Origin of the sequence: Psychromicrobium lacuslunae (assembly GCF_000950575.1) — a bacterium.
Classification (GTDB): Bacteria; Actinomycetota; Actinomycetes; order Actinomycetales; family Micrococcaceae; genus Renibacterium; species Renibacterium lacuslunae.
Genome location: NZ_CP011005.1, coordinates 1,493,621 through 1,607,137, shown reverse-complemented (window position 1 = coordinate 1,607,137; position 113,517 = coordinate 1,493,621). Strand labels below are relative to the sequence as shown.

General features: G+C 58.9%; 112 protein-coding genes, 1 tRNA gene, 1 other RNA gene and 1 riboswitch (2 of these 115 only partly in view). Of the genes, 72 read left to right on the top strand and 42 right to left on the bottom strand.

What is annotated here, in order from left to right; all coding sequences use genetic code 11:
• From UM93_RS07485 to ssrA, 5 genes are all read left to right on the top strand, one after another.
• Positions 1–1,269, top strand: the 3' portion of a protein-coding gene (locus tag UM93_RS07485; protein ID WP_082057258.1) for a peptidoglycan DD-metalloendopeptidase family protein. Its footprint begins 93 nt before the window's first position; the window shows 1,269 of its 1,362 coding nt (coding positions 94–1,362); its start codon lies off the left edge, out of view; its stop codon occupies positions 1,267–1,269.
• A gap of 63 nt (positions 1,270–1,332) precedes the next feature.
• A complete protein-coding gene (gene smpB, locus UM93_RS07480; RefSeq protein WP_045074740.1) occupies positions 1,333–1,803 on the top strand; it encodes an SsrA-binding protein SmpB in 471 nt (156 codons plus the stop codon).
• Positions 1,804–2,697 carry a cytochrome c oxidase assembly protein gene (locus UM93_RS07475; RefSeq protein ID WP_052663674.1) on the top strand — a complete coding sequence of 298 codons (894 nt, stop codon included), beginning with the start codon at positions 1,804–1,806 and terminating at the stop codon, positions 2,695–2,697. It begins immediately after the preceding gene.
• A complete protein-coding gene (locus tag UM93_RS07470; protein WP_082057051.1) occupies positions 2,694–4,022 on the top strand; it encodes a glycoside hydrolase family 3 N-terminal domain-containing protein in 1,329 nt (442 codons plus the stop codon). The genes UM93_RS07475 and UM93_RS07470 overlap by 4 nt, the downstream gene beginning before the upstream one ends.
• Positions 4,023–4,071: 49 nt before the next feature.
• Positions 4,072–4,439, top strand: a transfer-messenger RNA (tmRNA) gene (gene ssrA, locus UM93_RS17445).
• A gap of 68 nt (positions 4,440–4,507) precedes the next feature.
• Here ssrA and UM93_RS07465 read toward each other — a convergent pair.
• A complete protein-coding gene (locus UM93_RS07465) occupies positions 4,508–4,867 on the bottom strand; it encodes an iron chaperone (protein WP_045074738.1) in 360 nt (119 codons plus the stop codon).
• Between the two features lie 281 nt (positions 4,868–5,148).
• Between UM93_RS07465 and UM93_RS07460 the strand changes: the two genes are divergently transcribed.
• Positions 5,149–5,787: a hypothetical protein gene (locus UM93_RS07460; RefSeq protein WP_045074737.1), complete on the top strand. Its 639-nt coding sequence runs from the start codon at positions 5,149–5,151 to the stop codon at positions 5,785–5,787.
• A gap of 111 nt (positions 5,788–5,898) precedes the next feature.
• On the opposite strand, the gene UM93_RS07455 is transcribed toward UM93_RS07460, so the two are convergent.
• The gene (locus UM93_RS07455; RefSeq protein WP_045074735.1) at positions 5,899–7,239 is read right to left on the bottom strand and encodes a lipase family protein; all 1,341 of its coding nucleotides are present in this window, start codon (positions 7,237–7,239) and stop codon (positions 5,899–5,901) included.
• A gap of 156 nt (positions 7,240–7,395) precedes the next feature.
• Positions 7,396–8,163, bottom strand: coding sequence for a hypothetical protein (locus UM93_RS07450; protein ID WP_045074734.1), 768 nt, complete (start codon positions 8,161–8,163; stop codon positions 7,396–7,398).
• Between the two features lie 149 nt (positions 8,164–8,312).
• Between UM93_RS07450 and UM93_RS07445 the strand changes: the two genes are divergently transcribed.
• Both UM93_RS07445 and UM93_RS17440 read left to right on the top strand, forming a co-directional pair.
• Positions 8,313–9,740, top strand: a complete 1,428-nt coding sequence (locus UM93_RS07445) for an MFS transporter (protein WP_045074732.1) — start codon at positions 8,313–8,315, stop codon at positions 9,738–9,740.
• A gap of 35 nt (positions 9,741–9,775) precedes the next feature.
• Positions 9,776–10,255 carry a YrdB family protein gene (locus UM93_RS17440; RefSeq protein ID WP_082057050.1) on the top strand — a complete coding sequence of 160 codons (480 nt, stop codon included), beginning with the start codon at positions 9,776–9,778 and terminating at the stop codon, positions 10,253–10,255.
• On the opposite strand, the gene crcB is transcribed toward UM93_RS17440, so the two are convergent.
• The 10 genes from crcB to UM93_RS07390 all read right to left on the bottom strand — a co-directional run bounded on the left by crcB (position 10,142) and on the right by UM93_RS07390 (position 19,420).
• Positions 10,142–10,522, bottom strand: a complete 381-nt coding sequence (crcB, locus tag UM93_RS07435) for a fluoride efflux transporter CrcB (protein WP_045074729.1) — start codon at positions 10,520–10,522, stop codon at positions 10,142–10,144. The two genes, UM93_RS17440 and crcB, sit on opposite strands and share 114 nt — an antisense overlap.
• A complete protein-coding gene (locus UM93_RS07430) occupies positions 10,519–10,959 on the bottom strand; it encodes a fluoride efflux transporter FluC (protein WP_234399402.1) in 441 nt (146 codons plus the stop codon). The genes crcB and UM93_RS07430 overlap by 4 nt, the downstream gene beginning before the upstream one ends.
• A 10-nt stretch (positions 10,960–10,969) precedes the next feature.
• Positions 10,970–11,677 (bottom strand): metal-dependent transcriptional regulator, encoded by a 708-nt coding sequence (locus UM93_RS07425; protein WP_045074728.1) that lies wholly within the window; start codon positions 11,675–11,677, stop codon positions 10,970–10,972.
• Positions 11,678–11,721: 44 nt separating this feature from the next.
• Complete coding sequence (locus UM93_RS07420) at positions 11,722–12,990, bottom strand: Nramp family divalent metal transporter (RefSeq protein WP_045074726.1); 1,269 nt, start codon at positions 12,988–12,990, stop codon at positions 11,722–11,724.
• Positions 12,991–13,081: 91 nt separating this feature from the next.
• Entirely contained in the window at positions 13,082–13,846 is a 765-nt protein-coding gene (locus UM93_RS07415) for a class I SAM-dependent methyltransferase (RefSeq protein ID WP_052663673.1), read from the bottom strand.
• Positions 13,847–13,961: 115 nt separating this feature from the next.
• Entirely contained in the window at positions 13,962–15,368 is a 1,407-nt protein-coding gene (locus tag UM93_RS07410; protein ID WP_045074722.1) for an aminotransferase class V-fold PLP-dependent enzyme, read from the bottom strand.
• 39 nt (positions 15,369–15,407) lie between these two features.
• Positions 15,408–15,521, bottom strand: a riboswitch (SAM riboswitch).
• A gap of 84 nt (positions 15,522–15,605) precedes the next feature.
• Complete coding sequence (hisN, locus tag UM93_RS07405) at positions 15,606–16,421, bottom strand: histidinol-phosphatase (RefSeq protein WP_045074720.1); 816 nt, start codon at positions 16,419–16,421, stop codon at positions 15,606–15,608.
• Positions 16,422–16,536: 115 nt separating this feature from the next.
• Complete coding sequence (rsgA, locus tag UM93_RS07400) at positions 16,537–17,586, bottom strand: ribosome small subunit-dependent GTPase A (protein ID WP_045074719.1); 1,050 nt, start codon at positions 17,584–17,586, stop codon at positions 16,537–16,539.
• Positions 17,586–18,887 carry a 3-phosphoshikimate 1-carboxyvinyltransferase gene (aroA, locus tag UM93_RS07395; RefSeq protein ID WP_045074717.1) on the bottom strand — a complete coding sequence of 434 codons (1,302 nt, stop codon included), beginning with the start codon at positions 18,885–18,887 and terminating at the stop codon, positions 17,586–17,588. The genes rsgA and aroA overlap by 1 nt, the downstream gene beginning before the upstream one ends.
• A complete protein-coding gene (locus UM93_RS07390) occupies positions 18,884–19,420 on the bottom strand; it encodes a DoxX family protein (RefSeq protein WP_045074715.1) in 537 nt (178 codons plus the stop codon). The genes aroA and UM93_RS07390 overlap by 4 nt, the downstream gene beginning before the upstream one ends.
• A 214-nt stretch (positions 19,421–19,634) precedes the next feature.
• Between UM93_RS07390 and UM93_RS07385 the strand changes: the two genes are divergently transcribed.
• Together UM93_RS07385 and rsrA are read left to right on the top strand one after the other, a co-directional pair.
• Positions 19,635–20,324 (top strand): sigma-70 family RNA polymerase sigma factor, encoded by a 690-nt coding sequence (locus tag UM93_RS07385; RefSeq protein WP_234399401.1) that lies wholly within the window; start codon positions 19,635–19,637, stop codon positions 20,322–20,324.
• Positions 20,321–20,587: a mycothiol system anti-sigma-R factor gene (gene rsrA / locus UM93_RS07380; RefSeq protein WP_045074714.1), complete on the top strand. Its 267-nt coding sequence runs from the start codon at positions 20,321–20,323 to the stop codon at positions 20,585–20,587. Before UM93_RS07385 ends, rsrA begins: the two co-directional genes overlap by 4 nt.
• Before the next feature lie 59 nt (positions 20,588–20,646).
• Here the strand turns inward: rsrA and UM93_RS18120 are convergent, their stop codons facing one another.
• The 6 genes from UM93_RS18120 to UM93_RS07355 all read right to left on the bottom strand — a co-directional run bounded on the left by UM93_RS18120 (position 20,647) and on the right by UM93_RS07355 (position 27,988).
• Positions 20,647–20,721, bottom strand: coding sequence for a 50S ribosomal protein bL37 (locus UM93_RS18120; protein ID WP_369299106.1), 75 nt, complete (start codon positions 20,719–20,721; stop codon positions 20,647–20,649).
• A gap of 212 nt (positions 20,722–20,933) precedes the next feature.
• The gene (locus UM93_RS07375; RefSeq protein WP_045074713.1) at positions 20,934–21,605 is read right to left on the bottom strand and encodes a PadR family transcriptional regulator; all 672 of its coding nucleotides are present in this window, start codon (positions 21,603–21,605) and stop codon (positions 20,934–20,936) included.
• A complete protein-coding gene (locus tag UM93_RS07370) occupies positions 21,605–22,420 on the bottom strand; it encodes a DUF4097 family beta strand repeat-containing protein (RefSeq protein WP_045074712.1) in 816 nt (271 codons plus the stop codon). Before UM93_RS07370 ends, UM93_RS07375 begins: the two co-directional genes overlap by 1 nt.
• 23 nt (positions 22,421–22,443) lie before the next feature.
• Positions 22,444–23,238 carry a DUF4097 family beta strand repeat-containing protein gene (locus UM93_RS07365; RefSeq protein WP_234399400.1) on the bottom strand — a complete coding sequence of 265 codons (795 nt, stop codon included), beginning with the start codon at positions 23,236–23,238 and terminating at the stop codon, positions 22,444–22,446.
• Positions 23,239–23,453: 215 nt separating this feature from the next.
• Positions 23,454–24,053: a GDSL-type esterase/lipase family protein gene (locus tag UM93_RS07360; protein ID WP_045074709.1), complete on the bottom strand. Its 600-nt coding sequence runs from the start codon at positions 24,051–24,053 to the stop codon at positions 23,454–23,456.
• A gap of 110 nt (positions 24,054–24,163) precedes the next feature.
• Complete coding sequence (locus tag UM93_RS07355; protein WP_045074707.1) at positions 24,164–27,988, bottom strand: multifunctional oxoglutarate decarboxylase/oxoglutarate dehydrogenase thiamine pyrophosphate-binding subunit/dihydrolipoyllysine-residue succinyltransferase subunit; 3,825 nt, start codon at positions 27,986–27,988, stop codon at positions 24,164–24,166.
• A 275-nt stretch (positions 27,989–28,263) separates the two neighbouring features.
• Between UM93_RS07355 and guaB1 the strand changes: the two genes are divergently transcribed.
• The 6 genes from guaB1 to UM93_RS07325 all read left to right on the top strand — a co-directional run bounded on the left by guaB1 (position 28,264) and on the right by UM93_RS07325 (position 35,134).
• Complete coding sequence (gene guaB1, locus UM93_RS07350; protein ID WP_045074706.1) at positions 28,264–29,742, top strand: GMP reductase; 1,479 nt, start codon at positions 28,264–28,266, stop codon at positions 29,740–29,742.
• 235 nt (positions 29,743–29,977) lie between these two features.
• Positions 29,978–31,303: a hemolysin family protein gene (locus tag UM93_RS07345; RefSeq protein ID WP_045074704.1), complete on the top strand. Its 1,326-nt coding sequence runs from the start codon at positions 29,978–29,980 to the stop codon at positions 31,301–31,303.
• Positions 31,300–32,343 (top strand): hemolysin family protein, encoded by a 1,044-nt coding sequence (locus tag UM93_RS07340; RefSeq protein WP_045074703.1) that lies wholly within the window; start codon positions 31,300–31,302, stop codon positions 32,341–32,343. Before UM93_RS07345 ends, UM93_RS07340 begins: the two co-directional genes overlap by 4 nt.
• 42 nt (positions 32,344–32,385) lie before the next feature.
• Complete coding sequence (locus tag UM93_RS07335) at positions 32,386–33,396, top strand: metal ABC transporter solute-binding protein, Zn/Mn family (protein ID WP_234399399.1); 1,011 nt, start codon at positions 32,386–32,388, stop codon at positions 33,394–33,396.
• A 53-nt stretch (positions 33,397–33,449) separates the two neighbouring features.
• Complete coding sequence (locus tag UM93_RS07330; protein ID WP_234399398.1) at positions 33,450–34,256, top strand: metal ABC transporter ATP-binding protein; 807 nt, start codon at positions 33,450–33,452, stop codon at positions 34,254–34,256.
• Entirely contained in the window at positions 34,256–35,134 is an 879-nt protein-coding gene (locus tag UM93_RS07325) for a metal ABC transporter permease (protein WP_045074700.1), read from the top strand. The genes UM93_RS07330 and UM93_RS07325 overlap by 1 nt, the downstream gene beginning before the upstream one ends.
• An 86-nt stretch (positions 35,135–35,220) precedes the next feature.
• Here the strand turns inward: UM93_RS07325 and UM93_RS07320 are convergent, their stop codons facing one another.
• Positions 35,221–35,649 (bottom strand): Fur family transcriptional regulator, encoded by a 429-nt coding sequence (locus tag UM93_RS07320; protein ID WP_045074699.1) that lies wholly within the window; start codon positions 35,647–35,649, stop codon positions 35,221–35,223.
• A 191-nt stretch (positions 35,650–35,840) separates the two neighbouring features.
• On the opposite strand from UM93_RS07320, the gene UM93_RS07315 reads away from it, so the two are divergent.
• Both UM93_RS07315 and UM93_RS07310 read left to right on the top strand, forming a co-directional pair.
• Positions 35,841–36,500 carry an MBL fold metallo-hydrolase gene (locus tag UM93_RS07315; protein WP_045074698.1) on the top strand — a complete coding sequence of 220 codons (660 nt, stop codon included), beginning with the start codon at positions 35,841–35,843 and terminating at the stop codon, positions 36,498–36,500.
• Complete coding sequence (locus UM93_RS07310) at positions 36,497–36,964, top strand: GNAT family N-acetyltransferase (protein WP_045074697.1); 468 nt, start codon at positions 36,497–36,499, stop codon at positions 36,962–36,964. The genes UM93_RS07315 and UM93_RS07310 overlap by 4 nt, the downstream gene beginning before the upstream one ends.
• 3 nt (positions 36,965–36,967) lie before the next feature.
• Here the strand turns inward: UM93_RS07310 and cds1 are convergent, their stop codons facing one another.
• Positions 36,968–38,059 carry an L-cysteine desulfhydrase Cds1 gene (gene cds1 / locus UM93_RS07305; RefSeq protein WP_045074696.1) on the bottom strand — a complete coding sequence of 364 codons (1,092 nt, stop codon included), beginning with the start codon at positions 38,057–38,059 and terminating at the stop codon, positions 36,968–36,970.
• Positions 38,060–38,109: 50 nt separating this feature from the next.
• Between cds1 and UM93_RS07300 the strand changes: the two genes are divergently transcribed.
• The 3 genes from UM93_RS07300 (at position 38,110) to UM93_RS07290 (ending at position 40,698) form a co-directional block, all read left to right on the top strand.
• Positions 38,110–38,970, top strand: coding sequence for a sulfurtransferase (locus UM93_RS07300; protein WP_045074695.1), 861 nt, complete (start codon positions 38,110–38,112; stop codon positions 38,968–38,970).
• A 190-nt stretch (positions 38,971–39,160) separates the two neighbouring features.
• The gene (locus tag UM93_RS07295) at positions 39,161–40,210 is read left to right on the top strand and encodes an NAD(P)-dependent alcohol dehydrogenase (protein ID WP_045074694.1); all 1,050 of its coding nucleotides are present in this window, start codon (positions 39,161–39,163) and stop codon (positions 40,208–40,210) included.
• Between the two features lie 59 nt (positions 40,211–40,269).
• Positions 40,270–40,698, top strand: coding sequence for an HIT family protein (locus UM93_RS07290; protein WP_045074692.1), 429 nt, complete (start codon positions 40,270–40,272; stop codon positions 40,696–40,698).
• 131 nt (positions 40,699–40,829) lie between these two features.
• Here UM93_RS07290 and hrpA read toward each other — a convergent pair whose 3' ends face one another.
• Both hrpA and UM93_RS07280 read right to left on the bottom strand, forming a co-directional pair.
• The gene (hrpA, locus tag UM93_RS07285; RefSeq protein ID WP_045074691.1) at positions 40,830–44,771 is read right to left on the bottom strand and encodes an ATP-dependent RNA helicase HrpA; all 3,942 of its coding nucleotides are present in this window, start codon (positions 44,769–44,771) and stop codon (positions 40,830–40,832) included.
• Between the two features lie 38 nt (positions 44,772–44,809).
• Complete coding sequence (locus UM93_RS07280; protein WP_045074689.1) at positions 44,810–45,766, bottom strand: helix-turn-helix transcriptional regulator; 957 nt, start codon at positions 45,764–45,766, stop codon at positions 44,810–44,812.
• 90 nt (positions 45,767–45,856) lie between these two features.
• Here UM93_RS07280 and UM93_RS07275 point away from each other — a divergent pair, with 90 nt between their 5' ends.
• Complete coding sequence (locus tag UM93_RS07275; protein ID WP_045074687.1) at positions 45,857–46,057, top strand: helix-hairpin-helix domain-containing protein; 201 nt, start codon at positions 45,857–45,859, stop codon at positions 46,055–46,057.
• Here UM93_RS07275 and UM93_RS07270 read toward each other — a convergent pair.
• The 5 genes from UM93_RS07270 to UM93_RS07250 form a co-directional block, all read right to left on the bottom strand.
• The gene (locus UM93_RS07270; RefSeq protein ID WP_045074686.1) at positions 46,054–47,028 is read right to left on the bottom strand and encodes a redoxin domain-containing protein; all 975 of its coding nucleotides are present in this window, start codon (positions 47,026–47,028) and stop codon (positions 46,054–46,056) included. The two genes, UM93_RS07275 and UM93_RS07270, sit on opposite strands and share 4 nt — an antisense overlap.
• Before the next feature lie 106 nt (positions 47,029–47,134).
• A tRNA-Arg gene (locus UM93_RS07265) sits at positions 47,135–47,207 on the bottom strand.
• 67 nt (positions 47,208–47,274) lie between these two features.
• Positions 47,275–48,783: an FAD-dependent oxidoreductase gene (locus tag UM93_RS07260; RefSeq protein WP_045074685.1), complete on the bottom strand. Its 1,509-nt coding sequence runs from the start codon at positions 48,781–48,783 to the stop codon at positions 47,275–47,277.
• Positions 48,780–49,697, bottom strand: coding sequence for an FAD:protein FMN transferase (locus UM93_RS07255; RefSeq protein WP_234399397.1), 918 nt, complete (start codon positions 49,695–49,697; stop codon positions 48,780–48,782). The genes UM93_RS07260 and UM93_RS07255 overlap by 4 nt, the downstream gene beginning before the upstream one ends.
• Positions 49,698–49,699: 2 nt before the next feature.
• Positions 49,700–50,167 carry an FMN-binding protein gene (locus tag UM93_RS07250; RefSeq protein ID WP_045074684.1) on the bottom strand — a complete coding sequence of 156 codons (468 nt, stop codon included), beginning with the start codon at positions 50,165–50,167 and terminating at the stop codon, positions 49,700–49,702.
• Between the two features lie 171 nt (positions 50,168–50,338).
• Here UM93_RS07250 and UM93_RS07245 point away from each other — a divergent pair, with 171 nt between their 5' ends.
• From UM93_RS07245 to UM93_RS07130, 24 genes are all read left to right on the top strand, one after another.
• Entirely contained in the window at positions 50,339–51,562 is a 1,224-nt protein-coding gene (locus UM93_RS07245; protein WP_045074683.1) for an MFS transporter, read from the top strand.
• An 88-nt stretch (positions 51,563–51,650) separates the two neighbouring features.
• Positions 51,651–53,042: an HNH endonuclease family protein gene (locus UM93_RS17085; RefSeq protein ID WP_052663672.1), complete on the top strand. Its 1,392-nt coding sequence runs from the start codon at positions 51,651–51,653 to the stop codon at positions 53,040–53,042.
• A 61-nt stretch (positions 53,043–53,103) separates the two neighbouring features.
• Positions 53,104–54,765 (top strand): arginine--tRNA ligase, encoded by a 1,662-nt coding sequence (argS, locus tag UM93_RS07235; protein WP_045074682.1) that lies wholly within the window; start codon positions 53,104–53,106, stop codon positions 54,763–54,765.
• Between the two features lie 2 nt (positions 54,766–54,767).
• Complete coding sequence (lysA, locus tag UM93_RS07230; protein WP_045074681.1) at positions 54,768–56,207, top strand: diaminopimelate decarboxylase; 1,440 nt, start codon at positions 54,768–54,770, stop codon at positions 56,205–56,207.
• Positions 56,207–57,544, top strand: a complete 1,338-nt coding sequence (locus tag UM93_RS07225) for a homoserine dehydrogenase (protein WP_045074680.1) — start codon at positions 56,207–56,209, stop codon at positions 57,542–57,544. Before lysA ends, UM93_RS07225 begins: the two co-directional genes overlap by 1 nt.
• Before the next feature lie 7 nt (positions 57,545–57,551).
• Entirely contained in the window at positions 57,552–58,652 is a 1,101-nt protein-coding gene (gene thrC / locus UM93_RS07220; protein WP_045074679.1) for a threonine synthase, read from the top strand.
• Positions 58,653–59,642 (top strand): homoserine kinase, encoded by a 990-nt coding sequence (gene thrB, locus UM93_RS07215; RefSeq protein WP_045074677.1) that lies wholly within the window; start codon positions 58,653–58,655, stop codon positions 59,640–59,642. It begins immediately after the preceding gene.
• 258 nt (positions 59,643–59,900) lie between these two features.
• Positions 59,901–61,973, top strand: a complete 2,073-nt coding sequence (gene rho, locus UM93_RS07210; RefSeq protein WP_045074675.1) for a transcription termination factor Rho — start codon at positions 59,901–59,903, stop codon at positions 61,971–61,973.
• A 137-nt stretch (positions 61,974–62,110) separates the two neighbouring features.
• On the top strand, positions 62,111–63,184 hold the full coding sequence (gene prfA, locus UM93_RS07205) for a peptide chain release factor 1 (protein ID WP_045077040.1): 1,074 nt from the start codon (positions 62,111–62,113) through the stop codon (positions 63,182–63,184).
• 34 nt (positions 63,185–63,218) lie between these two features.
• Entirely contained in the window at positions 63,219–64,112 is an 894-nt protein-coding gene (gene prmC, locus UM93_RS07200) for a peptide chain release factor N(5)-glutamine methyltransferase (RefSeq protein WP_045074674.1), read from the top strand.
• Positions 64,109–65,107, top strand: a complete 999-nt coding sequence (locus UM93_RS07195) for an L-threonylcarbamoyladenylate synthase (protein WP_082057049.1) — start codon at positions 64,109–64,111, stop codon at positions 65,105–65,107. Before prmC ends, UM93_RS07195 begins: the two co-directional genes overlap by 4 nt.
• Positions 65,104–66,915: a glycosyltransferase gene (locus UM93_RS07190; protein ID WP_045074672.1), complete on the top strand. Its 1,812-nt coding sequence runs from the start codon at positions 65,104–65,106 to the stop codon at positions 66,913–66,915. The genes UM93_RS07195 and UM93_RS07190 overlap by 4 nt, the downstream gene beginning before the upstream one ends.
• 111 nt (positions 66,916–67,026) lie before the next feature.
• Positions 67,027–68,142 carry an MraY family glycosyltransferase gene (locus UM93_RS07185; RefSeq protein WP_045074671.1) on the top strand — a complete coding sequence of 372 codons (1,116 nt, stop codon included), beginning with the start codon at positions 67,027–67,029 and terminating at the stop codon, positions 68,140–68,142.
• A gap of 165 nt (positions 68,143–68,307) precedes the next feature.
• Positions 68,308–68,796 (top strand): Cg1360 family ATP-synthase-associated protein, encoded by a 489-nt coding sequence (locus UM93_RS07180; protein WP_157874116.1) that lies wholly within the window; start codon positions 68,308–68,310, stop codon positions 68,794–68,796.
• Positions 68,789–69,103 (top strand): AtpZ/AtpI family protein, encoded by a 315-nt coding sequence (locus tag UM93_RS07175; protein WP_045074669.1) that lies wholly within the window; start codon positions 68,789–68,791, stop codon positions 69,101–69,103. The genes UM93_RS07180 and UM93_RS07175 overlap by 8 nt, the downstream gene beginning before the upstream one ends.
• Positions 69,104–69,206: 103 nt before the next feature.
• Positions 69,207–70,007, top strand: coding sequence for a F0F1 ATP synthase subunit A (gene atpB, locus UM93_RS07170; RefSeq protein WP_045074668.1), 801 nt, complete (start codon positions 69,207–69,209; stop codon positions 70,005–70,007).
• A 112-nt stretch (positions 70,008–70,119) separates the two neighbouring features.
• Entirely contained in the window at positions 70,120–70,332 is a 213-nt protein-coding gene (locus UM93_RS07165) for an ATP synthase F0 subunit C (RefSeq protein ID WP_199921835.1), read from the top strand.
• Positions 70,333–70,385: 53 nt separating this feature from the next.
• Positions 70,386–70,955: a F0F1 ATP synthase subunit B gene (locus tag UM93_RS07160; RefSeq protein WP_045074666.1), complete on the top strand. Its 570-nt coding sequence runs from the start codon at positions 70,386–70,388 to the stop codon at positions 70,953–70,955.
• Positions 70,955–71,770: a F0F1 ATP synthase subunit delta gene (locus UM93_RS07155; RefSeq protein WP_045074664.1), complete on the top strand. Its 816-nt coding sequence runs from the start codon at positions 70,955–70,957 to the stop codon at positions 71,768–71,770. Before UM93_RS07160 ends, UM93_RS07155 begins: the two co-directional genes overlap by 1 nt.
• Before the next feature lie 71 nt (positions 71,771–71,841).
• A complete protein-coding gene (gene atpA, locus UM93_RS07150) occupies positions 71,842–73,479 on the top strand; it encodes a F0F1 ATP synthase subunit alpha (protein ID WP_045074662.1) in 1,638 nt (545 codons plus the stop codon).
• 147 nt (positions 73,480–73,626) lie between these two features.
• On the top strand, positions 73,627–74,520 hold the full coding sequence (locus UM93_RS07145; protein ID WP_045074661.1) for a F0F1 ATP synthase subunit gamma: 894 nt from the start codon (positions 73,627–73,629) through the stop codon (positions 74,518–74,520).
• Positions 74,521–74,577: 57 nt separating this feature from the next.
• Complete coding sequence (gene atpD / locus UM93_RS07140) at positions 74,578–76,032, top strand: F0F1 ATP synthase subunit beta (protein WP_045074660.1); 1,455 nt, start codon at positions 74,578–74,580, stop codon at positions 76,030–76,032.
• 1 nt (position 76,033) lies between these two features.
• A complete protein-coding gene (locus UM93_RS07135; protein WP_045074658.1) occupies positions 76,034–76,324 on the top strand; it encodes a F0F1 ATP synthase subunit epsilon in 291 nt (96 codons plus the stop codon).
• Positions 76,325–76,351: 27 nt separating this feature from the next.
• Complete coding sequence (locus tag UM93_RS07130; RefSeq protein WP_045074656.1) at positions 76,352–76,783, top strand: DUF2550 domain-containing protein; 432 nt, start codon at positions 76,352–76,354, stop codon at positions 76,781–76,783.
• A 100-nt stretch (positions 76,784–76,883) separates the two neighbouring features.
• On the opposite strand, the gene UM93_RS07125 is transcribed toward UM93_RS07130, so the two are convergent.
• A complete protein-coding gene (locus UM93_RS07125; protein ID WP_045074654.1) occupies positions 76,884–77,702 on the bottom strand; it encodes an MBL fold metallo-hydrolase in 819 nt (272 codons plus the stop codon).
• A gap of 59 nt (positions 77,703–77,761) precedes the next feature.
• Between UM93_RS07125 and UM93_RS07120 the strand changes: the two genes are divergently transcribed.
• On the top strand, positions 77,762–78,148 hold the full coding sequence (locus UM93_RS07120) for a MerR family transcriptional regulator (RefSeq protein ID WP_045074652.1): 387 nt from the start codon (positions 77,762–77,764) through the stop codon (positions 78,146–78,148).
• A 183-nt stretch (positions 78,149–78,331) separates the two neighbouring features.
• Here UM93_RS07120 and UM93_RS07115 read toward each other — a convergent pair whose 3' ends face one another.
• The 3 genes from UM93_RS07115 to nucS all read right to left on the bottom strand — a co-directional run bounded on the left by UM93_RS07115 (position 78,332) and on the right by nucS (position 80,697).
• Complete coding sequence (locus UM93_RS07115) at positions 78,332–78,535, bottom strand: cold-shock protein (protein WP_045074651.1); 204 nt, start codon at positions 78,533–78,535, stop codon at positions 78,332–78,334.
• Between the two features lie 247 nt (positions 78,536–78,782).
• On the bottom strand, positions 78,783–80,006 hold the full coding sequence (locus tag UM93_RS07110; protein ID WP_045074649.1) for an N-acetylglucosamine-6-phosphate deacetylase: 1,224 nt from the start codon (positions 80,004–80,006) through the stop codon (positions 78,783–78,785).
• A gap of 4 nt (positions 80,007–80,010) precedes the next feature.
• Positions 80,011–80,697, bottom strand: coding sequence for an endonuclease NucS (gene nucS, locus UM93_RS07105; RefSeq protein ID WP_045074647.1), 687 nt, complete (start codon positions 80,695–80,697; stop codon positions 80,011–80,013).
• A gap of 106 nt (positions 80,698–80,803) precedes the next feature.
• Here nucS and UM93_RS07100 point away from each other — a divergent pair, with 106 nt between their 5' ends.
• Together UM93_RS07100 and UM93_RS07095 are read left to right on the top strand one after the other, a co-directional pair.
• Positions 80,804–81,127, top strand: coding sequence for a hypothetical protein (locus tag UM93_RS07100; protein ID WP_045074645.1), 324 nt, complete (start codon positions 80,804–80,806; stop codon positions 81,125–81,127).
• 130 nt (positions 81,128–81,257) lie between these two features.
• Positions 81,258–82,046: an alpha/beta hydrolase gene (locus tag UM93_RS07095; protein WP_045074644.1), complete on the top strand. Its 789-nt coding sequence runs from the start codon at positions 81,258–81,260 to the stop codon at positions 82,044–82,046.
• 88 nt (positions 82,047–82,134) lie between these two features.
• Here the strand turns inward: UM93_RS07095 and UM93_RS07090 are convergent, their stop codons facing one another.
• A complete protein-coding gene (locus UM93_RS07090) occupies positions 82,135–83,397 on the bottom strand; it encodes an AI-2E family transporter (RefSeq protein WP_045074642.1) in 1,263 nt (420 codons plus the stop codon).
• Between the two features lie 285 nt (positions 83,398–83,682).
• Here UM93_RS07090 and UM93_RS07085 point away from each other — a divergent pair, with 285 nt between their 5' ends.
• The 7 genes from UM93_RS07085 to UM93_RS07055 all read left to right on the top strand — a co-directional run bounded on the left by UM93_RS07085 (position 83,683) and on the right by UM93_RS07055 (position 91,936).
• Entirely contained in the window at positions 83,683–85,428 is a 1,746-nt protein-coding gene (locus UM93_RS07085) for a DUF8094 domain-containing protein (RefSeq protein WP_052663670.1), read from the top strand.
• A gap of 18 nt (positions 85,429–85,446) precedes the next feature.
• Positions 85,447–86,418 carry a tetratricopeptide repeat protein gene (locus tag UM93_RS07080; protein WP_045074640.1) on the top strand — a complete coding sequence of 324 codons (972 nt, stop codon included), beginning with the start codon at positions 85,447–85,449 and terminating at the stop codon, positions 86,416–86,418.
• A gap of 84 nt (positions 86,419–86,502) precedes the next feature.
• Complete coding sequence (locus UM93_RS07075) at positions 86,503–87,276, top strand: ABC transporter ATP-binding protein (protein ID WP_045074638.1); 774 nt, start codon at positions 86,503–86,505, stop codon at positions 87,274–87,276.
• Positions 87,261–88,844, top strand: coding sequence for a hypothetical protein (locus UM93_RS07070; RefSeq protein WP_045074636.1), 1,584 nt, complete (start codon positions 87,261–87,263; stop codon positions 88,842–88,844). The genes UM93_RS07075 and UM93_RS07070 overlap by 16 nt, the downstream gene beginning before the upstream one ends.
• 94 nt (positions 88,845–88,938) lie before the next feature.
• Positions 88,939–89,721, top strand: coding sequence for a glucosamine-6-phosphate deaminase (gene nagB, locus UM93_RS07065; RefSeq protein ID WP_045074635.1), 783 nt, complete (start codon positions 88,939–88,941; stop codon positions 89,719–89,721).
• Positions 89,722–89,788: 67 nt separating this feature from the next.
• On the top strand, positions 89,789–90,097 hold the full coding sequence (locus tag UM93_RS07060; RefSeq protein WP_157874115.1) for a DUF3039 domain-containing protein: 309 nt from the start codon (positions 89,789–89,791) through the stop codon (positions 90,095–90,097).
• 45 nt (positions 90,098–90,142) lie between these two features.
• Positions 90,143–91,936, top strand: coding sequence for a DEAD/DEAH box helicase (locus tag UM93_RS07055; protein WP_045074632.1), 1,794 nt, complete (start codon positions 90,143–90,145; stop codon positions 91,934–91,936).
• A 116-nt stretch (positions 91,937–92,052) separates the two neighbouring features.
• Here UM93_RS07055 and thrS read toward each other — a convergent pair whose 3' ends face one another.
• From thrS to UM93_RS07040, 3 genes are all read right to left on the bottom strand, one after another.
• On the bottom strand, positions 92,053–93,273 hold the full coding sequence (thrS, locus tag UM93_RS07050; RefSeq protein ID WP_045074630.1) for a threonine--tRNA ligase: 1,221 nt from the start codon (positions 93,271–93,273) through the stop codon (positions 92,053–92,055).
• A gap of 251 nt (positions 93,274–93,524) precedes the next feature.
• Positions 93,525–94,193 carry a nicotinamidase gene (locus UM93_RS07045; RefSeq protein ID WP_045074628.1) on the bottom strand — a complete coding sequence of 223 codons (669 nt, stop codon included), beginning with the start codon at positions 94,191–94,193 and terminating at the stop codon, positions 93,525–93,527.
• Between the two features lie 9 nt (positions 94,194–94,202).
• On the bottom strand, positions 94,203–95,516 hold the full coding sequence (locus UM93_RS07040; RefSeq protein WP_045074627.1) for a nicotinate phosphoribosyltransferase: 1,314 nt from the start codon (positions 95,514–95,516) through the stop codon (positions 94,203–94,205).
• 36 nt (positions 95,517–95,552) lie between these two features.
• Between UM93_RS07040 and clpS the strand changes: the two genes are divergently transcribed.
• The 6 genes from clpS (at position 95,553) to rdgB (ending at position 99,796) form a co-directional block, all read left to right on the top strand.
• Positions 95,553–95,855: an ATP-dependent Clp protease adapter ClpS gene (clpS, locus tag UM93_RS07035; protein WP_045074625.1), complete on the top strand. Its 303-nt coding sequence runs from the start codon at positions 95,553–95,555 to the stop codon at positions 95,853–95,855.
• Complete coding sequence (locus UM93_RS07030; protein WP_045074624.1) at positions 95,848–96,492, top strand: DUF2017 family protein; 645 nt, start codon at positions 95,848–95,850, stop codon at positions 96,490–96,492. Before clpS ends, UM93_RS07030 begins: the two co-directional genes overlap by 8 nt.
• On the top strand, positions 96,489–97,415 hold the full coding sequence (gene murI, locus UM93_RS07025) for a glutamate racemase (RefSeq protein WP_045074622.1): 927 nt from the start codon (positions 96,489–96,491) through the stop codon (positions 97,413–97,415). Before UM93_RS07030 ends, murI begins: the two co-directional genes overlap by 4 nt.
• A gap of 13 nt (positions 97,416–97,428) precedes the next feature.
• Positions 97,429–98,226: an MBL fold metallo-hydrolase gene (locus tag UM93_RS07020; RefSeq protein ID WP_045074620.1), complete on the top strand. Its 798-nt coding sequence runs from the start codon at positions 97,429–97,431 to the stop codon at positions 98,224–98,226.
• A gap of 168 nt (positions 98,227–98,394) precedes the next feature.
• Positions 98,395–99,150, top strand: coding sequence for a ribonuclease PH (gene rph / locus UM93_RS07015; protein WP_045074619.1), 756 nt, complete (start codon positions 98,395–98,397; stop codon positions 99,148–99,150).
• A gap of 13 nt (positions 99,151–99,163) precedes the next feature.
• Entirely contained in the window at positions 99,164–99,796 is a 633-nt protein-coding gene (gene rdgB, locus UM93_RS07010) for an RdgB/HAM1 family non-canonical purine NTP pyrophosphatase (RefSeq protein ID WP_045077033.1), read from the top strand.
• 95 nt (positions 99,797–99,891) lie between these two features.
• Here rdgB and UM93_RS07005 read toward each other — a convergent pair whose 3' ends face one another.
• Both UM93_RS07005 and UM93_RS07000 read right to left on the bottom strand, forming a co-directional pair.
• Positions 99,892–100,611, bottom strand: coding sequence for a VTT domain-containing protein (locus UM93_RS07005; RefSeq protein WP_052663669.1), 720 nt, complete (start codon positions 100,609–100,611; stop codon positions 99,892–99,894).
• A gap of 112 nt (positions 100,612–100,723) precedes the next feature.
• Positions 100,724–102,601: a Na+/H+ antiporter gene (locus UM93_RS07000; protein ID WP_045074617.1), complete on the bottom strand. Its 1,878-nt coding sequence runs from the start codon at positions 102,599–102,601 to the stop codon at positions 100,724–100,726.
• A 154-nt stretch (positions 102,602–102,755) separates the two neighbouring features.
• On the opposite strand from UM93_RS07000, the gene UM93_RS06995 reads away from it, so the two are divergent.
• Positions 102,756–103,574: a hypothetical protein gene (locus UM93_RS06995; RefSeq protein WP_045074616.1), complete on the top strand. Its 819-nt coding sequence runs from the start codon at positions 102,756–102,758 to the stop codon at positions 103,572–103,574.
• Here the strand turns inward: UM93_RS06995 and UM93_RS06990 are convergent.
• Positions 103,501–103,932 carry an NUDIX hydrolase gene (locus tag UM93_RS06990; protein ID WP_045074614.1) on the bottom strand — a complete coding sequence of 144 codons (432 nt, stop codon included), beginning with the start codon at positions 103,930–103,932 and terminating at the stop codon, positions 103,501–103,503. The genes UM93_RS06995 and UM93_RS06990 overlap by 74 nt on opposite strands.
• A gap of 132 nt (positions 103,933–104,064) precedes the next feature.
• Here UM93_RS06990 and UM93_RS06985 point away from each other — a divergent pair, with 132 nt between their 5' ends.
• From UM93_RS06985 to UM93_RS06975, 3 genes are read left to right on the top strand one after another with little or no spacing between them, the layout of a single operon-like run.
• Positions 104,065–104,466, top strand: coding sequence for a GntR family transcriptional regulator (locus UM93_RS06985; RefSeq protein WP_045074613.1), 402 nt, complete (start codon positions 104,065–104,067; stop codon positions 104,464–104,466).
• Positions 104,463–105,416, top strand: a complete 954-nt coding sequence (locus UM93_RS06980) for an ABC transporter ATP-binding protein (protein ID WP_045074611.1) — start codon at positions 104,463–104,465, stop codon at positions 105,414–105,416. The genes UM93_RS06985 and UM93_RS06980 overlap by 4 nt, the downstream gene beginning before the upstream one ends.
• Positions 105,413–106,102 (top strand): hypothetical protein, encoded by a 690-nt coding sequence (locus UM93_RS06975; RefSeq protein ID WP_045074609.1) that lies wholly within the window; start codon positions 105,413–105,415, stop codon positions 106,100–106,102. The genes UM93_RS06980 and UM93_RS06975 overlap by 4 nt, the downstream gene beginning before the upstream one ends.
• Before the next feature lie 137 nt (positions 106,103–106,239).
• Here UM93_RS06975 and UM93_RS06970 read toward each other — a convergent pair whose 3' ends face one another.
• Complete coding sequence (locus UM93_RS06970) at positions 106,240–106,830, bottom strand: HAD family hydrolase (protein ID WP_045074608.1); 591 nt, start codon at positions 106,828–106,830, stop codon at positions 106,240–106,242.
• A gap of 63 nt (positions 106,831–106,893) precedes the next feature.
• Here UM93_RS06970 and UM93_RS06965 point away from each other — a divergent pair, with 63 nt between their 5' ends.
• Complete coding sequence (locus UM93_RS06965) at positions 106,894–107,859, top strand: exonuclease domain-containing protein (protein ID WP_045074606.1); 966 nt, start codon at positions 106,894–106,896, stop codon at positions 107,857–107,859.
• Here the strand turns inward: UM93_RS06965 and UM93_RS06960 are convergent.
• On the bottom strand, positions 107,856–108,764 hold the full coding sequence (locus UM93_RS06960; protein ID WP_052663668.1) for an SDR family NAD(P)-dependent oxidoreductase: 909 nt from the start codon (positions 108,762–108,764) through the stop codon (positions 107,856–107,858). The genes UM93_RS06965 and UM93_RS06960 overlap by 4 nt on opposite strands.
• Before the next feature lie 33 nt (positions 108,765–108,797).
• On the opposite strand from UM93_RS06960, the gene UM93_RS06955 reads away from it, so the two are divergent.
• Positions 108,798–109,211: an MmcQ/YjbR family DNA-binding protein gene (locus tag UM93_RS06955; RefSeq protein WP_045077029.1), complete on the top strand. Its 414-nt coding sequence runs from the start codon at positions 108,798–108,800 to the stop codon at positions 109,209–109,211.
• Positions 109,212–109,306: 95 nt separating this feature from the next.
• The gene (locus tag UM93_RS06950; RefSeq protein ID WP_082057047.1) at positions 109,307–109,927 is read left to right on the top strand and encodes a DUF4395 domain-containing protein; all 621 of its coding nucleotides are present in this window, start codon (positions 109,307–109,309) and stop codon (positions 109,925–109,927) included.
• On the opposite strand, the gene UM93_RS06945 is transcribed toward UM93_RS06950, so the two are convergent.
• On the bottom strand, positions 109,905–110,969 hold the full coding sequence (locus UM93_RS06945; protein ID WP_045074603.1) for an ADP-ribosylglycohydrolase family protein: 1,065 nt from the start codon (positions 110,967–110,969) through the stop codon (positions 109,905–109,907). The genes UM93_RS06950 and UM93_RS06945 overlap by 23 nt on opposite strands.
• A 112-nt stretch (positions 110,970–111,081) precedes the next feature.
• Here UM93_RS06945 and UM93_RS06940 point away from each other — a divergent pair, with 112 nt between their 5' ends.
• The 3 genes in view from UM93_RS06940 to UM93_RS06930 are tightly spaced (at most 58 nt apart) and all read left to right on the top strand, a layout consistent with a single transcriptional unit that may run on beyond the window.
• Positions 111,082–112,074 carry an MIP/aquaporin family protein gene (locus UM93_RS06940; RefSeq protein WP_052663666.1) on the top strand — a complete coding sequence of 331 codons (993 nt, stop codon included), beginning with the start codon at positions 111,082–111,084 and terminating at the stop codon, positions 112,072–112,074.
• Positions 112,075–112,132: 58 nt separating this feature from the next.
• Positions 112,133–113,281 (top strand): exonuclease SbcCD subunit D, encoded by a 1,149-nt coding sequence (locus UM93_RS06935; RefSeq protein ID WP_045074601.1) that lies wholly within the window; start codon positions 112,133–112,135, stop codon positions 113,279–113,281.
• On the top strand, positions 113,278–113,517 hold the 5' portion of the coding sequence (locus tag UM93_RS06930; RefSeq protein WP_045074599.1) for an AAA family ATPase. It continues 2,829 nt past the right edge of the window; only the first 240 of its 3,069 coding nucleotides appear in the window; the start codon lies at positions 113,278–113,280; the stop codon falls past the right edge of the window. The genes UM93_RS06935 and UM93_RS06930 overlap by 4 nt, the downstream gene beginning before the upstream one ends.

Here is a 113,517-nt window from a genome sequence, read left to right as displayed (position 1 = left end):
GTTCCGCTTTTCCTGGGCACTGCCCCGGCTTCCGCCGACAGCCTTGAGGATCAAGCAAATAGCCTGCAACAACAAGCCGCTGAGGTGCAGTCTTCGCTGGAGTTCGTCGATGCTGGAATCGCCAAATCGGCCGCCAACCTCACCTTGTACACCGGCATGTTGCCAGCCGCTCAGCAAGCAGTATCAACCGCTCAGAGTCGCGTCGCTGCCGCGACCTCGCAAGTTGAGGCTTTGTCTGCCCGGGTAGATCTCGCTGAACAAAATAAAGACAACATCATCGCGCAGATTGCGGCAGATCAAAAGAAAGCTGCCGAATCTAAAAAGGTAATCGGTCAAATTGCTGCGCAATCGTATAAAACGGGTGGATTGCCCGCTGGTCTGACCTTCTTACTCGGCTCCGATATGAAGAATCTAGCGGAGAGCCTGAGCGCTGCCGATCAGGCAACCCGCAGCCAAACCGCCACCTTGAATAAGCTGGCTCAGCAAAACGCCACTAATATCAACGCCAAAGCACGTTTGGCCGCTGTTGAGGTCGAAATTAAGGACCTCAAGGCAAAAGCGGACGACGCGTTGGCCGCCGAGAAGTCAGCTCAGCAAGAGGCTGCCGCGCAGAAGGCCAAGCTGGATAAACTTTTGGCGGACACCACCGCGTTGAGTAAAGAGCTGAACGCAAAGAAACCTCAGATCCAGGCCAAACTAGCCGCGGTGAAGACCCAGCAAGACAATGTTGCAGCGCAGATCGCTGAGCGGGCCCGCAAAGCTCGTGAAGCTGCCGAAGCCGCTGCCAAAGCTGCTGCCGCGGCTGCCGGAAACAATAACTACCAGCCACCGCCACCCGGAAACCCCTCGGCTTTTGGCTTGGTATCTCCGTTCGCTGGTTTCCCGATCACCTCGGGCTGGGGCTGGCGTCTAGTGCCGCCAGGCACCATTGACTTCAACGGCACCGGCTCATACTTGCACACCGGTATTGATTATGGAGTGCCGTGTGGCACTCCGGTCCGGGCACCTGCCTCGGGCACCATCGCAGTGGCTGGTTGGCTCAATAATGGTGGTGGCTTCACGGTGCACATCGACCACGGCGTGGTGCAAGGAAATGCCTTGACCACCGTTTACTACCACAACTCATCGGTGGCGGTTTCAGCTGGTCAACAGGTCAACCGCGGTGACATCATCGCCTACAGCGGCGGTACCGGAAACTCCACTGGCTGCCACGCGCACTTTGAGACCTGGGTGAACGGTCAGCCGGTCGACCCTTCGGGTTTGCTCTAAATTTGCCCGTTTGGCCCGGGGAGTACACTAGTTAACTTGCCCACTAAATGAAGGAGTTCTGCTGTGCCAAAGGAAAGTGGCCGGAAGGTAGTGGCCACCAATCGCAAGGCGCGGCACGACTACCTCATTTCAGATACCTACGAAGCTGGCCTGGCCCTGATGGGCACCGAGGTCAAGTCCTTGCGCGAGGGCAAAGCTAATCTAACAGATGGTTTTGCCACCTTTTACGGTGACGAGTTGTGGCTGGAAGCCGTCTACATCCCTGAATATCTCAACGGCTCCTGGACCAATCACTCGGCTCGCCGTCGTCGTAAGTTACTGCTGCATCGTGCCGAGTTGATTAAGATTTCGCATAAGACCCGCGAGGCGGGCTTTACCATTGTGCCCCTGCAACTCTACTTCCTTGACGGCAAGGTCAAGGTCGAGATCGCACTGGCTAAAGGTAAGCGTGAATACGATAAGCGGCAGGCGCTGCGTGAGGCTCAGGATTCTCGTGAAGCTCAGCGGGCCATGCGAGAGAAGAACCACGGCTAAATGCCTTCTTTCGCGGAGTTCCTGAGCGTCTGGACCTTCGATCCTTGGGCGTTGCTGACCGCGCTATTCCTCGGCGGTAGCTACCTTTGGGCGGTGCGCTCGGTGGCGGAGCGGTGGCCGCTGCGCAGAACGGCAATGTTTTTTCTGCTGGGTTTGGCTAGCTATCTCTGGGTGAGCTGCGGCTTCTTGGGGAGCTATGCTGAGGAACTCCGGTGGGCCTTTTCGATCAAGCTCGCCCTGTTGCTCTTTGTTGTCCCGTTGCTGCTGGCGTTAGGGAAGCCGTTGACGCTGGCGCGATTAGCTTTTCCCAGGGGCCGGACTCGAACCGTACTGGCGAGGTTGACTCGTCGTCCGCTGGCGTTCTTCGGTAATGCCGTGGTGGCGCCAATATTGGGCCTCCTGCTGTTTTCAATGATGCTCACCCCGTTGGCCGGAACACTGCGACTGAACGCCCCGCTGGATCAAGGTCTGACCGTGCTGTTGCCGCTGGTCGGTCTATTGATGGTGCTGCCGGTAGCCGAGGCTGGCGGTAAAGCGCTCAACGGTTTGATCGTGCTGCAGCTGCTCTTCGCTTTTATCGAATTACTGCTCGACGCCGTGCCCGGAGTTTTCTTGCGGCTATCTAATACTGTCCTGGATGGTGCCGCGCCGTTCTCTGGAGCGCAGCCACCCTGGTTCCCCAACCCGCTGCGAGACCAGCAATTAGCCGGGGACTGGCTTTGGTTCATCGCCGAGGCGGCCGATCTGCCGTTGCTCATTCTGATGTTCATGCGATTTGCCACCATGGATAAGCGGGAGCGGGCGGCCGTGGACGAACTGAGCGATGAAGAGATGGAAGCCCTCAGCGAGGCACATTTACAACGGTTTTACGGCAACGACGGGAGATCATCATGACGAGGGCGTGGGGTAAAAAGGGCTGGATAGTTGTTTCGGCGGTGATCGTTGCTTTGCTGCTGGTACTGGCGATCGTGTTTGGGCTCAATGCCTCCGGACTGCTTGGCCAACCGGCAGCGGCGCAAAGTTCGACGACGGGGCAAAGCAGCAGCCCGGTCAGCTCGACAACTTCAGCCTCGCCCAGTGTCTCAAACAGCCCCAGTGCTTCCAGCAGCACCAGCGCCTCCAACGGCCCGGGCGCTTCCAACAGCCCAACGCCGGACCCGAGCAGCCCTGCACCGAGCCCGGCGCAACAAGTCCTTGCCAAGCTGAGCCTCGAGCAGAAAGTCGGCCAAGTACTGATGGTCTCCTCTCCGGTGACCGGTGCCGATGCCAATACCCTGGCAGCGCTCAATAGCATGCACGTCGGAAACGTCTTTTTGAAGGGCCGCAGCTATGACGGGGCTCCGGCGGTCGCTGCGCTGGTCAATCAGCTCAAGGCCACGGTGAACGCAAAAAGTACCGGGGGAGTGAAGCAGTTCGTCGCCACTGACCAAGAAGGCGGCCTGGTGCAGATCATGAACGGACCGGGCTTCTCTGCGATGCCCTCGGCAATCGACCAAACCGGGGTGAGCCCGGCCCAGCTGAAGACCGAGGCAACCAGCTGGGGTCAGCAGCTCGCTGCCGCCGGGGTGAACGTCAACTTCGCCCCGGTGCTAGATACTGTGCCTTCGGCAGCTTTTGCGCCGCAGAACGCGCCGATCGGTCATTTCGGACGACAGTACGGCTACACTCCGCAAGCGGTCTCCAGTTACGGGGTATCAGCGGCGCTGGGCTTTGCCGCCAGCGGAGTCGCGCCGACCGTGAAGCACTTCCCGGGCTTAGGCCGGGTCACGGAGAACACCGACGTCGCCAGCGGGGTAACCGATCCAACCACGAGCCGGAACGACCCCTACCTGCTGCCTTTCAAGGACGCAGTGAATTCAGGAGTGCGCTGGGTGATGGTCTCTAATGCGCTCTACCCGCGTATTGATGCCACGAACATTGCGCCGTTCTCGCCGGTGGTGATTAATCAGATGTTGCGTGGCGACCTGGGCTTCAACGGCATCGTGGTCTCTGATGATATCTGCGATGCCGTGCAGCTTTCGCCGTACGCAGTGGCCAACCGCGGGGTCAACTTCCTGGCGGCCGGCGGCACCATGGCACTGTGCACCAACCAGGCGCTGTTGCCGGCCATGTACCAGGGTCTAGTGCAACGCTCTAAGGCTGATCCGGCGTTCGCGAAACTGGTTGATGCTGCTGCTCTGAAAGTACTGGAAATAAAAGCAGAGTCCGGATTGCTGTAGAGAGTGGCTGCCATTTGGGGTAGAGTGGATTACCTTGATAAGTACATATGGGGATGACAGGTTTCGACGATGTTAGTCGCGACAGGTGAAGCGGGCCGAGGATACAGGGTTATCTCGTAAACGCTCTCTGTAAACCAATAAGTGCCAATTCTAAGCGCACTGACTTCGCTCTCGCTGCCTAAAGCAGCCTGACGGTCCGTCAAACCGGGAATGCTCTCTACCCGGATCTTGGCGTCATCTAGAGAGCCACTGCTTTGTGTTGTTGTCGTTGCAATGCAAGGGACTTTTAGACGACTGGGCTTGGCAGCAACTCGTTTGCAAGATTGCTGGAGCCAAGTAGACCGAACGCAAACTGCGCCCGGAGAAGCCCTGACAACACGACATCGGACGGGGGTTCAATTCCCCCCATCTCCACTGAAATAGCCCCGGAATCTCCGTGATTCCGGGGCTATTGTTTTGTGCCCGGAACGACTAAGGTTGTTGGCTCAGCTATTACCCGAGGGCAGCTGTTGTAGCCGCCAGTCAATGATCTGACGGATGAGTTCAATCGGTAGCGGGGCGTTATGGGGGAATTGGATAGCGTGCTCGGTGGTGCCATATCCATCAAGGTCGCTGTCGAAATGCGCTATCACTTCTGCGGTGGGGTAGAAGCTGATATGACGCTTCGCAGCAGTGAAGAAGAAAAGAGGCTCGGTATCGAGTTTAAAGGTCGGCATCCGCCAGCTGATTGATTCGACCGCTGTATGGGGCGCGGCTGAGCGGATCAGTTCGTATACGGTGAGTAGTCGCTGCTGCACCTCTCCGTCGTACTGATCGATATACTCGGCAATCGAGTTCACCGTCATCGTGCTCTCCTTCGTATCAGCAGCAGCTGGTTAACCAATCCAGCTACCTGACGCCTCATCTCCAAACATTTTACCTAAGCCTGCTGCGCTGCTACCGGATCAGCAAAGCTCACTAAACCGTTTGTAACGGTTTTATACACACAAGTAATTTTTGGGATTTTCAAAGCTAATATTCAACTGAAGTGCGTTTGCGGCAGATGGGCTCGGTGAATCGCTAAAGGACTACGGGCGTCCGAAGTCGGTATCGATAGCAAACCAGGAACCGACAAGAGGAGTTTTCAATGTCCGAACAGCCGCCAATTTATCAACAACCCCAGCAGCCCTACCAGCTGCAACCCATGCCTCAGCAATCTCAGAGCAACGGCTTCGGCATTGCCGCTCTGGTGGTGGGCATTGTGGCGCTAGTAATCTCTTTTATTCCATTCCTCGGCTGGGGCGCCTTTGTCCTCGGCCCGATTGCCATCATTCTGGGTATCCTCGGTGTTGTGTTGAAGAAAGGTAGCAAGAAAGGCACCTCGATCACTGGCATTATTCTGGGTGCCATTGCCGTCGTGATCGCCATTATTGTTGCGGCAATTACTGCCCTAGCCATCACCGGTATTAGCAACGCTATCAATTCAGCGTCGGCTGAAATTTCGCAAAAGTCTGAGGGCACTTCAGAGGTGGAGTATATTGTCACAACCAAGGGCGGCTCGGCAACGGTTTCCTATGGTAGTTCTGGCGGAACCTCGCAGAAGACTGTCACCAGCGACTGGAAGGAAACAGCTAAACTCACCGGTTTCGATGTGGCCACCCTAAGCGTAATTGGTGATGTTACTGCGACCGGGCAGACGGTCAGCTGTGAGATCAAGATTGACGGCAAGTCGGTTTCGAAGCAGAGCGGCAACACGAGCGTCAGCTGTGTAGCAAGCCGCCGCTGAACCGGAGGGCTCGGCTGTAGCGGCAGGCATTGAAGGTCAGGATAAAGTAGAGGTGTGCTCCCAATAATGGGGAGCACACCTCTACTTGGCGAACTAGCCTCGAGAAGACTTCTAGGAAACTACTTGCTCCGGAGCCAGTGAGTTTCCGGGCGCAATTGATCCGCAATTATTCGGCGCGCTAGCACCCGCAAAGCGCTGGTCGATCCAGCCTAGGGCTTTGATGAACCACGGCACCGTGCCGATGGAATGCGAGAGCAGGTAATACTGGTCATACTGCACAGTAGTTCCGCTGGCACAGAACTGGCGGGCGAGCGAGCGTACATCGCCGGCGATCATCACGCCGTCACCGACACCGAAGCCTGCGGTGCCTTCCAGCACCCCGTTGCTACCCTGCGCAATGAACATCGGGATAGTCGGAGAAGGTGCTTGGCCCCTATTTACTCGGTTCACAGCTTCGACGAAGATCGGAATGCTATTCGGATTGCTATATTCCGGTTTGGCGATCTTCTCCCAGGTCAGACCGGGGTATTGGGCCAAGGCATTGATAATCGAAGCATACTTTAGCTTGGCGAAGACCTGCAGCCCGTAGCTGTTGAGATAAGGGCTGAAGTCAAGATTGAGAGCCCGGGCGACGCCAATAATTGCCATCGGTGCAACGCCTGCCCAAACTAGGCTGCCGGAAACGTACTTCAGATTGTGCGCTGGCGCAACCAATAAGCCGCCCTCAGCCGCGCCAACCAGATTCTTATTGATATCCGGTGCGTAGCTCGGTGCCAATTGGGAGGCCCAGCCGGTTGCAATGGCCCCGCCGGAATAGCCGAGCAACGCAAGCTTAGTATTTGCGTTCAACCCGGTAGCGCTGGACTTCAGGGCCGCGCGAGCCGAATCCAAAGTGTAAGTGCCGTAAGCCGGTCCGGCCGCAAAGACAGCATCCTGGCCTTCGGTGTCCGGAACGATCACGGTGTAACCCTGGAGCAGAGACGGAGTGATCACCGCCGTTTCCGCGCTTGCGATCAATCCACCTAAGCTCAGGCCGCCAGCGATTGAGCGGGAGGGGCTATCCTCGGGGTTCAGCGAATCATAAGCGGATTGGTAAGAAATGGCCTTTCCTTTGCCCCGGCCGGTATTCAGCAGTGGCGGCTTAATCACAGAGGTGACATTCGCCGAAGGATTTCCATTGATATCGGTGGAGCGGTAGAGCAATTGGATCGCGGTCAGTGGCAGTGGAATGCCGATCGCGTGGTAACTGATGGTGCGGCTCTTGAGAATCGCACCGGGGGAGTAGGAAGCCAGTGGGGTGCTGCCGTCGTAGCGATAGAACGAGTCTTTCGCGGTGACTTCAGCGGTGGGGACTGGCGTGGCGGCGGTCGCACTGGGGCTCGCAATGACTAATAGCCCTGCGGCTATCCCCAGCGCGGCCACCGCTGATATGGGACGAAAGTTGAACTTCATTGGTCATACTCCGTGATCATCTGCTCTGTGATCTGATTCACAGTGCCTGTCTCAGCGATGTTACTTGTGAGTAGCCTGTGTGACAATGAACGCAGGCCGGATGTTTGCTGTGAATCTTAGGCGAACCGCAGATTGTTCCCGATCACGGGGCCGTGCTTAGACTCCGGCTTTAGCGAAGGCGTCGTTAACCAGGGCAGCGAGGTCCTGGGCAGCAGCGTCATCGACTTTTTCGGCGATCTTGACCGCTGCGACGGCGAGATTTCCCTTGACGCCGGAAACGCTGAGCACGTCCATGGTTTTGCCGCCGGGCAAGCTCTCCTTCACCAGCTTGGCCACGCTCACTTCACCATTGGTTTTCACCGGAAGAGTCTTCACCGTGGCGTCGATTTTCTGCCCCGCGATGCTGATGCTGAAGCTCTCGCAACTCTCTACAGCTTGCTGGCCATCGGTGACTGACTTGACCAATACATTAGCGTCCTTGAAAGAAACCAGGCTGAGCACTGTGCCATCCTTTGGCGACGTGCCGCCGGCGAAGTTGCTGCCCGGTACGATTTGGCTATTCTGATCCATTAATTGCTGGCAAGCCTGGGGCGTCACCTGGGTCTTGGCTAGCTGTTCTTTGGCAAGCTGAATTCCCTGATTGAGCTGCTCTTGAGGGGCAGCGGTGAAGGGGGTGCCGCTGGAGTCTTTCAGCATCGGGATGATGGCGCCCAGCTGCTGGGTGGTAAAGATCTTCGCCGGATTCGAAGACGCTGAAGCGCTGCTTGGCGAGGACGCTTGATCGCTGCTGGTGGCTGCGGTGGAACTCGAAGACTTTGCGTTCGAATCACTATCCGTGTTTTGGCCGCTTCCGCTGGGGGCGGTGCAGGCTGCCAGGCCGAAGATCAGCAAAAATGCCGGAACGGCAAGAACTTTCTTTTTCATCAGAATCCTTAAGGTGAGTGGTGATGCTTTAGAACAGTCTATGGTGAAATCGTGAAGCGGCGATGAACGGCACCGCGGGAAGGAATTTTCATCTCGACCAGTAAACGGCAATAGCAGTCCAGTCGTCGAAGACGGAGTAACTTTGACTCATGTCCGCCAACACCGTGCCGCTGACCGGTTATCAGCGCAGAGTTCTCTTCGTCGCGATTCTGGCCTCATTCGTTTCTATTCTGGACGGCAGCGTAGTTAACCTAGCGCTACCCGCGATCAGCAGGGATCTCGGCGGCGGACTGAGCTCACAGCAATGGATTGTTGACGCTTATATGCTCACGCTCGGCTCATTGATTCTGGTGGCCGGCAGCCTTTCTGATCTATTTGGCCGGGTTCGCATTCTGATCTGGGGCCTGATCGGATTCGGCATCACTTCAGTGCTGTGCGGCATCGCCAGCAGCGATATGATGCTGATCCTGGCCCGAGGCCTGCAGGGAGTAGCCGGTGCGCTGCTGGTGCCTAGTTCATTGGCGCTCATTATCGCCACTTTCTCAGGCACTGCGCAGAGTAAAGCGATTGGCCAATGGACGGCCTGGACCGGGGCTTCGACGCTTGTCGCCCCCTTAGTCGGCGGGCTCGCCGTGGACTTCCTCTCCTGGCAATTCGTCTTTTTCATTAACTTGCTGCCTATCGCAGTTTGCCTGCCAATGCTGTTCCGGCTGCGCGATTCGGATGCGGCCAGAGATCCAGCGGCCATGGTCGATGTGTTGGGAGCTGCGCTAGCCGTGGTGGGCCTCGGCGGAGTCGTGTACGCGATGATTGAACAGGCCAGTTTCGGTTGGCGCAGTCCGGTGGTCCTGATCCCGTTGATCGTTGGATTGCTCGCACTGGTGGGGTTCCTCTGGCATGAACGCCGCACCGCCCAGCCAATGATGCCGCTGAGCCTATTCTCACTGCGGAACTTCTGGGTAGGAAATATCTCCACTTTTTTCATCTACGGGGCGCTTTCGCTGGGTTTCTTCGCCCTTGGCCTATACCTGCAACAAGTCGCGGGACTGAGTGCGACGATCGCCGGTATCGCGATGTTGCCTTCCACCGTGCTGATGCTGCTGCTCTCGTCCTGGTTTGGTTCATTGTCCGGGCGTTTTGGGCCCAGACTCTTTATGGCGCTCGGCCCGATCATTGCGGGTGCCGGATTCTTCTGGTTACTCAGTCTCACCGAAGCCTTCAACTATTGGTGGCAGGTGCTGCCGGGAATATTGATTTTCGGGCTAGGGTTGGCGATCACGGTGGCTCCGCTGACTTCCGGCATCCTCGGCTCGGTCAGTGCTGAGCGAGCCGGTATTGGTTCTGCGGTCAATAATGCGATAGCCAGAATTGCAGGGCTAGTTACGGTGGCCTTGGCCGGTGTGGTGATGGGCGGTGTGCTGGATACCGAAAGCACGCGGTTGGTGTCCCTGGTGACGGCAATTCTGCTAGTCATTGGTGGCGTGATTTCAGCCTTCGGCATTCAAAACCCCCGGCCCGCAACGGTCCTCTCAGATTCGCGAGATCCAGGTTCGGACAGCTCCCCAACGGTGGCATGAAACACAGTGGACTCAGGGATTGCTAGGATCTTGATATGCAGTTGCCTGTGGAATCGACATCGACTACCCGGACCTTGACGGCGGTTAACAGCGTTATCGCCTTCCTGCTCGAGGTGGCCATGCTCGTCGCTATTTTCTTTTGGGGATTCCGCAGCTTGGCCGCCCCCTGGGGCGTATTGATCGGTATTGTCGCGGCTGCCGTGATCGTGGTGTTCTGGTCATATCTGATGGCTCCCAAGGCCAAGTACCGCTTGTCTTGGCCAACTCAGCCGATTGTGGCGCTGCTCTTGTTCTTGCTTGCCGGGCTCGGATTATTGCTGGTCAAGCTTCCAATTCCTGGGATTATTATGATCGTCCTGGCGCTACTCAATACCGCTTTGAGTTTCTATTTGCGTCATCGATCAGCTGGCCAGCCAAAAACCCAGCCAGGCGAGGCCGAGGCCGAGCACAAGATTAACGGCGACATTGAGGGCGGAGACGAGTCGTCGCCCCTCCCGCCAGAGCACAACGGTTGACACCGCAAAGGAGCTGAAGGTGGTCAGGCCACCTGCCAAACCGGTGGCCAGGGCGGTATGCCAGGTGGGGGAGATTTCAGCGTGAATTGCGAGCCCGCCGACGTAGCCGATCAATAGGCTGCCGACTGCATTGACCAGCAGCGTGGCCAGCGGAAGATGGCCGGGCTTTCCGGAGGCAAAACGCCCGCCCTGGGCGAAGAGCGTATCCAAGCTGAAGCGCAGCAGCGCCCCGATCATCCCGGCCAATCCGACAATGAGGGCCGTCATGGTTTCTCAGCAGCTTGATGACCGTGGCCAGCGAGTCCAGTTGGCAGTCGAGAGCCGAGAAAAAGACCGGCCCAGGCCGCTGCGCACCCCAACAGCATGGTCAAGATTAAATACCAGACCCAGAGCGCCGAACTACCGGCCCGAGCGAACTGGTCAACGGCGTAGACGACTGCCGAGAACGTGGTGAAAGAGCCAAGTAAGCCTGGGCCGAGCCCGGCTCGAATCCACCAGCGCACCGAACGTTTAGACCAATACCCGCTCAAAGTTCCCAGCAGGAAGGATCCGAGCACATTGATGGACAGGGTGGTGAACGGCAAAGCGGTTGAACTCTCCGGGAAAATCAGGCCAAGACCATAACGTGCCTCGGTGCCGAGAATCCCGGCAATGCCAACGGCCAGCCACGCCGACAGCGGCGGCCAGGAACTCATCGATTTCATCGACGCCGTTTCATTGACTCTGCAGGGTGCAACCTTGGTGCACAGCGGTGTCCTGCACCCAGAGGGCGCTGCCAATCTCATCGCTGAGATCGAGTTCCCGGGATTCGGCGGCGCGGCCCAACCGCACCATCAGGGAGCCGCCAAACGGCTTCCGCCCCAGTACCTCAATTGGTGCGTCAAGCTCAATGTTTTCTTCGTCCAAATATCGAAGTAACAGCGGATTATGATCGCTGATCCGAGTGATCTCGCCCTGGTGACCGGTATCCAATTCGATCAGCCGACGAGCTGTCGGCAGAGTGATCTGCCCGTCCGGGCTGGGAATTGGGTCGCCGTGTGGATCCCTGCTGGGATGGCCGAGTTTCTCCGACAGTCGTTCAATGAAAACATCGGAAACGGCGTGTTCTAGGAGCTCAGCCTCGTCATGTACCTGATCCCAGCGATAGCCGAGTTCCTGAGCTAGATAGGTCTCCAGCAGGCGATGCCGGCGAACCATCGAAAGGGCTAGGGTGAGACCTTGCTTGGTCAACTCAATGCTGCTGTAGGGCTGATGAGTGACCAGGCCCAGCTCCTTGAGCTTACGGACCATTTCAGAGACCGAAGAATTTGCCACTCCCAGCCTGATGGCCAACTGGGAAGAATTGATCGGCTTGTCCTGCCACTCGGTGTAGGCATAGATGACTTTGACGTAGTCTTCGACGCTAGAGGAGGTTGGCTTCACATCTCTCACAATACCGTCCAGCTGCGCCGGATGCTTAGGCGAGTTCAGCTTGCGCCGGTTACGGTGAGGTAAATCAAGGCCAGGTTAAGGCTAATGATGAGAGCTGCGCTGACCATCGCGGCGAGCCTCAGCGGCAAGCCGTCGCGATGAGAGCCCATAATCTGGCGATTCGAAGTGAGCCGCAATAGCGGGATCAGAGCGAAGGGAATGCCGAAGCTCAGCGCCATCTGGCTGACGACCAAGGCCCAGGTTGGATCCACGCCAAGCAATAACAGAATCAAGGCCGGAATCAGGCTGATCACTCGGCGTAATAAAAGTGGCACTTTGAAAGTCAGAAGACCGGACATTACGGTGGCTCCGGCATAGCAACCTACTGAGGTGGAGGCGAGGCCGGAGGCCAGCAGGCCAATTCCAAAGATGATCGCTACCACCGGGCCGAGCGAGGCCGAAATTGCCTGGTGGGCGCCCTCAATGGTGTCGGTGCCAGCCACCCCGGGTAGCGTTGAAGCGGCTAATAAGAGCATGCCAATATTGACGCTGCCGGCCAGCACTAGAGCCACCACGACATCGAGTCGGGTCGCTTTGATCAGTCTGCGCAATGCGCTCTGCTCGGGTTGCACCTGAGGGTCAGCGCGGTGTCGATCCCGGGCTAGAGCTGAGTGCAGGTAGATAGCATGTGGCATCACGGTGGCTCCCAGCATGCTGGCGGCCAGTAGCACCGATTCGGCGCCATCAAAGCGCGGGATCAAGCCCGCTGCGGCTTCGGCCGGGTTCGCTGGGTTGATCACCAGGCCGAATAAGAAACCAACGGTGATGATTAGTAGCAGGCAGATGATCACCGATTCAAAAGGTCGTTGGCCGAAACGACTCTGCACCGCCAGCATCGCCATCGAGATCACCCCAACGATCAAGCCACCTAGCGGTAGGGGCAGTTGGAAGAGCAAGTTGAGTGCGATCGCACCGCCGATTACCTCGGCTAAGTCGGTGGCCATTGCAACAAGTTCGGCTTGTAACCAGAAGGCTCTTCGCGCGGTGGGACGAAGTCGTTGGCCGAGTAACTCAGGCAGGGATTTTCCGGTGACTAAACCTAGCTTGGCGGACTGATACTGGATCATCATCGCCATCACATTGGCGACAACCAGGACCCAGACCAGCAGATAGCCGAATTTCGCCCCGCTAGTCAGGTTGGCCGCCACATTTCCCGGGTCGACATAGGCAATCGCGGCGACGAAGGCCGGTCCGAGCAAAACCAAAAGCCGAGCGTCACCGATTTTCCTCTGCGGGGATGCGATTTGCGGCGGCGCACTAGTCATGTCGGCTCTCCTGATAAAAAAGTTTCGGTATGCCTAATAATAGAAACTTCTACTGGATCCCGCAATCAGTCTTTTGGCTTCGGTGTGTCGCCTAGGCCAGTTTGTCGGCCCGCCAGGCCAGGGTTAGGTAGGGCAGTTCGATGAGTTGCCCGCGCCGGTAGTTCAAATGCTCGAAGAGATACCAATCCAGGTTATTGAGCACCCGAGACCTGCTCTGCTCCGAGGCGCGCAGGTAATAGCTGCGGGACTTTACCAATTCAATCAAGTCTTCAGTCGTCAATTCCTGCGCCCAGTGTGAAAGGTGCGCTGTGGCTGGGCCGAACTGCGGACCAATTGCTGGTCTGGCCTCGGGCCGATGCACGTCCCCAGCATGCATGATTCGGGAGAGTCGGTGTACCCAGGGAATCCGAACGTCTAGCTGATTCCAGAGCAAACCTAGCCTGCCGCCCGGACGGAGTACCCGAGCAATTTCAGCGCTCGCCGCGCTGGCATCGAACCAATGCCAGGCTTGAGCTACAAAAACCGCGTCGGTGCTGCTACTCGGCAAGGGAAACTGCTCGGCGGTGCCAACTACAGTACGAACCATCGACAAGCGGTTGCTGAGTTGCTGCAACATATCCGCTGAGGGGTCAACAGCTGTCACGCTGAGTCCATGAGCCACTAATCGTTCGGTGAACTTTCCAGTGCCGGCGCCCAGATCGATTACCTCCATTGCATGCTCAGGGATCAGCCAGGAGGCGCTGTGTACGGGGTAACTTGGTCGCACCCGATCGTAGAGCTCGCCGCCGCTCAGGAAGGCGGCGGCGAGCTCTACGCGTCGTTCCGGTGCGATTTTAGGGCCTTTGACCGGCTTCAACGGTGATACCTCAAGAGCATTAGTCCAGAATATCCTGGCGAGCTATCAGCACTGCTGAGGGCGGCAGAAACTACTCTGTCACCAATTACTCTGTCACTAGCTACTCAGTCACTAACTACTCAGTCACCACGCAGGGAGCCGCGCCAGCGGTGCCCGGAGTATTTGGCGCCCAGCTGGGGAAAGCCCTGAAGTCGTTAGCTGGCACCCAGCGGCCACTTTCCACTAGGTAGTCCCCGGACGGGCCGTGCTCAACTAATTTGCGCACGCCGTCAATCAGCCGCTGAGCGTCCTCACCTTGTGAGCCTAGGCCGAAACTGGCGCGTAGCGATCCGGTGGGCAGGCCAAGGCGTCGTAGCAAGGGATGAGCGCAAAAACGTCCATCACGGACCCCGATCGCGAACTCGGCGGAAAGGTAAGCAGCGACAAAGCCTGAGTCATAGCCGGAGACCGAAAAGTTGACCACGCCGATACTGCCGCTATTTGGATAGCTATCCGAATCCTTGAAAAGCCGGTGAATGCTGACGCCGGGGATTTGTTCCAGGCCTCGGACAAGACTCTCGCGGAGATCCTGTTCATGACGCTGCCAAGCTGCTTGATTGAGCCCGGAGAGCACCTCCGCGGCTTTGGCGAGAGTAGCCGCGCCCAGCACATTGGGGCTGCCACCTTCGTGCCGAGCCGGTCCCTCAGCCCAACTCACCGTATCCAGTCTTACCTCTTTGACCGCACCGCCGCCGAAAAGCAGCGGAACACCAGTATCTAACCAGTCGGCGCGTCCAACCAGTACTCCCGAGCCGAACGGGGCATACAATTTATGCCCAGAAAAGGCCAGATAATCCACCTCCCAGCCGCTCACGTCAATCGCGCGGTGCGGTGCTAGCTGTGCGGCGTCCACCACAATCCGGGCGCCATGTCGATGCGCCAGTGAGGTGAGTTCCGCGATCGGCAGCACTTCGCCGGTGACATTCGAAGCGCCAGTGATGGCTAGCAGTGAAACCCCGCCCAAGCTGAATTCTTGTTCCAGGGTCTGAATCGTCTCCGCGATGCTTTCTCCGGCCAGCACGCTGCGATGCGGGACATGTTGCCAGGGCAACAAATTCGCGTGGTGCTCAATATCGAGATAGAGCACCTCGCCTTGGGCGGGCAGGCAGCGCGCCAAAAGATTGAGGGCATCCGTGGTGTTCCGAGTGAAAATCACTGTGTCATCGGGCCGGGCATTGACGAAATCCCGCACGATATGGCGGGAATTCTCATAGACCGAGGTGCTGATTTGAGAACTGTAACCGGCGCCGCGGTGCACGCTGGCGTAGTACGGCAGAATCTCATTGAGATACTCAGCAACTGAAGCTAGGGCCGGGGCCGAGGCTGCATAATCGAGGTTGACGTAGCGGGCTTCACCGCCTTGCACCAAGGGGGCGAGTAAACCGGCGCCCACCACCGGTTGTAGGGCTTGGATTGTAGCGACCGACTGATGGTCTTCAAGGGTTGCTAATTGCTGAAACGTGACGGTACTGACAGCACTCATTTAATCCTCCACTGAGAGGCCCTCGATGCCAAGATCGGGGGTCCGCGCTTGCCGGTATCTTTTGATATCGACCAGGTCGTCACCCGGGGCACCCCACCGCGAAAGGAGGGTTGCCGGCCAGCAAACCGGGGTTTAGCGCTGGCACTCGTGACCTATGAGTAGCTTAAACGGATCAATCGCCCGGGGAATAATCTGTTACGTCACAATCGCCCCAGGTTAGTTAGCCAGCTAACCAGGTTAGCTCAGTAGATCGTCTAGCTCGGGATTGAGTAGCCGGAGCGTCTCGGAGTGCAAAATACCATTGGTGGCCAGTGCGTTGCCGCCGAATGGTCCGTCCGCGCCCTCCAGCGAAGTGAAGCGTCCGCCAGCTTCGGTGACAATGGGGACCAAGGCAGCCATATCGTAGAGATTGAGCGAAGGTTCGCAGGCGATGTCGACGGCACCCTCAGCGACCAGACAATAGGACCAGAAATCACCATATGCCCTGCTTCGCCAGGTGGTCTCAAGCAACTCCAGGAACTGTTCCTGATTACCGCGCTCCCGCCAACCGTTGAGCGAAGAATAGGAAACAGAGGCGTCGGAGAGCTTAGAAACATTGGAGACCCTGATCCGGGAGGCTGCGGCAAGCGATTTTCCGGTGAAGGCTCCGGTCCCTTTCGCGGCCCACCAGCGCTTTCCCAGCGCCGGTGCGCTCACCACGCCCAGCACGGGTACGCCTTCGTCCACCAGCGAGATCAAGGTGGCCCAGACCGGGACCCCTCGAATGAAATTCTTCGTTCCATCAATCGGGTCGATAATCCAGCGCCGTGAACCATGACCACTGCTACCGAATTCTTCGCCTAACACGGCGTCCCGCGGTCGGACTCTGGAAAGCTGGCTTCGGATGGCGTCCTCGGCGTCCTTATCAGCGTCGGTCACCGGGGTTAAATCGGGTTTCGTTTCAATGGTCAGATCGAGCGCTTTGAACCGGCTCATGGTCTGTGCATCCACTGAATCGGCTAGCACATGGGCCAGACGAAGGTCGTCGTTATAGCCCTGAAGGTGCAATGTCATGTCCTCACGCTATCCCGAGATGCTACAGATTTCGGGGAGGCGGAGAGGGAAAGCCCCGGATCGGTGAGGTTTTAGCGGTCTGAGCTCACTGAAAGTAATGGAGCGGCACTGAAAGTCATTGCACGGCACGGATCGCACTGAGCAGGCGGCGGTAGGAGATTAGCCGCGCGGGTCCGCCCTGGCCGGCTTGACCGCCGGCCACCCAGGCGTCCAAGCCGCATTCCGGGGCGGCTTCATCGTGCCGGCAACCGCGCGGGCAGTCCGCTATGCCAGGCTCAAGATCTTCGAAAGCGTGCAGGATGCGGTTGGCATCCACATGGGCCAGGCCGAATGATCGAATTCCCGGGGTGTCGATGATCCAGCTCCCGGGCGCTGCCGCTTCCAGGCGCAAAGCGAGTGCTGAGGATGAGGTATGTCTGCCCCGTCCGGTGACCGTGTTAACCCCTCCGGTGGCGCGTTGTGAGCCGGTGAGGGCATTCACCATGGTGGACTTCCCGACGCCGGAATGCCCGACCAGCACCGAAACCTTACCGTCCAACTCGGCGTGCAACTGCTGTACCGCGTCGCTAACCAATCTTGCCGAGCCACTTGCAGCCTGCTCCGCAGTAGTGCGGCTGAGTAAAATTTTCAGATCCAGCTGTTGGTAGTGCTCCAGCAGTGCGGTTGGCTCCTTGACGTCGGTTTTGGTGATCAGCAGCAGGGGCTCGATTCCCGCGTCATAAGCTGCCACCAGGGCCCGATCGATAAAGCCGGTGCGAGGCTCCGGGCTAGCGGCGGCAACCACGATGACCAGCTGGTCGGCATTGGCGACGAGCACCCGCTCCACCGGGTCTGAGTCATCAGCGGAACGACGCAGCACGGTGCGGCGCTGCTCAATCCGAACCAGCCGCGCCAGCGTGTCGGGCTCGCCTGAGACATCGCCGACCAAGGCAACAAAGTCGCCGACCACGACGGGGGAGCGACGGAGCTCCCTGGCACGGGCGGCGACTAGCGTCCGTTCTTGGTCGGTGGCTTCATCGACTATGGCGGTATAACGGCCGCGGTCAACGGTGATGATCCGGCCGATCAGTGCATCCTGATGAGCGGGGCGATCCTTGGTACGAGGCCGACTGCCCTTTTTGTTCGGTCTGATCCGAACATCGGATTCATCCCACTCACGTGGCATTAGTTCGCTCGCTCAAGGGCCTGCGGAGCGAGCATATGCTGCCACAATTGGGGAAATTCCGGCATAGTTTTGGCTGTTGTGCCGATGTCGTCAATCTCGACGCCGGGCACGGCTAAGCCGATAATCGCCCCAGCAGTTGCCATTCGATGATCTTCATAACTGCGAAACAGGCCACCGTGCAGCGGCCGTGGCCTAATAATCAAGCCGTCAGCTATTTCCTCAACATCGCCACCAAGACCGTTGATCTCGGCCACCAGAGCCGCGAGCCTATCGGTCTCATGACCGCGTAAGTGTGCGATCCCGGTCAATCTACTGGGGGAATCAGCGAGTGCGCAGAGGGCGGCCACGGTCGGCGCAAGTTCGGAGGTGTCGGCTAGTTCAACGCCCCTGATTTGGGCGCCGCCGGTAACAACCAAAGTGTCGCCGTCGAGAGTCACCTCGGCACCGAAGGCCGGCAAAATATTGCGCCATTCGTCGCCAACCTGGCTGGTGCCGACCGGCCAGTGCGGTATCCGGACGGTGCCTCGGGTGACCAAAGCAGCGGCCAAAAAGGGTCCGGCATTGGAAAGGTCTTGCTCGACCAGGCGATCGAAGCCTGGAATGCTGCCGGGGGAGACCCGCCAGTGATGAGGCACCGAATCGTCCACCTCAATACCGGATTCGCGCAATAACCGCACGCTCATGGCGATGTGATCGAGGCTCGGCACCGGCTTGCCGATGTGCTCGATGTGCAGACCATCGACGAACCGCGGCGCAGCTAATAGCAGTGCCGAGACAAATTGGGAGGAGCCGGAAGCGTCGAGAGCTACATAGCCGCCTCGCACGCTGCCACTGGCATCGAGCGAAAAGGGCAGACTGTCCGCTTCGTCGAGCTTGACGCCGAGCGCTCGCAAGGCGCTAAGGACCGGCCCCATTGGCCGTTTCCGGGCCTGTGGGTCACCATCGAACCGTACCGAGCCCTGCACCAAAGCAGCGACCGGGGGCACGAATCGCATCACGGTGCCGGCCAGGCCGCAGTCGATCGTGGTGTCTTGGGCTAGTCGATGGCCGTCCGGAATGGGGGTAACGGACAGATCTGATCCGTAGCTGCCAGAACCCGCAACTTCCCGAATTTCCGCACCCAGGGCGCGGAGTGCACCGATCATCAGTGCGGAGTCTCTGGAGTGGAGCGGCTTTCGTAAGCGCGAGGGCGAGTCGGCAAGCGCCGCTAAGATCAAATAGCGATTGGTGAGCGACTTGGAGCCGGGGACTGTGAGCTCAGCGTCAAGCGGTGCAGCTGCCGTCGGTGCCGCCCAGGTCACTGAACGTGCACCGCGTCAGCAATCTCCGAAGCGGTCTTCTTGACCGACTTGCTAGCCGCTTTTAGCTGCTTCTTGCTGGCTTTTTTAGTGGCCTGCACAGCCGAATCGGTGAGGTGCTCTGCACGCCAGGCCAGCCCGGGCTTGCCCGCGGTGTCCACCGAGGCCAGCAGCACGCCACCCAAGAGGGAGACATTCTTGAGTAGCTGAGCGCGCTGCCAGCGACGTCCTTCGGCCGTGCTGGTATCAGCCGCGCTGAATTCTGCCGCCGTGTTCAGGGTCGAGGTAATAGTGAGCAAGAAACCTGCGAAACGGGGCAGCTTGCCGGCCGCCAACAGAATGCCGGCACCGAGCTGGACGCCGCCGAAGGCTTTAGCCAGCAGCTTCTCGTCAGCATTGGGGAGAGCGTTCGCGACCGGACGGAGCACCGCGCCAAGGCTGTGAGCTGTTTCATCCGCATGCCTAATCCGTTCCACCCCGGCGACAATAAAGGTTGATGCGAGTAACGGGCGGGCGATGGTGCGGATGAACGACATAGCTAACTCCTCGGATGGTTGATTCCTAAGCTTGCTTCTAGTCTGGCACTTTTACGGAATAATTTCGCTTTTCGGCCGGTTTTGCCATTGAAGTACTACGACGGGATAGGACGGTAAACACTCAATGACGGCATTGCTGCTGGAGCCTGCTCGAGAGACAGAGAAGTCCGCCAATAGCGCTGTTGACCTTCGCCTCAGACTAGACTTGGGGGCAATGAATAGCGTAGATAGCACTGAGTCGGTTGACCAGACACCCGCCCCCGCGGAGGAAACGGTCGACCTGGCTGCGGAGTCAATTGAAGAACGGCGCGCTCGGTTTGAACGCGACGCCATGCAGTATGTCGATCAGCTGTATTCCGCCGCGATGCGGATGGCGCGAAATCCCGCCGATGCGGAGGACCTGGTCCAGGAGGCCTACACCAAGGCATTTTCGGCCTTCCACCAGTACCGTCCGGGCACTAACCTCAAGGCCTGGCTCTACCGCATCCTGACTAACACGTACATCAATCTTTACCGGAAGCGGCAGCGTGAACCCTTGCCCTCCGGCTCGGATCAGGTTGAAGACTGGCAGCTTGCTCGCGCCGAATCGCATACCTCATCGGGTCTACGCAGTGCTGAGTCGGAAGCCTTGGATCACCTGCCGGATTCGGACGTCAAGAACGCCCTGCAATCGATCCCAGAAGAATTCCGGCTGGCCGTCTACTTCGCAGATGTTGAGGGCTATGCCTATAAAGAAATTTCAGACATTATGAACACCCCAATTGGCACTGTGATGTCCCGACTCCACCGCGGGCGCAAGATGCTGCGTGATTTGCTGTCTGAATATGCTGCGGAACGGGGATTCCGTGCTGCCGATAACGGTGGCGAGTCATTGCTTAAAGAAGATATGAGGAGCACGAAATGAGCGACTGCCAGAGCCTGGGCGATTGCGACGACACGAGGGTTCAAAAGATCTATGAATATTTAGATCGCTCTCTCTCAGCCGACGATCTGGCCGAGATCAAGCAGCATTTGGACACCTGCCCGGAATGTGCCGGCGAGTATGACCTGGAGTGTGTTATTCGCTCTGCGGTGAAGCGTAGCTGCACCGAGCTGGCCCCGGAGAACCTGAAGGCTTCCATTCTGGAACGTATCCACGCCATGAAAGCTGCAGACGTTTCAAGCTAAGCAGTTTGCGATGCGGAACTAAAAGACCCCCTTAGCCATTGGCTTCGGGGGTCTTTGGTTTAGGTGTTGGGACGCTTACCGTGGTTCGCGCCGCCACGCTTCCGGTCACGACGCTTGCGTGCACGCTTGGACATAGCAGCCTCCATTCTTCAAAAAGATTCCGGTTAAGTTTGTCACACCTTCGGCGCGCTACCTAACCGGCTGGAATGTTCAGCACTGGCGCTGCCGCGAAGCGCTGCTTTCCGCATTGAGTTGCTCAACTGGATTGCAGGGCCGACGCCGGGGCGGAGCGAGCACGACTCGTTCCTGAGCAGGAGGCTGGTAACTCCAGTGGATGCGCATCTCGCTAACCTTGCTCCGGGCTACTAGACTCTGATCGGCCGGGGCCTTTGCCGTGGCGCTCACCATTCCCGGGGTGCGGCAGCGTGGTTCGGATGGCAATTTTCGCTTGCGCCAGCACAGTGCGTACGGTTTCCAGAGTGAGGTCGCCGAGCATGTCTTCGCGGGCTCGCTGACGTAGCTCGACTCGCATTTCATCGCGGAAGGATTGTAGAAGCATTTCCGCCTCTTTGAGAATCCGTTGATTGCTAGGGGAGTAACGACCGGAATTGGGCATCTTCCGGGCCGCGTTGCGGGCCGCTTCCGCAGTGACCGCGAGATCGGCACGTAGACCCTTCATATTAGTTCTAATATCGGAGCGCAGGTCATCGGCTAGACGGCGCACTGAGGCGGAAATGTCCTGTTCCACCGCGTTCAGTTCATCCCGGCGGCTATTCAATTCGGCAACACCGCTGGCGGTAATCGAATAGATGGTGCGTCGACCATCGGTGCTGGTGCTTACCAGCCCTTCTTCTTCAAGCTTTCCGAGCCGAGGGTAGACGGTTCCCGCGCTGGGGGAGTAGGTGCCACCGAAGCGATCACTGAGTGCACGAATCACCTCGTAGCCGTGCTTTGGTCCCTCTTCCAGCAGAGCCAGTAGATAGAGCCGTAGCGCGCCGTGGGCAAAAACCGGGGGCATTAGTTACGCACCTCCTGCTGGGCTAGTCGATTGAAAACAGTCACCGAGCCAGAGACCGAGTTAACCGAAATATTGACGATGCCATGACTTGCGTCACCGAACTGACGGCTGGTGTTGCCGATCACCTTGATGGTTTCGTCATTGACGTTCACGCTACCTGATACTGAGTTGACCTTGACTTTGGTACTGAGCTTTTCGGGCAGTCGGATCAGCACATTTCCGGACACCGAGTTCGTGGTGATTGAGCTAATCGGACCGAACACGTCGAAGCTGAGATCGCCAGTGACAGTAGTCGATTTGATGGTTTGCAATTCTCCCGAGGCGGTGACCTCACCGGAAACTGAGTTTGAGGAGAAGGTGCCGTAGTGATTTTGCACAATAGCTTCGCCGGAAACGGTGTTGACGTGGAGTTCACCGACTGTCGCATCGCAGACCAAGGAACCGTTGACCGAAGAGATTTTCAGCAGCGAGTCAAGTCCGGAAAGAAGACCCTCGCCACCCACCGTTTTCGCGTCCACAGAGGTGTTTTTGGGGACCTCGACGGTGATCACTAGATGGTTCTGCGAGCTCAGCGGGTTATCCTTGCTCAGCCAGCTTGCGGCGTCGGTCTTGCCGTGTCTGATTTCCAGACGCTCGTCAGCTTTGACGACCTCTAGAGGATCGCCGGTGACTTCGGCGATGCTTAGTCGGGTGACTGTTTCCGTGGGATCCTGATGGGCAATCACGTCGAATCTGCCTTTTATGGCGAGCAGTCGAAGGTTCCTTATCCCGTCGAGCTCTATGGTTTGCGGAGAATCAATGGTCCAGGTTTCCATCTCAGCTGTCCTTCCGGATCGAATCAGGCCGCGCCGTGTTCGCGGACGATGGAGATATTGCCAGAGACAGATTTGCTGTGGACCTGCATTCTGGGGGATTCCGGACCGCTGTTCACTCGGACGTTTGGTGAGGTGCCGGAAAAGCGCTGATCGTCGAGAATGATGTTCCCGGAGACTGATTTGGCGTCAAGCTGTACACCGAGTCCGCTCGGCACCCGCACGGTGAGCTCCCCGGAGACGCCGTTGCTGCTCAGTTCCTCCGGGATGCCTTTCAAATCGAAGCTCAGATCCCCGCTGACGGATTTTGCCTTGACGGTTTGCAGTTCACCGGAAGCGGTGATTTCGCCGCTGACAGTGCCAGCAACGAGGGGGCCACGATGATTGCGAACAATGATTTCGCCGCTGACAGTATCCACGGTCAGCGAACCCGAGGTGTCATCTGACATGAGCGAGCCGGATACCGTCTTCAAGCTGGTCTCTGCGCTGGTGCCGCTGACCAGCCCTTCGCCGCTGACCGTATTAGCCAGCACGGAAATGCCTGCCGGCACCGCAATACTCACAATAGCGTGGTGGTTTTTCATCCCGGTTAGCCGCTTCAGCCAGCCGATCTCGTCTTCATCCCGGTGCCGGATCCGTAGTGTGCCGTTCTCCAAGGTCACCTCGAGCGGGGTGCCGCTGATTTCGGCAACTTCGATCCGAGTGCTGGCCTCTTGGTGAGTGATCACATCAAGTCTGCCGCGGACGATAGAAGCACGGAGCTCGCGCACCTCATCGACCTCGATGGTTTGCGGGGCATCGATTTCCCAGTGGCTCATCATTCCTCCAAAATAAGTTGAGATATATCGCGTTGATATATTCACGATATAACGCGACTTACTACAGGTCAAGATATATCGCGTTTATTTTTCCGGTCATCTCGCGCCCGTGCTACCTGGCTGCTAAGTATGCTAAGTATGCAGTAAAGACAGCAGCCCCGATTCTGGCTCGGGGAGCCAGAATCGGGGCCACAGTATTTTCGTTGGCGGGATAGCGTTTAGCTGACTTCGGGGATACCCATCCACTGATACCAGCCGCGATGCAGCACCAGCCAAGCCATTAGACCGTAGCCAGCCTGACCCGGAGCGCCGTTATTAGCCGCCAAATCGGTGCGCCATTGCTCGTGATTGAGCAGTGGCGAGAAGGTGTCGACATAGACATGACGGCGCCTGGTGGTGACATCGGCAAATGCGGTGTTCAACTCACTGAGCTTCTGGTTCGCTGCGGCGTCCAAACCTGGGGGAGGGCCGACCACAAAAACCGGGACACTAAGTTGTGCCGCGCCGTCCAGGATATTTGCCAGGTTTAGCCTGCTTCGCGCGGTGGACAGACCAAGCTCAAGATCGCGGTCCGAGAGGCCGATCACCAGACGGTTCTCATGGAAATCGTCGAATCGTCGTCCCGCTTCGGAGAGCCAGCGAGAAGCCAGCGCCTCGGTGCCCTCTTCGGGGCAGGCCAGGCTGTAGGACTCGAGCGAAAACTCCTCTTGCGGGGTCCTGGCCAGCACTCTGCCCAGCCAACCGAGTGCCCGTGGGTCACCCACCCCGGCCAATAATTCGTCGCCAACAGCGGCCAGCCGAATCTTCCTCTGTTCCACTGCCTAGCCTTCCCTGCTTAAACGGATATTAAACCTTCTTGTTCGAACAGTACCCGTCCGGGTACGCCGATGCCCAGCCCGGCGGACCAGACTGGGCATCGATGAGCTAGCTAGCGCGCGAAGACCTTGCTGACCAAGGCTTCCTGCTCTACTGCGTGCCGCTTCGAGGAACCAGTAGCGGTGGACGCTGAAGCTGGCCGGGAAATCGGGCGGATGGCCTTGCCTAGCGCTGGCGGCAAGATCAATCCCATGATTGGCCATGGTCCCTGGTTAGCAGGCTCGTCCTGTGCCCAAACAACTTCGGCATTCGGGTATTTTGCCAGCTCGGCGGCGATTTCTTCCACCGGGAACGGGTAAAGCTGCTCGACTCGAACCAGTGCGGTCGAGGTGTCCCCCGACTTGGTTCGGGCGGCTAGCAAATCATAGTAGAGCCGGCCGGAGACCAAAACCACCCGGTCGATGTTGCCCGATGCCGCGCTATCACCGATTACCGGCTGGAACTCACCGCTGGTGAAGTCTTCCAACGAAGAGGCAGCGGCCTTCAGCCGTAGCAACTGCTTCGGGGTGAAGACAATGAGCGGCTTGCGTGGTCGGCTATAAGCCTGACGGCGGAGCAGGTGGAAGTGCGAGGCCGGAGTGGTCGGCTGAGCCAGCACCATATTGTCCTCGGCACACATCTGCAGGTAACGCTCAATGTGCGCTGAGGTGTGCTCCGGTCCCTGCCCCTCGTAGCCGTGTGGCAGCAGCATTACCAGCGAAGAGCGTTGGCCCCACTTCTGCTCAGCAGAGGAAATGAAGACATCGATCATTGACTGTGCGCCATTGGCGAAGTCGCCGTATTGCGCTTCCCAGAGCACCATGGCATCGGTGCGCTCCACCGAGTAGCCGTACTCGAAGCCGAGGGCGGCGTACTCGCTTAGTGAGGAGTTGTAGACCATGAAGCGAGCCTGCGAGTCAGAGAGTTCCTGATAGGGAGCCCATTCCTCGCCGTTCTTCCGGTCGTGAAGCACCGAGTGGCGCTGCGCGAAGGTGCCGCGCTGGGTGTCCTGGCCGGTGAACCGGATCGGCACACCCTCCATCGCCAATGAGCCAAGCGCTAGTAGCTCGCCGAAGCCCCAGTCGATATTGCCCTCGCGAGACATCACCTCACGTTTGCGCAGCAGCGGTTCGATCTTCGGGTGCAGCGTGAAGCCCTCCGGTGGCGTGGTCTGTACGCTGCCGATATGGGCAATCATCTGCGCGCTCACGGTGGGAACCGCACGAGTCGAATCCTCCTGACCGCGCTGCGCCACTGGGCGCTCCAAGTCGGCAACAGCCTTCTTGTCCTCGGTGACAATCGGAATCGGTGAGGTTTGTGCGGCATGTGTTTCCGCGAAAGCGCGTTCCAGCCGTTCTTGGTAGTCGCGCAGTAATTGCTCGGCTTCCTCGCCGGTGATATCACCACGGCCAATCAGCGCCTCGGTGTAGAGACGACGGACTGAGCGCTTGGCTTCGATCAGGTTGTACATCAGCGGTTGGGTCATCGAGGGATCGTCGCCCTCGTTGTGCCCGCGGCGACGGTAGCAGACCAGATCGATGACAATATCGGCGGCGAACTTCTGCCGGTACTTGAAGGCCAGCTGAGCCACCCGGACCACTGCCTCCGGGTCATCCCCGTTGACGTGGAAGATCGGTGCCTGAATCATCTTCGCGACGTCGGTGGAGTACACCGAAGAACGCGAGGAAGAGGGGGAGGTGGTAAAGCCGACCTGGTTGTTCACCACCACGTGGATGGTGCCACCGGTGCGGTAGCCGCGGAGCTGTGAAAGGTTGAGCGTTTCCGCCACCACGCCCTGACCGGCAAAGGCCGCATCACCGTGGATCAGCAAGGGTAAGACATCGAAGCTCGCGCCGTTGGTATCCAGCACGTCCTGCTTGGCACGGACGATGCCTTCCAACACCGGGTCAGCTGCCTCGAGGTGGGACGGATTGGCGGCCAGGTAAACCTTCGTCTGGTTGCCGTTGATCGAGGTGAAGGTTCCTTCGGTACCGAGGTGGTACTTCACATCGCCGGAGCCCTGCACGCTGCGCGGGTCGTCGTTGCCCTCGAACTCGCGGAACACCTGGCCGTAGGTCTTGCCAGCAATATTGGTGAGCACATTGAGTCGACCGCGGTGTGCCATTCCGATGGCTACCTCGTCCAGGCCCTCATCGGCGGCGTCGGCGAGCACCGAGTCCAGCAGCGGAATCAGTGATTCGCCGCCTTCCAAGGAGAAGCGCTTCTGACCGACGTACTTGGTCTGCAAGAACGTTTCGAAAGCTTCGGCAGCGTTGAGCTTGGAGACAATGCGTAGCTGCTCTTCACGGCTCGGCTTGGAGTAGGGATGCTCCAACTCGTCCTGGAACCACTTGCGCTGTTCCGGATCTTGCAGGTGCATGTATTCGACACCGGTGGTACGGCAGTACGCGTCCCGCAGCACACCGAGAATATCGCGGAATTTCAGGCTCTGCTTGCCACCGAAGCCGCCGGTCGGCCATTCGCGATCCAAGTCCCAGAGAGTCAGGCCGTGGTTGAGCACGTCCAGGTCGGGGTGTTTACGCTGCACATATTCCAGCGGATCGGTATCCGCCATCAGGTGACCGCGCACCCGGTAGGCATGAATGAGCTGCTGGATCCGGGCAACCTTATTGATCTGGTCAAAGGGATCGACCTGAACGTCGGGGCTCCAGCGCACTGGCTCGTAGGGAATTCGTAGCGATTCGAAGATCTCATCGTAGAAGTCGTCGGCGCCGAGCAGGAGTTGGTGTACTAGCTTGAGGAACTCGCCGCTGCCCGCCCCCTGGATGACCCGGTGGTCGTAGGTCGAGGTCAGTGTAACGACCTTGCTGATCGCGTTCTTAGCGATGATTCGTTCGCTGGTGCCCTGGAACTCGGCGGGGTAATCCAAAGCGCCGACGCCGATGATGCTGGCCTGGCCCTTGGAGAGACGAGGCACCGAGTGCACTGTGCCAATGCCGCCGGGATTGGTCAGCGAAACAGTGGTGCCCGCGTAGTCATCTGCGGTCAGCTTGCCAGCCCGGGCGCGCTTGATCAGATCCTCATAAGTCCGCCAGAACTCGGAGAAGCTCAGCGTCTCGGACTTCTTAATGTTCGGCACCACGAGCGAACGAGTGCCATCTGGCTTGGGCATATCAATGGCGATGCCGAAGTTAATGTGCGCCGGCTGTACCGCGACCGGCTTGCCGTCCTGCTCGTCGTAATGCACGTTCATCGAGGGGAACTGCTTGAGCGCCCTGATGACCGCATAGCCGATCAAGTGGGTGAAAGAGACTTTACCGCCACGGGCGCGCGCCAGATTGGAGTTGATCACCAAGCGGTTGTCGATCAGCAGCTTCGCCGGTACCGCGCGCACACTGGTTGCGGTCGGCACTTCGAGGCTGGCCACCATATTGGCGGCAATGGCCTTGGCCGGGCCACGCAAAATGCTTACCGAATCCTCTTCGGGGGCGGTGTTGTTCTTGGCGGTTGGCGGCAACTGCGCAGGAATCGGGGTGGTGTTGGTCTTGGGTTTCGTCGTCGGCGCGGTTGGTGCTGCCTGGGCCGCTTTCGGCGCGGCGGCAGTTGGTGCTGCTGCGGGAGCCGCGGCCGAGGTCGGTGCAGGATTCGGCTTGGCGGCGGCCGGGGGGGTTGCTGCCGGCTGAGCCGTTGCGGTTGGCTTGACCACCGGCAGCGGCTGGGTCACTGGTCGTTGGGTGGCGGCCGCTGCTGGGGTTCCGGTATCACCCGCCGCGTGCTTACCGCTGGCCGAAGCGTCGGCGTCGAGGGAGGCGAAAAGCGGCCACCACTTCTGATCCACCGAGTTCTTGTTCTGCCGATATTGTTCGTAGAGTTCGTCGACGAGCCACTCGTTACCACCGAATTCTTCGGTCAAACGGTGGAGGGATTCATCTGGCACCTGAAATACGCCTCTTCCATGAGTTCAAGACATTGCCGTCCGCATGTCAGTCTAGTAAGGCCAAGGCCGTGCAGGCCAATCTAGACGCCATGTTTCCGTTATCTGTGGCGCACGCCACAGCGCCCTCTGTTCCAGTTGTCCCATTGGGTGTCACTGATCTGGTGCACGATCACTTGGAAACGCCACATGTGCCACCTTAGGTAACACTCAGTGGCACAGTTGGGAAGGGAAGAGGTAAGGGCTGTGTGGGGTGCTCAGCGAACTAGACTGGGCATATGCGATTTCTCAATGCTGCAAGCTCTCAAGGTGCCGATCTGACCTACTCGGATGTCTTCTTGGTGCCGTCCCGCTCCGAGGTGATCTCCCGGCTAGACGTGGACCTCTCCAGCGATGACGGCACCGGCACGACCATCCCTCTCGTGGTGGCGAATATGACAGCGGTTACCGGTAAGCGCATGGTGGAGACGTTGGCCCGGCGCGGCGGACTAGCTGTGTTGCCGCAAGACGTGCCGTTGCCGGTACTCCGTGAGGTGACCGAGTGGGTTAAGGCGCGTTCGGTGCTGTTCGAGACGCCGGTCACCCTGAAGCCAGCGGACACCGTGATCGATGCTATGCATCTGATCGACAAGCGGGCGCACGGTGCGGTGGTGGTGGTCGATGACGAGAACCGTTGCCTGGGTGTGGTGAGTGCTGCGGATTGCGAAGGGGTGGATCGTTTCACCTCGCTCGATGCCGTGATGAAACAGGTCCCCGGTATTGCCGCCGAGATTTTTGATTCAGCCGCAGAACAGTCAGCCGCAGAGCAGACAGTGGCGCTACGTGCCGCGTTTGAGTTGCTGGATGCCGCGCCGGGTGGCTTCGCGCCGGTACTGAGAGAGGGCCGTTTAGTCGGCGCGATGACCCGCACCGGAGCGCTCCGGTCAACCATCTATCAACCCGCTGTGGATGCCCAGGGAAGGCTGCGAGTTGCCGCCGCGGTGGGCATTAACGGCGATGTGCGAGCGAAGGCCGAGGAACTGCTGGACGGCGGCGTCGACTGCCTGGTGGTGGACACCGCGCACGGTCATCAGCGGAAGATGTTCGAGGCGCTTGCTGCGGTTAAATCGCTCGATCCTGCGGTGCCGATTGTGGCCGGCAATGTGGTGAGTGCCGAGGGCGTTCGCGACCTGGTGGCCGCTGGGGCAGACATTATCAAGGTTGGCGTTGGCCCGGGAGCGATGTGTACCACCCGGATGATGACCGCAGTGGGACGGCCGCAGTTCTCAGCGGTACTTGAGTGTTCCGCTGCGGCTCGGGAACTTGGCAAGACGGTGTGGGCGGACGGCGGCGTTCGCTATCCTCGCGACGTCGCGCTTGCGCTCGCCGCCGGAGCGAGCCAAGTGATGATTGGGTCCTGGTTTGCCGGAACCTACGAGAGCCCTGGCGACCTCCTGGTCGACTCGACCGGGCGCAAATACAAAGAGAGCTTTGGCATGGCTAGCGCGCGGGCAGTGCAAAATCGCACCCAGCGTGAGGGCGCCTTTGACCGGGCCCGGAAGTCTTTATTTGAAGAGGGCATCTCCTCTTCAAAAATGTACCTCGATCCGGCTCGACCTGGGGTGGAGGATTTGATCGACATGATCACCTCGGGACTGCGCAGCTCGCTGACCTATGCTGGCGCAACTAGTTTGGCCGAGTTCCGGGAACGAGCTTTGGTCGGTGTCCAGTCGGCCGCCGGTTATGAAGAAGGTAGGCCGCTGCCGCAGAGTTGGTAGCGGATTCAGCTCTGGGCTGCATTCGATCGGGCAGCGCTCCGCTATCCGCTAAACTATAAGAGCTATGGACTATCACTCTAGAAGCCGGCCCTCCACTCCAGTGGACATTATGGCCGGCAAGCCCAGTTCCGAGGTTGTCTCCGCCGTCGCGCTAAGCGAGGCATCGACAGACGACCAACCCCCATCACTTGCAGCGCGTTGCGCGCAACTGTCCCGAGCGGGGGTGAACCGCTAAATGGAGTGGCTATTACTCGTCGTAGGCTTCGTCCTTATTCTTGGCACCGGCTTCTTTGTCGCCGTCGAATTTTCGCTCGTCGCGCTTGATCAGAGCAGCGTGCAACGCGCTATCGATCAGGGTGACAAGGGTGCTGAGCCGCTGTTGCGATGCCTGAAAACCCTTTCAACTCAGCTCTCCAGCTGCCAGCTGGGCATCACCTTGACCACCCTGCTGACTGGCTTCGTGATGGAGCCTTCGCTAGGTGCGCTGTTAGCAACCCCGCTGCGTGCCATCGGCGTTGAAGGCGCGATGGCTGGCACCGTATCTCTCATTGTTTCGATGGTGCTGGCCACCCTGCTCTCAATGCTCTTGGGTGAATTGGTGCCGAAGAACATGGCCATCGCCCGGGCCTTCCAGATCGGCAAACTTGTAGCCCGGCCCCAACTGGTCTTCACCACGATTTTCAAACCGGCCATTGTGCTGCTGAACGGGTTTTCTAATCGAGTGTTGAACGTCTTTGGTTTAGAGGCGAAAGAAGAGATCTCGGGTGCCCGCACCCCCTCCGAGCTTGCCTCATTGGTGCGCAGATCAGCCGAGATGGGCACCCTTGACGCCGGTACCGCTAACTTCCTTGCACGTTCGCTGAGTTTCTCCGACCGCACCGCTGCCGATGTGATGACGCCGCGAATCCGATTGGAAACCATCGATATCGACGCCCCGCTCACCGACGTTATTGACGCCGCGCGCCGCACCGGCTTCTCCCGGTTCCCGGTGATCGGAGAATCTGCTGACGACGTGTTGGGCGTGGTGCACGTCAAACGAGCTATTGCGGTGCCCACCGAGCGTCGAGTGGGATTGCAGGCCGGAACAATCAAAGAAGATGTACTCAGGGTTCCGGAGACCATTCATCTGGATGCGCTGCTGCGTGAACTGCGGGAAGGCAATCTACAACTCGCGGTGGTGGTGGATGAGTACGGCGGCACTGCCGGGGCGGCCACCTTGGAGGACTTGGTCGAAGAAATTGTCGGTGAGGTCGAGGATGAACACGATGCCACCAAGCCTGGAGTGCTGCAGAGCACCAATGGCGACTGGCATTTCCCCGGCTTAATGCGCCCGGATGAGATTACCGACCAAATCCCAGGTTTGCGGGTGCCGGACGAGGCGAGTTATGAAACCGTCGGCGGATTTGTGATGGCGGAACTTGGCCGGATACCGGAAACTGGCGACGCTGTCGAGGTTTACGGGGGCAGATTGGAAGTCGAGCGGATGGATGGCCGCCGAATTGATCGGATTCGATTCGTCCCGGCGGTCGAGGCTGAGCTGGAAGGCGGTGAGCAGAAATGAGCGACTGGATGGGAATCCTCTGGCTAGTCATCTTGCTGCTGGCCAATGCCTTCTTCGTCGGTGCCGAGTTTGCGATTATGAGTGCCAGACGCAGTCAGATTGAGCCGCTCGCCGAGGCTGGTTCGGCCCGGGCCCGCACCACGCTCTACGCGATGGAACACGTCTCGTTGATGTTGGCCTGTGCGCAATTGGGTATCACGGTAGCTTCCTTGCTGATCTTGAATGTGGCTGAGCCCTCGATCCACCACCTGCTCGAAGTGCCGCTGCACGCGCTGGGTGTGCCGGAAGCCGCGACTGGTACGGCTTCTTTCATCATCGCCTTGCTGCTGGTGACCTTCTTGCACGTCACCTTTGGCGAGATGGTGCCAAAGAACATCTCGGTTTCGGTTGCCGATAAGGCTGCTTTGTTTCTCGCCCCGCCCTTAGTCTGGATCTCCAAGGTGGTTCGCCCAGTGATCGTCAGCTTGAACTGGCTGGCTAATCACATTGTTCGGCTGTTCAAGATCGAGCCCAAGGACGAGGTGACTTCGAGCTTCACCTTGGAAGAAGTGCAGTCAATCGTCGCCGAGTCCACTAAGCACGGTTTGGTGGATGATGAGACTGGCTTGCTGAGTGGGGCACTGGAGTTCTCTGACCGTACGGCGGCTCAGGTGATGGTGCCTTTGGAGACGTTGCACACGCTGAGCACTCGGGCGACCCCGCTCGATGTAGAAGCGGCGGTGCGGCAAACCGGGTTCTCCCGTTTCGTGCTGCAGGATGACGAGGGCAAGCTGACTAGCTATGTGCACATTAAAGATGTACTGACTGTCCCGGAAGATGAGTACGAGATGCCGTTGGCGGAGTCTCGGGTGCGCACCTTGATCAACTTGGCTGAGGCCGAAGAGGTCGAAGACGCCCTGCGCATTATGCAGCGTACCGGTTCTCACCTGGCCCGCGTGATCGGCCCGAGTGGTGTGACCTCCGGTGTGTTGTATTTGGAGGATGTAATCGAGGAGCTGGTGGGCGAAATTCGGGATAGTGAACGGCGAGACATCCGTTAGCTCGCGCTGTTTTTGCGAATGATTCCAATTAGCTTATGCTGGATGTTGCAACTCATTCTCAATAACTCTCGCAGCTCGCTGCTTAGAACCGAGGCTTTTATGCGGTCCATCTCCGTGTCCCCTGCTCGCTCCTCTCATGCCCTCAAAACGCTCCCCGCGGTGGCGGCTGCCGCCGTCGGGCTGAGCGTCTTGCTGACCGCTTGCGGTGGCAGCGCCACTTCCGCTCCCTCAACGGCTAATGGCACCATCGACGTCGTAGCGGTAACCAATGTTTATGGTGATATCGCCAGCAAAATTGGCGGGGAGCGGGTCAAGGTGACCTCGATTATCGCCAATACCAGCCAAGATCCGCACTCCTATGAGACCACCGCACAGGATAAGCTCGCGGTCAGCAAGGCCTCAGTGCTGATCGAAAATGGCGGCGGCTATGATGACTTCTTCGACAAGTTGGTTGGCGACGCTGAAAAGTCGAAGCTCATTAATGTGGTCGATCTTTCCGGTTTGAAGACCGCGGCGAATGCCGATGAATTCAACGAGCATGTCTGGTACTCACTGCCGACGATAAGCAAGCTGGCCGATCAATTGGCCAGCAAGTTCGCCACCCTGGACTCTGCGCACGCGGCTGAGTTCACCGCCAATGCCACAAAATTCAAGGACTCGCTCGGCGGCATCGAGGCAAGTCTGGCCAAGTTGAAATCCAGCTCGGCTGATCAGCCGGTGGCGATCACCGAGCCGGTACCGCTTTGGATGTTGCAATCGGCGGGATTGGTGAACAAGACCCCTGAGGCTTACAGCCATGCCATTGAGGAGGGCAGCGACGTGCCACCGGCGGTTTTGAAGGCTGCCACCGATCTGATTAGCTCGAAAGCGGTGAAGTTCCTGGCCTATAACGACCAAACCGAGGGACCGCAGACTGAAGGCCTCAAGAAGGCTGCTGAAGCTGCGGGCGTTCCGGTGGTCAATTTCACCGAGACGCTCCCTGAGGGGCAAGATTATCTCGGTTGGATGCAGCAGAATGCTGACAACATTGCCAAGGCTCTGGCCAAACACTAGACCTTAGCAATACATCCCAGCGTCAAGCTGGCTAGTTGAAAGAGTGTTTCTCTGTGCCATCGAGTGTGCTCGAATTACGCAATGCGTCATTGAGCTACGGCGACCGCAGCCTGTGGTCAGGCCTTGATTTGGAGATTCAGCCGGGTGAGTTTTTCGCCGTGTTGGGCCCCAACGGTAGTGGCAAGACCAGCTTCCTCAAGGTGCTGCTCGGCTTGCAGCACCTGAACACTGGCAGCCTAAAGATAGCCGGCAAGCCAGCCCGGCGGGGGAATCGAGCAATTGGTTATGTGCCGCAGCAAAAGGGCTTCGACCCGCAGACTCCGCTGCGCGCCCGGGATTTAGTTGGGCTTGGTGTTGACGGGAACCGTTGGGGAATCAGAGTGCGCTCCGCGGCATATCGGCAACGGGTGGATGATTTGTTAGCTCAGGTCGGTGCCACTGACTACGCCAATGTGCCGGTTGGCTTACTCTCTGGAGGTGAGCAGCAGCGCTTGCGAATAGCGCAGGCCTTGGCCACCAGCCCGGAGTTGCTGCTCTGTGATGAACCATTACTCTCGCTCGATCTGCAGCATCAGAAAGCGGTCAGTTCTCTGGTCGCAGAGCAGGCACATCAGCGCGGCACCGCAGTGGTCTTTGTCACCCACGAGATCAACCCGATTATTGACCATGTCGATCGGGTACTCTATCTGGCTGGCGGCCAGTTCCGGGTTGGCAGTGTGGATGAAGTAATGACTTCCGAAGTACTCAGTGAGCTCTACGGCACGGCGGTGGACGTCTTCCGCAGCAACGGCAGAATAGTGGTGGTCGGCCAGCCAGATGCCACCACGCATCATCACCACACCGAGGAGGTGAGCGGCTAGTGTCGTGGCAGGATCTCTGGAACGCGATTTTCAATTTCTCAAACTACGCAGAACTGCTGCCACTCTTCCGGGATTCGCTCTTAGCCGGAGCGGTGCTCGGCGTGGTTGGTGGCTTGATCGGTACCTTCGTGATGATGCGGGACCTAGCTTTCGCGGTGCACGGCATCGCTGAGCTCTCCTTTGCCGGCGCCGCTTTTGCGTTGTTGATCGGCGTCGACGTGATTGCCGGGTCGCTGGTGGGCTCGGTACTGGCCGCCGTGCTGCTCGGCCTGATGGGGGTGCGTGCCAGAGATCGTAATTCGATCATTGGCGTGTTGATGCCCTTCGGACTTGGCCTGGGCATCCTTTTTCTCTCGCTTTACCAAGGCCGCGCAGCGAATAAATTCGGCTTGCTGACCGGACAGATCGTCTCCGTCGATGCCACCCAGTTGGGCGCTTTGGTGACCGCAGCAGTGGTAGTGATTATTGCCTTGGCGGTTTTGTGGCGGCCGTTGAGCTTCGCCAGCGTCGATCCGGATATTGCTGGAGCGCGTGGTGTGCCGGTGCGTGGACTGTCACTGATCTTTATGGTGTTGCTGGGTATTTCGGTGGCGTTGTCGATCCAGATCGTTGGAGCACTGCTAGTACTCGCCCTGCTGATCACTCCGGCGGCAGCGGCTATGCAGGTGGCTGCTTCGCCGCGCTTGGTGGTGTTGCTCAGTGTGCTCTTTGCGGTCGGCTCGACAGTTGGTGGCATTTTGCTGGCGCTGGGCGGCAGCATTCCGATCAGCCCCTATGTGACCACCTTGTCGTTCTTGATTTACCTGGTTTGCCGCCTGATTGGGAGGCGGCGGCGCTCTGGGCGAAATGGGCGAGTGCGCTCTGTCTCGGCGGCTTAGGCTGCTAGACGCCCGGTCTGGTAGATAGGAAGTCCCGACTGGCTGCGTTAACTGGTTGCGCTAACTGACTGCCTTAGCTACCTGTTCTAGCGGGCACCGTGAAGCTTGACCGTGCACTCGGGACACAAGCCAATGATCTCAACGGTATGGCTGGGCTCGGTATAGCCGTGTTTTGCTGCGATCTCAGCAGCCCAGGATTCAACCGCCGGAGCTTCGATCTCGACCGCCTTACCGCAATTACGGCAGAGCAAATGATGGTGATGCTCGGCAGCCGTGCAACGGCGGTAAACGGCTTCACCCTCCGGGTTTCGAAGCACGTCGACGGCCCCATCCTCGGCCATTGATTGCAGGATGCGGTAGGAGGTTGCTAGCGAGACCGCGACGCCGCGTTCGTGCAGGATTCGATGCAGCTCTTGGGTACTGACAAAATCGTTCAGATCGTCAAGAGCAGCACTTACCGCAAGGCGTTGCTTAGTAACTCGCTGCTCCTTGACCGGGGCACCAGTTTCAGACATTTTCACTCCTTACCACCGTTTAAGGCTATCAGCCAGCCAAGTATTCCAGCCCTCAGCTGTCGCCAATCCCACATCGCAACTTGTTCACGCTCACCTCTCGCCGTCGAGTGTCGAGATATGGGGCTTAAAACGGCGTCTTAAGCCCCATATCTCGGCACTCGACGCGGGTCCCGTGGGGATACGCTTAGAGCATGCTGCTGACTAAATTCACTCATGCTTGTGTTCGGCTCGAAAAAGATGGCTCGGTCCTGGTGATAGATCCGGGAACATTCTCCGAAGCGGCGGAGGCACTGGAAGCTGCCGATGCGGTGCTGATCACCCATGAACATGCTGACCATTTCGACATCGAGGCACTCAAAGCAGCTCTACAGGCGTCGGCTGAGCTGCAAATTTATGCCCCCGCCGGAGTCGCTGCCGTAATACGGGAAGCGGCCGGTTCGGCGGAACGGATTCACGACGCGGGGGTAGGTGAGTCATTTGAGGTCGCGGGTTTCGCGGTGCAAACTTTTGGCGGTCAACACGCACTGATCAATCCGCAAATTCCGGTGGTCGCGAACATTGGTTACCTGATCGATCAGAATCTTTACCACCCAGGGGATTCGCTGATCGTGCCCGCGGGAGTGCAGGTCAAAAATCTGCTCACACCAATCCACGCTCCCTGGTCAAAGACCTCGGAGGTGGTGGATTTCGTCAGCTCTGTCAGGGCGCCCCGGGCTTATCAAATCCACGATGTGTTGCTCTCCGAGGTGGGGCTGAAATTCGTCGAACAGCAAATCAGCTTGCTAGCTGCGCCGCATGGTGTTAGCTTTCAGCACTTGGCGGTACGGGAGAGCATTGAGCTCGAGGCATGATCATTTCTATCGAATCGCCGGAGAGCCCGGACGTGCTGGCCTTACTCGCTGAACATCTCGGCGAAATGCACGCCACATCTCCCAAGGAAAGCGTGCACGCCCTCGATGCCACAGCGCTGAGCGGCGTTGAGATGACTTTTTGGACGGCGCGCGATGCCGGTGTGTTGCTCGGTTGCGGAGCGCTTAAGGAACTTTCCAGCCAAGCAGCGGAGATTAAATCGATGCGCACCAGCGCCGCCGCGCGTAACCGCGGTGTTGGTGCGGCAGTTCTGCAGACGCTACTAGCCGAGGCGAAACGTCGTGGTTACCAGAACGTTTTCCTGGAGACGGGTTCGCAAGAACATTTCGCCCCGGCCCGCCGCCTCTACCAACGCGCCGGTTTTGTCGATTGTGGGCCTTTTGGCGACTACCGAACGGACCGGCACAGCGTTTTCATGGTGCGGTCCTTGGCTGATCAAGAGTAGCTTCTATGCCTCAGCAGACCATTTTCCAGTGCGGAAAAACTCCTCAATAACCGGGATGAATCGTTCCGGCTGGAGCTCTTTTTCCAGCAGCCATTCGGGATTGTAGTAACTGGCCTGATACCGCTCTGCACTATCGCAGAGCAAGGAAACCACGCTGCCTTGTTCACCCGTCAAGATCATTTGTGCGATCAGCTGCCAGACACCCCAAAGGTTGGTTCCGGTGGAGGGCCCGGCGGGCAAACCAGCATAATCACTGAGGTGCTGCATTGCGGCTATTGATGCAGCGTCCGGCACCTGGATCATGGCGTCGATCACGCTGGGCACAAAACTGGGTTCCATCCGAGGCCGACCGATGCCTTCAATGCGGGAGGGCAGCCCTGTCTCGTGCCTCGGTTCATTGTTCTTCCAGCCCGGATAAAACGCCGAATTCTCCGGGTCGACCACAGCGAGCTGGGTGGGGTAGGAGTGGTAGCGCAAGTACCTGCCAATGGTTGCGCTGGTGCCACCGGTGCCAGCCCCAACTACGATCCAGCGCGGTACCGGATGCTTCTCCAAGGAGAGCTGCTGAAAAATAGATTCGGCGATATTGTTGTTCCCTCGCCAGTCGGTGGCACGCTCAGCATAGGTGAACTGGTCCATGTAGTGGCCGCCGGTCTCTGCGGCTAGTTGCGCGGCGGCGGCGTAGACCTGGGAAGAATTCTCCACGAAATGGCAGCGACCACCGTACTGTTCGATCAGCGCAATTTTTTCTGAACTGGTGCTGCGCGGCATCACTGCGATGAATGGCAGACCGAGCAATCGCGCGAAATAAGCTTCCGAGACGGCAGTGCTCCCCGAGGAGGCCTCAACAATAGTGGTACCTTCAGCGATCCAGCCGTTGACCAGGCCGAATAAAAACAGTGAGCGGGCCAGGCGGTGCTTCAGACTTCCCGATCTGTGTGTTGACTCATCCTTGAGGTAAAGCTGTACGCCCCAATGCTCTGGTAACGGCACTGCGTAGAGATGAGTGTCTGCCGAGCGATTGTTCTCCGCTTCGATTCGACGAAGGGCTTCATCTGCCCAACGGCGGGCCGGGGTGCAAGCTGTAAAATCCACCCTCTGAGTTTAGCCGAGCCACCCTTCGGCCCGGGGAATACTATGGAGAGATGACAGCTCCTGCACAGCCCGCAATCCTGATTGACGCGGCAACTCTGAAGAGCCAACTCGACTCCACTGAACTCGACTCCACTGAACGCATAGTGCTGCTCGACGTGCGCTGGGCCTTGGGGGACCCGGAGGGGCATAAGCATTACCTTGATGGTCATCTGCCGGACGCGGTTTATGTCGATCTGGAGACGGAGCTAGCCGGCCATGGCACGCCGCAAGACGGCAGGCACCCGCTGCCCGCGCTCGCCGATTTTCAGGCGGCCGTTCGTTCGTGGGGCGTGCGCGAGGGTGATCTCGTAGTGGCTTATGACAATAGCGGGAACGCCTCCGCCGCTCGGCTCTGGTGGCTTTTGCGGCACGCCGGTTTCGAGGCAGTGCGCCTGCTCGACGGGGGACTTTCCGCCTGGCGTGAAGCGGGTTTTGAGCTAGCAAGTGGAGAGGTGGTCGCAACTCCGGGCGATGTCACTCTTGAGTTCGGGGCGATGCGGGTGGCCAACGTGACCGAGGTCGCGCAATGGCCGGTGCGAGGCCCGCTGTTGGACGCCCGGGCGGGGGAGCGATATCGCGGCGAGGTGGAGCCGATAGACCCCAAGGCGGGGCACATTCCCGGTGCGGTGAGTGCACCGACAATGGGTAATCTCGCTGCCGACCAAAAGTTCTTGTCCGCTGAACAACTCCGTAAGCGCTTTGCCGCGCTGGGCCTAGCACCGATGAGCGAGGTCGCCGTTTATTGCGGTTCCGGTGTGACCGCCGCACATGAAATTGCGGCCCTGGAGATCGCCGGTTTCAAGGCGGCGCTGTTCCCCGGCTCCTGGTCGGCCTGGTCAAATCACCCAGACTTACCCGTAGAAACTTCCTAAATTCTTGGGGGGGGGTACCGCGCGTCTCCCTCCCACAGGGAGTTGCGAGGGGCCCCTTGGCGGCTTTTTGCCAGAGGGGAAGCAACGAACGCTCACAGGCTCGACGCGGGTCCCGCGGGCTGGGGCCACGACTCCGAGGGGCCCGAAGCGAGGCACGAGCTTTGGGAGGAGGTGGGGATACGCTTAGATCATGACTGTTGCTAAAGCTTATGCCGCGATGTCCGCTACTACTGGATTAGAACCAACCACCATTGATCGTCGCGAGCCGGGGGCTCACGACGTCGAGATCGATATTGAATTCTGCGGCCTCTGCCACTCCGATGTGCACTCCATTCGGGGCGAGTGGGGCGATCAGCAGTGGCCATTGACCCCGGGGCACGAAATCGTCGGCACGGTGGCCCGAGTAGGCAGCGAAGTCACAGAATTCAAAGCTGGGGATTCTGTCGGAGTGGGCTGCATGGTCGATTCCTGCCGGGAATGTGATTCCTGTCTGGAGGGCTTCGAACAGTACTGCGAAAAGGGCATGGTCGGCACCTACGGTGCCGTTGACAAGCGCAATCAAGACAGCATTACTCAGGGCGGCTATTCGAGCTCTGTAGTGGTCGATGAGAACTATGTGGTGCGTGTCCCCGAAAGCCTAGATAAGGCCGCTGCCGCTCCATTGCTCTGTGCTGGCATTACCACCTACTCACCGCTGCGTTACTTCGGCGTTGAAGAAGGCGACAGCGTCGGCGTTGTCGGGCTCGGCGGCTTGGGCCACATGGCGGTCAAGATCGCCAAGGCGATGGGGGCAGAGGTCACCGTCTTCACCACCAGTGCCTCGAAGGCCGAGGCCGCGCGCAGCCTGGGTGCTGACCAGGTAGTAGTCTCCAAGGACGTAGCGCAGATGAAGGACGCGCGTAATTCGCTGAATCTGATTATCGATACGGTAGCTGCGGATCACGACATCAATAGCTACCTGAAGACGCTGAAGCGTGACGGTGCCATTGTGCAGCTTGGGCTGCCGGAGCACGCGATGCCGCCGGTTGACCCAGGCCAGCTGATCCGGCGTCGGCTGGCTTACGGTGGCTCGATGATCGGTGGCATTGCCGAGACTCAGGAAATGCTTGATTTCTGCGCTGAGCACGGCATTGTTTCCGATATTGAGATGGTCGACGGCGAGGGCTTGAACGCTGCCTATGATCGAATGGTGGCCGGAGACGTCAAGTATCGTTTCGTGCTCGACACCGCGACGCTCTAAGCCCCAAGACTCTACAACGAAACTCCGACTCAGATCAGAGAGGGTCAGAAAGGGAAGGTATGCCAACTCTATTCAGCAAGATTATCGACGGTGAGTTGCCCGGGCGCTTCGTCTGGAAGGATCCCGAGGTGGTGGCGTTTTTAACCATCGCTCCGCTCGCTCCCGGGCATGTTCTGGTGGTGCCCCGCGAAGAGGTGAATCGCTGGACCGACGCCTCGCCCGAGCTGATGCAGAAGCTCAGCACGGTGGCCCAGACGATTGGCAAGGCACAGGTCGCTGCCTTCTCATCGGCACGCGCCGGGCTGATTATTGCCGGGTTCGAAGTGGATCATTTGCACCTGCATGTCTGGCCCTCCAACTCGATGGCCGAGTACAACTTCGCCTCGGTAAACAACGACCCGGAGCCAGCCGAGCTCGATACTAGCGCTGAGGTGCTGCGAGATGCCTTGCGTGCTGCTGGGCACAGCGAGTTCGTTCCGGAGAGTTAGCACCCCTGAGCTCAAACTACGGCCTGAATTTCGGGTAATAGCAGCTAAGCGCTTGCAGCTTGGCCCTTTCCAAACAGGAACGGGCCAAGCTGCACCAGGTTAATGCACCAAGCCAACTGACCGACACCAAACTAAGCCAGCGCTTGCGCCATAGCCGTTCTAATTCGCTTCTCGGAGACGCTGTAGGCGGTACCGAGTTCCACCGCGAACAGCGAAACTCGCAGTTCCTCGAGCATCCAACGCACCTTGCGCAATCCGGGTGGTACCGAGCGCCCCGCAGCTAGCGCCGCCACCGCGTCGTCGTAGCTGTCCTCCAGGCTTTGCACCACGGCCATCTGCAGACCGTCGCGTTGCACATTGCTGGGCAACTTCTCTAGCCTGCGTTCCATTGCGGCCAAATAACGGGGTAGCTGGCTGAGTTGGGCGTATCCGGTGCGTGCCACGAAACCCGGGTAAACCAGGCCTTCCAACTGGGCTTTCAGATCGTTCAGTGCGCTGATTAAAGCCAGACTGGTGCTGCCCTTGAGCTCGCGCTGGATCCGGCGAGACGAGGACAAGATGCGTTCGACCACAGCGACCACCGCGAAGACGGTGTCGATCAGTTCGGCCCGGCTCTTTTCATAGCGGGTTTCGAATTCTGCTTCGGTAAAAGGCAAGGCCTCAGGTAGCAGTTTGTCGATCGCCGCCAAGGTGCAATCGGCGATCAGCTCAGTAACGGAACCGTGCGGATTCTGGCTGAAGGTGAGTTTCTCAGTGTTGCTCAGATGATCGAGGACATAGCGATCGGGGGAGGGCAGTCGGAGCGCTAGCAGCCGAATCACCCCGGCTCGGTGCGCCTCAAGCGCTTCCTCAGCGGCTTGAAAGACCCGCAGGCCGGCGGTGTCGCCTTCATCGACCAGAGCTGGGTAGCCGGTCACGGTGTGACCCTTGACCTGGCGTTGCACCGAGCGTTCGATGCTGCCGACGGACCAAGCGGTCAGTCCACTGCGTTCCTGAATCAATCCGCTGGTGTTGCTGCCACTCGAGTCGTTATCGGGTGCCGAGCTGGCGGTAGCTTTATGGCTCACTGTCTTGGGTGTGGCGCCAAGGGACTCGGCAATGGCCCGGCGGGTGGCACCAGCCAATGATTCTTGCAGGGCGGCAAGGTCCTTACCCTCGTCAAGGACCTTGCCAGCGGAGTCGACCACCTGGAAAGTCATCCGCAGATGCACTGGGACTGCCGCCCAGTTCCAGGAGCCTGGCGGAATAATATGGCCTTTGAGCCGGCGTAGTGCCAGCTCAAGCGAGGGCTCTAGTTCATCGTTGGCCGGGTCGAAGTCCTCGGCCAGCGCGGCGGCAGCTTGCCGAGCGACGTCGGGGGCTGGCACAAAGTTCTTGCGGACCGGTTTGGGTAGCGACTTAATCAGCGCGGTGATCAGATCCGCCCGCAGCCCGGGAATGAGCCAGCGGAACGGTGCGTCATCGAGCTGATTGAGGAAAAGCACCGGCACCTGGACGGTGACGCCATCGGACTCATTCACTACAGACCCTGCAGGGAGGTGCGGGGCGCTGGGCTGAAACTCGTAGCTCAGCGGCAGGCTGAACTCGCCCTGTTGCCAGATCTTCGGGAAAGCCGATTCATCGAGCTCTTCGACCTCGGCCATCACCACGCCAGGGTCAAAGTCCAGCAGCGTCGGATTTTCGTGCCTGGCGTGTTTCCACCACTTATCGAAATGCCGCTCGGAGACCACTTCGCTGCCGATCCGGGCATCGTAAAACTCAAAGAGCGCTTCGTCGTCGACCCTCAGATCGCGGCGCCGCATCCTGGTTTCCATTTCCTCAACCTCGGCGAGCAGAGCCCGATTGCGGTGGAAAAACTTGTGATGCGTACGCCAATCGCCCTCGACCAGGGCGTGTCGGATGAAGAGTTCGCGGGCTAAGGCAGGATCGATCCGGCCATAGTTGATCCGGCGCTGTGGCACGATCGGCACACCAAAGAGGGTGACCTTCTCATAGGCCATCACTGAACCATTGCGTTTGGACCAGTGCGGTTCGGAGTAGCTCCGTTTTACCAGGTCACCGGCCACTTGCTCGGCCCAGAGCGGGTCGATCTTCGCGTTGACCCGCGCCCAAAGCCTGGAAGTCTCCACTAACTCGGCGCTCATCACCCAGTCCGGTGACTTTTTGAACAACGCGGAACCCGGGAAGATCGCAAACCGGGCGTTCCGGGCACCCGCGTATTCGCGTTTCCGCTCGTCATACAGCCCGATATGGCTCAGTAGCCCGGAGAGCAAGCTCTGGTGGATCGCGGCATGTAAACCAACCGGGTCAACCTCCCCGCTGCGCAACGTGATGTTGAGAGGCTTGGCGAGTTGCCGCAGCTGAGCGAAGAGGTCCTGCCATTCGCGGACTCGGAGATAGTTGATGAACTCCGCTTTGCAGAGCCGTCTAAAAGCGGTGCCGGAGAGCTCTTTTTGCTTTTCCTGCAGGTACCGCCAGAGGTTCAGATAACCGGTGAAATCGGAGTTTTCATCGCTAAAACGTTTGTGCTTTTCATCAGCCTGAGGCCTTTTCTCGCTAGGCCGTTCGCGCGGGTCTTGAATGGTCAGCGCGGCTGCCAGAATCATTACTTCGCGGGCACAGTCGCGTTGCCCCGATTCAATGATCATCCGGCCAAGCCGCGGATCGACCGGCAATTGCGCGAGCTGGCGGCCCAGCTTTGAAATACTCGTCGCCGTCGCTCCGGCCTGCCGGGGACTGCTCAAGGCGCCCAGCTCGCGCAACAGCGCAACACCGTCGGCAATTGCTTTCTCATCCGGAGGCTGCACGAAGGGGAAGTTCGAAACATCTTTCGGTCCCTGTGCAACTCCGATAGAGATCATTTGCAGGATTACGGCGGCAAGGTTGGTGCGCAAAATTTCCGGATCGGTGAACTCACGGCGCGAGTCGAAATCCTGCTCGGAGTACAACCGAATGCAGATGCCGTCGGAGACGCGGCCGCACCGCCCGGAGCGCTGATTGGCGCTGGCCTGGGAGATCCGCTCGATGGGCAGCCGTTGCACTTTGGTGCGGTGCGAGTAACGCGAAATCCTGGCGGTTCCGGTATCAATCACGTATTTAATCCCCGGCACCGTGAGCGAGGTTTCGGCGACATTGGTGGCCAGCACGATTCTCCGCCGGGATCCTGGGGTGAAAACCGCATGCTGTTCGGCGAGTGAGAGCCTAGCAAAGAGCGGCAGAATCTCGGCTTCCCGGAGCAGCGGGTGGTGCGCGAAGCGGCCCCGCAGGGCCTCCGCGGCATCCCGAATTTCGCGCTCACCGGAGAAGAAAATCAACACATCGCCGGGCGCTTCCCCGGAGAGCTCCTCGACAGCGTCACAGACCGCGTCGAGCGGGTCGCGATCTTCGGTGGCGTCTGAAGCGTCGGCGTCGCTATCAGAGTCTTCATCCGCTGCCTCCAGCGGGCGGTATCTAATCTCCACTGGATAGGTGCGGCCGGAGACCTCTAAGACCGGGGCCGGGGCGGTGGTGCCATCGGCGGCAGGCAGTGCGAAGTGCTCAGCAAAACGCTCAGGATCAATAGTCGCCGAGGTAATAATGATTTTGAGATCCGGCCGTTGCGGCAGGATCTGGCGCAGATAACCGAGAATGAAGTCAATGTTCAGGCTGCGTTCGTGGGCTTCATCAATGATCAGAGTTGAGTAGCGGCGTAGTAGCTTGTCCCGTTGAATCTCGGCGAGCAGGATACCGTCGGTCATTACCTTGACCTTTGTCTGCTTGCTGACTTCACCGGTGAAACGGACCTGAAAGCCAACCTCTTCGCCGATCTTGCCCTGAAGCTCCTCGGCTATTCGCTCGGCTACGGTGCGAGCGGCTAGCCGACGCGGCTGGGTGTGGCCGATTAGTCGTTGGCGGCCCTGAGCATCAGGTTCGGCAAGGCCAAGTTCCAGGCACATTTTGGGGATCTGGGTGGTCTTCCCTGAACCGGTTTCACCGGCGATGATCACTACTTGATGATCACGGATTGCCGCCATCAGCTCTTCGCGGCGCGCAGAAACCGGAAGTTCCGGGGGATAAGTGATGGTCAGGCTCATAGCCTGACTAGTCTATTTGATCTCGACCCGGAGCGTGACTAGCCCGCGGCCGACTGGCGGAGCCTTTCCGCCATCAATAGTGCCCGCTCGCGTAGCTCAACCGGCGCTACGATCTCAAAGTCCAGGCCACTGCCCGCCAGCTGCCCAAGTGGTGAATCCAAAGAGTCCCAGCCCAGTCGCATCACTGTCTGTTGAGGCCCTTCAGATTCCAGTACTGCGGTGCCGGTGGAGAAGTACTCAGCGACCGTGGAGGCAGCGGCATAGAGCCGAACTACCAGGTCGTAACGGTAAGGGGATCGGGTAATAGCCCGATGTACATAGTCGGTGAGATCTTTGGCCGGCAGTGGACGCGGCGCGAATCGCTGGCGTTCGCTCGGCTTGCCGAGAATTCGGTCGACCCGGAAAGTTCGCCAGTCTTCGCGGTGTACGTCCCAGGCCACCAGGTACCAACGATTGCCGGAATCCACTAATCGGTATGGTTCTAGAACTCTGCTGGAGGTATCACCGTCGTGCTTTTGATACCGCACCCCGAGCGCTCGCCGCTCCGAGATAGCGGCGGAAAGCTGGGTCAGCAACTGCGGGTCGATGGCATCATGTGGCACCGCGATCCGGCTGACGGCATTTTTCAACGAGGTGAAGCGCGGGCGCAGCCTCGGTGGCAAAACCTGTTCAAGTTTGCTGAGGGCACGCACTGAGGCTTCACCGATACCAGCCACCGGCCCGACCGCGACGGTGCTCAGGCCAAGGGCCACCGCCAGTGCTTCGTCGTCGTCCAGCAGCAGCGGTGGCAAATCAGCCCCCGCCCCGAGCTGGTACCCGCCGGCCACGCCGGGGGAGGCATTGATCGGGTATCCCAGGGTGCGTAGTTTGTCGATATCACGCCGTACGGTCCGCTCGGTGACCTGCATCCGGTCGGCTAGCGCCGCTCCGGTCCATTCGCGGCGCACCTGAAGTAGCGAAAGCAGTTGTAGCAGCCGGGCTGAGGTCTCAATCATGCACTCAGCTTAGGCAAAATTCAGGACAAAAGCTGTCCTGAAAGCAGCAAAGCTGGCAGAACCTTCCTGGCGGCTGAATAGACTGACCCCATGACCGATCAGCAGAACACTCCACTACCTAAAATTGGCGCACCGGCCACTGGCGCGCTCAAGCTCGCGGGATTCGCCAGTTTGGATTCCCTCGACGGTGTCTCCGAGCGCCAGCTGCTCGCACTGCACGGAGTCGGCCCCAAGGCGATCAGTATCCTCAAACTGGCGCTCGCCGAGGCAGGGTTTAAGCTTGCTGACTAGCTAGCGCCTGGCATCGGATTTTCACGAAGCCAACTGTGCACCTGATTGGCGTGTTGATCCGGCGGGAAGATGGGGTAAAAAGCGTGTTCAATCACGCCGTAGTTAATGATCAAAGTCAATCGTTGGTAAAAACTTTGACCGGCAATGTCGAAGCGAGGTAGCTGCAATGCCTCAGCGAGCTCGGTCTGAGGATCGCTCAGCAAGGGGTAGGGCAGATGCAAACGCTTGGCTAGTTCTTGCTGATAATTCAGGCCCTGGCCGGAAAGACCATAGATAGCTTCGGCTCCGGCAGCACGCAGCGAATCGATATTGTCACGGAAGCCACAGGCTTCGGGAGTGCAGCCACGCGCACCCGGAATGTTGTCCCAACCCTCGGGCATATCAACGCCCGGCACCCCGGTGGAGGGGTAAATAAAAAGCACCCAGCGGCCGGTTATTGCTGCCAAATCAATGGTTTCACCGGAAGTGCTCGGCAGGTTCAACTCCGGGAGGGACAGGCCCGGCAGGTGATCGGCGAGGCCGTCATCTTGCGGAACCGGAAGGTTCTCCGGGAGTTTTTCGTAGCTTGTGCTGGGCATCTGGGATACCTCCATTGTCTCTGAGTTCGGAAAGCCGCGGGCCGCAGCGGTGTATAGGCGCTGTTGGAGCAGCTCGCGATACTGATTCAGCTGCGCAACGGTTGCCTCGATTCTGCTTATCTCGGTGCGGTAGGCGATCAACGAGTCGGCGCATTCGTCGCCTTGTTCATGGCCGAGCCGCAAACAATCGATAAATGGTTTGGTGCCCTCAACGGAAAAACCCAGGCCGCGTAGTTCGAGGATTTTCTCCACGATAAAAGCGTCAGCTGCCGAGTAGTCACGATAGCCATTGCTGAGCCGGGATGGCTTCAGTAGACCGCACTGTTCGAAGTACCGTAGCGCTTTGACGCTGGTGCCACATTGTCTGGCTAGTTCCTTGGCTAACACGCTCATCACCTCCAGAAATGACGATAAACCTGTCCCTTAGGGGATGAGTCAAGTAGGAGTGAAGTTACCTGTCGGCGGGCCACGACGCAGCGATAATAAGAATGAAGCAAAGTGCCCTCGATAGGATTCGAACCTACGGCCTGTTGCTCCGGAGGCAACCGCTCTATCCCCTGAGCTACGAGGGCAAGGGACTCATAGAGTTTAGCAGCTAAGTCCGACCGAAGAGCAAACTGAGTTCGGCGAACGGCTCGGCTAGTAACCCAAGAAGCTGTCGGTATGCACCTTGCGAGCGCCAGCATGGTGACCGATGCTACGTGCGTGGGCGACAAAAGTGGGGGAGCCTGAAGCATAGCTGCGACGGGCGGAAATGTCTGGTACCGCGGTCTTGAGTTGCTCGGCACTAGGATAACCGGTGCTGAGATACTCGCCCACGCCAGGGTCTTCCGGGGCACTGATCAGCAACCGAATACCTTCAGCAGCAGTTAGCTTGAGAAGTTCCTCACGGTAGCCGAACTCATCAAGTGAGCTGATCACATAAAGCAGGACCACGTCCCGATGTTCAGCAGCGCTGTGCTGCAAATGCCTTAGCTGACTCAGGAATGGGGTGATCCCAACGCCGGCCGCCATCAGCAGCAGCGGAGCGCGACCAGCAGGCAGGACGAAATCTCCCCAGACTCCGGTGGCCGAAATAACAGCCCCGGCTTTCAAGCTGTTCAGCTCTCGCTTAAAACTGCTGGAGGGCTCTGCTAAACGTAGTCCGAAGGCCAGCTGAGCGCCCTGGCGCGGATCAGTAGTCAGGCTGAAGACCCGTCGGCTGCCGCGCCAGTCCGGTTTGCGGTGCGGCAAGGAGAGCTCCATGTACTGTCCGGCGGCGAAGCGAACCGGTCTAGCGGCGCTAAACCTATATTCCATGCTGGTCGGAGTGAGCTGCCGGGCACCCTGGAAACTCAGCCGTAGGCCGCCGCGTTGGCCAACCGTGAAGGCCAGCAGATTCCCGATTAACAAAGCCAACTCAGGGGTCGAGAAGACCGGCCCGAGCTGGAACGGTACGGAAAACAGCACCGCGACCAGCCCAGCCAACAACCACTGCTGATAACGTCTCGGCGGCAAGGTAAGCGGCTCGGAGAGCATGAATCCGACAAAAAACAGCACCGGCAACGAGGCAAAGGGCTGGCTGAGCGCTGCGCCGAGCGCCAGGCCATTACTGAGCAGTCGAACGATGATGATGGTGGCGGCAGTAACAATGAAAATAGCAGCGAAGATCAGTTTGGAACTGCGATAGAGCACCAGTGCTGCAGCAGGAACCAGGAGCCAGAGCATGGCCGGAGTTGCCGTCCACCAGGTAGCAATATTCAAGCCGGTGAGGGAGACCAGGAACGCTCCGATTGCTGCGGGATTAAAAATGTGTCGGCCCCGCCAGGCCAACAGGAACTTCGATGCGGAGGCTGTCGCCGCTGCCAAGGCAATACCGGCCAGTTCGCCGGCCTGCAGGCTCGGCCAAAACAGGAAGTAAATCAACAGACCGCTGATTAAACTCGATTCCAGTTGCACCTTCACCCGGAACACTAGACCTAAAAGCCAGCTCACTAGCGTGGTGACCAGTAAAGAGATAAGCAGGCTGGCGAAGATCGCGGGGAGTCCGAAGGTCAGCCAGCCCAAGAGGTCGAGGATTATCGAATAGAGCGCCAATACGCCCAGTACTACCAGTACCAGTCGATACATGGTGAAACGGCCAAGTAAGCCATCAAGCCAGGCTCTCATTGCTGATCACTCCTGAAAAATAGTTCGCCGTCAAAGTTGGCTGACACTTCTGCTCGCCCATCAGAAAACAGCCGCACACTGGCAAAATCAAAGTCCTGCTGCAGCACCGAATGGTCGGTGAAGAACAAAGCTGTAGCCAGGCCGTCCGCATGCATGGCATCGGCGGCTAAGACCCAGCTGGCAACCACAGTCTGCACTGGTTGGCCGGTACCGCCATCTAGCACATGATGTAAACCATCGCCCCAGTTCCGTCGATTGCTGGCGGAGGCGCAGATTGCTCGGTAGTTCGTATTGCGCCCACCGAGCTGCACGACGCCGATCGCCGAGCTGGCATCGTAGGGATGCTCCAGCGCAATGCTGAGTGGGCTAGACAGGGAGGTGAACATATCGCCGCTGGCGTCAATTACGAAATTCATCACCCCGTGCTCGGTGAGTAATTCGGCTAACAGGTCCACCAGCTGCCCCTTGCCTGCTGCACCGAGGTCCAGAGCCACCGGCAGTTTGGTGTGTAGCTGCGTACCTTGCCACTCGATGGCGGCCTGCCAACTGGGTGGGGGCAGAAATCCGTCGCCGGCTCGCAGGCTATAACTGGCGTCATAGCCCAGATGGCTGAGCGAGTCGCCAACCAGTGGGGTCATCGCCCCGTCGGTCAACTCGTACAGCTTGCGGTAAAACTCTGCCAGCTGCTCAGCTGGCGGAGGAAGCTGATAGCGCCCCGGTTCTCGGGCAGCTTGAGAGACCAGGGAATCGCCGCGGAATCGAGAGAAGGCTTGATCGTAGCGCTCGATCAGGGCGCCAAGCTCCTGCCTTACCGTCGGGCTCAGTTCTTCTGCGGTATCAATTTGCCAATGCGTGCCAATCGCTTCAAAACGATACTGCGCCTGAGCAGCCACCTCTTCCGCCGCGTTATTCACGATTAGCTGGATGCTTCCTTTTTGATTTCTTCAATAGCCTGGTTGAACCCGCCGCTGGTCAGCGAGGAGCCGGAGACCTTCGAGACATTCAGTTCATCGATTTTCTTGCCGACCACGAGGGCATTGATGCCGGAGATGAATTCGCCCTGGAATTTCTGCGTATTGGGGTTGGAGGGATGCGGAGTGAGCTCCAGCTCGCTCACCACCCCGGAGCTCAAGGTCAGTTTGACGCCGATGGTCTCTTGGCCATTGGGGGAGGTGTAGTTGCCATCCGCACTGTAGCTGCCATCTTTGTAACCACTGCTGCTGGAACTGCTGCTAGTGGTCGCTGAGGAGGAACTCTGATCACTGCTGCTTGCGGGGGTTGACGGCGCACTTTGGGTTGCTGCCGGTGCGCAGCCGGCGACGCCCCCGATCAGGGCGATTCCGGCGGCCGAGACGAACAGTGATTTGCGATGGGTGATTTTCATTAATCCTCCTATTGGCGTGGCTGTCATTCTAGGAGACGTTGCGAATCGGTGAAGAGTTCAACTATTTACCTTGAGTTTCGCTGTGAACCGGAACAGCACTGTGAGCAACGGAACACGTCATCTGAGATGTATTCCCCTGCTGGTATCTATATGCACTGATAACGTTGCAGAGTGGTGAAGTCAGCGTCTTTCAAAGGTAGGGTCCTTGCCTTAGTCGGGATTCTGCTGGCCGCTGGCACCTTAAGATCGGCGGTCACAGTGGTCCCTCCGGTAGTGCCGGATATCGCTAAAGACTTAGCTATTGACTCGCTGACCATCGGCCTTATGGGCATGCTGCCGACCCTGGCTTTCGCTCTTTTCGGGTTCTTCACCCCGCTGATGATGCGCTGGACCAGCTTGGAAAAGCTACTGATCGCCTCCATGTCGGTGGCTGCTATCGGGCAGGTTGCCCGGGTTTTTGCGCCAAATACCCCGGTATTCTTGATTTTCACCGTGCTGGCGCTGGCCGGCCTCGGTGCCGGGAATGTGTTGCTGCCGCCGTTGGTCAAACACTACTTTCCAGACCGCCTAGGTCTGGTGACGGCGCTCTACGTGACCATGATCAGTGTCGGTACTGCCTTGCCGGCGCAGTTCGCCGTGCCGGTATCGGCAGCAGCAGGCTGGCAGACCTCGCTCGCTAGTTGGGCCGCTTTCAACTTTATTGCCGCAGTGCCCTGGCTGATCACGCTTTTCAGCGAGTCACGGCGAGGGAAAACGGCTCCAGCGGATGCGACAGCGGGGGAACCGCCGAGCGAGGCGCCGCTTAAGCTGAGCGTCTGGCGCTCGCCAATGGGACTTGGGCTGACCCTCATGTTCGGCTGTACCTCGCTCAATACCTACTCGATGTTTGCCTGGATGCCGCAGATCCTTACCGAAGCCGGGCTCAGCCAGGCAGCCGCTGGCTCGATGCTTGCGCTATTCGCGGGCCTAGGGCTGCCGCTGAGTCTGATTATTCCCTTGTTCGCTAGCCGGATGCGCAACCCAATGCCAATAGTGCTGGTGCTGCTGGTCAGCTTCGTCGCTGGCTATCTGGGGCTTCTGCTGAGCCCTGGCAATCTGACCTGGTTATGGGTGGTGCTGGCCGGAATCGGGCCTGGTACTTTCCCACTCTCGCTCTTGCTGATCAATATGCGTACTCGATCCAAGCAGGGGGCCGGTGCATTGTCCGGTTTCAGCCAGGGTGTCGGTTACGGCTTGGCATGTATCGGCCCGTTATTGTTCGGAATTCTGCATCAAGCCACCGGAGGTTGGACGGTCGGCTTCCTCTTCCTCTTTGTTACTTTGGCTTTACTGGGCGTAGGCGCGCTCTATGCATGTCGGCCAAGTTTTCTGGAAGATCAGCAACTGAAGCGTTAGTAATCCGGTTGCTGACTTTCTAAAACATCGGGAAATACCCTGCCAATTTTCAGGATTCCCGGCTAATCTTCCTGAGAAGAGTTCACCTGTGGACTGGGAAACCTTGAGGAAGATTGCGAACCGGGAGATGCTGAAGCAGTCGGCTAGCCATACCCAGCAAAGCACTGACCAAGAACCACCGAGATCACGGTTCTGGTTGGGGCTGACTGCGTGGGTGGCTGTCATCGTGCTTATTGTGTTTATTGGCGGTGCGCTACGCAATGTCTTAGAGTCACCGGCCTCAACGTCACCTAGCAGCGATCCGCCGGCCACGATTTATATCACCCTGCCGCCTACCGGCGACGCCTCGATGGATCTACCACCGATTCAGCCGGTCCCGGTTTCCACTGTGGTTCCGGCCGGTGCCCGAGCTCCGCACGCCCAGCCGCCCGCGCACACTCGTGCGGTGGACCTCTTGGCTCGGCTACCTATTAAGCCTGCTGCCTCAAACGCTGGCTATCAGCGCTCAAAATTCGGCCCAGCCTGGCCAGATGTGGATCACAACGGCTGTGATACTCGGAACGATATTTTGCGCCGAGATTTACAGCATCTTGGCTTTGCAGCTGGTGAGCCGAAGTGCGTGGTGGAATCGGGAGAGCTTCTCGATCCTTACAGCACCAATAAAATCAACTTCAAGAGTTCTCTGCCAAGCAGTGTGCAGATTGATCAGGTGGTGTCCCTCGCGGATGCCTGGCAAAAGGGTGCCCAAGGGCTAAGCCCGGCACAGCGAATAGCTTTTGCCAATGATCCGCTCAACCTGATTGCCGTCGAGTCGATGACCATAATCTCAAAGGATTCAAAGGACGCCTCCTCCTGGCTGCCCAGTAATGATGCCTACCGTTGCAGCTATGCGGCCCGGCAGATCAGTGTTAAAGCGACCTACGATCTGTGGCTCAGCAAGATTGAGCATGACGTTCTCGCTGCGGTCTTGTCGAACTGCCCCGAGGTCCTAGTGCCGACTGACCAACATTCCACGGCCTCCTTCTTCCCCGGGTGGCCGGTGCAGAAGTACCCGATAACGCAAGCCAAGCCGACACAGAGTGTGGCACCGAAACTGCCCGCGGATCCCTCGCTACCCATCGCTGAGCCAAGTTCGCCAATGCAGCCGACAGTTCCCGCCGATCCTCAGAAAACAGCTCCGGTCACACCGACTGCGCTGCCTTCGGCTAGCAGTGATCCTTCGGTCTCCACTCTGGTCACGCCACGTTGCCGGGTCTGGCCCACTGGAACAGGCAGCCCGACACCCCTGCCGTCGAATTGCCCGAGCTCCTCAACAGAGCCGCCATCGCAGACCCCGACGCCGAGTCCGAAACCTTCTACTGACAGCCCAAGCACCGAGCCAACTTCTCCGGAGGGTTCGGCAACCCCGGCTAATCCGACTCCGAGCGCCTCGGCTAGCCCGAGTCCCACCCCTTCGCCAGTGATCACTCTCACGCCGTAGTATTGCGTGCGCAGAGAGCTTCGTCTTGGGCGGCTTAGCCCCTTCCAACTATGCTTGAGCGGTGACTCCCGATGAACTCTCTCTTGCTCTGACCGATGCCCTGCGGGCCGCTGTGACCGAAAGCGAGCTCAGCGTAGCCCGCGATGCCATCCCGGCACAGGTTAAGGTCGAGCGACCGAAGAATCGAGAGCATGGCGATTGGGCCACGAATATTGCGTTGCAGCTGGCGAAGTCTGCGGGCGTGCCGCCGCGCACGGTGGCTGAGATTCTTAAAGCACGGCTGGAGGCGATTGCCGGGGTGTCCCGGGTTGAGATTGCCGGTCCAGGTTTTCTGAACATCACCTTGGACGCCGCCGCTGCCGGTGCGCTGGCGAAGAACATTGTGATAGCCGGTGCACGCTACGGTCAGAATGATTCGCTGGCCGGGCAGGTCATTAACTTGGAGTTCATCTCGGCTAATCCCACTGGCCCGTTGCACCTCGCGCACACCCGGTGGGCAGCGGTAGGTGACTCCCTGGCCCGAGTCCTGAGGGCGAGCGGTGCGAAGGTCAGCAAAGAGTATTACATCAATGACGCGGGTTCGCAGATGAACAATTTTGCTGCCTCGGTGCTGGCCTCGATCAAGGGAGAGCCCACGCCCGAGGGCGGCTACCCGGGATCCTATATTGATGATTTGGCGCATCAGGTGCTCACCGAACACCCCGCCATTCGTGAACTCACCGAGGTTGCGGCACTGCCAGTCGTGCGGCAAGCCGCCTATCAGGCGCAAATGGCCGATATCAAGGAGACCCTCGAGGCTTTCGGCGTGCATTTCGATGTCTTCTTTTCTGAGCAGAGCCTGCACAGCAGCGGAGCCATTAGCCAGGCGGTCGACCGGCTGCGTGCTCAAGGCCACGTCTTCGACCAGGACGGCGCGGTCTGGTTGCGGACCACTGATTTCACCGATGATAAAGATCGTGTGTTGATCCGGGCGAATGGCGAGCCGACTTATTTTTCCGCCGACGCAGCTTATTATCTGTCGAAAAAGGACCGTGGTTTCGATCAGAAAATTTACCTATTGGGCGCTGATCACCACGGCTATATCGGCCGGTTAAAGGCGATTGCCGCTTGTGCAGGTGACGATCCGGAACACAATATTGAAGTGCTGATCGGTCAGATGGTTTCGGTCAACGGCGCCCGGCTTTCTAAGCGGGCAGGAAACATTGTGGAATTGCGTGATCTGTTGAATTGGCTGGGCGCGGACGCCTTGCGCTATTCGCTGGGTCGATCACCGGCTAACTCGCCGCTTTCACTCGAGCCGGAGCAATTGCAAAAGGCCAGTAATGACAACCCGGTGTTCTACGTGCAGTACGCCCATGCTCGAACCAAGGCTGTCGACCGGAATGCCGAGGCAGCAGGTGTCGGCGTGGTTTCCGCTGATTTTGCTTTTGACGCTAGCTTGCTGGAGCACCCGACCGAATCAGAACTACTGGCCGCCTTAGGTAGCTTCCCTTCAGTCGTGGCCGAGGCAGCAAAATTCCGCGAGCCGCACCGGGTCGCCAGGCATCTTGAAGTGATCGCTGGCGCCTATCACCGTTGGTATGACGCGTGTCGGGTCACTCCGCAAGGTGAGGAGCCGGTAACCGATCTCAACCGCACCAGATTGTGGCTCAATGATGCCACCGGACAGGTCCTGGCGAACGGCCTTGATTTGCTCGGCGTCACCGCGCCGGAGAGGATGTAACGATGCCCGCTTCAGTGCTTGCCCCGGCTTGGCTCAGCTACCCCGATTCGAGTAACGCTCTGCGTGCGCAGGAATGGGCAAGTGATGTGGTGCGTCACCCGGCGGGGGAGCTAGCGATCGACGGAGTTAGTGTGCACCGTCTCGCTGAAGAGTTTGGCAGCCCGCTATTTGTCATGTCTGAGGCCGATTTCCGGCGTCGGGCTCGGGAATTCAGAGACTCGTTCAACGCTGCTTTTGCGGATATTTGTGGCGGCGTCGATGTCTATTACGCCGGAAAGTCGTTTCTCTGTACCGAGGTTGCCCGCTGGGTGATCTCCGAGGGACTTCGCTTAGACACCTGCTCCGGCGGTGAATTGTTAGTGGCTGAGCGAGCAGGGGTGCCGGCCGAAAGCTTGAGCCTGCATGGCAATAATAAGTCCGAGGCCGAGTTGCGGCGCGCGCTAGCCTTAGGCGTGGGCAGGATCGTCGCCGATTCGCTGAGCGAGATCGAAAGAATCGATCAGCTGGCTGGGGAACTCGGCGTCCGCGCCAATGTGATGCTGCGGCTCACCCCCGGGGTACACGCGCACACCCACGAATTTATTGCCACCGCGCACGAAGATCAGAAGTTCGGGCTTTCATTGGCCGAGCTGACCAGCGACACCGGTGAGCGCAGCAGTATCGCTGAGCAAGCGGTGCTCGCCGTACATCACTCCGAGCGAATAAATTTCCTTGGTCTGCATTGCCACATTGGCTCGCAGATTTTCGACGCCGAAGGCTTCGCTGAAGCCGCTCGTAGGTTGTTGGCCTTCAGCGCGGATTTGCGGGACCAGCACGGCATCGCGGTCTCCGAGCTGGATCTAGGTGGTGGCTACGGCATTGCCTACACCGAAGCCGACACCCCTCGACCGACCGCCGAAATTGCTGAGCAGATGGCTTCTGTAGTACGCGCCGAATGTGTCAAGCACGGCCTCAGCGCCCCCCGGATCTCAATAGAGCCAGGCCGGGCTATTGTCGGCCCTAGCACCTTCACGCTGTATCGGGTGGGTACCGTCAAGACCGTCTTGGTAGACCAACCAGCTGCGGGTGAGCAGCCAGCGGAGCGTCGGTATATTGCGGTTGATGGCGGAATGAGCGATAACCCGCGTCCGGTGCTTTATGAGGCCGACTACACCGCCGTGTTAGCAAATCGAGCCAGCTCTGCCGCGCCGGTGTTGAGCCGAGTGGTGGGTAAACACTGCGAGAGCGGGGATATCGTGGTCCGCGATGTCTACCTGCCAGACGATGTCGCTGCTGGCGATCTGCTCGCTGTGCCGGCGACCGGAGCGTACTGCTGGTCCCTGGCAAGTAATTACAACTATTTACCCCGCCCAGCCGTGGTTGCCGTCCGCGACGGCGTTCCCCGCGTCATTGTCCGGGCGGAGACCGAAGAAGATTTGCTCGCCCGCGATCCAGGAGCCTAATGACCACCCCATTCGCCTCAGAACAAGAGCACCAGCCATTGAAGGTGGCCCTTTTGGGCTGCGGCAATGTCGGCTCTCAAGTTGCTCGCATCTTGCTACAAGACGCTGACTCGCTGGCTGCTAGAACGGGCGCCCGGCTGGAGCTGATCGGCATTGCGGTGAGGCGTCTAGAGGCACCCCGCGAGGTGCCCTTGCCTGCGGAGTTATTCACCACTGATGCTGAGTCGCTGGTCAAGGAAGCTGATCTGGTAATAGAGTTGCTCGGCGGTATTGAACCAGCCAGATCGCTGATTCAAACGGCCATCGCACACGGTGCGTGCGTGGTGAGCGCTAATAAGGCCCTGCTCGCGGCTGAAGGACCAGCGCTCTACGAACAGGCGGACGCCGCCGGTGTGCAGCTTTCCTACGAGGCAGCGGTGGCCGGAGCCATTCCGATTCTGCGGCCGATTCGGGATTCTCTCTCCGGGGACAAAATCACCCGAGTACTGGGCATCGTCAATGGCACGACTAATTACATCCTCGACCAGATGGATAGCACTGGGGCGGACTTTGCTACCGCGCTGGCCGAAGCGCAGCGACTGGGTTATGCCGAAGCTGATCCGACCGCTGATGTGGAAGGTCATGATGCTGCCGCGAAGGCAGCGATCCTCGCCTCACTGTCCTTTCACACCCGCTTTGCGCTCCCCGATGTGCATTGTGAGGGGATTTCATCGATTAGCGCCGCCGATATCGAAGCGGCCAAAGAAGCCGGTTTGGTGATCAAACTACTGGCCATCGCTGAAAAGTCACAGAGCGCTGACGGCCTCGCGGGGGTCAGCGTACGGGTCCACCCCACGCTGCTGCCCCGCGAACACCCCCTGGCCGCCGTGCGAGGTGCCTTCAATGCTGTTTTCATCGAGGCGGAGTATGCCGGGGAGCTGATGTTCTACGGTCAGGGAGCCGGTGGTAACCCGACCGCTTCCGCGGTGCTCGGCGATCTGGTGTCGGCCGCGCGGCGTATCGTGTTGGGCGGTCCGGGACGAACCGAGACCACTACCGGGCAGGTCGCCGCGCTCGGTATCGACCAGGTGCAGACCAGTTATTGCATTGGCCTGACGGTGACAGATCAACCTGGCGTACTGGCCCAGATCACCCAAATTTTTGCCACGCATGAAGTCTCGATCGAGACGATGCGGCAAACTATCCACCACGGTGAGGCGGGCGAACCAAGCTACGCCGAGCTGCGCATTGTGACCCATCGAGCCGTTGAATCAGCGCTCGCCAGCACGGTGCAGAAAATTCGCGAACTTCCGGTGATTACCGGAGTTACTTCCGTCCTCCGAGTAGAAGGAATCTGACGAAAACATGGCTCAGCAATGGCGCGGAGTAATCCGCGAATACGCCGACCGGTTGCCAGTAACCGAGAGCACCAAGATCATCACCCTGGGGGAGGGGGGAACCCCTCTGGTGGCGGCCAGGGCGCTTTCCGAACTCACTTCTTGCACTGTGTACTTGAAGGTGGAAGGGATGAACCCGACCGGCAGCTTCAAGGACCGCGGCATGACCATGGCGATCACCGCCGCAGTGCAGGCCGGTGCCAAAGCCGTGGTGTGTGCTTCGACCGGTAATACCTCCGCCTCTGCTGCAGCCTATGCAACTGCTGCTGGATTGACCTGCGCGGTTCTGGTGCCCGAGGGCAAGATTTCGATGGGTAAGCTGAGCCAGGCCATTGCCCACGGCGCCACCTTGCTGCAAATCGACGGTAATTTTGATAATTGCCTCGAGGTGGCCCGCAAGCTAGCCGAGGCCTATCCGGTGTTCCTCGTCAACTCAGTGAACCCGGCCAGAATCCAAGGGCAAAAGACAGGTTCCTTCGAAGTTGTGGACGCCCTCGGCGATGCCCCTGATATTCATGCTTTGCCGGTCGGCAACGCCGGCAATATCACCGCTTATTGGAAGGGCTATCAGGAATACGCTGCGCCTTTCCAGACCGAGCATGGCGAACTGCCCGCGGTGGCCAGCAAAACTCCGGCAATGTGGGGTTTCCAAGCCGCCGGTGCGGCACCCATTGTGGCCGGGCATCCGATTGACCAGCCGGACACCATCGCCACGGCAATCCGAATTGGCAACCCTGCTTCTTGGCAGCAAGCAATTGCTGCCCGAGATGAATCTGCTGGTGTGATCGAAGCTGTCACCGATGAGCAGATCCTGGAAGCTCACCGCTGGCTTTCTTCGAAGGAAGGTGTTTTCGTCGAACCGGCCTCTGCTGCCGGGGTGGCAGGCATCCTCAAGAAATATCGTGCCGGAGAGCTCACAGCTGGCCAGAGCATCGTGATCACCGTGACTGGGCACGGCCTAAAGGATCCAGATTGGGCATTGAAGAACCCGGACGGCAGTGCTGTGCAGCCGGAGAAGGTTGAGTTCGACGTTGTCAGTGTGGCCCGCGCGCTCGGCCTGGAAGCTTAAATGTGCCCCTCAGTCGCCGATTCAGTCCCTGCCGAGCTGCCGCTGATTGCTGCCGGGCAAACGGTAACAGTTCAGGTGCCCGCCACTAGCGCCAATCTCGGTCCGGGCTTTGATTCGCTGGGTCTAGCACTGGGTCTCTATGACACTTTGACTGTGCAGACCTTGGATAGTCCTGAATTGTTGTTCGAGCTCAATGGTGAGGGCGCCGATTCGCTGCCGCGGGACGCCTCGCATTTGAGCGTGCGGTGTATTGATCACGCACTCAGTAGCGCGGGCTATGCTCGTGCCGGACTGCGCATCGTGGCGAATAACGTGATTCCGCATGGCCGTGGCCTGGGTTCCTCGGCGGCTGCCATTGTCGCAGCGCTCAGCGCGGCTCATCAACTATTACCTGAACATGCCCGCCCAGGAACTCAATGGATTTTCCAGCATGCCTCCGAGTTAGAAGGACATCCGGATAACGTAGCTCCTGCGCTTTTTGGTGGTTTAGCGATTTCCTGGCAAGAAGAAGATAGCTACCGAACCGCCAAGGTTCAGGTGCACCCCAGCGTTGTTCCGCTGGTTGCCGTGCCTAGTCACGAACTGTCTACCGAAGTCGCCCGAGAGCTGTTACCTTCATCGGTCTCTCATCAAAGTGCAGCCGCGAATTCGGGCCGCTCTGCCCTGCTCATCCACGCCTTGGCGCAAGCACCGGAATTCTTATTCGCCGCCACCGAGGACTATTTGCATCAGGGTTATCGTGCTCAGGCGATGGTGGAAAGCGCTGAACTGATGAGCGCGGCGCGATCGAGACATCTGGCAGCAGTTATTTCGGGCGCGGGGCCGACAGTATTAATACTGACTGCTAACCCCGGAGAAGCAGAATTAGCACAGCAGGTGGCGCTCGCGGCCGGCCGCTCTGAGCCGAGCGAATTCGCTCCGGAAAGTCCCTGGCGTGTTCGAGAACTCGAAATTGACCTGGAGGGTGCTAAAATAGTCATGCATCGGTAGTTATAGCTACCCGCCAAATTTCTTGGTATGACTTTTACCGGCAATATTTGCAGATGCAATACTTCTCGCCACGTCTCAAAGGTGTGCGGAAGTTGTTTCACCTATCAGCACAGAAGTTGCGTTGCAGCTTGCTGAAAATCAGAGCGCCGGGACCGGCTCGCCAGCATCTAGCTGACTGGCCAGAACGCCTGTGAACTGACATCAACCAATGCGATCCCATGGACGCCATGGATCGGTATCGAGGGGGAAGGATCCTTCGTGACAGAAACCACCAGCCTGCCCGCAGGCGTGGACAATGCCAATTCTGAAACTGCCGCTGGCAATGCTGCGGCCCCGGCCAAGAGCAATGGGCTCGCCGGACTGAAATTGGCGCAATTACAGGCTCTTGCAGGCCAGCTCGGAATTACCGGCGGCTCGCGGATGCGCAAGAGCGACTTGGTGACGGCCATCTCGGCCCACCAGCGTGGCTCATCGGTCGCCGATCGCGACACCAAGAGCAATAGCAACGGCCGCGGCAGCAAGGCGCGCCAAAGTCGAGAGCAAGAACAAGAAAAGGCACCAGCCACCGAAGCAGCTCCCGCCGTCGAGGCTGCTTCCAGCGAGTCCGCTGAATCCGCACCGGCAAGCACCGGCCGTGGCCGTGGCCGTAGCCGTCGTGCTGCGAGCGACGGAGTGGTCAGCACTGCCGCCAGCACTGAGAATGTGGAAGCTGCGGTGGAGCAGCCTAGCAATGACTCGGCCAACGAGAATAGCGAGAACGAAGGTGGCCAGCGCCGCCAGCGTGGTCGCAATCGTCGGGACAATAACCGTAATAACACCTCTGCTGAGTCCACCGAGGGCGCAGCTGAGCAAGGCGAAAAAGACGCTTCACAGCAGAATTCTGCCGAGGGCGCTCAGAATCAGAACCGCAATGAGAACCGTCAGGGTCGCGATAACCAGCAGAACCGTGGCGAGAAGAACGACGGCGAAGACCGGGGCAACCGCAACGAGCGCCGTCGCCAGCGCAATGGTCGTAATGACCGCGATAACGGCGGCAACTCCGGCGAGGATCGTGGCAATAACCGCAATGATCGTGGCAATAGCCGGAATGATCGTTACCGTGACCGCAATGATCGCCGCCGCGGCCGCAATCAGGGCCCGGACGTCGACGACGTCGAGGTCACCGAGGATGACGTCCTGCTGCCGGTAGCGGGCATCCTGGACGTGCTGGAAAACTACGCCTTCGTGCGTACCTCCGGCTACCTGCCCGGACCGAACGATGTTTATGTTTCGCTGGCTCAGGTCAAGAAGCACAATATGCGCAAGGGCGACGCCGTGGTCGGTGCGATCCGTGCGCCACGCGAGGGCGAGGACCGGAACCAGAATCAGCGGCAGAAGTTCAACGCTCTGGTGCGGGTAACTAGCGTCAATGGCAAGAACCCGGAAGAACTCAAGGACCGGGTCGAGTTCACCAAGTTGGTGCCCTTGTACCCGACCGAGCGCTTGCGCTTGGAGACCGATCCGAAGAAGATCGGCCCTCGAGTTATTGACTTGATCGCCCCGATCGGCAAGGGCCAGCGTGGTCTGATCGTTTCCCCGCCGAAGGCCGGTAAGACACTGATCTTGCAGTCCATCGCCGAGGCGATCACTACCAATAACCCCGAAGTTCATTTGATGATGGTGCTGGTTGACGAGCGGCCAGAAGAAGTCACCGATATGCAGCGCACCGTGCGCGGCGAAGTGATTGCTTCGACCTTCGATCGCCCGGCCGATGATCACACTCAGGTCGCCGAGCTGTCGATTGAGCGCGCTAAGCGACTGGTCGAAATGGGCATGGACGTCGTCGTGCTGCTTGACTCGATGACCCGTTTGGGCCGGGCCTACAATAACTCGGCACCTTCTTCCGGACGTATCCTCTCCGGTGGTGTGGACGCCGCTGCGCTCTACCCGCCGAAGCGTTTCTTCGGTGCTGCTCGCAATATCGAGAACGGCGGTTCGCTGACCATCATTGCCAGTGCCCTGGTGGAGACCGGTTCCAAGGCCGACGAGGTCATCTTCGAAGAGTTCAAGGGTACCGGCAACTCCGAGTTGCGGCTTTCCCGTTCGCTGGCCGATAAGCGCATCTTCCCGGCGGTGGATGTTAATGCATCCAGCACCCGTCGCGAAGAGAACCTGCTCTCCCAAGAAGAGGTCAAGATCATGTGGCGTCTGCGCCGAGTGCTCTCCGGCCTCGAGCAGCAGCAGGCGCTAGAGTTGCTGACCTCCAAGCTGCGTGAGACGCAGAGCAATGTGGAGTTCCTGATGCAGATTCAGAAGTCGACGCTGAGCGCTAAGTCCGACGACGATAAGTAGCTAGCTTTATCCCAGCTGTCCCACTGAGTGTGGCTAGAGTTACTCAAGTGAAGAGAAATCCTTCACTTCGGTAACTCGGGCAACATTCAGTGGGGCAGCTGGATTTGTTTGGAATTCCTGACGCGGAAGGTTATGAGATGTTTGAGTCCATCCACGGGCTATTAGAAGAGCATGCTGAGTTGCAGCTGAAGCTGAGCGACCCCGCTGTGCACGCAGATCAGGGTTTGGCTCGTAAGCTTGGCCGACGCTATGCCGAACTGAGCAATATCGTGGAAGGCAATCACCAGGTTCAGCAGCTCAGCGATGACTTGGCCGCCGCTCGTGAGATGGCCTCAGAAGACCCTGAGTTTGCCGCCGAAGTTCCAGAGCTCGAAGAGCAACTCGCTGCCGCGCAGGAGAAATTGCGCCGACTGTTGATTCCGCGTGATCCGGATGACGCTCGTGATGTCATTCTGGAAGTCAAAGCCGGCGAGGGTGGCGATGAATCGGCACTATTCGCCGCCGATTTGGTCCGGATGTACACTCGCTACGCCGAGACCAAGGGCTGGAAAACCGAAGTTATCTCGGCTACTGAGTCAGACCTCGGTGGTTATAAAGATATTTCCATTGCGGTCAAGGGCCGCTCGAATGATCCGGCCGAAGGTGTCTATGCCTCGCTGAAGTTCGAAGGTGGCGTGCACCGGGTTCAGCGGGTACCGGTGACCGAATCGCAGGGCCGGATTCACACTTCCGCCGCTGGCGTGCTGGTGCTTCCCGAGGTTGATGAACCCGAAGAGGTGGAGATCAACCAGAACGATCTGAAGATCGATGTCTATCGTTCCTCCGGTCCGGGTGGTCAGTCGGTGAATACCACTGACTCCGCGGTGCGAATTACTCACTTGCCCACCGGCATTGTGGTGGCGATGCAGAATGAGAAGTCTCAGTTGCAAAACCGCGAAGCCGGTATGCGCGTGTTGCGGGCTCGTATTCTGGCCCATCAGCAGGCTGAAATCGATGCCGCGAACTCTGCGCAGCGAAAGTCCCAGATCCGCACTATGGATCGTTCCGAACGGATTCGCACCTACAACTTCCCGGAAAATCGAATTGCCGATCACCGCACCGGTTACAAGGCGTACAACCTGGATGCCGTGATGAACGGCGATCTGGAGCCAGTGATTCAATCGGCTATTGAGATGGACGAGCAATCTCGGTTGGATGCCCTCGGCGAGTAGATTTGACGATCATCCGAGGTGACTGGTGAACGAGATGGATCTCACTGATAGCTTGGAACTGGCAGATTCGATCCGCCAGGCGACGGCGCAGCTGACCGCAGCGGGCGTGCCAAGTCCACGAATCGACGCCGAATTATTGGCTGGCCATTTGCTCGGATTGTCGCCGGGGGAGCTCCGGGCCGCAGCGCTGCGTGGAGTGGCAACGCCAGTCGGTTATAGCGAACTTATTGCCGAGCGCGCCAAACGATTGCCATTGCAACACCTCACCGGCAAAGCTTATTTTCGACAGTTAGAACTGGCGGTTGGTCCTGGTGTTTTTGTGCCCAGACCTGAAACCGAGAGCGTAGCTCAGCTGGCTATTGATCAAGCCTTATTGCTCGATGCTGCGGTAGTCGTCGACCTCGGCACCGGATCCGGAGCGCTGGCCGCCGCAATTGCCTCCGAAGTCACGGGCTCGAAAGTATATGCCGTCGAGCTTTCCGAACTCGCCCATGCCTGGGCGGCTCAGAACCTGGCCGGGCACTCGGTGGAACTGCGACTGGGTGACCTGCGGACGGCTTTCCCCGAACTGAACGGCCAGGTGGACGTGGTGGTCAGCAATCCACCCTACATTCCGGCCGATGCGGTACCGAATGAGCCTGAAGTCGCCGAACACGATCCGGAGATCGCTCTTTACGGCGGCGGGATCGACGGCCTTGAGCTGCCGGCCGCGGCCTTGGTTAGCGCTGCGCGGTTGCTCAAACCGGGTGGCTACTTCGTAATGGAACATGCCGAGGTGCAGGCTGCCGCAATCCAGCGGCTGTTTCAGCAGGCCGGATTTACTCAGGTGCAAGGGCATCGGGATCTGGCGGGTAAGGATCGGGCGACCAGCGGACAAAGTAGCGTTGACCAGCAAACTAGCGGACATGATGAAAGAATGACTCAGTGAGTACCATCGTTTACGACTGCACCATCGAATCTCAGCGCGCCGAGGGACTGCAACATGCCCAGAAAGCGATTGCTCAGAAGCAGACGGTGGTGATGCCTACGGACACCGTCTACGGCATTGCCGCCGATGCCTTCTCGCCGGTTGCGGTAGCTACTTTGCTTGCCGCGAAAGGGCGCGGCCGTTCGATGCCGCCGCCAGTGCTGATCCAACGGATTCAAACCATGGACGGCTTGGCGACCGATATTAGCGAGGACGCGCGCAAACTTGCCGATGCTTTCTGGCCGGGCGGATTGACCTTGATTTTTCATGCTCAGCCCAGCTTGGACTGGGATCTAGGGGAGACCTTCGGCACCGTAGCACTGCGGATGCCCGACGATGCTCTAGCCCTAGACTTGCTCACCCTGACCGGGCCGCTTGCGGTTTCTTCGGCCAACCGCACCGGCCAGCCAACACCAAGCACCGCCGCCGGTGCCCGGGAACAGCTGGGCGAAGTGGTCGAGGTTTACCTGGGTGACGGTGAACGTCCCAAAGTGGCCACGGGTGCCGAGAGCAGCGCCGAGGAGGCTGAGGCGCAGAGCCTATCGTCGACAATTGTGGATGCCACCGGGGAGCAACTTCGAGTGGTTCGCCGCGGCGCAATCACGCTCGAACAGTTGCGCGCGATTGTGCCGAGCGTCTTGGACATCGGCGAGGAACCCGCGGCTGAGCCAATAACAGAAGACACTGCTGACACCGTTGATTCTGTCGATTCCTCGGTCGAGCAATCAGCTGATCCCGGGGAGTCGGTCGAATCAGTTGAGTCTGCTGACTCCACGGAACCAGCCGATTCAGACATCTCACAAGAATCAGTAGACCGTGAGAAGAGCCTTAACGAACTGGAAGAGGCAATTAGCGCCGCTGAGAAGTTGCAAGCTGGGGTGGAAACTCCGAGCGAGGCAGCGGTAAAGCAGGTAACGCAGAGCGATAACAAACCCACGCAAAGCGAGAGCGCATGAGTTCCACCCGCGTCGTTGCGGTGCTGGTGAGCTTCAACCGGGAAGAACTGCTACGCAGGGCAGTCGAATCGATCTGCCGGGCCGTTCGGCTGCCGGACGCTTTGGTGATTGTCGATAATGCCTCCACCGATGGCTCGGTTGACTATTTACGTTCACTCCAATTGCCCTGTGATTACGAACTGGTGGAACTGACAAAAAATACCGGCGGTGCTGGCGGCTTCACGGTCGGAATGGCACACGCATTGGCCAATCATCGGCCAGACCTGCTCTGGATCATGGACGACGATACCGAGCCGCACCGCGAGACGCTGAGCGAAGCTTTAGAGCTTTGGCAGAACTATCCGGCCGCCGAGACCCCCGCACTGATCGCCAGCCGGGTACTGTGGACCGATGGCCGGGAGCACCCGATGAATTCGCCGCGAACCCGGGTAGGTGCTTCAGCAGCGCAGAAGTCTCGGGCGGCTAAGTTCTCCGCTCGGCCGATCCGTTCGGCGTCATTTGTTTCACTTTTTGTCTCCGCGGAGGCAATTCGTCAGGATGGTTTGCCGATCGTCGACTACTTCCTCTGGAACGACGACTTTGAATTTACCGCCCGGCTGGCCAGGCACCGAACGGCTCTGGCGAGTGAGAAATCTGTGGTCAGCCATCACACTAAAGTCTTCGATTCGAACACCGTCGATATTGGTGAGCGTTTCTTTTTTGAGGTACGCAATAAGATCTGGACGTTTAGCAGGTCTTCGGCGCTGACCACGGGGGAGCGCCTGCTCTACGGTGGTTCGAGCGTGCGCCGCTGGTTCTCCATGGTGCGGCGAAGCTCTTCTCGGGCGGCGGTGCTAAAGGCAGGATGGCGGGGCCTGCGGGACGGCTTGTTGAGCCAGCCACGCAGCAATGAACAGGCGCTGGCCGGAGTCCATCAGCTACCGGCCTGGAAGCTTCAAGTCTCAGCCGATCAAGTGGCTGACTTTTCGGTGCTAATTCCGGTCTATATCGGTGACGAGGCGAACCGGTTCCGGCGTGCCTTGGATTCGGTGACAATTGAGCAGCACCGGCAGCCCGCTGAAGTGGTGATTGTGCAGGACGGCCCGGTCGATGCACGGATAGCGGAGCAGATCACAGAAGCCGAGGCCCGGCTGGCCAACGTCAAAGTGGTGCGGTTGCCGCAAGCGGGCGGGCTGGCTCGAGCCCTGGATGCTGGTTTGGCCGAATGCAGTCACGAATTCGTGGCCAGGATGGACGCCGATGACGTTTCACGGCCGGAACGCTTCGAACTTCAACTGCCCTATTTGGAGTCCGGTTATGACATTATCGGCTCGGCGCTTGAGGAAATCGCCGAGGATGAATCGAATAGTCTGGCTTACCGACCGGTGCCACTGGATCAGCAACAGATTTTTTCCGGCTCCAGCTTCCGCAGTCCTTTCCATCACCCCACTGTGGTGTACCGCAAGAGCGCGGTGCTTGAAGCCGGTGGCTATGGTGCGATGGCGAGTGTCGAGGATTACTGGCTCTGGTTGCGAATGCTGCATCGCGGTGCCAAGGCCGCTAATCTATCGCAGCCATTACTGAAGTACCGGGTTTCCGCCGGGGCTTATCACCGCCGAGGCGGTAAGGAAATGTTCAGTGCGGAGCTCCGACTGCAGGGAAAAATGCTCAAAGCAGGCTATATCGGGCCGCTACGCTGGTTCGGCAATGTGCTGGTACGCGGCGGATATCGCTTGGTGCCAACCTCGCTGCGCAAGATTGGTTATCGCGGTGCTTTCACTCACGCTCCGAGCGCTGCTGGCCGTCCTGCCGACTCACCGGAGCGCTGAGCAGCGGGTGTCTCAGCGGAACAGTGGCAGAATTGACGGCATGACTTCAGATGTCTGCTCGCGCCTTGCGGCAACCATCACCCGGCTCACCGGGGTTGGAGTCTCAGCTCAATGACAATCTACTTGTTGATGATGGCGCTGGCCGCCGTATCGTCTTATGCCGCCACCTGGGGCGCGCGCTCTCTGGCCAGGAAATTCGAGGTCTACACTCCGATCCGAGAACGAGATGTACATTCGGATCGGGTTCCAAGGCTGGGCGGCCTGGGCTTATTCATTGGTTTCGCCGTGGCGTTGGCAGTCTCGTCACAGACCTATTTTGTGAAAGGTGTCTTCAAAGATACCTACAGCCCGTGGGGTGTGCTGTTGGGTGCAGCAATTGTGGTTGCGGTCGGCATTGTCGACGACATCATTGACTTACGCTGGTGGGTCAAGATGATCGGGCAGATTGTCGGTGCCAGTGCAGTGGCTCTTTGGGGTGTAAGACTTTTCGTCTTCCCGTGGCCCGGTAAACCATTGCCGATTGAATCGCCAACACTGCGGATTTTTCTGACTGTGTTCTTCATCGTGCTGGTGATGAACGCCTTTAACTTTGTGGACGGACTTGATGGCTTGGCCATCGGCGTTGCCGGCATCGGCGGCCTGGCTTTTTTCATCGCTTCCTATTGGGTTCGTCGTAGCTCGGCGGCCACCGATTGGTACGACCTTTCCACTCTGCTGATGGCGCTACTGGTAGGTATCTGCGTGGGATTCCTGATACATAACTGGCACCCGGCCAAGATCTTCATGGGCGACTCCGGCTCTATGCTAATCGGCCTGCTGATGGCTTCGGCAAGTATTGCGGCCTTGGGATACAACCCAGATACCGTCAGCAGTGGCTTCTATAATCGAGTCGGCGGTGTTTCCGCGATTGTGCCGATCGTTTTGCCGATCGCCATTCTCCTAGTGCCCCTGCTGGATCTTGGCCTGGCCGTGGTCCGTCGTACCATGGCGGGTCGTTCGCCGTTCTCGGCTGATCGTGGGCACCTGCATCACCGCCTGCTTGACCTTGGCTATTCGCATCGTGGTGCGGTGGTGCTGATGTACTCCTGGACCTTTGTGCTGGCTTTCGGCGGCATTGCCTTCGCCTTCTTTCCTTGGCAGTGGGTCATCGTGGTTGATGTGCTGGCAGCATTATTGATGGCCTGGGTGACCATCACGCTGGCCAAGGGGCCGGTAAAGTCCGAATAAACCTGGTTCCGAGATCGGTAATAGCTGGATTGTCCGCGATCAGCTCTTGTGGTCAAGAGCACTGTTCTATCTCGTGTAGAATTTATAGTGCGTTGCCAGCAAATCCTCAGCAACGCTCCTGTTTCGCTGGCTTCCAGACCAAAGCCTGAACTAGATTGGGTTCCAATGACTGACTCCCACACCGCCGGTGGTGCTTCGACGCCCTCGCGGATTGAGCCGTCTGGCCCCACTGCGTCTCCCTGGTTGCGGATTCTGATCCGCTGCTTGATCTGGACCGTCTCCGCAGTTGTGTTGGTCGCTGTAATTTCGCTCTTTTTTGCTGGTGGCTCCGGCTTATTGAGTGCTTTCTTTGGCGGCGGAATGGTCATCATTTTCTTTACCATCTCGCTGCTGATCGGCCATTTTGTTGGTCGCAAGAATCCGACCGGTGCGCTTGGCGCGTTCGCGGTCGCCTATGTCGTGAAGTTCGTCGGCTTTGCCGCATTGCTCATTACAATCGGTGCGCCGGAATGGTTAGACCGCCTGTGGTTTTTTGTCGCCGCGCTCGCCTCTGTGTTGATCTGGCAAGCCGTCGAGGTCATCGTTTTCTCCCGTACCAGACAGCAAATTTTCAACGAGCCAAACGCGCCGGGGGTGACTTCGGATCATGACTAAGCGGAACGCAGGGGAGCGCAAGGGCTCCGAGAAACCTCCCTTGATCTCAGCAGCCGCTGGTGGCACCGATGCCGCCGAGGGCAGTACCACCTACAACGCCGGGATGACCGTCTTCAGCTACATTCTTGGCGGAATCGTGGTCTGGAGTTTGATAGGGTGGGGGTTGGACGCTTTGTTCAAAACTCAGTGGATAGTGCTTGTCGGTGCTCTCGTTGGGCTCGCCGGAGGGCTTTATCTATCCTTTGCGCCGAGGTTTCGCAGCCAGCACGTCAAAGAAGATGTGAACGGTAAGAGTGATCGGTCGTGATGAGACAGTCTTATCTGGCACGTTTTGAAAAATCCATAAACGAATGTTGCTCCGCCGCATTCAAGATCTTGCCCAATGAAGGACACTGCAGAGAGGAAACGCGTTGAACGCGCTTATGCTCCCCGCCGAGGAATCGTCGAACGGCGAATTCAACCCACCGGGAATCGACGACGCTGGCCTGCCCGGCGCCTGGTTCGCCTGGGATGGCATCGGTAAATATCACGTCCTGATTGTGCTCTCGGTCATCCTCATTGCTGTTTTCTTCCTGGTCGCTGGCCGGAAGAAGCAGCTTGTCCCTGGTCGGCTGCAGTTCGCCGGCGAGATCGCCTACGGCTTTGTGCGGAACTCCATCGCTAAGGACATCATCGGCGGTCGTGACTTCATTAAATATGTGCCGATGCTGTTCACTTTGTTCTTCTTTATCGTGGTGAATAATATGTTCGGCGCGATCCCGATCGCTGAGATTCCTACCTTCTCCCATGTTGGCGGTGCCTATGTGCTGGCTGGCGTGGTCTACCTGACCTGGATCATTCTAGGTATTAAGAAAAACGGCTTCCGGTACTTCAAGCTCTCGGTGGTTCCGTCAGGGGTTCCTGGCTATTTGCTGGTGATGGTGGTTCCGATCGAAATCATCTCGAACTACTTGGTCCGTCCGATGACTCACTCCTTGCGTCTTTTCGCCACCATGCTGGCCGGACACATGATCGTGCTGATGGCGGGTTATGGCACCGAGTTCTTGATTATGCAGGAAAACGTGCTGTTGAAGGGTGCCTCGCTTCTGGTGATTGCCGGATTCCTGGGCATGTACTTCTTGGAACTGTTGATCATGTTCCTACAGGCCTACGTGTTCACCCTGTTGACCGCTACTTATATCGAGGGTGCCATCCACGCGGATGCGCACTAACGTTCTATCTAAAAGGATTCCCGACCGGGATATCTCCAACAACCTACCGTCATGGTGACGGTATCTTGAAAGGAAAATCATGATTCAAGCAGCTGAGGCTCTCAACGGCACTATCGAACTCACTGGCTCTCTCAACATGATCGGTTACGGCCTCTCCGCTATCGGTGGCGGTATCGGCGTGGGTCTGGTGTTCGCCGCTTACGTCAGTGGCGTTGCTCGCCAGCCGGAGGCACAGCGTGTGCTGCAGCCCATCGCCTTCCTTGGTCTGGCCTTCACTGAAGCGCTCGCGATCCTCGGTTTGGTCTTCGCGTTCATCATCAAATAAGTCCAAGGTCAATGCCGTTGGACTTAGTCCACGCAGATAAGGAGAGGTAGCAGGTGGGTAACCTCAATATTGTCGCCGCCGGCGGTGGAGAAGGTGTCAATCCAATTATTCCCAATATCTGGGATATGGGGTTGGTACTCCTCGGCTTCGCGATCCTGCTCTTCATTGTGGTCAAATTCATCGTTCCGATGTTTGAGAAGACCTTCGCCGAGCGCACTGAAGCCATTGAAGGCGGCATCGCCAAGGCTGAGCAGGCACAGGCTGAAGCTACTGCCGCGCTCGAAGAGTACAAGCAGCAGCTACTAGATGCGCGCACTGAAGCGAATCGTATCCGGGAAGAGGCTCGCGCCGAAGGCTCCCAGATTTTGGCTGATTTGAAGGCCAAGGCCGCTACGGAATCCGCCCGCATCACCGAGCAGGCTCATGCGGCTATTGCCGCCGAGCGTCAAGCTGCGGTCGTTTCGCTGCGCACCGAGGTTGGTAGCTTGGCCACCACCTTGGCCGGTCGCATCGTCGGCGAGTCTCTCGATGACGACGCCCGCTCGGCTCGCGTGGTTGATCGCTTCCTGGCCGATTTGGAAGATCACAGCGCCGCGAGCAATACAGAAGGTGCGAAGCAGTAATGGCCGGAGTATCGAGCGCTTCTGAAGCCAAGGTTCTGGGAGACCTGGAGCCGTCACTGGCTACTGCCTCGCTGTCTTTGGCGGAGGAACTGTTCGCCGTACTCAGCACGCTGGATTCCTCCGCTGGGCTCCGTCGAGCTTTAACCGACCCGTCAAGGGATGCGGCCGCCAAGAGCGGTCTGCTCGCCTCGCTGGTGGGTGGCAAAGTTTCTGCCGAGACCGAAAAGATTGCTGACTCGCTGGCCACCGAACGCTGGGCCACGCCGCGCGATCTTGGTGATGCGCTGGAGACAGTTGCAGCCACGGTGGCTATCGCGGTGGCGGAGAACTCGCAAGACGGAGCCGCTGGTCTGGAAAGACTGGAGAACGACTTGTTCTCCTTCAACCAACAGGTCGATGCTAGCCACGAGGTGCAGCGAGCACTGAGCGCCCCGCAGGCTAGCAACGCAGCTAAGGTCAAGCTGGCCTTGGCTCTGGTGCCGCAGGCTGGTGATGCCGCGAAGCTGCTGATCAGCCAGGCGGTTAGCAACCCCCGCGGGGTTCGGCCGGCCAAGCTGGTGGAACGGTTTGCCACTTTGGCAGCTCGGCGTCAGGAACGCTGGATTGCCGTGGTTACAGTGAGTCATCCGCTGAGTGAAAGCCAGCAGAGCCGTCTTGAAGCAGGGCTGAACAAGCTTTACGGACGCGAACTCAAAGTCAATATCAGCGTTGATCCGACGCTCATTGGCGGAGTGCGTGTCAAGGTGGGCGACGAAGTGGTTGACGCTACTGTAATCGCCCGTCTGGGAGAACTTCGTCGGCAATTAGCCGGCTAAAGAATAATGAGGAAGTACACAAAGGCGCACCGCAATGCGGTCGCCGTGATTGAGGAGAGCAGGGACTGCAGATGGCCGAATTGACCATCAACGCCGACGACGTGCGTAATGCGTTGAACGAGTTCGCGGCGTCCTACGAGCCTGGCAACGCAGAACGTGTCGAGGTTGGTCGGGTTACCACCGCCAGCGACGGCATCGCCCGGGTCGAGGGACTTCCCTCGGTCATGGCGAACGAACTGCTGCGCTTTGAAGATGGCACCCTGGGCCTAGCCCAGAACCTTGACGTTCGGGAGATCGGCGTCATCATCCTTGGTGACTTCACTGGTATTGAAGAAGGCCAGGAAGTTCACCGTACCGGTGAGATCCTCTCCGTTCCGGTGGGCGATGCCTTCCTGGGCCGGGTCGTCGATCCGCTCGGTGAACCAATCGATGGTCTCGGCGAGATCAAGGCCGAGACCACTCGTGCCTTGGAACTCCAGGCTCCCGGTGTAACTGAGCGTAAGTCGGTGCATGAGCCGCTGCAGACCGGTCTGAAGGCTATCGACGCGATGATCCCGATCGGTCGCGGTCAGCGTCAGCTGATCATTGGTGACCGTAAGACCGGTAAGACCGCGATTGCTGTTGACACCATCCTGAACCAGAAGGCTAACTGGGCCTCGGGTGACGTCGAGAAGCAGGTCCGCTGCATCTACGTCGCTATCGGACAGAAGGCTTCCACCATTGCCGAGGTTCGTCAGACCCTCGAGGACAATGGCGCCTTGGAGTACACCACCATCGTGGCCTCCCCGGCTTCTGACCCTGCCGGCTTCAAGTACCTGGCGCCCTACGCCGGTTCAGCCATTGGCCAGCACTGGATGTACGGCGGCAAGCACGTTTTGATCATTTTTGATGATCTCTCCAAGCAGGCTGAAGCTTACCGCGCCGTGTCGCTGTTGCTTCGCCGCCCGCCGGGACGTGAAGCCTACCCGGGCGATGTGTTCTACTTACACTCCCGTCTGCTGGAACGTTGCGCTAAGCTCTCCGATGATCTCGGTGCGGGCTCGATGACCGGTTTGCCGATCATCGAAACCAAGGCAAATGACGTCGGCGCGTTCATTCCGACCAACGTGATCTCGATTACCGACGGCCAGATCTTCTTGCAGTCCGACCTCTTCAACGCCAACCAGCGTCCCGCTGTTGACGTGGGCATCTCGGTGTCCCGTGTTGGCGGCGCCGCTCAGGTAAAGTCAATGAAGTCGGTTTCGGGTACTTTGAAGCTTGATCTCGCGCAGTACCGCGATATGCAGGCCTTCGCAATGTTCGCTTCCGATTTGGACGCCGCTTCACGTCAGCAGCTGACCCGTGGTGCCCGGCTGATGGAGTTGCTCAAGCAGCCTCAGTACACCCCGTTCCCGGTTGAGGAGCAGGTCGTCTCAATCTGGGCCGGTACCAAGGGCTACTTGGATGATGTCCCGGTAGAGGACATTAACCGCTTTGAGGCGGAGTTCCTAGAACACCTGCGGCATACTTCGGGGATTCTGACTACCTTGGCGGAGACCAAGAAGTTGGAAGACGACACGGTGGAAGCACTCAAGACCTCAATCACCGACTTCAAGCGCGGTTTCTTCGGTGACGGGGATAACCACTTGGTTGGCGCCGGTCACGAAGAGTTCGATGCGCTTTCCGAGTCCGATGTTGATCAGGAAAAGATCGTCAAACAGAAGCGCTAACGAGTGGGACGCTCACCGAGCGTTCCACTCTCAATCCGCTGAGATCTTGGCCCGCTGAATTATTCGGCGGGCCAAGGAGCGGCCCACCTAGCGTCTCGTCTCGGACGAGGCACTAGTTAAGACTTTAGGTAGTGAGGAAGGACAAGAATGGGAGCCCAGCTTCGGGTCTACCGCCAGAGAATCAAGTCGACGCAGTCGATGGGAAAGCTCTTCAAGGCGATGGAACTGATCGCCACCTCGCGCATTGGCAAGGCGCGCGCACGGGTTGCGGCCTCGTTGCCCTACGCCAATGCCATTACGCGTGCTGTCTCGGCGGTCGCCTCTCAGTCGGAGATCGACCATCCGCTGACCACCGAGCCAGAGCAGATTCGGCGTGCTGCGGTACTCGTACTGACCTCGAATCGTGGTCTGGCCGGTTCGTACTCGGCGAGTGTGCTGAAACAGCTGGAACAGCTCACCGGGCTGCTCCAGGGCGAAGGCAAAGAAGTCAAGACCTACCTGGTCGGAAATAAGGCGCAGGCTTATTTCCAGTTCCGCAATCGCTCTTTTGAGCGGTCCTGGACCGAGTCAACCGACGCTCCGCAGTTTTCCACCGCTCGAGAGATCAGCAAGGTTCTGCTCGATGATTTCGCTACGGAGTACGAAGACGGCGGTGTCGATGAGATTCATGTGGTCTACACTCGGTTCAAGTCCATGGTGGTGCAAGAACCTACCGTGATCCGGTTGTTGCCGCTTGAGGTTGCGGAAGAGGAGGTCACCGATTCCTCCGATCTGCTGCCGTTGTATGAATACGAGCCAGAGCCGGAAGCAGTTTTGGATGCGCTTTTGCCGCGTTACATCGAATCCCGAATTTTCAACGCGATGTTGCAAGCAGCTGCCAGCGAGCTTGCCGCTCGCCAGCGGGCAATGAAATCGGCGAGCGATAACGCCAGCGACTTGGTGAAGAAGTTCACCCGCTTGGCGAACACCGCCCGCCAAGCCGAAATCACCCAAGAGCTATCAGAAATTGTCGCCGGTGCGGACTCGCTCAGCGCCTCCTAATCCGCGAAGAAATACACCATGAACACCACGCCATCTACACCAAGTGAAGTGAGAGAGATGACTGCCACAGCAACCGAACAAGGGGCCACCACAGCTGGTGCCACCGGGCGTATCGCCCGTGTTATCGGACCGGTCGTCGACGTCGAGTTCCCAGCCGACGCGATTCCGGAAATTTATAACGCATTGACCGCCGACATCACCTTGAACGGCGCTACCCACACCGTGACCTTCGAGGTCTCACAGCACCTCGGTGACAACCTGGTGCGCGCCATTTCGCTGCAGGCTACCGACGGCTTGGTACGCGGCGCCTCAGTGACCGATACTGGTGCTCCGATTTCGGTTCCGGTGGGCGATGTGGTGAAGGGTCATATCTTCAACGTGCTGGGTAAGCCGCTCGACGTAGCAGAATCAGAGCTGGCCATCACCGAGCGCTGGCCGATTCACCGCAAACCACCGAGGTTTGACCAGCTCGAAGGATCCACTGAGATGCTGGAGACTGGTATCAAGGTGATTGATTTGCTGACCCCGTATATCAAGGGTGGCAAGATCGGACTCTTCGGTGGTGCAGGCGTGGGTAAGACCGTGCTGATCCAGGAAATGATCACTCGTGTGGCTCGTAACTTCGGTGGTACCTCGGTATTCGCCGGTGTGGGGGAGCGTACCCGTGAAGGTAACGACCTCTGGGTCGAAATGGACGAGGCCGGTGTGCTCAAAGACACCGCGCTAGTCTTCGGCCAGATGGATGAGCCGCCGGGAACGCGTCTGCGGGTGGCGCTGTCAGCGCTGACCATGGCGGAGTACTTCCGCGATGTGCAGAACCAGGACGTGCTGCTCTTCATCGACAATATCTTCCGCTTCACGCAGGCAGGTTCCGAGGTTTCCACCTTGCTGGGCCGGATGCCTTCCGCTGTGGGGTACCAGCCCAACCTGGCCGATGAGATGGGTCTCCTCCAGGAGCGCATCACCTCGACCAAGGGTCACTCCATCACCTCAATGCAGGCGGTTTACGTGCCAGCCGATGACTACACCGACCCGGCCCCGGCAGCGACCTTCGCTCACTTGGATGCGACCACCGAACTTTCGCGTGAAATCGCCTCCCGTGGTCTGTACCCGGCCGTGGATCCGCTGACCTCGACCTCGCGTATTCTGGACCCGCAGTACGTTGGCCGGGATCACTATGACACCGCGACTCGGGTGAAGCAGATTCTGCAGAAGAACAAGGAACTTCAGGACATCATCGCCATCTTGGGTGTTGACGAGCTTTCTGAAGAAGACAAGATCGTGGTTTCCCGCGCTCGTCGTATTCAGCAGTTCCTCTCGCAGAACACCTACACCGCTAAGCAGTTCACCGGCGTGGAGGGCTCGACGGTTTCCATTAAGGACACCATCGCGGGCTTCAAGGCGATTTGCGATGGCGATGTAGACCACATTGCTGAGCAGGCATTCTTCAACGTTGGCGGCTTGGACGATGTCGAGCGTCAATGGGCGAAGATTCAGGAATCGGCGAGCTAAGATGGCTGAACTCGACGTTGAAATCGTTGCGGCGGACCACTTTGTCTGGTCCGGCGCGGCGAGCATGGTGAAAGCCAAAACGTCTGACGGCGAAATTGGCATTCTGCCGGGCCACGCTCCGGTGCTTGCCATCCTCGCCGCCGGCGAGCTGGCCATTGAACCGATCGAAGGCGCTCGTCTTGAGGTCAGCGTCGACGGCGGTTTCTTCTCGGTAGACAGCAACCGTGTGGTCATTGTGGCCGATAACGCGCAACTTCAGGACGCCAAGGCATCCTCCGCAGGGACTCGATAGCCACGCCGCGATGAGCGAGTTACCTAGGTGATCGAAGTGGGGGCTCCGTTCATCGTTATTGCTGCGCTGTTCTTGCTGGTTGTACTTTTTGTGTGTCTTTTCGTGCTTCGACGCTTTCAATTGCGTCGAGCACTAGGCACCGTCGACGCCTCCATCTGCTTAGCGGACAACCGCTGGCGGATGGGGGTTTGTCGTTATCAGGACAAGGATCTGGAGTGGTTCAGGCTAATCTCGCTGAGCCCCAGACCACGCTTCACCTTTCGCCGCAGCACGCTTGAGGTACTAGGTCGCCGCCATCCGACTGAAGCAGAGCGTCCGCTGGTTCAGCCGGATGTGGTGATCGTCTCGCTACGTTATGAGGGTCAAGAGTTCCTGATGGCGATGAAGTTCGACGCCTATGCGGGGCTTAGCTCGTGGCTGGAGGCCGGCCCGGTGATTGGCGTCGGGACCTGGCGCTAGAGATTGGTGCACTCCCGTAGTGTCGGTTGCTAGTTCGCGCCACGGTGGGGCCCTCGTGCACCACTCTATTGCTGCACTCCCACAGTTGGTTGCGCCTCAACTATTCCTGATCGCTAGGAGTGCTGAGTTCCGCGAATTCCCACGGGTCGTGGGCAGAGAACAAGGTGACTTCTGCGCCGTGATCGCGCACTAATTCACGAAGTCGAGCCTGGGTTCCTAGTCGAAGCTCCCGCTGCACCTCAGCGCCTGTTTGTACTTGGTCCAGCAGCGGATGCCTTTCGACTGGCGTTTGTAACTCACGATGATAGTAATAGGCGTCCCCGCAGTGCAGCAGCCAATGGCCGTCGTCGTCTTTGACCGCGACGCCCGTGTGGCCTGCGGTGTGACCGCCTAGGGGAATCAACTGGAATTCTTCAGGTAACCCCTTGGGCTGAATCGCGTCGAAGCCAAACCACTGTCCATCGGCTTCTGCCGGATAGCTTTGCCAATCGGGTTGGTGCTGCCAATGAGCAGGCCGGTAACGAAAGCTTGGCGCCTCGGAGAGTGCCGCAGCCAGTTCGGCTGCCAAGACATGCACTTTGGCAGCCGGGAAGTCCGGTAGGCCGCCGCAGTGATCGACGTCAAGGTGGGTGAGCAAGATGTGTTTGACATCAGCGGGCTGATACCCGAGCCGGAGAATTTGTCGGTAAGCGGTCTCCTCGGCGTCGAGGGCTGGCTGGGTTCGCTCGACCCACGCCCCTCCTAAGCTTTCAGTGGGATTGGTAATGTCTGCCAAGCCCAGACCGGTCTCTACCAGCACTAGACCGGCGGATTCGGTATCGATGAGCAGACAGTGGTTTACCGCATGTTTGACGGCCGGGCCGGCGTAGGTAGCTTCGATCTCACGCACGGACCCGCAATTGAGGTGATAAATTTTCATATCGCTAGACTTGCACTTGAACTTAGGTTCAAGTCAACTGCGAGGCGGGAGAGTGCGAAATGGAATTATTGGATATTGCCGAAGTCGCCGAACGTTCAGGGGTGGCACCGTCGGCGTTACGATTTTACGAGCGTCGTGGGCTGCTAGATTCTGCTGGGCGCAACGGTCTACGACGCACCTATCAGCCTGAGGCGTTGGCTCGCTTGGCGCTAATCTCCTGTGCTCGTAGTGGCGGCTTCACTATCGCGGAAATAGCCGCATTGCTCAATGCCAAACCGGATGATTCTGATTTGCGCGCCAAGATGGCGGTCAAAGTGGTTGAACTCAATGAGCGGATCGCGCAACTGGGTCGAATGCGAGCCAGCCTTGAGCATGCTGCCGTCTGTACTCACCAGCGGTTGGTTGACTGCCCAGAGTTTAAGATGACGATTGCCCGGCAGGAATGACTCGGCTAATCCTTGGCAATTCTGTCCTCACGAGAGCACCACATTGGCCGAGCAAGCTGGCGCTCCAACGTCTCTGCGCCATTTTATAGCTTCAAAATAGTGCTCTGCTGGAAGGTGCGGAGCCCGCCAGAACACAAAAATGCCCCCGGCCGAAACCGGAGGCATTTCTGAAGCGAAGCTCGATTAGAGGACGATGACGCCAGTGGCCTGAGGGCCCTTTGCGCCTTGTCCGATTTCGAATTCTACGCGCTGATTCTCATCCAGGGTACGGAAACCCTTGGTCTGAATCTCCGAGTAGTGAACGAAAACGTCACTATCCGAGTCATCAGGGGTGATGAAGCCGAAGCCTTTTTCGGCGTTGAACCATTTGACGGTTCCCTGAGCCATTTATTGTTCTCCTCGTGGTGAAACGTTGTGAAGATACACCCAAATGTGTAACTCCCCAGTTACTGCGCGAGAAGAATCCTGATCAACGATATTCGTTAGCCCGGGCGCTTCACGCTCGCAACTTGTCTTGCGAGCATGAAAAACACGTACACAAAGACTGCTACTAAGCATTCCATGTGTATCCGTGTAGGTCAACGTCGCCATGGGAAAAGAAGCTATAAGTTAATCTAAACTTCGCTTTTGCTGCTTATTTGGCGGTTTCCAGCCAGTTTCCACCGCGCATTACTGCCTGCAGAGTGCCTTTAGCGTCCGCTATTACCAGGTCCGCGCGTAGCCCTCGGCGCAGCCCGCCCAGTTCGTCGGAGAGGCCCAGAGCGCGCGCTGGCACCGCGGTGGCGCTCAGCACCGCCGATTCTAGCGGCACCCCGGCCGCGGCAGTTCGGAACACCACTTGAAGCAGCGTGGCGGTGCCACCAGCAATTGAGCCGGTGGCATCGAGGGTGGCGACACCCTGATGTACGGTCACCTGGGCCGGACCGAGACGGTAGCTGCCGTCACTCAGCCCGGTGGCTGCCATTGAATCGGTGACCAGCAGGATGTTCTGGGCGCCTAATAACTCAAAGACCGTGAGCACGGTCTGCGGGTCCAAATGAGTATTATCTGCAACCAACTCGACCGCGGCTTTGCCGGCCTTCGCCAATCTGAGGCAAGACGCCACCGGGCCGGGGGAGCGGTGGTGCATCGGCGGCATGCCATTGAACAGATGAGTCACCGTCGGGCGACCGGTATTGCCGTCGAATCCCGCAGCGGCTAGGCCTTCGCGTGCTTGAATCAGCGATGTCGCTGCGGTTCCGGCGTCTGCATCGGTATGCCCGAGAGAGGGGGTGATGCCGTGGCTGGTGAGCAGATCGATGAGGGCTGCGGCGCCGGGCAGCTCTGGCGCGTAAGTCATCGTGACAATTTTGCCTTGGCCAGCATCGATGAGCCGTTGCGCCAAATCCAGATCTGGTGACAGCAGATACGCCGGATCCTGGGCGCCGCAACGAGCCTCAGAGAGGAACGGTCCCTCCAAATGAATACCGGCAAGCAGTCCTTCCTTGCAGAGCTCGACATAGAGCTCCACGCCGCGCAGAAGGTCAGACTCCGCCGCGGTGACCATCGAAGCTAACAGTGTCGTGGTGCCGTGCCGATGCAGGAAGTCAATGGCCTTTCGCGCCGAGTCCTCTTGTCCGCCGGGGAAGTCGCCACCGGCGGCGCCATGGTTATGGACGTCTACCAGGCCTGGTAACACCAGAGTCCCTGGGGCTAATTTAGTTTCCTCGACCGCAGCGTCCGGCTGATAGGACTGCGCTGGGCCCGCGTAGCTGATTCGATCTGCTTCTATCAGGACCACCCCGTCCGGGATGCGTTGGCCGTCCGTAATCAGAGTGCCGTAAATTGCGCGAGGTGCGGTGGGAGCAGAAGAAGTCATGCTCTCAGAATAAGCGGGATGCGCTGTCGTCCACACCGCGCATCGCGTCATAATCTAAGGTCACGCAATCAATACCACGATCGGTGGCCAGCACCCGGGCCTGCGGTTTGATCTGCTGAGCCGCGAAGATACCGCGTACCGGGGCTAAAAGCGGATCTCGGTTGAGCAATTCCAGGTAACGCGTGAGTTGCTCGACTCCGTCGATATCTCCTCGGCGTTTCAGTTCGATGGCGACTGTGGTGCCATTAGCGTCCCTGGCCAAAATGTCCACTGGACCGATCGCGGTGAAGTATTCACGGCGGATCAAAGAGAATCCACTGCCGAGGGTTTCGATTTGATCGGCTAGGAGTCGTTGCAAATCAGCTTCCACGCCATCTTTGATCAGTCCGGGGTCAACTCCGAGATCATGGGCGGTGTCATGGAAATTCTCCAGCACATTGATCAGCAAGCGGTCATCGGTCTTGGCTGACTGAACCACCCACTGCTCAATCACGCCATCGTCGAGGCCTTCGTGCAGGACTCGTAGGGTGGCCGGTGGGCTCATCCAGTTGAGCGGCTTATAGGAACCGCCATCGGAGTGAATCAGCACAGAACCATCGGCTTTGACCATTAGTAAACGGGTCGCTTCGGGCAGATGGGCCTTGAGCCGACCTTCATAATCAACTGAGCAACGAGCAATCACCAAACGCACAGCAAAACTCTACCCGTTCTTTGCCTCACTCGCGGTCCAGCCGAGATTGCTGGACGCAAAAAGTCTCGGCGGCGCAGCGAGGCTGTGGGTAAGGCAAAATAGAAAAGTGCCTCGTTCCAATCACCCGCGTCGCCGACACAGCAAAAGCAGCCGGCCAGCTGAGGTCGAACCGCTCGATGCAGACCGAGTGCTGGGCGGAATGGCTCGGGTGGAGAGCGCTGGCGACGGTGAGTGGATGGTGCGCGAAGTGAGCGCAGCGGCCGCCAAAAAAACGTACAGCTGTCCGGGCTGCGGTCGCTCGGTAATGCCCGGCAACCCACATTTGGTGGTTTGGCGTGAGGATTGGATCTTCGGTGAGGCCGACGCTATCGAGGGTCGCCGCCACTGGCATACCGCCTGCTGGCGCGGTCGCAGCTTCCGAACCCGCTAACGCCCCCCCGCCCACCGCCGCTGAGTTCGTGGTTTTCTCTCGGATTCGCTAGTAATTACTGGCGAATCCGAGACTTTAGCGCGAACTGGACGGGGGATAGCTGCGAACTGGGCGGGGATAGGATGGCTTGGTGACTTTTGATCCAGCCAGTTATCAGTTTGTCGACTCGGGCCAGCCGGAAGAGATCCGGGCCTCGTCGGTTTTGCCCGCGCACCGGGAGAATATCGAACTGCACACCGAAGATGGTCTGACCCTGCTTGGTGAGTTGGCGCTGCCCGAAGACGGAAATATCAGGGGTACCCTGATCACTTTGCATCCATTACCCACGCACGGTGGATTCATGGACTCGCATGTTTACCGGAAGGCCTCTTTCCGCTTACCTGCCCTGACTGGAATTGCGGTGCTTCGCTTCAACACCCGAGGCACCTCCTCGCCCCGGGGAACTAGCCAGGGTGAATTCGAAGAGGGCGTAGGGGAGCGATTTGACCTAGTCGCTGCCTGTCAGTTTGCGGTCGATAGAGGTCTAGCCAACCGCTGGCTGCTCGGTTGGTCCTTTGGCACCGAGCTGGTGCTGAAATACGGCGCGCTCAGCCCCGCCCTCGAACAGACCGAAGGGGCGATCTTGCTTTCCCCACCGCTCAAGCGTGCTGATCAGACCGACCTTGATCACTGGGCGGCAAGTGGCAAGCCGGTGCTGGCCCTTGTTCCGGAATTCGACGACTACCTGCAGCCCGAAGCCGCTCAACAACGCTTTGCCCGGGTGCCGCAAGCCGAAGTCGTCGGGATTGACGGCGGCAAGCACCTCTGGGTCGGCGAGAAGTACGTGCAGCGGGCGCTCAATGAGATCAGTTCCACGGTGCTTGGCCAGCCCATTGAGTTGCCGACGGACTGGAACGGGCCAATGGCCAAGGCGCAATGAGTCGGCCTGATCTGTTCTGATCCGTTCAGGTCCGTTCAGGCCTGTTCAGTTCGCGGCTCGCTCGCCTCAGCGGGCACTTCGCGCAGTTTTAGCGCTGATTTTGCCGTCGAATGAAGATCTCTTTGATCAGCAGCATGATTGCCGCTGCGGTAGGAATGGCAATCAGTGCGCCCAGTACACCTAGCAAGCTGCCGCCGGCAATTACTGCGATTACTACCACGGCGCCCGGCACCGAGACAGCGCGCTGCATGATGCGGGGCGAGACGAAGTAAGCCTCGAACTGCAAATAGATCGCGTAGAGCACCAGGTAGAGCACCGCGGTTTGCCAGCTATTGGTCAGTGCCACCAGGCTGACCAGGGCCAGGGCAATGACGCCGCCAACCAAGGGAATGAAGGCGAGCAGCGCGACCAGGAATGCCAACAGGATGCTAAATGGCACACCGAGAATCGACATCACAATAAAAGCAAAGATTGCGTTGAGCACCGCCACCGCAGCCTGGCCGATCACATAGTTGCCAACGGAACGGGTGATTTCTTCGCTCAATTCCTCGACGCGGGGCCGCCGCGAGCGTGGTGCGAGCTGATAGGCCCAGCGCTTCATAGCAGGTAGCGAGGCCAGGAAATAAAGACTCAGCACCACCACGATCAGAGTGCCGAAAAGACCGTTAGCTACGGTATTGCCGACATTGACCACGCTGCCGAATACTCCGCCGACGGCCTGTGAGTTAGCGAAGAATTTTTGCACCTCATCATTGAGTCGATCACGGATGTTGAACTGGCTATCAACCTGCTTGAAGAAATCCGAATTAAGGAAATCTTGAATCCAGCCCGGAGCGCTTTGTACCAATTGGGTGGTCTGGTCAACGATGGTTGGAATGAGGGTGGCAAAGAATCCGCCGACAGCGGCAACCAAAACCACCAGAGTGATGGCTATACCGGCGGGCCGCGGGATCTTCCGGGCTTGCAGGAAACGCACCACCGGATCGAGTCCGAGCGCAATGAAGAGCGCGGTTAGCATCCAGATCAGCAGCTGGGTGACATTGGAGGCAATGAAGTACAGTCCAAGCGCAATACCAACGCCCAGGGTGAACATAAAGCCTAAGTAGATCGGCCGGTGGATGACCCCCGTGCTCGCCGTTTTAGCAGCCTTTGATTTGGCCGCTGAGGGTTTGTCATCAGTCGTCGGCTCTGTCTGAAGCTGCTCAGCTTTAGATTGTGAATCTTGCTTATCTTGTAGCGGTTTGCCAAGCTTGTGGATCAGCTTTCCCAGCGGGCCGCCCTTAGGCTCGGCCGTCGAGGCCTCCGGGGTCGGGTGCTGCCCAGAGCTTTCGACGTTCTCTTCGGTACTCACTGCCGCTCGCTTTCAGCGTTGTTGGGTCGTTATTGCTCAGCTATTGGATAACTGCTCAAGGTAGCCAAACCATATCAGCCGGTGACTGTATTGGTGGGTATTCTGTGATTTTCTCAGGCCTCGAATCGTGCCGCAAAACCCAGAACCGGTACCCTTATAAGAGCGAAAACATTGAACCGCAACGAAAACAAGACGAAAACAAGACGACAACAAGACGACACAGGCGGATCAGCGGGGGTAATAATCCCCCGGGATTAGCCAGAACAATTTTTAAGGATTGACCACGTGCTACGACGACTCTCATGGCTGCCCCCACTGATCTTGATCGTGCTCGGTGTGCTGCTTTTAGCCTCGGGAATCGCGCAACGCACCATCTGGCAGCCGCCGGCCACGGTAACCGCTCAGCTGGATACCGCCTCGCTGTCCTCGGGGCAGAATGCGCCGCTAACCATGGTGAAGTCCAGTGCGCTTTCACAGCGGACCGGACCGGTGCAGATCAAGGTAGAGGGCAGTGGTCAGATTTTCCTGGCACAGGGCAGAGCCGATGATGTCGCTGCCTGGGTCGGCAAGACGCCCCACCTCGAGGTGGCCGGCGCCAATGATGATTTCAGCGCATTGAATGCTAATTTCGTCGACGGCCAAGAGAAGTCAGCGAATCCAGCTGGCTCCGATCTGTGGACCGCTGAGCAAACCAGCAATGGTCAATTGAACTATGACTGGCAGTCGCCCAGTGAGGGGGATTGGTCGCTGTTACTCGCTTCGGACGGTAGCTCAGCAGCGCCGCAGAAGATTTCCCTGACGGTGCCGAACGACAATTCCACGCCCTGGGCAATTCCCAATATGGTGATCGGTGCTGTGCTGATTCTGCTGGGCCTTGCGCTCTGGTGGTTCCTGCGCCGAATGAGCAAACCTAAAACTGGTTCTTCGGGACGGCGTGCCGCTGGTGCCGCTACCGCTTTGGTGATTGGCCTAACCGTAGTTGCTCTTGGCCAAGGCAATATCCCCTCGGCTGCAGCTGATGAAAGTAACTCACCGTCACCAAGCAGCAGCCCCTCGGTGACGGGTTCGGAATCAGCCGCTCCCACCTCCACCGAAGCAACCAGTAGCGAGGCAAGCAACACCGCCGAGAGCACCGGCACTGAGGACTCCTCGGCCGTGCCGGTGCTGAACGATGACCAGTTCTCCCGGGTGCTCAGCATGGTGGTGAAGACAGTCGCTAGCGGCGACGCAGGCAAGAACGCCAAGTTGCTGAGCCCGCGCGTTGACGGCCCCGCATTGCAGGAGCGCACCGCTAACTACAAGATCCGGGCTGCTGCTCCTGATTACCCGGCCCGGGAGCCGGTGGCGGATACCGCACTGAAGAGCAAGATTGTCTCGACCGACCGGCAGTGGCCCAGAACGGCAATTGCGGTGACCCAGGGCAGTTCGAATCTGGTTCCGCAGGTTTTGACTCTGGTTCAGAAAACACCGCGGGATAACTATAAATTGACTCAGACCGCCAGGCTGTTGCCGGGGCAATTGCTCGAGGTTCCCAGCCAGCCGCAAGCCGCCCCGCTGGCCAATGATGCCAAGGATGGCACTAGCATCTCGCCAATCGCTGCGATGAATTCCTTTGCCGAATTGCTTGGCAACCCGGACGGTAAAGCGAAGAGCAATTTCGCCAGCTCGATTTTTGTCAATGACGGTAAGGACTTGCAGAACAAGTTGGTCAGCGACAGCAAGGACGCGACTTTCAGCTTCAAGCATGTGGTGTTGCCGGAAACGGTGACAGCGTTCCGTACCTCCAATGGCGGAACCCTGGTGATGGGCAGCCTTGATTTCACTATCGCTGCCACTGCGAAGACCGCTAATGCCACCTTGACTCTGACCGATAGCGGAACTAAAGCATTGGCCGGTGGGGATACAACCCAAAAGGGCTACACCTTGAACTTCACCGAGCGAGCGGTGCTCTATATTCCGGCGGGTAGCGACAGTAAACCGGTGACGGTGGTAGCTGCTGAACGGGGCTTGATTGCAGCCTCGTTCAAATAGCTCGGTAAGCTAAAGCACATGACTGAATCTGCTTCTTCAGCCGCGCGAGGCGCGGGTGCTCCGGAAGAAAAAATCGGTGCTAATTTGCGCGGCGCGGTCGATCTTTCAGCGTTACGTTCGGCGCCGACCGAACAGGCTCCGGTTTCTCAGGGCGCGCCGGCGCAGGGCGGCAACCAGGGTTTTGCGGTCGATGCTACCGAGGCAAGTTTCCCGGAATTGGTACAGCTTTCCGCCGAGGTGCCGGTGGTCGTGTCAATGTTCGCAAGCTGGTCGCCGCAATCCCAATCGGTGCTGGCCACTTTGGAACGGCTCATCGCCGCTTATCAGGGACGCTTGCTGCTCGCCCGAGCGAATATTGAGACCTTTCCGCAGCTCGCTCAGGCCTTTGGTGTGCAAGGAGTCCCAGCTGTTGTGGCACTGGTGAAGGGGCAACCCGTACCGCTGTTCAACGGTGAGCTTGGCGACGCGGAAACTCGGCAGTACTTGGAGGAACTGCTTAAAGTAGCGGCCGCCAACGGCGTCGATGGCACTCTGGGTGAGGCCGGTGCGCAGGCAGAGGAAGCGCCGTTGCCGCCCTTGCATCAAGAGGCGGTTGACGCCATTGATGCGGGAAATCTGGAAGCGGCTGAAGCGGCTTATCGAAAGGCACTTGCTGAGCGACCTGCCGACGCTGAAGCCAAAGCGGGGCTCGCACAGGTGCTGCTGATGCGACGAACCGAAGGTTTAGATGCTGCAGCTGCCGATGAAATTCGACAGCAAGCGGCCGCCCAGCCCGACGAGGTGGATGCTCAGCTGGCGGTGGCCGACCTCGATCTGATCGGAGGTCACGTGGAAGACGCGCTGGCTCGGGTGGTTGGTTTTATCGCCGCGCACTTCGGCCCGGAACGTGAGGCGGCCCGAGTACGAGTGCTTGAGCTCTTCGAAGTGGTCGGTGGCAGCGATCCACGGGTAGCGAAGGCGCGCCAAGCACTCGCCCGGGCCCTGTTCTAAGCTCACCGCTCGTTCGTCGAACTGGGCCGCCGATTAGTCCACAGGGATGATCATTCTCGGCAAGTGATGTAATAGCGTTGAAGGATGACGGAGAACGCGCAACTCTCGCCCTCGGCGATGAGTATTCGAGGACTTTTCAAACGCTTCGGCGAAAAAGTAGCCGTAAACGGGGTGAACCTGGAGGTCCCCGCAGGCTCGTTCTACGGGCTGGTCGGCCCGAATGGAGCGGGGAAAACCACCACCCTGTCAATGGCTACCGGGTTGTTACGACCCGACGGCGGTGAAGCCTGGGTGCATGGCGTCAACGTCTGGCAAGACCCGCTGGCCGCAAAGAAGGTAATGGGGATTTTGCCTGATGGGGTGCGGCTCTTTGACCGGCTGAGCGGGGAACAACTAGTAACTTATTCAGGGCTGCTGCGCGGCATGGACCGGGAGACCGTACAAACTCGGGTGAAAGACCTGCTCGATGCGCTTGACCTGAGCAAGGACGCTGGCACCCTGGTGGTCGACTATTCAGCCGGTATGACCAAGAAGATCGCGCTGGCCTCTGCCCTCATTCACGCGCCTCGGGTGCTCATCCTGGATGAGCCTTTCGAATCAGTCGACCCAATCTCCGCCGCCAATATCAGAGATATTCTCAGTGATTATGTGCGCTCTGGGGGCACCGTGATTGTCTCCAGTCATGTGATGGATCTGGTGCAGCGGATGTGTGATCATGTCGCGGTGATTGCGGCCGGCAATGTGCTGGCGGCGGGCACAGTAGATGAGGTGCGGGCCGGGCAGAGCCTGGAAGACCGTTTCGTCGAGCTAGTCGGCGGGCGCAATCACGGAGAGGGGCTCTCATGGTTGCGCACCTAGTTCGGCTAAAGCTAGACATTTTACGCAACTCAATGCGGCGCAGCACAGCGCAATTGATCGGGGTGATTTTCGGAGGGCTCTATGGCCTCGGAATTCTGGTGTTAATGATAGCCGGACTTTTTGGTTTGAGCTTCGCGCCCTTCGAGATTTCAAAAACGGTTCTGGTGTTGGCCGGTTCGGCTTTGGTGCTGGGCTGGCTGATAGTGCCGCTCTTCACTTCTGGTCTCGACATGACGCTTGACCCGGAGCGCTTTGTCACCTTCGCGGTCCCCATGCGTCAGCTATTGACTGGTTTAGGCCTTGCCGCGCTGATCGGAATTCCGGGCATCATCACGCTACTTGCCTCGGTGGGCACCGCGTTAACCTGGCTACGAAATCCGCTCGCCGCCGTCGCGGCGATTATCTGCGGGCTGCTAGGGGTAGCCACCTGCGTGCTCGGTTCTCGAGCGCTGACTTCGCTGAGCAGCAATCTGGCGGGGTCCCGTAAATTTCGTGATCTAAGCTTCCTGGTGCTGCTCATTCCGTTGATGTTCCTTGGACCGATTATTACCGGAATCAGCCAGGGCGTCAGGAACTTTGGCCAGTTCCTGCCTGGTTTTGCCGATGCGGTCTCGTTTACCCCGCTCGGAGCGGCGTGGTCGGTGCCGGCAGACATTGTCGCCGGTGCCTGGGGGCAAGCCGGTCTGAAATTCCTGATCGCGCTGGCCACAGCAGCGCTTCTTGGCTGGCTGTGGAAGGTTAGCTTGGCTCGCGCTCTGGTGACTCCCGCCTATAACGCTAGTAAACGTCGTTCTGCGGGCAAACTAGGGTTCTTCGGTTACTTCCCGGCGACCGCCTGGGGCTCAGTGGCGGCCCGTTCGCTAACTTACTTTTTCCGTGATCCCCGGTATATCGGCAGCCTGGTGATTGCTCCGATCCTGCCGTTTCTGCTGGTGGTGCCCGGTCTGTACTCCCGAGGTGGCGGTGGTGGCTGGGGAATGGCCGCCTTTGCTGGCGCGGTCGCGGTTTTCCTGCTGGTCTGGTCCTTGGCCTCGGACACCTCTTATGACAACACCGCCTTCGCTCTGCACGTGGCGACCGGCGTTTCCGGATTCTCTGACCGGCTGGGCCGAGCCGTGGCCTACCTGGTGGTTTCCTTACCACTTGGCGTGATTTATGCCATCCTAGGTGCGCTGCTAACCAATAGTTGGACAACTCTTCCGGCGCAATTGGGGTTGGTAATCGGTATTACCTTAAGCGGTCTAGGCCTCGGCTCGGTGATGTCGGCGATCTGGATTTTCAATGTGCCAGCGCCCGGGGACAATCCCTTTAAATCGCGGCCGGGCAACAATTTCCTTTTTGCGCTGCTGCAAATGGCTGGCCTACTCGGCCTGGCTGTGCTGGCTTTGCCGGAATTCATTCTGACCCTGCTCGCCACGCTCGGCAATCAACCGTCTCTGGGCTGGATTTCGCTCCTAGTCGGTGTGCTGCTCGGCGGGGCACTAATGGTCCTCGGTCTGCGGATTGGCGGCCGGATTTTCGACCGCAGGGCTCCCGAGCTACTGGGCAGTTTGGCGGCGCAAAAGTAAACATCAGTCGAACTGACTGGAGTATTGGCCGCGCAGTGCGGAGAATGGAATGTGGCCGTTTGGCCGTACGAACCTCTGTGGAAGGCTGGGCTGCGTGGAAGTTGTTATCCTCTCGGGTAAAGAAGAGGCCGGGGCTGTTGCGGCTGACGCTATTGAAGCACTTTTCAGGGCCAAGCCGGAGGCGGTACTCGGTTTGGCAACCGGTTCGTCACCATTGCCGATTTACAACGAACTAGCCCGTCGACACGACGAACTGGGTTTGAGTTTCACTCAAGCTCAAGGGTTTGCACTCGACGAGTACGTTGGCTTGCCGGTCGGGCACCCGGAGTCATACCGCGAAGTGTTACGCCGTGAGTTCACCGAACGGGTGGATATCGACCCTAGCCGGGTACATGCGCCCAACGGTGCTGCCGCCGATCTGGTGGCTGCCTGCGCTGAGTATGAGGAAGCTATTAAGCTTGCCGGTGGTGTCGATCTGCAGATCTTGGGAATCGGCACCGACGGGCACATAGGTTTTAATGAGCCGGTTTCCTCTTTAGCATCGCGCACCAGGATTAAGACTCTCACCGAGCAGACCCGAGCAGATAATGCGCGGTTCTTCAACTCACTCGACGAGGTGCCGCATCATGTGGTCACTCAGGGCCTCGGCACCATCATGGAGGCGAAACACATCTTGTTGATCGCTAATGGTGGGCAAAAGGCTGCCGCTGTTAAAGCGCTGATCGAAGGGCCGGTGGCTGCTTTTTGCCCGGCCTCGGTGCTACAGCTCCATCCGCATGTCACTGTCTTAATCGATGAGGAATCCGCCGTCCAACTGGAACTCGCCGACTACTACCGACACACCTGGGCCAATAAGCCGCATTGGCAGGGGCTCTAGGGGTTTTTAGCGGCGCGGGACGACAGCGCAACGAAACTGTCAGCCGATTCCGGGTAGCATGGAGACTATGAGTTTGCCTCCCGATCCCTTTGAAAACGATCCCGGTAGTAGCTCTCCCGGTGGCTCCACGGCGACGTTGGAGCGCACTGAACAACGTGAAGAACTGGAGCCCGGGGATAGTGAACGCTTTGCTCATTATGTGCGCAAAGAGAAAATCCTTGAATCGGCTCTCAGCGGCGAGCCCGTGATCGCGCTCTGCGGAAAAGTGTGGGTGCCGGGGCGGGACCCTAATAAGTTTCCGGTCTGCCCGGATTGCAAAGCGATCTATGATGGCCTGCGGCCTGGTAAATCAGACAAAGATAAAGACAAAAAGTAGGCTAACCGTGCCGCATTCTGGCGGCCGAAAGCTTGAAAGTAGCAAGTGACTGAAACCCTCTTTGGGCCCGATTCCGCTGGCTCGGGTGCCAATGCGCCTGACCCTGTGCTGCCTCCGGCATACCCGGATCGTGCTGCCTGGGGCACCGCCCAGAAGCTGCGTGCCTGGCAGTCAGAAGCGCTACACAAATACTTCACCGAAGCGCCGCAGGACTTTCTTGCGGTGGCTACCCCCGGTGCCGGTAAAACTACCTTCGCATTGACCGCTGCTCGGACCTTACTGGATGGTGGCCAAATCAATCGGATCACCATCGTCACGCCGACCGACCACCTGAAGCGACAGTGGGCGGATGCTGCCGCGCGGGTGGGCATCGCGATTGACCCAAACTTCAAGAACGCCGATGGCAGACATGGTCGCGACTTCACCGGCGTCGCGGTAACCTATGCGCAGGTCGCTTCGAAGCCGGCCCTACACCGTGCTAAAACCGAAGCCGGAAAGACTTTGGTCATTCTTGACGAGGTGCACCACGCCGGTGACGCGCTCTCCTGGGGCGACGGCATTAGGGAGGCCTTCGAGCCAGCGCAGCGGCGACTGGCACTAACCGGAACGCCGTTCCGCTCCGACACCTCGCCGATCCCTTTCGTGGAGTATGCCGAGGATCGTGACGGCATTAGGCGCTCTCGTTCCGACTACAGCTACGGCTATGGGGAAGCGCTTAAGGATCACGTGGTTCGCCCGGTGATCTTCATGGCCTACTCGGGGCAGATGCGTTGGCGAACCAGTGCCGGGGAGGAAGTTGCCGCAACGCTCGGTGCGGCGGTAACCAAAGACATTACCGCTCAGGCCTGGCGAACCGCGCTTAACCCCGGTGGCGAGTGGATCCCGGCGGTCTTAGCTGCCGCGGATAAGCGCCTCTCCGAGGTGCGGCGTACCGTTCCCGATGCCGGTGCCTTGGTGATTGCCACCGATCATGAAGATGCTAGGGCCTATGCAGGCCAGCTGAAAAAACTGACCGGTGAATCTCCTACCGTGATTCTTTCCGACGACTCTCGAGCTTCTAGCAAGATCGAAGAATTTAGCGCCAACACCAGCCGTTGGATGGTGGCCGTTCGGATGGTCTCCGAAGGCGTCGACGTGCCGCGGCTAGCCGTCGGGGTCTATGCCACCTCGACCTCGACACCGTTGTTCTTCGCGCAGGCCGTCGGCCGTTTTGTGCGCGCTCGCAAACGTGGCGAAACGGCCTCGATCTTCCTGCCCTCGGTGCCACAGCTAATGGGGCTAGCGAACGAGCTGGAGCTCGAACGCGATCACGCACTCGACCGGCCAGAGCAGGAAGCCGACGGTTTTCAGACCGAGGATGCCGAGATGCTTGAGGCAAATCGGGAAGAGAAAGCTTCAGATGGCCAGCAGAAGTCTGCCTTCGAAGCATTGGAGTCACAGGCATCTTTTGATCGAGTACTTTTCGACGGCGGCGAATTCGGCCATGCGGGCGAGATTGGTAGCGAGGAAGAGCAAGATTTCCTGGGCATCCCAGGTTTGCTCGACGCGGACCAAGTGGCGACGCTGCTGCGGCAGCGACAGGCCGAGCAGGTCAGCCGGCGTCGGACCAAACCGCAGCCCCAGGCCGCGGCTATCCCGGATCACCGGCAGTTGATGGACTTGCGTAATGAACTGGCCAAGAACGTCTCAGCCTGGTCGGCGCGGACCGGGACCCCGCACGGTGTGGTACACACCGAACTACGGAAGCTCTGCGGCGGTCCGGCAGTGGCACAGGCAAACGAGGCGCAGCTAGAAGAGCGCATTAGACGTTTACAGGGCTGGTTCATCGGCCGAAAGTAACCGCATCGCTCCCAGCCGTCCCATCGAGTGTTAGCGGAGTGACGGATGTTCCAATAAATGCTGATCATCTGCATCAGCTGAATCATTCAGCGGGACAGCTGGGAGAAGAAGTGCGGTTAGAGCGACGGGGAACTCGAGCGTTCGGCTAGGTTTTTGCTCAGTGAGAGGATTAGCTCATCGACCGCTAGTTCACGGTCAACGCCGAGCTTCGGCAGCGAAAGGTTGACGGTTCCTGACTCTGCCTCCCGAGCACCGATCACCGCGATCCACGGCACCCGGTTATTCCTTGCTTTTCGGATCCGGGAGCCCAAACTGCCCTCGAGTTCAAGATCGACCCGCACCCCCTGACCGGCTAAGCTCTCAGCCGCAGACTCCGCAGCGGCCAGCTGCGCCTCACCAATCGGCAGCAGCACGAGCTGAATCGGGGCGAGCCACGGCGGAAGCTGCGCTTGGTACTTCTCCAACAACAAGGAAATCATTCGTTCCATCGAGCCGAAGAGCCCGCGGTGGATCATCAGCGGCTGCCGCGCTGCACCATCCTCGGCAATGTACTTCAAGCCGAAACGCTCGGGTTGCACAAAGTCGAATTGCACGGTGGAGATGGTTTCTTCTTTGCCAGCGGCGTCAATGAATTGCGCGTCGATCTTCGGCCCGTAGAAAGCTGCTTCACCTTCCACCCGACGATAGGGCAGAGCCAGTTCCTGTAAGACACTTTCCAGTAGAGCTTCCGCCTGATCCCACTGTTCCGATTCCCCCAGAGACTCTGGCCCACGGGCAGAGAGCCGGTAGTAATCAACCTGGAGATCCAGGATTTGGTAGCCACGTTGAATTGCCTGGATGGCGCGAACCACTTCCTGACGGGCTTGATTTGGGGTGCAGAAGACATGGCAATCGTCCAAATTGATTTGCCGCACCCGGCTCAAGCCAGAAAGCACTCCGGAGAGTTCACTTCTGAACATCGCGCCCAACTCGGCATAGCGCACCGGCAAATCGCGCCAAGAATGAGGTCTAGAAGCATAGATCATCGCGTGATGTGGGCAGTTCGCAGGGCGTAGCACTAGTTCCTGCTGGCCCACCTTGAGCACCGGGAACATATCCTCGGAGAATTTCTGCCAGTGCCCACTGAGCTCGTAGAGTTCGCGTTTGGCGAGGACGGGGGAGTAGACCCGCTGAGCTCCGCTACGCAGCGCCTCCTCGGCCGCAAGTTTTTCGAGTTCCGAACGGATTACCGCGCCAGCGGGTAGCCAGAGCGGCAGCCCCGGGCCGACCAAGGGATGTGAGGCGAAGAGATCCAGCTCGCTGCCGAACTCGCGATGATCAAGATGTTGTTGTTCCATGATTTTCCTTCTGCTGAAGGGAGCGCCCGAGACAAACAAAAAGACCCCGGGAATCACTCCCAGGGTCTGCTATCAGTTAGTTGCTACGGTTGCTCGCACTGAATGACGCCGGGACTGCCCAGCGTCGTCGTGCTCAACAAGAACTTCATCTACCTAGCATAGCGGTCAGGACACGAGGTATGCCAAGCTCTGCAGAGAACTCGGTGGCTAACCCTGCGGCCCGAGAGATGCGGAGCGAAAGATTCAGAGCCTTAGATAATTTCGACGCCAGCCTCGGTGAGCTCGGTCAGCGCAGCCTGACTACCGGCTGGATCGATTCCGGCGCAGAGCTCGCTGAGCAGGGTCACCTCGTAGCCCGCCGAAACTGCGTCCAAGGCGGTAGCCCGGACGCAATAGTCGGTAGCTAGGCCGACAATGCTGACCGAGTCGACCTCGTGCTCTTGCAGCCACTCATCAAGGCTCGGCCCATCGTCGTCCCCGTCGTACCCCACGTCCCCGGAGCTCTCTGAGTTTTCGGGGTTTTCGGTCTGCTCGGGATTTCGTGGCCCGGTGGGCACTTCGTCTTCGGGAGCTAAGAAACCCTCAAACCCTGAATAGGCGGCCTGATACTTGCCCTTGCGGAAGTATGCGTCCACATACTCGGTATCCAGGTTCGGATGGAGTTGAGCCCCCTTGCTCCCGGCCACGCAGTGCACCGGCCAGGAGTCGATAAAGTCTGGGGTCTCGGAAAAATGACTGCCCGGGTCAATATGCCAGTCCTGAGTAGCCAGCACATAATCGAATTCACGGCTTTCGGCGCCAAAGGTGGAATCTAGTAGTTCCGAAATGCCGGTGGCGACTTCCTCGCCGCCGCTGACCGCGAGAGAACCGCCCTCGCAGAAGTCATTTTGCACATCGACAATGATCAGCGCTTTGGGCATGCGGAACTCCTAGGACTCGTATTCGGTGGGGATCACTGGCTCGCCCTTTTGCAGGCGTCGCCACGAACTGGGTAATTCTGCTGTTGAGGCCTGGTGACGTGCGGTCGCTCGCTGGACACCCGCATTGCCGGTCCAACCGTCGACCAGCACGCCATTGACCACGAAGTCGTTCATTAAGGCACGATCGTCGCCGTCGTCTTGTGGGCGGTGACCAATACCAATCAGTTCCTGCACTGCGCGTCCCTCGGGGGAGCGCCGACGTAAGGCGTATTTGCGGCCACCCACGCTGGTTTTGTTTTTCGCGGCCTTGGCAACCGAAACGAAATCGCCCTCGTCGTTGGCCCGACTGACCAACTTATAGACCATCCCCGCGGTCGGCGCGCCGGAACCGGTAACCAAGGAGGTGCCAACGCCGTAGGAATCGACTGGAGCAGCAGCCAGCGCGGCGATTGCGTACTCATCCAGATCGGAGGTCACTACAATCCTGGTGTTTTCGTTCCCTAGCGAGTCGAGTAGAGCTCGCACTTCGTGGGCTTGGGCGATCAGATCACCGGAATCCAAGCGCACCGCACCGAGTTCCGGCCCGGCAAGCTCAACCGCTGTGCGCACCGCCTCGTTCACGTCATAGGTATCGACCAACAGGGTGGTTCCGACGCCCTGTGAAGCGAGCTGGGCCTGGAACGCTTCGCGCTCGGAGTCGTGCAGCAGGGTGAAGGAATGCGCCGCGGTGCCTACCGTTGGCACTCCGTAGCGCAGCCCTGCCTCGAGGTTCGAGGTACTGGCGAAGCCAGCGATCACAGCGGCCCGAGCGGCGGCCACCGCTGCTTCCTCATGAGTGCGACGGGAGCCCATTTCGATGCAAGGCCGGCCACCCGCCGCTGCGGTCATCCGGGAAGCCGCCGAGGCAATCGCACTATCGTGATTCAGCACCGAGAGGATGTACGTCTCCAAGATGCATGCTTCCGCGAAGGTCGATTCGACGATCAAAATTGGCGAGTTAGGAAAATAGACTTCGCCTTCGGCGTAGCCGTAAATATTTCCGGAAAAACGGAAGTTCGCCAGGAAGTCGAGGGTTTGTTGATCGACGACCTGTTGCGTCGCCAAAAAGTCCAGTTCGGCTTCCTCAAAACGGAAGTTCATGATCCCCTCGAGCAGCCGTCCGGTGCCGCCTACCACGCCGTAACGGCGGCCATCTGGCAGCCTCCGGGCGAAAGCCTCGAAAACGCTAGGACGCATGGCCCGGCCCGAGTGCAAAGCTGCTTGCAACATGGTCAGTTCGTAGTGGTCAGTGAATAACGAGGTGCGCGAGTTGATGGAGATCACAGCAGTACTCTAACCGGGCTCGCCTAGAATAGGCAGATGAGTACTAGTACTTTGTCCGAGGTTGCCGCAGAAAGTTCTGCCTTAGAGGCCGCCGCTAGCGCTGCGCCCTGGCTGCTGGTGGTCTGGGATGATCCGATCAATACGATGGAATACGTTGAGTACGTTTTTCAGAGCTACTTCAACTACCCCCAGAAGCGCGCCAGAGCCTTGATGCTGCAGGTTCACCGCTCTGGCCAAGCGGTGGTCTCCGAGGGATCCCGGGAGAAAGCTGAAACCGATCTGATGGCAATGCATTCCTATGGTTTGCAGGCTACCGTGCGTCAAGGTGGACATGAGTAGAGAATTCGTTGTCACTCAAGACAGCATTATTGGCGGCATAGGGGAGAGCGAACGCAGGCTTTTTCAGGGGATTTTTTCCTCCGTGATTGAAATTCTGGAGCCGGTTGATGAAGCCACCGCCGATCCGCTGGAGGCGCTGGTCGGCTGGGATCAAGAAATCTCTGCACCCGAGGATCCGGCGCTGCGTCGATTACTTCCCGACGGAGTTGCTGAGAACCCGGAGGAGGCGCTGGAACTCCGACGGTTGACCGAGCGTTCGGTGCGGCAAAGCAAGGTGGGTGCGCTCCGGGCGGCCAGTTTGATGTTTGATTCCGAGGAACTCAGACTGAGCCTAGCGCAGGCAGAGCTGCTCGCTAGGGCGCTCAATGATGTTCGGCTGGTGCTTGCTGAAAGGCTGAACCTGCACTCCGCCGAAGCGGTTGAATTGTTAACCGAGCAACTTGTGGAACCTGCTGAAGCCGGTGAAGCAGACTCGGAAACCAACTCGGAAGCGGAGTCTGAAGAAGACGTGCTAGGCGTGATCTTCCGGTTCGCCTCCGCCCTGCACGGCGCACTAGTGCACGCGATGCTCAGATTGCGGCAGACTCAGCAAAGCGATGAGCACCTTGGCAGCAGCGGCCGGGAGGATGAAGAATGACGGCTTCAGCCGGTCTTAGCGGAGTGCCAGAGCTCGGGACGCAATCGCCGATCGGAATTTTCGATTCTGGCGTTGGCGGCTTGACGGTAGCCCGCGCCGTGATCGATCAGCTGCCGCATGAGGCTATTCTCTACGTTGGCGATACCGCGAATGCACCGTATGGGCCATTACCGATCGCTGAGGTGCGGGCGAACGCCCTCGGGGTGATGGATGAATTAGTGGATTCCGGGGTTAAGTTGCTGGTCATCGCCTGCAATTCAGCGACTGCAGCGGTGCTCTCTGACGCTCGTGAACGGTACACCGCAAAGGCGGGAATTCCAGTCGTTGAGGTGATTCGACCTGCGGTGCGCCGAGCGGTCGCCGCTACCCGCAACGGTAAGATCGGCGTCATCGGCACCACCGCCACGGTCACTTCCCGAGCCTATGAGGATAACTTTGCGGCGGCGCCGCACCTGCAGATCACCTCGGTGGCCTGCCCAGAGTTCGTGCGATTCGTGGAGTCTGGCATTACCTCGGGACCGGAGTTACTTAGCACCGCCGAGAGGTACCTGGCACCGCTGAAGGCCGCCGGGGTGGATACTTTGATCCTCGGCTGCACCCACTACCCACTGCTCACCGGGGTGATTTCCTATGTGATGGGCGATGGCGTCAGCTTAGTTTCCAGCGCGGAAGAAACCGCTAAAGATGTCTACGCTGCGCTTGTCCGACACCACTTGGAGCGTACTGCGGTGCAGCAACCCGAACATCGTTTTGTGGCGACCGGTGATGCGCAGACCTTCGAGTCCCTGGCCCGGCGATTCCTCGGTCCGGAGGTGATTTCGGTGGAACATGCCGCTCACGTTTCGGCACACTATCCCACCGGATCGCTGGCCCGGATTACGCCGGAAATGATCTCCGCAGCGCAGCAGCGGCGAGCACTGTGAGCGGAGTGCGTCGATGAAGCTCACCATTGTCGGCTGTAGCGGCTCGTTCCCCGGCCCGCAGTCTCCTGCCTCCTGCTACCTGCTGACCGCTCACGACGGTGAGCGTGCTTGGCGGATTCTGCTGGATTTGGGCAGCGGGGCGCTCGGCGCGGTACAGAAATACATGGATCTGCAGGATATTGACGGAATTTTCCTGAGCCATCTGCACCCCGATCATTGCATGGACCTGTGCGGCCTCCATGTCGCGGTGCGCTGGGATCCCGATGGTTGGGCAGCGGGTAGGATCCCGGTCTGGGGGCCAGCCGCCACAGCGGACCGGCTTGCCACTGCCTACGGTTTGGATCCCGAGCCTGGCATGAGCGAGGAGTTTGATTTTAAGGTTTGGACGGAGAAAGCTGCGGTGCAGCTCGGCCCGTTTCGAATCACCCCGTACGCCGTCGACCACCCTATGGAAGAGGCCTACGCTTTGCGGGTGGAGGTTACCGAGTACGACGGCACCGGAGTGGATCGCACCGTGGTACTGAGTTACTCGGGCGACACCGATTCCTGCCCAGGCCTGGTGGAGGCTGCTCAGGACGCGCATTTCTTTCTTTGCGAAGCTGCCTTCCAGGAGGGCCGGGACGATGCCATTAAGGGCGTCCATTTGAGCGGTAAACGAGCCGCCGAGGCCGCGGTGCAGGCCGGCGTGCGACGACTCTTGCTAACCCACCTTCCGGTCTGGACGGAGCCAAGCGTGGTGGTCGCCGAGGCCAAGGCGGTCTATCCGGGGGATGTCGCCGTCGCGGTAGCCGGAGTCCACTACACCATCTGACCATCTTGTCAGTGGCCACCATCTCCGTTTGGTCCGCGGATCCGGCAAGCTTTCCGAGCTGTCCCATGGATTGTGGCGGAGGGGGTGGCAGTTCCCTTGAGAGCGGTACATTCTTCACTCTGGGCGTCGTCGGTGGGACAACAGGTGAGGGTTGGGTAGGCTGGAACCATGTCATTGAGCGGATCACATACTTCAGCGGAAAACCTTCGGGCGGATGGCCGGACGGCGGACCAACTTCGGGATATATCGATCACCAGAGGATGGTCAAGTCAGGCTGAAGGGTCAGCTCTTATTGAGTTCGGGAACACCCGGGTGCTTTGCACCGCCTCACTGACCGAAGGCGTGCCGCGCTGGCTGCGCGGTGAGGGCAAGGGATGGGTTACCGCTGAATACGCGATGCTGCCAAGGGCGACCAATACCCGTTCAGACCGGGAATCGGTGAAGGGAAAAATCGGCGGCCGTACGCATGAGATATCTCGGCTGATTGGTCGTTCGCTGCGGTCCATCATCGACACCAAGGCGCTCGGCGAGAACACCATCGTGCTGGACTGTGATGTGCTGCAGGCCGACGGCGGCACCCGCACGGCGGCAATCACCGGCGCTTATGTTGCGCTCGCCGAGTCCATTCGCTTCGCCCGCGAGAAGAAACTGATTTCAGCTTCAGCACAACCGCTGTTGGACACCGTAGCGGCGGTATCGGTGGGCATTATTGATGGCGAACCTATGCTGGATCTGGCTTATGTGGAAGATGTCAGTGCCGAGACCGACATGAATGTGGTGGTGACCGGTAGCGGTAAATTCGTTGAAGTGCAGGGTACCGCTGAGGGCGCGCCTTTTGATCGCGATGAGCTCAATGCGCTATTGGATCTGGCTCTGCTCGGCACCGCTCAGCTGGCCGAGATCCAGCGCGAGACGCTGAGCTGAGACGATGGTCCTGATGGCCGAGCCGCGGCTAATCCTGGCCACCCACAATCAAGGTAAGTTGCGGGAACTGCGGGAGTTGTTGCGCGGCCAGGTCCCGAACCTTGACGTCGACACCCAGGTAATCGACGCAGCCGCGGCGGGTGCCCCCGATGTGGTCGAGACCGGGGTGACTTTCGCCGAAAACGCGCTACTCAAAGCCCACGCCGTGAGCGCCGCGACCGGCCTGCCAGCGATTGCCGATGACTCGGGTTTAGCGGTGGATGTGCTCGGTGGTGCGCCGGGGATTTTCTCCGCGCGCTGGGCCGGAAAACACGGTGATGACCTGGCTAACCTTCATCTCTTATTGGCCCAATTGGGCGATATCTCCGCCGAACATCGTGCCGCCGGATTCGTCTGCGCAGCAGCGCTGGTGGCCCCCGGCGTCGAAGTGGTTGAGCTGGCCGAATTGCGGGGCACTCTGCTCAGTGAACCGCGGGGAAGTAATGGCTTCGGCTACGATCCGATCCTGCAACCCGAGGGCATGGAGCTTTCCTGCGCCGAACTGGACCCGACCGAGAAGAATCGAATCTCGCACCGCGGCCAGGCTTTCCGGAAGTTGCTGCCTGCGGTAATAGCCACCCTGAGCGAATTGCCCGGAGAACGCTGAACCCGAGCTTTTAAAGAACTGAGTGTGCAGTTCTACACGTTTTAGAGCACTCACAACGTGTAGATCTGCACACTCAGCAAGAAGAGATGGCCGACTTAGCTCTGTTCGGCTTGCTTCCGACGGGATCGCCAACCGCGGATAACCTCAATGATGATCGGGATTACCGAGATCAGCACGATCAAGATGAAGATCAAGTCGAGGTTCTCGGTGACCCAGGGGATTCGGTCACCCAGAATGAAGCCGAGCAGCGTAACGCCGCCAGCCCAAAGCACGCCACCAACCAGATTGAAGATGGTGAAGTGCCGCTTGTTCATCTGGGCTACGCCAACAATGACCGGCACAAAGGTTCGGACGATCGGTACGAAGCGGGCCAAAATAAGCGCTTTGCCGCCGTGCTTCTCAAAGAACTCGTGTGCTTTAGTGATGTTCTCCTGCTTGAAGAACCGTGAATCTGGTCGGTTGAAGATGGCTGGCCCGGCCTTTGCGCCGATCATATAACCCACCTGATTTCCTACCACTGCGCAGATTATCAGCAGCAGGACCAGCACCCAGATATTGATTGGTAGCTTGCCCGCAGCGGTCAACAGCCCAGCGGTGAAGAGCAGCGAATCACCGGGGAGGAAGAAACCGAGGAGCAGGCCGGTCTCGGCGAAAATAATGCCACAGGCGATCACGATCACCCAGAAACCCAGAGCCGGGTTGTCCAGAATATTGATCGGGTTGAGCCAATCCGGGAGCAGACCGGTACGCACCGGTCCGCCGAGGAAAGCTGCCTGAAGGTCAAAGGCCCCGAGGCCTGAAGCTAAAAGAGTCACCCTTCAAGGGTACGGTACAGCACTCAGCAGCCTAGGCAGCGCTGACTGTGAAGCGAGCACAGGGAACAACTAAGCAGCGGGTTTTGAGATCTAAGCGAAGTTCCCTACGGACCTAGCCCAGCAACTCGTCCGGATAGCACCACCGCCAGCTTTCACCGGTCTCCACACTACGCATCACCGGATGGCCGCTCTGCCGGTAGTGGCGATCCGCATGTCGGCCCACCGAGGAATCGCAACAGGCCACCTTGCCGCAGCTCAGGCACATTCTGTAGTGCACAGTGCTGGTGCCCTCCTTAACGCAGTCCTCGCAGACCAAGGTCTCGGGGACCGGGCGGTCACGCGCAGCTTGCAGATGTTCGCAGCCGCCCTCTGTGATGCTCTCCTCGGTGGGATCGTCAAACTCGGGGTCTTCCAGGGCGCTTTCCAGCATCGACTCCTCCACATCAAGTCGATTGAGCACCTCGGCCAGCACCTCATGAGGATAATCGCCGCCACGCCGCAGGCTGAGCACTTCCTGACGTTCTGCGTCCAGCATCTCCTGGCGAAGCTGTGCGTAACGCTGGGAGGGGGTCATTGCCTCGCTACCTGGCCTACCCAGTCGCTCCCAGGCCGCGAGGCCGCGCTCCTGGGTGCGACGCTTAAGCATTGCCAGCACTTCCGGAGGATCATCATCGGTGGTGATTTCGCGCAGATGAGCCACGCCAGCGGAGGTGGCACGCTGCATCACGGCGGCCTCGGAGAGTAGGTCCTCGCGTTTGTCTGGGCCACGCACCTTGAGGGTGCGGACCAAGGCTGGCAGAGTGAAGCCTTGCAGCGCTAAGGTGCCACCTACCACCACCAGGGCGGCAAGGATAAGAACTTCGCGATGCGGTAGCTCGGTGGGTAGGGTGAGCGCTGCAGCAAGTGTCACCACGCCGCGCATTCCGGCCCAGGAAATGATGGCCGGAGAGGTCCAGGAAGGATTGGGGTCGGCCTGGCGCACCGCCGGAATGAGTCGCGGCAAATAGGTTGCTGGGAAGACCCAGATGGGTCGTAAGAGAAGAACGGCGACAAGTACCGCGAGGCAACCCCACCAGATCGCGGCCAGTCCCAGAGAATCCTCCTGGACTTCCTGAATGATTGTCTTAGCCTGCAAACCAATGATTAAGAAAACCGAATTCTCCAAGAGGAACTGCACCGTGGTCCAGTTGCTGCGCTGGCTCATCCGGGAAGCACCGCCGGGCATCGCCGGGCTCTTGAAACCCATGAGCAGGCCGCAGACCACCACGGCGAGCACACCAGAGGCCGGCATGTCGAAGAGATGGAGTTCCTCGGCCGGTAGGTACGCCAGGAACGGCGCGGCCAGGGACATTGACGTATTGATCGCTACGTTGCGTACTCGTTTGCGGATAAAGGTCAGGATGATCGCTACAACGACGCCGATCACCACGCCGCCGCCCGCTGCCCAGAGGAACTGAGCACCGGTCTGCCAGACCGAAATAACCCCACCGGTGGCGGCGATCGCGGCGCGCAAGGTGACTAGCGCGGTGGCGTCGTTGACCAAGGATTCGCCCTCCAGAATGCTGACAACTCGTCGGGGCATTCCGACTCGGCGAGCGATCGCGGTGGCGGCGACAGCATCCGGGGGAGCGACCACTGCACCCAGCGCGATCGCCGCAGCTAGCGAGATGCCGGGGAAAACCCAATAAGCCACCAACCCGACGCCGAGCGCGGTGAAAATCACATAACCCACCGAGAGCAGACCGATAGCGCGCCTATTGCTGCGGAAATCAACGAGCGAGGTTTGATAGGCGGCGGCGAAGAGCAGCGGTGGCAGGATGGCGACCAGGATGATCTCTGGGTTCAGTTCCACCTCCACCTGGGGGATAAACGAGGCAGCTGCGCCCACCACCACGAGCAACAGCGGCGCGGAGATATTGATTCTCTTACCTATCGCGCTCACCGCGCAGACCACCAGCACAATAGCCAGCAAGACCCCAATGAATTCCATTCGATCATTGTGCCAGTTCCTGACCGACTCGGTTGCCCGCAGGGAACCTCCGGTGGCTTCATGACGGGATGACGCGGCTTGGCTTCGGTGACAAACGTCATTGAGGGCCATGCACTGCCGTGGCAGGATGTAGGGGTGATGCGCTGTGGATGAGATGGGACAAATTTTTGGCTGGATTGGCTCACACTGGTGGTTGATTTTCCTATTACCGGTATTTGGCGGCATCATCCGGGCAACTTTTGGCTGGGATCAGCGTTCCCGGAAACGTGCTGAACGCGGACGAGGTGATGATTACTCGACGCTGCGAGGTAATGGACCTCAGCCCATTAGCCAAACCGGGCCGGATCTCTCTGCGGCCTATCAAGCCGCGCATCAGCAGGCAACGCAGTATCAACAACCAAATCAACAGCCAAAGTCTCAGCGACCCAGCGAAGCCGAACGGCTGGTCACTGATCACGACGCGGTGAACGCCCGCTGGCTGGACTACGAACTCGACGTGGCCAAGCTGATCGACTATCCGATGATGTCTGATGTGCGCGAGCCGCTGACAGTCGATTTCCTGCGAGCGAAGCGTCTCGCCGACGGTTTGCGCCCCGAGCATGCCAGCGAAATTTCGACCGAAGCTCAGCTGATTGAGTATCGTCAGGCAGTGCGCAATTTTGAGGTCAGCTTCGACATTGCTGAGCGAGAGGCAAAACGGCTGAAAGATCAGCATTTCACCGAGCCAGAACGGCAGCGACTCAAGACCGCGAAAAAACTGCTGCCGATTGCGGTGGATGAGGCTTCCACCCCAGCTGAGCGACAGCTGGCCTACGAGCGGACGCGTAAGGAACTTGACGGATTGATCGTGCTGCCGGACGAGGCCCTAGCTGCCCTGGAGAAACGAGTTCAAGCGGGCATTACTGCTGCTCGGTCGGCAGCGACGCAGGCGAAGCCTTCAGGCGCAGCAGGGGCAGCAGAAAAAGAGCGATAAGCGGGGCTAGATCGGCGTTGGCTGCTGTGTTGAGCGGAATCCAACGCAGCTCGGCGATTTCCGCCTGGGCGGTGGCTTGATGCTCTCCGGAGGCGAGGAAAACTTCGGCGCTGACCAGATCAGCGTCCTGATTGGCCGCTTCGCCAAGCCAATGGCCTAGATAGCTTAGCTGATCGATCGAAAGCTCGAGGCCGACTTCTTCGCTGACCTCACGAAGGGCGGCTTGTTCTGCCGTTTCGCCCGGGTCGGCCTTGCCGCCCGGCAGCTGGAATTTGGCGGTGCCGCGTTTCCGTACCGTGAGCAATTCACCCTGCTGGTTGAAAATCGCCACCGCACTGACCTGGACTGTTTGCTGCACACTTCATGCTCTCCCGCTCGGGGGAGGAACGCAAAATAGTTGACAACGTGGAGGATTATCTCTAGGTTAGTTACATGAGTAATGAACCGGCTAACCAAGTAACTAGCTTGGCCTGTTCTGAAAGGGGGATTCGTGATCGATAACGATAAGCCAATCTTCCTGCAGATTGCGGAGCTGATAGAGAACGAAATTGTCGAGGGCAGTTTTGCCGAGGAAACTCAGGTGCCCTCGACCAATGAGTTCGCCTCGTTCCATCGGATCAATCCCGCAACCGCGGCCAAGGGGGTCAACCTGCTGGTCGATGACGGCATTCTGTACAAGCGACGAGGAATTGGCATGTTCGTAGCAACCGGAGCGAGGGGCATCTTGATTGCGCGCAGACGCGAGAAGTTTTATCAACAATACGTAGCGCCACTGCGAGTAGAAGCTCGCAAATTAGGCATTGACAGTAAACAACTTGCCGAGATGATCACCAGGGACGGTGCTCAGTCGGAACAACCGCAGGAAGCGGTAGAAGGGGCAGCGAGATCATGAATGAGGTAACTCAACACGCCAACAGTGCGGTGGTGAAAGTTCGAAATCTGAGCAAGAATTATCGCGACTTCAAGGCATTGGATTCTGTCAGCTTTGAGTTGCAGCCGAACAAAATCTATGGTCTTTTAGGACGCAACGGCGCGGGTAAGACCACCATCATGTCGATTCTGACTGCGCAAGGGTTCCGCTCCAGTGGTGAGATTGAAGTTTTCGGCGGTGACCCTTACGAAAACGATAAGATCCTCAGCCGGATCTGCTTTATTAGGGAATCGCAGAAATATCCGGATGACTTCCGGCCCAAGCATGCTTTTGCTTCCGCAAAGCTGTTCTTCGAGAACTGGGATCAGGAACTGGCGGATCGACTGGTGGAAGATTTTCAGTTGCCGTTGAACCGTCGGATCAAGAAGCTTTCACGTGGTCAGCTTTCGGCGGTCGGCGTCATTATTGGCCTCGCCTCGCGGGCCGAGCTAACTTTCTTCGACGAACCGTACTTAGGGCTCGACGCAGTGGCGCGACAGCTCTTCTACGACCGCTTGGTAGAGGATTACGCCGAGCACCCGCGCACCATCGTGCTCTCCTCACATTTGATCGATGAGGTTTCGAATTTGCTAGAACATGTAATCGTGATTGATAAGGGCAAGATCATCATTGACGATGACGCGGAAAACATCCGCGGCGGTGCGGTCACCGTGGTGGGGCCGGCCTCGAAGATCGACGGCTTCGTGGCTGGTCGAGAGATCTTGCACCGGGAGAATTTCGCCTCGCTGGCCTCGGTGACCATTAATGGTCAACTCAGTCCGGCGGAGCGCGGACGGGCCAATGAACTTGGCTTGGAACTGGCTCCCGTCTCGCTTCAGCAACTAGTAGTGCGCAAGACAATCAATTCTTCGGCCGAGGATTTCGCCGAGAAGGCCGAGCAAGAAGTGCTCGCTAAGGAGGCATCGCGATGAGCAAGGTTATCAATGTAGTCAGAATGCAATTGACGAATAAGTGGACGTTCCTAGGTATTCCGGCGGTGATCCTGGCGGGATGTTTCCTGCTCAGTTTGGCGATTTTCGCGATCATTCCCAATAGCGTCGAATTCAAGTTCTCCGGTGCGGGTCAGGGTGTGATCTGGTATTTCTTCGCCCTCGGACTTCAGGCGCTGACCCTGACTTTCCCGTTCTCACAAGGTCTGAGCATTAGCCGTCGCGCCTTCTACCTGGGCTCAATGTTGCTCTTCGGCACTGTGGCTCTGGTGATGGCTCTGTTCTACTGGGTGATGGGCCTGATTGAGAACGCCACTAATGGTTGGGGGATGAACGGGCACATGTTCTACCTGCCCTGGGTCTCCGATGGTGCCTGGTACGCCACGATCCTGTTCTTCTTCTCCATTATGATGTTCCTCTATCTTTTCGGCTTTTGGGCGGCCACACTCTATAAGCGCTGGCAGGTCAACGGCGTACTGGTGGTCACCATCGGGCTGGCAGTGATTATTGTCGGCCTGGTGGCACTGCTCACCTGGCAGGGCTGGTGGCTTGACTTCTTCGGCTGGTTCGGAGCGCAAAGCAATCTGAGCATTGCCGGCTGGTTGCTGGCGCTGAGTGTTTTGCTGGCTGGCGGCTCTTACCTCACCCTGCGCCGAGCCACCCCCTAACGCCCAGTGCCTTAACGCCCGGTGCCTTAACGCCCGGTAGCTCGGGCGCACCGTCGCCACCTCACTCAGCGGTCGAGTGTCGAGATCTGGGGCTTAAAACGACAGAATAAGCCCCAGATCTCGACACTCGACGGTTTTTAAGAGGAGAGCTTGAGCTCTACGGCTAGGTCGGTTTCCGGGGTGTGCAGCACGGTGTTGAAACCTAGGGCTGCCGCGGCGTCGAGGTTTTCCTGTCGGTCATCGATGAAGGTCACTTGGGCTGCCGGGACGGCAAGGTCGTCGAGTACGTGCTGGTAGATCTGAGCGTCGGGTTTCACTAAACCAAGCTGTCCGCTGAAATATAACTTGCTGAAAAAGCGTGGCCAAACGCTCGAAGCACCTAGATCCTTGGCCAGCTCGACCGGCATATTCGACAGCAGTGCCAGGCCTGCACCGGTTGAGTCGATGGCCTCCAGAACGTCAAGAGTCTCGCCGTTGAGATGAGACCAAGCACGTACATCTAGGGCGTGCAGTTGCGCCAGCTGTCCGCTAGAGACCGACCGCCCGAGCACTCGCTGCCAATACTGTTCGGTGCTGAGCTCACCGGCGTCGTAACCCCTCCGATGCTGCCAATAAGCACTGCTTTCTGGCTCAGCAGCGAATCCGCTAGCCTCCGCCAAAGCCTCCCAATCAGCCGCGGTGGGTGGCTGAGAGATCACCATTCCGTAGTCAAAGAGATACCAGTTCACGCTTCTCAGCTTATCCGGCACGCCGCGCGCACCAAGCCGTGGCGGCGGCGTTAGTCTTGATAAGTGGGTTTGGATTTCACGGCTATCGATTTTGAAACGGCGAACGGCTTTCGTGGTTCGCCCTGTGCCGTCGGATTGAGCCGAGTGCGGGATGGTCGGATTGTCGAAGAAGCCTTTTGGCTGATGCGCCCGCCAGCGGGACACGATCACTTTGAACCGCGGAATATTGAAATTCATGGCGTGACACCGCAGCAAGTAGCCAGTCAACCCCGCTTCGCTGAGGTTTTCGATGAGATCTCTGAATTCTTAGCCGACGACGTCCTGGTGGCTCATAATGCGGCCTTCGATACCGGGGTGATTAAGGCTGCGCTGCAAGCCAGCGCCCGGTCCGGTCCGGCATTCTCGTACGCCTGCACGGTAATACTTGCTCGGCTGAGCTATTCCTTGCCGTCCTACTCTCTGCCCTTCGTCGCCGAAGCCGCGCAGGTACCACTGATCAATCACCACGATGCCATTGAAGATGCCAGAGCTTGCGCGGGAATCTTGATTGACATTGCCGCCAAGCACGGTGCCGCGAGCGTCGTGGAGCTCTATCAACTGCTCAATCTCGCCTTGCCGAAGATGCCAGCATTTGTGCCGGATCCGCTCGCCCCGGCGACACCACCTGCCAAGGTGGCCGCGAATTGGTTCGGCTGGCCTGAGGAAGGCGCAAACCCTCAGGCCAATGCGCTCGCGGATCATAATCATCCGCTTTTCGGGCAGACAGTAGTTTTTACCGGGAATCTGCAGATCTCGCGTGGCACGGCCAAACAGCGCGCCGCCCAGCTAGGTGCCCAACCAGCCAGCACGGTGACCGGTAAAACCACCGTGCTCGTGGTCGGGGACGGTTTTATTGCCGCAGACCTACGGCGCGGTGATACCGGCGCGGGCAGGGTGACGGCGAAAGCACGTAGGGTGCTTGAACTACACGGCAAGGGACAGAAAATCGAGGTGCTCTCCGAAGGGGAGTTCATGCAAATGATCGGTTAGAACGTGAAATCAACTCCGGTCAGTGTTGCCGAGAGAGTCCACAATGCTTCGGCGGCCGAGCGGTCATAGGCAGCGGAGGCAGCGCGCTGCCGGGTCGGTTGACCGACCATGTGGAACATTTTGGCTGGCCCCCAGTAGGAACCACCTGGTACCTCGTCGGCACTTGCTGCGTGCACAATAGGCCACGCTCCGGCGTCCTTACCCTGGCAGAAAGGTTGTCCGAGGGTGCGCAGCGCGGCTGGCAACCTACCGCTCTTCTTAGCGGTCTTCGCGGGGACAGGACGCGCCGGAGTGTATTGCTCGGGGGAGTTGCCAGGATGGGCCACCACCGAGTGAACCGGCAGCTGGTGTTCCCGCAAGCGGCGGTCTAGTTCGAAGCCGAACTGCATCACGGCCAATTTTGAGTTCTGATAATTGCTGAACCAGCCGTTGCTGCCCGGTGCGTTGAGCCGAGGCTTCGCCCACAAGTGCGAGAGGCTGCCCAAATGCACAATTCGTGCTCCCGCGGTCTCCTGAAGCATTGGGAAAAGTCTGGCCAAGAGCGCAAAATGGCCGAGGTGGTTGGTGCCGAAAAACACTTCATAGCCATCGCTGGTGCTGATCACCGCGGGGTGATGCACCACCCCAGCATTGGCAATCACGACATCTAGCTTGGGCCCTGCGAGCAGTTGTTCGGCTGCTGTCTCAATCGACGCTAAGGAAGCCAAATCAAGCTGCTGGAAGCCAGGCTGACGCCTCGGCGCTCGTTGCGCTCGTTGGCTGATACTCGCTATTGCGGCCCGGGCTCGCTCTGGACTCCGGGCCGCGATGGTGACCCGGTGACCGGCCTCGGCAAGTTGTTCCGCAACGAAATAGCCGATTCCACTGCTGCCACCGGTGACCAGAATGTTCAATGACTTAGCCATGACTTCAGCGTACAGTCCGGCTAATCTGAGCAGATGGCGCATCCCAGAATGTACGACGATGACGATTTTGGTTTGGCTGAGTTAAGAGCGTTGGCCTTGGCATTTCCCGAGGCGATTGAGAAAGAGGCCTTTGGCCGACCGACCTTCCGGGCCGGTGAGAAGGGCAAGGTCTTTAGCTACTTCGGTCAGGGCCAGTCAGGGCATCCGCGGCCCTTTTCGGTACTAGTCCTACTGGAGGAAGCTGAGCGTGAAGCGCTTTTGACTGAGGAGCGCTGCTACCTGCCATCCTATTTGGCCCCAGCAGGCTGGCTGGGCATTGATCTGACCATAACGACACCAGACTGGCAGGAGATTGCAGAGCTTTTGGATAGTTCCTATCGCCGTGTCGCTAGTAAATCGCTCATCACCCGCCTCGACACGGAAGGCGGTCCGGCCGATCAGCGCTGAACGCCGACCCGTGCTCAACGAGGAGCTTTCACTGGAAGCTACTTAGTTCGACACATTCCTTGGGTAGCCGACAGTGGAAAACCTACCCTGGATAGATGGCTCAGCTATCAAATTCGCCGCGCACCGACTCTCCTTCGCCGCGCACCGGGGCGGCCTCCAAAGCGGGCTTCCCAACCGCGGCTTTGCCGGCAGAACAGCAACTGACCGTGCCGCGGAGTGCTCTGCAACGCGTCTTTTGGTTCCCTAATCCAGTCAATGAACATGCGGCTCGAATCACCGCGGGCTTGGTCGTGCTGTTGGCACTGCTCACACTGCTCACCTCCTGGGGGTGGGGCTTGGCGATCTTAGCCGCCGGGTTCGTGCTGCGGGTACTTTTCGGACCACGAATCTCACCCTTCGCGCTACTGTCGGTCAAGGTGCTGGCACCGTTAGTCGGCGAAGCGAAGCTCGTCCCCGGGCCACCGAAGAGGTTTGCCCAGGGGATTGGCGCGGTAATCTCCTTAGCGGCAACGATTTCTTACTTCAGCGGGGTGCCGTTGCTCGCTTGGTCGCTCCTGGTGTTGCTGATTATTGCGGCCTCACTAGAGTCCTTCCTTGGATTTTGCTTGGGCTGCACAATCTTCGGTTTCTTACAACGCCTGGGGGTCATCCCGGCCTCGGTCTGTGAAGCCTGCAATCAGATCGGCGTGCCAGCTAGCTCGCTTCCGAGCCAGTGACCCGAACGAACTCATCGGCCATCGCATAGATGAGCTCGGGTGCCTCGGCAGCTAGGAGCCAGCCCGTTGGCAGACAGGCCTCGCCATAATGTGCGCCGAGAATGTTCCCGGTAATCGCGGCAACCGAGTCCGAGTCTCCGTCGTGGTTTGCCGCCACTCTGATCGCGGTGAGGTAATGAGCCGTCGGACTTGTCGCCTCAGGCTCGGTCACCAGCGCACAATAGCAGGCCAAGGCCAGTGCCTCCTCAGCCACCCAGCCGAGGCCTAAAGCGCTGCTCAGTTCAGCACCGGCAGGGTAGCTGGCTCCAGTTTGTTCGCTGGCAAGTCGAAGCGCGTCTTGCACAGCACCCAGCAGCACCGATTCCGCGCTAAGGGTTTCGAGGTAGCCTTTCATCGAGGTCATCGCCTCGGCGAGTGAGAGCCGCTTTACCGCCAATTGATGGATCAGCCAGCTGAACGCAGCAGAGGCCTGATAAGCCACCGGATGGCCGTGCGTCAGGGCTGCAGCGTTCAAGCTCATTCGAGCAGCCAGCTCGGCATCAAGATGTGGAATCAGTCCAAACGGGGCGGACCGCATCACACTGCCGCAGCCCTTGGCCTCGGCGGCAATAGGCTTCTGAATGGTGCCCATGTCTCCGCTCAGCAATGAAGACAGACAAGCCTTCCCTGGGTCACGACGGTGGAGCAGAACTTGTTGCTGATCAAGCCACCGCCTCGGGGGCTGGGGAGCGTTCTCGGGGATCTGCTCGCCCTGGGTGCGCAGCCAGCGAAGATAGGCGAGCCAGAGACAGGCCAGATGGTCGGCCGCAATGCCCTGGTTGGCCCAGTCAATGGCCTCGATCAACCCATCCAGGGTGAAAAGAGTCAGCTGGGTGTCATCGGAGAAATGTACCGGGGCGTCGGATTGCGAAAGGTCGAGTAACCCCTCATTCCCGAAACGATTCTTAATGCTGGCCAGATCATCTCGCTCAATCAGATAACCGAAAGAATCGCCGAGAGCGCCCGCCATTAGGCAGCCACGCACCGTAGAAGAAAAGTTCATCTTTCCAATTTACTGCCCCGTTGGAGCGGCGCTCGTCGAGCCCTCACAGCAAGTCGGCAGGGTTGAACGGTACAGTAAGTTGCGGATAAACCAACCAAGATGAAGGAAGCCGATGTCTCAGGTGAGTACCGTCAACAGCGAATCAGTTGTTGAATCCGAAAATGAAATCGTTGAAAGCAAGGCACCGTCGCTGTGGGCGCGGCTCGGTGCGGAGGTGATTGGCACCTTCATTTTGGTCTTCGGTGGCCTGGGAGCGGCAATGTGGGGTGGCCTGCAGGGCGCCTCACAAATACCGTCGGCGCTTGCCTTTGGTCTGGCCCTCGTGGTCGCCGCTATCGCTTTTGGTCAGGTATCCGGAGGCCATTTCAACCCCGCTGTCACTCTCGGCGCTGCCATTGCAGGCGGTATCAAGTGGCTGCATGGCCTCTACTACGTGATCGCTCAGGTGATTGGCGGACTGCTGGCCGCGCTCATCCTCTATGTCACCCTGGTCCGGGTGCCAGCCTTCCAAACCCCGACCGAAGGCGGCGGGCTGAGCAGCTTCTTCGGTCAGCTGGCCAATGGTTTTGACGACCACTCGCAGCTCAAGTTGCCGATGCTCAGCGCTGCCTTGATTGAAATCATTGCCACCGCAGTATTTGTCTCGGTGATTCTTGCTGTTGGCCGGTTGAAGAGCAATAAGGCGGTCGGTCCGTTCGCGATTGGTCTCAGCCTCGCGGTGCTGCTGACCGTGCTCGGCCCGTTCACCAATGGCAGCCTGAACCCGGCTCGCTCCACCGCAGTGGTTTTCTTTACCGATGGCTGGGCGGTTGGCCAGCTCTGGTTGTTCTGGGTCGCCCCGCTGATCGGTGCCGCCCTGGCTGGCTTGATCTACCGTGGTTTCATCGTCACCGACGGTGATGCGCCGAGGACCGTAGCCGACGCAGCGCCGCTGGAAACCGAAGGTGAGCAGGAGCTCGCGACGGTCGCCGAAGGCCAGCTGGCCGGGAGCCAAGCGACCGAGGCAGCCGTCCCGGAGAGCACTGTTAACCAGGAAGCGCGTGACTTCTTCGACGGCAAGACCAGCCCAAAGTCGGCCGACGAAGCCAAGTCCAAAGAGGACTAGAGACTAGGAGTTACTAAGGGCTGGCACCGATGTCGGTGTCAGCCCTTAGGCTTTCCCCATGAGATTGCTACACACCTCTGACTGGCACCTTGGTCGCTCCTTCCATGGCGTCGGTTTGCTCTCCGCTCAGCGCAGGTTCATCGATCAGCTGCTGCAGACGGTGCTTGAGCGCCAGGTCGATGTGGTGCTGATCTCCGGGGATGTCTATGACCGGGCACTGCCTGGGGTGGACGTCGTCCGGCTGTTCAGTTCCGCGTTGACCCGCTTGCATGCGGCCGGAGCAACTGTGGTGCTCAGCAGCGGTAATCATGACTCCGCCACTCGGCTGGGATTCGCTGCCGAGGTGTTGAGCCAAGGCGGCGTGCATATTCGCGCCGGAATTGCCGAGCTTGATCGTCCGGTACTGATCGATGGAATCGCTATTTACGGGGTGCCCTATCTTGAGCCGCGCTTGGTGGCAGAAGACCTTGATGTGCAGCAGCCCGACCATGGCTCGGTGATGGCCGCCGCACTGGATCGAATCCGGGCGGACCTAGCCGAACGGCCCGGAATTCGCTCCGTGGTGATGGCCCATACTTTTGCCTCCGGAGCCCTCAGCTCTGACGATGAGCGAGTGCTCAGCGGCATGCGTAGCGGCGGGATTGGCGCGGTTCCTCTGGATCTTTTCACTGACTTCGACTATGCCGCGCTGGGACACCTGCACCGTCGCCAACAACTCAGCGACCAGGTTCGTTACAGCGGATCACCGCTGGCATACTCCTTTGCCGACGCCGAGCAAGCCAAAGGTGGTTGGTTGGTGGAGATTGATCAGCACGGGCTGGGCGAAGTCGAGGCAGTGAACTGGCCGGCCGAGCGGCAGCTAGCCACTCTGCGCGGCGAATTAGCTGAGCTCTTGGCCGAGCCGAGTCTGCGCGAGGCCGAACAAAAATATTGCCAAGTGGTACTGACAGATCAGCAACGACCGGCCCGCGCAATGGATCGGCTGCGTGAACGTTTTCCTTACACCCTGGTGCTTGAGTATGCGCCGAGCGTAGTGCGGGACGGCGATAAACCGAGCTATGCACACCGGATTGCCGCGGCCACCGGCGATCTTGAGGTCTGCACAGGCTTCCTTGCCCATGTTCGTTCTCAGCAGGCTAGTACCACGGAGGCGGAAGCGTTCAGTCAAGCCCTGGATTCGGTACTCGCCGCTGAGGTGACGGAATGAGAGTGCATCGCCTCGAAGTGCAGGCCTTTGGACCGTTCGCCGATCGGCAAAAGGTTGACTTCGATCAGCTCGGCGAACAGGGGCTTTTCTTACTCAACGGAGCGACCGGAGCTGGTAAAACCAGTGTTTTGGATGCCATCTGCTTTGCTCTGTATGGCTCAGTTCCCGGGGCTCGGCAAGACGGCCACCGGCTGCGCAGCGATCACGCCCCGATTGATCTAGAGCCGCTGGTGATC

Coding starts and splice junctions, on each gene's coding strand:
- UM93_RS07475 (WP_052663674.1), top strand. CDS start 1,804: ATGCCTTCTTTCGCGGAGTTCCTGAGCGTCTGGACCTTCGATCCTTGG.
- UM93_RS07470 (WP_082057051.1), top strand. CDS start 2,694: ATGACGAGGGCGTGGGGTAAAAAGGGCTGGATAGTTGTTTCGGCGGTG.
- UM93_RS07465 (WP_045074738.1), bottom strand. CDS start 4,867: ATGACGGTGAACTCGATTGCCGAGTATATCGATCAGTACGACGGAGAG.
- UM93_RS07460 (WP_045074737.1), top strand. CDS start 5,149: ATGTCCGAACAGCCGCCAATTTATCAACAACCCCAGCAGCCCTACCAG.
- UM93_RS07455 (WP_045074735.1), bottom strand. CDS start 7,239: ATGAAGTTCAACTTTCGTCCCATATCAGCGGTGGCCGCGCTGGGGATA.
- UM93_RS07450 (WP_045074734.1), bottom strand. CDS start 8,163: ATGAAAAAGAAAGTTCTTGCCGTTCCGGCATTTTTGCTGATCTTCGGC.
- UM93_RS07445 (WP_045074732.1), top strand. CDS start 8,313: ATGTCCGCCAACACCGTGCCGCTGACCGGTTATCAGCGCAGAGTTCTC.
- UM93_RS17440 (WP_082057050.1), top strand. CDS start 9,776: ATGCAGTTGCCTGTGGAATCGACATCGACTACCCGGACCTTGACGGCG.
- crcB (WP_045074729.1), bottom strand. CDS start 10,522: ATGACGGCCCTCATTGTCGGATTGGCCGGGATGATCGGGGCGCTGCTG.
- UM93_RS07430 (WP_234399402.1), bottom strand. CDS start 10,959: ATGAAATCGATGAGTTCCTGGCCGCCGCTGTCGGCGTGGCTGGCCGTT.
- UM93_RS07420 (WP_045074726.1), bottom strand. CDS start 12,990: ATGACTAGTGCGCCGCCGCAAATCGCATCCCCGCAGAGGAAAATCGGT.
- UM93_RS07410 (WP_045074722.1), bottom strand. CDS start 15,368: ATGAGTGCTGTCAGTACCGTCACGTTTCAGCAATTAGCAACCCTTGAA.
- hisN (WP_045074720.1), bottom strand. CDS start 16,421: ATGACATTGCACCTTCAGGGCTATAACGACGACCTTCGTCTGGCCCAT.
- rsgA (WP_045074719.1), bottom strand. CDS start 17,586: ATGCCACGTGAGTGGGATGAATCCGATGTTCGGATCAGACCGAACAAA.
- UM93_RS07390 (WP_045074715.1), bottom strand. CDS start 19,420: ATGTCGTTCATCCGCACCATCGCCCGCCCGTTACTCGCATCAACCTTT.
- UM93_RS07385 (WP_234399401.1), top strand. CDS start 19,635: ATGAATAGCGTAGATAGCACTGAGTCGGTTGACCAGACACCCGCCCCC.
- rsrA (WP_045074714.1), top strand. CDS start 20,321: ATGAGCGACTGCCAGAGCCTGGGCGATTGCGACGACACGAGGGTTCAA.
- UM93_RS07375 (WP_045074713.1), bottom strand. CDS start 21,605: ATGCCCCCGGTTTTTGCCCACGGCGCGCTACGGCTCTATCTACTGGCT.
- UM93_RS07370 (WP_045074712.1), bottom strand. CDS start 22,420: ATGGAAACCTGGACCATTGATTCTCCGCAAACCATAGAGCTCGACGGG.
- UM93_RS07365 (WP_234399400.1), bottom strand. CDS start 23,238: ATGATGAGCCACTGGGAAATCGATGCCCCGCAAACCATCGAGGTCGAT.
- guaB1 (WP_045074706.1), top strand. CDS start 28,264: ATGCGATTTCTCAATGCTGCAAGCTCTCAAGGTGCCGATCTGACCTAC.
- UM93_RS07345 (WP_045074704.1), top strand. CDS start 29,978: ATGGAGTGGCTATTACTCGTCGTAGGCTTCGTCCTTATTCTTGGCACC.
- UM93_RS07340 (WP_045074703.1), top strand. CDS start 31,300: ATGAGCGACTGGATGGGAATCCTCTGGCTAGTCATCTTGCTGCTGGCC.
- UM93_RS07335 (WP_234399399.1), top strand. CDS start 32,386: ATGTTGCAACTCATTCTCAATAACTCTCGCAGCTCGCTGCTTAGAACC.
- UM93_RS07320 (WP_045074699.1), bottom strand. CDS start 35,649: ATGTCTGAAACTGGTGCCCCGGTCAAGGAGCAGCGAGTTACTAAGCAA.
- UM93_RS07315 (WP_045074698.1), top strand. CDS start 35,841: ATGCTGCTGACTAAATTCACTCATGCTTGTGTTCGGCTCGAAAAAGAT.
- UM93_RS07310 (WP_045074697.1), top strand. CDS start 36,497: ATGATCATTTCTATCGAATCGCCGGAGAGCCCGGACGTGCTGGCCTTA.
- UM93_RS07300 (WP_045074695.1), top strand. CDS start 38,110: ATGACAGCTCCTGCACAGCCCGCAATCCTGATTGACGCGGCAACTCTG.
- UM93_RS07295 (WP_045074694.1), top strand. CDS start 39,161: ATGACTGTTGCTAAAGCTTATGCCGCGATGTCCGCTACTACTGGATTA.
- UM93_RS07290 (WP_045074692.1), top strand. CDS start 40,270: ATGCCAACTCTATTCAGCAAGATTATCGACGGTGAGTTGCCCGGGCGC.
- hrpA (WP_045074691.1), bottom strand. CDS start 44,771: ATGAGCCTGACCATCACTTATCCCCCGGAACTTCCGGTTTCTGCGCGC.
- UM93_RS07280 (WP_045074689.1), bottom strand. CDS start 45,766: ATGATTGAGACCTCAGCCCGGCTGCTACAACTGCTTTCGCTACTTCAG.
- UM93_RS07275 (WP_045074687.1), top strand. CDS start 45,857: ATGACCGATCAGCAGAACACTCCACTACCTAAAATTGGCGCACCGGCC.
- UM93_RS07270 (WP_045074686.1), bottom strand. CDS start 47,028: ATGAGCGTGTTAGCCAAGGAACTAGCCAGACAATGTGGCACCAGCGTC.
- UM93_RS07260 (WP_045074685.1), bottom strand. CDS start 48,783: ATGAGAGCCTGGCTTGATGGCTTACTTGGCCGTTTCACCATGTATCGA.
- UM93_RS07250 (WP_045074684.1), bottom strand. CDS start 50,167: ATGAAAATCACCCATCGCAAATCACTGTTCGTCTCGGCCGCCGGAATC.
- lysA (WP_045074681.1), top strand. CDS start 54,768: ATGCCCGCTTCAGTGCTTGCCCCGGCTTGGCTCAGCTACCCCGATTCG.
- UM93_RS07225 (WP_045074680.1), top strand. CDS start 56,207: ATGACCACCCCATTCGCCTCAGAACAAGAGCACCAGCCATTGAAGGTG.
- thrC (WP_045074679.1), top strand. CDS start 57,552: ATGGCTCAGCAATGGCGCGGAGTAATCCGCGAATACGCCGACCGGTTG.
- thrB (WP_045074677.1), top strand. CDS start 58,653: ATGTGCCCCTCAGTCGCCGATTCAGTCCCTGCCGAGCTGCCGCTGATT.
- prfA (WP_045077040.1), top strand. CDS start 62,111: ATGTTTGAGTCCATCCACGGGCTATTAGAAGAGCATGCTGAGTTGCAG.
- prmC (WP_045074674.1), top strand. CDS start 63,219: ATGGATCTCACTGATAGCTTGGAACTGGCAGATTCGATCCGCCAGGCG.
- UM93_RS07190 (WP_045074672.1), top strand. CDS start 65,104: ATGAGTTCCACCCGCGTCGTTGCGGTGCTGGTGAGCTTCAACCGGGAA.
- UM93_RS07185 (WP_045074671.1), top strand. CDS start 67,027: ATGACAATCTACTTGTTGATGATGGCGCTGGCCGCCGTATCGTCTTAT.
- UM93_RS07180 (WP_157874116.1), top strand. CDS start 68,308: ATGACTGACTCCCACACCGCCGGTGGTGCTTCGACGCCCTCGCGGATT.
- UM93_RS07175 (WP_045074669.1), top strand. CDS start 68,789: ATGACTAAGCGGAACGCAGGGGAGCGCAAGGGCTCCGAGAAACCTCCC.
- UM93_RS07155 (WP_045074664.1), top strand. CDS start 70,955: ATGGCCGGAGTATCGAGCGCTTCTGAAGCCAAGGTTCTGGGAGACCTG.
- atpA (WP_045074662.1), top strand. CDS start 71,842: ATGGCCGAATTGACCATCAACGCCGACGACGTGCGTAATGCGTTGAAC.
- UM93_RS07145 (WP_045074661.1), top strand. CDS start 73,627: ATGGGAGCCCAGCTTCGGGTCTACCGCCAGAGAATCAAGTCGACGCAG.
- atpD (WP_045074660.1), top strand. CDS start 74,578: ATGACTGCCACAGCAACCGAACAAGGGGCCACCACAGCTGGTGCCACC.
- UM93_RS07135 (WP_045074658.1), top strand. CDS start 76,034: ATGGCTGAACTCGACGTTGAAATCGTTGCGGCGGACCACTTTGTCTGG.
- UM93_RS07125 (WP_045074654.1), bottom strand. CDS start 77,702: ATGAAAATTTATCACCTCAATTGCGGGTCCGTGCGTGAGATCGAAGCT.
- UM93_RS07120 (WP_045074652.1), top strand. CDS start 77,762: ATGGAATTATTGGATATTGCCGAAGTCGCCGAACGTTCAGGGGTGGCA.
- UM93_RS07115 (WP_045074651.1), bottom strand. CDS start 78,535: ATGGCTCAGGGAACCGTCAAATGGTTCAACGCCGAAAAAGGCTTCGGC.
- UM93_RS07110 (WP_045074649.1), bottom strand. CDS start 80,006: ATGACTTCTTCTGCTCCCACCGCACCTCGCGCAATTTACGGCACTCTG.
- UM93_RS07080 (WP_045074640.1), top strand. CDS start 85,447: ATGACTGAATCTGCTTCTTCAGCCGCGCGAGGCGCGGGTGCTCCGGAA.
- UM93_RS07075 (WP_045074638.1), top strand. CDS start 86,503: ATGACGGAGAACGCGCAACTCTCGCCCTCGGCGATGAGTATTCGAGGA.
- UM93_RS07070 (WP_045074636.1), top strand. CDS start 87,261: ATGGTTGCGCACCTAGTTCGGCTAAAGCTAGACATTTTACGCAACTCA.
- UM93_RS07060 (WP_157874115.1), top strand. CDS start 89,789: ATGAGTTTGCCTCCCGATCCCTTTGAAAACGATCCCGGTAGTAGCTCT.
- thrS (WP_045074630.1), bottom strand. CDS start 93,273: ATGGAACAACAACATCTTGATCATCGCGAGTTCGGCAGCGAGCTGGAT.
- UM93_RS07045 (WP_045074628.1), bottom strand. CDS start 94,193: ATGCCCAAAGCGCTGATCATTGTCGATGTGCAAAATGACTTCTGCGAG.
- clpS (WP_045074625.1), top strand. CDS start 95,553: ATGAGTACTAGTACTTTGTCCGAGGTTGCCGCAGAAAGTTCTGCCTTA.
- UM93_RS07030 (WP_045074624.1), top strand. CDS start 95,848: ATGAGTAGAGAATTCGTTGTCACTCAAGACAGCATTATTGGCGGCATA.
- murI (WP_045074622.1), top strand. CDS start 96,489: ATGACGGCTTCAGCCGGTCTTAGCGGAGTGCCAGAGCTCGGGACGCAA.
- UM93_RS07020 (WP_045074620.1), top strand. CDS start 97,429: ATGAAGCTCACCATTGTCGGCTGTAGCGGCTCGTTCCCCGGCCCGCAG.
- rph (WP_045074619.1), top strand. CDS start 98,395: ATGTCATTGAGCGGATCACATACTTCAGCGGAAAACCTTCGGGCGGAT.
- rdgB (WP_045077033.1), top strand. CDS start 99,164: ATGGCCGAGCCGCGGCTAATCCTGGCCACCCACAATCAAGGTAAGTTG.
- UM93_RS07000 (WP_045074617.1), bottom strand. CDS start 102,601: ATGGAATTCATTGGGGTCTTGCTGGCTATTGTGCTGGTGGTCTGCGCG.
- UM93_RS06995 (WP_045074616.1), top strand. CDS start 102,756: ATGGGACAAATTTTTGGCTGGATTGGCTCACACTGGTGGTTGATTTTC.
- UM93_RS06980 (WP_045074611.1), top strand. CDS start 104,463: ATGAATGAGGTAACTCAACACGCCAACAGTGCGGTGGTGAAAGTTCGA.
- UM93_RS06975 (WP_045074609.1), top strand. CDS start 105,413: ATGAGCAAGGTTATCAATGTAGTCAGAATGCAATTGACGAATAAGTGG.
- UM93_RS06960 (WP_052663668.1), bottom strand. CDS start 108,764: ATGGCTAAGTCATTGAACATTCTGGTCACCGGTGGCAGCAGTGGAATC.
- UM93_RS06955 (WP_045077029.1), top strand. CDS start 108,798: ATGGCGCATCCCAGAATGTACGACGATGACGATTTTGGTTTGGCTGAG.
- UM93_RS06950 (WP_082057047.1), top strand. CDS start 109,307: ATGGCTCAGCTATCAAATTCGCCGCGCACCGACTCTCCTTCGCCGCGC.
- UM93_RS06945 (WP_045074603.1), bottom strand. CDS start 110,969: ATGAACTTTTCTTCTACGGTGCGTGGCTGCCTAATGGCGGGCGCTCTC.
- UM93_RS06940 (WP_052663666.1), top strand. CDS start 111,082: ATGTCTCAGGTGAGTACCGTCAACAGCGAATCAGTTGTTGAATCCGAA.
- UM93_RS06935 (WP_045074601.1), top strand. CDS start 112,133: ATGAGATTGCTACACACCTCTGACTGGCACCTTGGTCGCTCCTTCCAT.